The sequence below is a fragment of the Micromonospora solifontis genome (assembly GCF_003725545.1).
GTDB classification, from domain to species: domain Bacteria; phylum Actinomycetota; class Actinomycetes; order Mycobacteriales; family Micromonosporaceae; genus Micromonospora; species Micromonospora solifontis.
The window spans coordinates 56490-140134 of record NZ_RJLN01000004.1 but is presented as its reverse complement, the minus strand read 5'-3'; the positions used below and the strand labels follow the sequence as shown (position 1 = coordinate 140134).

The 83645-nt window shown below is 73.3% G+C and carries 80 protein-coding genes and 1 tRNA gene (1 of these 81 only partly in view); 29 read left to right on the top strand and 52 right to left on the bottom strand.

Going from position 1 to position 83645, the window contains the following annotated elements:
• Positions 1 to 187: 187 nt before the first annotated feature.
• Together EFE23_RS02870 and EFE23_RS02865 are read left to right on the top strand one after the other, a co-directional pair.
• Positions 188 to 1117, top strand: a complete 930-nt coding sequence (locus tag EFE23_RS02870) for a ribonuclease Z (protein ID WP_123239302.1) — start codon at positions 188 to 190, stop codon at positions 1115 to 1117.
• Positions 1114 to 1623: a GNAT family N-acetyltransferase gene (locus EFE23_RS02865; RefSeq protein ID WP_123239301.1), complete on the top strand. Its 510-nt coding sequence runs from the start codon at positions 1114 to 1116 to the stop codon at positions 1621 to 1623. Before EFE23_RS02870 ends, EFE23_RS02865 begins: the two co-directional genes overlap by 4 nt.
• A 53-nt stretch (positions 1624 to 1676) precedes the next feature.
• On the opposite strand, the gene EFE23_RS02860 is transcribed toward EFE23_RS02865, so the two are convergent.
• Entirely contained in the window at positions 1677 to 3047 is a 1371-nt protein-coding gene (locus EFE23_RS02860; protein WP_123239300.1) for a cystathionine beta-synthase, read from the bottom strand.
• A gap of 74 nt (positions 3048 to 3121) precedes the next feature.
• Positions 3122 to 3478, bottom strand: a complete 357-nt coding sequence (locus EFE23_RS02855; protein ID WP_123239299.1) for a YkvA family protein — start codon at positions 3476 to 3478, stop codon at positions 3122 to 3124.
• Positions 3479 to 3625: 147 nt separating this feature from the next.
• Here EFE23_RS02855 and EFE23_RS02850 point away from each other — a divergent pair, with 147 nt between their 5' ends.
• The 3 genes from EFE23_RS02850 (at position 3626) to EFE23_RS02840 (ending at position 6939) form a co-directional block, all read left to right on the top strand.
• Positions 3626 to 4672 (top strand): SGNH/GDSL hydrolase family protein, encoded by a 1047-nt coding sequence (locus EFE23_RS02850; protein ID WP_123239298.1) that lies wholly within the window; start codon positions 3626 to 3628, stop codon positions 4670 to 4672.
• Between the two features lie 129 nt (positions 4673 to 4801).
• Positions 4802 to 5599 carry an SGNH/GDSL hydrolase family protein gene (locus EFE23_RS02845; RefSeq protein WP_123239297.1) on the top strand — a complete coding sequence of 266 codons (798 nt, stop codon included), beginning with the start codon at positions 4802 to 4804 and terminating at the stop codon, positions 5597 to 5599.
• Positions 5600 to 5676: 77 nt separating this feature from the next.
• Entirely contained in the window at positions 5677 to 6939 is a 1263-nt protein-coding gene (locus EFE23_RS02840; protein WP_123239296.1) for an acetyl-CoA C-acetyltransferase, read from the top strand.
• Positions 6940 to 7024: 85 nt separating this feature from the next.
• On the opposite strand, the gene EFE23_RS02835 is transcribed toward EFE23_RS02840, so the two are convergent.
• The 4 genes from EFE23_RS02835 to EFE23_RS02820 all read right to left on the bottom strand — a co-directional run bounded on the left by EFE23_RS02835 (position 7025) and on the right by EFE23_RS02820 (position 9285).
• Complete coding sequence (locus EFE23_RS02835) at positions 7025 to 7345, bottom strand: hypothetical protein (RefSeq protein WP_123239295.1); 321 nt, start codon at positions 7343 to 7345, stop codon at positions 7025 to 7027.
• A 29-nt stretch (positions 7346 to 7374) separates the two neighbouring features.
• Positions 7375 to 8133 (bottom strand): Bax inhibitor-1/YccA family protein, encoded by a 759-nt coding sequence (locus EFE23_RS02830; RefSeq protein WP_123239294.1) that lies wholly within the window; start codon positions 8131 to 8133, stop codon positions 7375 to 7377.
• A 124-nt stretch (positions 8134 to 8257) separates the two neighbouring features.
• On the bottom strand, positions 8258 to 9094 hold the full coding sequence (locus EFE23_RS02825) for a Bax inhibitor-1/YccA family protein (protein ID WP_123239293.1): 837 nt from the start codon (positions 9092 to 9094) through the stop codon (positions 8258 to 8260).
• Between the two features lie 110 nt (positions 9095 to 9204).
• A tRNA-Leu gene (locus tag EFE23_RS02820) sits at positions 9205 to 9285 on the bottom strand.
• Between the two features lie 103 nt (positions 9286 to 9388).
• Here EFE23_RS02820 and EFE23_RS02815 point away from each other — a divergent pair.
• Positions 9389 to 11221 (top strand): hypothetical protein, encoded by a 1833-nt coding sequence (locus EFE23_RS02815; RefSeq protein WP_233600835.1) that lies wholly within the window; start codon positions 9389 to 9391, stop codon positions 11219 to 11221.
• A gap of 92 nt (positions 11222 to 11313) precedes the next feature.
• On the opposite strand, the gene EFE23_RS02810 is transcribed toward EFE23_RS02815, so the two are convergent.
• The 11 genes from EFE23_RS02810 to EFE23_RS02760 form a co-directional block, all read right to left on the bottom strand.
• Entirely contained in the window at positions 11314 to 12642 is a 1329-nt protein-coding gene (locus EFE23_RS02810) for an NAD(P)/FAD-dependent oxidoreductase (RefSeq protein ID WP_123239291.1), read from the bottom strand.
• A 102-nt stretch (positions 12643 to 12744) separates the two neighbouring features.
• On the bottom strand, positions 12745 to 13305 hold the full coding sequence (locus tag EFE23_RS02805) for a VIT1/CCC1 transporter family protein (protein ID WP_199736896.1): 561 nt from the start codon (positions 13303 to 13305) through the stop codon (positions 12745 to 12747).
• A 67-nt stretch (positions 13306 to 13372) separates the two neighbouring features.
• Positions 13373 to 14737: a DUF58 domain-containing protein gene (locus EFE23_RS02800; RefSeq protein WP_123239290.1), complete on the bottom strand. Its 1365-nt coding sequence runs from the start codon at positions 14735 to 14737 to the stop codon at positions 13373 to 13375.
• Positions 14737 to 15723, bottom strand: coding sequence for an AAA family ATPase (locus EFE23_RS02795; protein ID WP_123239309.1), 987 nt, complete (start codon positions 15721 to 15723; stop codon positions 14737 to 14739). Before EFE23_RS02795 ends, EFE23_RS02800 begins: the two co-directional genes overlap by 1 nt.
• A 20-nt stretch (positions 15724 to 15743) precedes the next feature.
• On the bottom strand, positions 15744 to 16325 hold the full coding sequence (locus EFE23_RS02790; RefSeq protein ID WP_123239289.1) for a hypothetical protein: 582 nt from the start codon (positions 16323 to 16325) through the stop codon (positions 15744 to 15746).
• A gap of 28 nt (positions 16326 to 16353) precedes the next feature.
• A complete protein-coding gene (locus tag EFE23_RS02785) occupies positions 16354 to 17094 on the bottom strand; it encodes a DUF4129 domain-containing protein (protein ID WP_123239288.1) in 741 nt (246 codons plus the stop codon).
• 20 nt (positions 17095 to 17114) lie between these two features.
• Positions 17115 to 17828, bottom strand: coding sequence for a uracil-DNA glycosylase (locus EFE23_RS02780; RefSeq protein ID WP_123239287.1), 714 nt, complete (start codon positions 17826 to 17828; stop codon positions 17115 to 17117).
• Between the two features lie 19 nt (positions 17829 to 17847).
• The gene (locus EFE23_RS02775) at positions 17848 to 18561 is read right to left on the bottom strand and encodes a dienelactone hydrolase family protein (RefSeq protein WP_123239286.1); all 714 of its coding nucleotides are present in this window, start codon (positions 18559 to 18561) and stop codon (positions 17848 to 17850) included.
• A 189-nt stretch (positions 18562 to 18750) separates the two neighbouring features.
• Complete coding sequence (locus EFE23_RS29675; RefSeq protein ID WP_123239285.1) at positions 18751 to 19218, bottom strand: LppU/SCO3897 family protein; 468 nt, start codon at positions 19216 to 19218, stop codon at positions 18751 to 18753.
• A gap of 131 nt (positions 19219 to 19349) precedes the next feature.
• Entirely contained in the window at positions 19350 to 20336 is a 987-nt protein-coding gene (locus tag EFE23_RS02765) for an HAAS signaling domain-containing protein (protein WP_123239284.1), read from the bottom strand.
• Positions 20333 to 20665, bottom strand: coding sequence for a PadR family transcriptional regulator (locus EFE23_RS02760; protein ID WP_123239283.1), 333 nt, complete (start codon positions 20663 to 20665; stop codon positions 20333 to 20335). Before EFE23_RS02760 ends, EFE23_RS02765 begins: the two co-directional genes overlap by 4 nt.
• An 83-nt stretch (positions 20666 to 20748) precedes the next feature.
• On the opposite strand from EFE23_RS02760, the gene EFE23_RS02755 reads away from it, so the two are divergent.
• Together EFE23_RS02755 and EFE23_RS02750 are read left to right on the top strand one after the other, a co-directional pair.
• Complete coding sequence (locus EFE23_RS02755) at positions 20749 to 21378, top strand: LysE family translocator (RefSeq protein WP_123239282.1); 630 nt, start codon at positions 20749 to 20751, stop codon at positions 21376 to 21378.
• A 75-nt stretch (positions 21379 to 21453) separates the two neighbouring features.
• Positions 21454 to 22095, top strand: a complete 642-nt coding sequence (locus tag EFE23_RS02750) for a hypothetical protein (RefSeq protein WP_123239281.1) — start codon at positions 21454 to 21456, stop codon at positions 22093 to 22095.
• A 42-nt stretch (positions 22096 to 22137) separates the two neighbouring features.
• On the opposite strand, the gene EFE23_RS02745 is transcribed toward EFE23_RS02750, so the two are convergent.
• From EFE23_RS02745 to eno, 5 genes are all read right to left on the bottom strand, one after another.
• Entirely contained in the window at positions 22138 to 23067 is a 930-nt protein-coding gene (locus EFE23_RS02745) for a Ppx/GppA phosphatase family protein (protein ID WP_123239280.1), read from the bottom strand.
• A gap of 126 nt (positions 23068 to 23193) precedes the next feature.
• Complete coding sequence (locus tag EFE23_RS02740) at positions 23194 to 23706, bottom strand: amino-acid N-acetyltransferase (protein WP_123239279.1); 513 nt, start codon at positions 23704 to 23706, stop codon at positions 23194 to 23196.
• 1 nt (position 23707) lies between these two features.
• On the bottom strand, positions 23708 to 24265 hold the full coding sequence (locus EFE23_RS02735; RefSeq protein ID WP_123239278.1) for a DUF501 domain-containing protein: 558 nt from the start codon (positions 24263 to 24265) through the stop codon (positions 23708 to 23710).
• 29 nt (positions 24266 to 24294) lie between these two features.
• Positions 24295 to 24930: an FtsB family cell division protein gene (locus EFE23_RS02730; protein ID WP_123239308.1), complete on the bottom strand. Its 636-nt coding sequence runs from the start codon at positions 24928 to 24930 to the stop codon at positions 24295 to 24297.
• A 29-nt stretch (positions 24931 to 24959) separates the two neighbouring features.
• Positions 24960 to 26243 (bottom strand): phosphopyruvate hydratase, encoded by a 1284-nt coding sequence (eno, locus tag EFE23_RS02725; RefSeq protein WP_123239277.1) that lies wholly within the window; start codon positions 26241 to 26243, stop codon positions 24960 to 24962.
• A gap of 211 nt (positions 26244 to 26454) precedes the next feature.
• Here eno and EFE23_RS02720 point away from each other — a divergent pair, with 211 nt between their 5' ends.
• The 3 genes from EFE23_RS02720 (at position 26455) to mgtA (ending at position 30812) form a co-directional block, all read left to right on the top strand.
• Entirely contained in the window at positions 26455 to 27147 is a 693-nt protein-coding gene (locus EFE23_RS02720; protein WP_123239276.1) for a hypothetical protein, read from the top strand.
• Entirely contained in the window at positions 27144 to 28037 is an 894-nt protein-coding gene (gene nudC / locus EFE23_RS02715; RefSeq protein ID WP_123239275.1) for an NAD(+) diphosphatase, read from the top strand. Before EFE23_RS02720 ends, nudC begins: the two co-directional genes overlap by 4 nt.
• A 165-nt stretch (positions 28038 to 28202) precedes the next feature.
• Positions 28203 to 30812, top strand: coding sequence for a magnesium-translocating P-type ATPase (gene mgtA / locus EFE23_RS02710; protein WP_199736895.1), 2610 nt, complete (start codon positions 28203 to 28205; stop codon positions 30810 to 30812).
• 3 nt (positions 30813 to 30815) lie between these two features.
• Here the strand turns inward: mgtA and EFE23_RS02705 are convergent, their stop codons facing one another.
• The 4 genes from EFE23_RS02705 to mfd all read right to left on the bottom strand — a co-directional run bounded on the left by EFE23_RS02705 (position 30816) and on the right by mfd (position 38019).
• Complete coding sequence (locus EFE23_RS02705; RefSeq protein ID WP_123239273.1) at positions 30816 to 32435, bottom strand: DUF885 domain-containing protein; 1620 nt, start codon at positions 32433 to 32435, stop codon at positions 30816 to 30818.
• A gap of 99 nt (positions 32436 to 32534) precedes the next feature.
• Entirely contained in the window at positions 32535 to 33527 is a 993-nt protein-coding gene (locus tag EFE23_RS02700) for a nucleoside triphosphate pyrophosphohydrolase (protein WP_123239272.1), read from the bottom strand.
• 5 nt (positions 33528 to 33532) lie between these two features.
• Positions 33533 to 34306 (bottom strand): hypothetical protein, encoded by a 774-nt coding sequence (locus EFE23_RS02695; protein WP_123239271.1) that lies wholly within the window; start codon positions 34304 to 34306, stop codon positions 33533 to 33535.
• A gap of 68 nt (positions 34307 to 34374) precedes the next feature.
• Positions 34375 to 38019: a transcription-repair coupling factor gene (gene mfd, locus EFE23_RS02690; protein WP_123239270.1), complete on the bottom strand. Its 3645-nt coding sequence runs from the start codon at positions 38017 to 38019 to the stop codon at positions 34375 to 34377.
• 136 nt (positions 38020 to 38155) lie between these two features.
• Here mfd and EFE23_RS02685 point away from each other — a divergent pair, with 136 nt between their 5' ends.
• Entirely contained in the window at positions 38156 to 39061 is a 906-nt protein-coding gene (locus EFE23_RS02685; protein WP_148058399.1) for a helix-turn-helix domain-containing protein, read from the top strand.
• Positions 39062 to 39322: 261 nt separating this feature from the next.
• On the opposite strand, the gene EFE23_RS02680 is transcribed toward EFE23_RS02685, so the two are convergent.
• Positions 39323 to 40363 (bottom strand): S66 family peptidase, encoded by a 1041-nt coding sequence (locus EFE23_RS02680; protein ID WP_123239268.1) that lies wholly within the window; start codon positions 40361 to 40363, stop codon positions 39323 to 39325.
• Positions 40364 to 40446: 83 nt separating this feature from the next.
• On the opposite strand from EFE23_RS02680, the gene EFE23_RS02675 reads away from it, so the two are divergent.
• Entirely contained in the window at positions 40447 to 41496 is a 1050-nt protein-coding gene (locus EFE23_RS02675; protein ID WP_123239267.1) for a hypothetical protein, read from the top strand.
• A gap of 124 nt (positions 41497 to 41620) precedes the next feature.
• Positions 41621 to 44407: a phosphoenolpyruvate carboxylase gene (ppc, locus tag EFE23_RS02670; protein ID WP_123239266.1), complete on the top strand. Its 2787-nt coding sequence runs from the start codon at positions 41621 to 41623 to the stop codon at positions 44405 to 44407.
• Positions 44408 to 44747: 340 nt separating this feature from the next.
• Here the strand turns inward: ppc and EFE23_RS02665 are convergent, their stop codons facing one another.
• Positions 44748 to 45587: a hypothetical protein gene (locus EFE23_RS02665; RefSeq protein ID WP_123239265.1), complete on the bottom strand. Its 840-nt coding sequence runs from the start codon at positions 45585 to 45587 to the stop codon at positions 44748 to 44750.
• A gap of 54 nt (positions 45588 to 45641) precedes the next feature.
• On the opposite strand from EFE23_RS02665, the gene EFE23_RS02660 reads away from it, so the two are divergent.
• Together EFE23_RS02660 and EFE23_RS02655 are read left to right on the top strand one after the other, a co-directional pair.
• Positions 45642 to 46886 (top strand): DNA recombination protein RmuC, encoded by a 1245-nt coding sequence (locus EFE23_RS02660; RefSeq protein WP_233600834.1) that lies wholly within the window; start codon positions 45642 to 45644, stop codon positions 46884 to 46886.
• An 83-nt stretch (positions 46887 to 46969) separates the two neighbouring features.
• The gene (locus EFE23_RS02655) at positions 46970 to 50272 is read left to right on the top strand and encodes a S8 family serine peptidase (RefSeq protein WP_123239264.1); all 3303 of its coding nucleotides are present in this window, start codon (positions 46970 to 46972) and stop codon (positions 50270 to 50272) included.
• A 63-nt stretch (positions 50273 to 50335) separates the two neighbouring features.
• Here the strand turns inward: EFE23_RS02655 and EFE23_RS02650 are convergent, their stop codons facing one another.
• Positions 50336 to 50737, bottom strand: coding sequence for a hypothetical protein (locus EFE23_RS02650; RefSeq protein WP_123239263.1), 402 nt, complete (start codon positions 50735 to 50737; stop codon positions 50336 to 50338).
• Positions 50738 to 50777: 40 nt separating this feature from the next.
• The gene (locus EFE23_RS02645) at positions 50778 to 51764 is read right to left on the bottom strand and encodes a 4-hydroxy-3-methylbut-2-enyl diphosphate reductase (RefSeq protein ID WP_123239262.1); all 987 of its coding nucleotides are present in this window, start codon (positions 51762 to 51764) and stop codon (positions 50778 to 50780) included.
• A gap of 93 nt (positions 51765 to 51857) precedes the next feature.
• Between EFE23_RS02645 and xseA the strand changes: the two genes are divergently transcribed.
• Both xseA and EFE23_RS02635 read left to right on the top strand, forming a co-directional pair.
• The gene (xseA, locus tag EFE23_RS02640; protein WP_233600833.1) at positions 51858 to 53093 is read left to right on the top strand and encodes an exodeoxyribonuclease VII large subunit; all 1236 of its coding nucleotides are present in this window, start codon (positions 51858 to 51860) and stop codon (positions 53091 to 53093) included.
• Positions 53094 to 53213: 120 nt separating this feature from the next.
• On the top strand, positions 53214 to 53423 hold the full coding sequence (locus EFE23_RS02635) for an exodeoxyribonuclease VII small subunit (RefSeq protein ID WP_123239260.1): 210 nt from the start codon (positions 53214 to 53216) through the stop codon (positions 53421 to 53423).
• 34 nt (positions 53424 to 53457) lie between these two features.
• On the opposite strand, the gene EFE23_RS02630 is transcribed toward EFE23_RS02635, so the two are convergent.
• Together EFE23_RS02630 and EFE23_RS02625 are read right to left on the bottom strand one after the other, a co-directional pair.
• Positions 53458 to 54300 carry a hypothetical protein gene (locus tag EFE23_RS02630; protein WP_123239259.1) on the bottom strand — a complete coding sequence of 281 codons (843 nt, stop codon included), beginning with the start codon at positions 54298 to 54300 and terminating at the stop codon, positions 53458 to 53460.
• A 189-nt stretch (positions 54301 to 54489) separates the two neighbouring features.
• Complete coding sequence (locus tag EFE23_RS02625; RefSeq protein ID WP_123239258.1) at positions 54490 to 55257, bottom strand: DUF4245 domain-containing protein; 768 nt, start codon at positions 55255 to 55257, stop codon at positions 54490 to 54492.
• 159 nt (positions 55258 to 55416) lie between these two features.
• Here EFE23_RS02625 and glpX point away from each other — a divergent pair, with 159 nt between their 5' ends.
• Both glpX and EFE23_RS02615 read left to right on the top strand, forming a co-directional pair.
• The gene (glpX, locus tag EFE23_RS02620) at positions 55417 to 56448 is read left to right on the top strand and encodes a class II fructose-bisphosphatase (RefSeq protein WP_123239257.1); all 1032 of its coding nucleotides are present in this window, start codon (positions 55417 to 55419) and stop codon (positions 56446 to 56448) included.
• Positions 56445 to 57437 (top strand): DMT family transporter, encoded by a 993-nt coding sequence (locus EFE23_RS02615; protein WP_123239256.1) that lies wholly within the window; start codon positions 56445 to 56447, stop codon positions 57435 to 57437. Before glpX ends, EFE23_RS02615 begins: the two co-directional genes overlap by 4 nt.
• Here the strand turns inward: EFE23_RS02615 and EFE23_RS02610 are convergent.
• Positions 57406 to 58323 carry an NAD-dependent epimerase/dehydratase family protein gene (locus tag EFE23_RS02610; RefSeq protein WP_123239255.1) on the bottom strand — a complete coding sequence of 306 codons (918 nt, stop codon included), beginning with the start codon at positions 58321 to 58323 and terminating at the stop codon, positions 57406 to 57408. The two genes, EFE23_RS02615 and EFE23_RS02610, sit on opposite strands and share 32 nt — an antisense overlap.
• A 135-nt stretch (positions 58324 to 58458) precedes the next feature.
• Here EFE23_RS02610 and EFE23_RS02605 point away from each other — a divergent pair, with 135 nt between their 5' ends.
• Positions 58459 to 59151, top strand: a complete 693-nt coding sequence (locus EFE23_RS02605; protein WP_123239254.1) for a TetR/AcrR family transcriptional regulator — start codon at positions 58459 to 58461, stop codon at positions 59149 to 59151.
• 8 nt (positions 59152 to 59159) lie between these two features.
• On the opposite strand, the gene EFE23_RS02600 is transcribed toward EFE23_RS02605, so the two are convergent.
• The 6 genes from EFE23_RS02600 to EFE23_RS02575 all read right to left on the bottom strand — a co-directional run bounded on the left by EFE23_RS02600 (position 59160) and on the right by EFE23_RS02575 (position 64535).
• Positions 59160 to 60128 carry an NAD(P)/FAD-dependent oxidoreductase gene (locus tag EFE23_RS02600; protein WP_123239253.1) on the bottom strand — a complete coding sequence of 323 codons (969 nt, stop codon included), beginning with the start codon at positions 60126 to 60128 and terminating at the stop codon, positions 59160 to 59162.
• Between the two features lie 85 nt (positions 60129 to 60213).
• Positions 60214 to 60894, bottom strand: coding sequence for a rhomboid family intramembrane serine protease (locus EFE23_RS02595; protein WP_123239252.1), 681 nt, complete (start codon positions 60892 to 60894; stop codon positions 60214 to 60216).
• Between the two features lie 117 nt (positions 60895 to 61011).
• Entirely contained in the window at positions 61012 to 61686 is a 675-nt protein-coding gene (locus EFE23_RS02590) for an aggregation-promoting factor C-terminal-like domain-containing protein (RefSeq protein WP_123239251.1), read from the bottom strand.
• A 321-nt stretch (positions 61687 to 62007) separates the two neighbouring features.
• Positions 62008 to 63420 carry an RNA 5'-3' helicase PhoH2 gene (gene phoH2, locus EFE23_RS02585; protein ID WP_123239250.1) on the bottom strand — a complete coding sequence of 471 codons (1413 nt, stop codon included), beginning with the start codon at positions 63418 to 63420 and terminating at the stop codon, positions 62008 to 62010.
• A 345-nt stretch (positions 63421 to 63765) separates the two neighbouring features.
• Complete coding sequence (locus EFE23_RS02580) at positions 63766 to 64197, bottom strand: hypothetical protein (protein WP_123239249.1); 432 nt, start codon at positions 64195 to 64197, stop codon at positions 63766 to 63768.
• The gene (locus tag EFE23_RS02575; RefSeq protein ID WP_123239248.1) at positions 64194 to 64535 is read right to left on the bottom strand and encodes a hypothetical protein; all 342 of its coding nucleotides are present in this window, start codon (positions 64533 to 64535) and stop codon (positions 64194 to 64196) included. The genes EFE23_RS02580 and EFE23_RS02575 overlap by 4 nt, the downstream gene beginning before the upstream one ends.
• A gap of 264 nt (positions 64536 to 64799) precedes the next feature.
• Here EFE23_RS02575 and EFE23_RS02570 point away from each other — a divergent pair, with 264 nt between their 5' ends.
• From EFE23_RS02570 to otsB, 3 genes are all read left to right on the top strand, one after another.
• Positions 64800 to 65240, top strand: coding sequence for a helix-turn-helix domain-containing protein (locus EFE23_RS02570; protein WP_123239247.1), 441 nt, complete (start codon positions 64800 to 64802; stop codon positions 65238 to 65240).
• 179 nt (positions 65241 to 65419) lie between these two features.
• The gene (locus EFE23_RS02565; RefSeq protein ID WP_123239246.1) at positions 65420 to 65773 is read left to right on the top strand and encodes a hypothetical protein; all 354 of its coding nucleotides are present in this window, start codon (positions 65420 to 65422) and stop codon (positions 65771 to 65773) included.
• A 70-nt stretch (positions 65774 to 65843) separates the two neighbouring features.
• Positions 65844 to 66668: a trehalose-phosphatase gene (gene otsB, locus EFE23_RS02560; RefSeq protein WP_123239245.1), complete on the top strand. Its 825-nt coding sequence runs from the start codon at positions 65844 to 65846 to the stop codon at positions 66666 to 66668.
• Positions 66669 to 66785: 117 nt separating this feature from the next.
• Here otsB and EFE23_RS02555 read toward each other — a convergent pair whose 3' ends face one another.
• From EFE23_RS02555 to EFE23_RS02540, 4 genes are all read right to left on the bottom strand, one after another.
• A complete protein-coding gene (locus tag EFE23_RS02555) occupies positions 66786 to 67556 on the bottom strand; it encodes an isoprenyl transferase (RefSeq protein ID WP_123239307.1) in 771 nt (256 codons plus the stop codon).
• 64 nt (positions 67557 to 67620) lie between these two features.
• On the bottom strand, positions 67621 to 68775 hold the full coding sequence (locus EFE23_RS02550; RefSeq protein ID WP_123239244.1) for a geranylgeranyl reductase family protein: 1155 nt from the start codon (positions 68773 to 68775) through the stop codon (positions 67621 to 67623).
• A gap of 124 nt (positions 68776 to 68899) precedes the next feature.
• Positions 68900 to 69775, bottom strand: coding sequence for a hypothetical protein (locus EFE23_RS02545; RefSeq protein ID WP_123239243.1), 876 nt, complete (start codon positions 69773 to 69775; stop codon positions 68900 to 68902).
• A 39-nt stretch (positions 69776 to 69814) separates the two neighbouring features.
• Complete coding sequence (locus EFE23_RS02540; RefSeq protein WP_123239242.1) at positions 69815 to 71656, bottom strand: phosphoenolpyruvate carboxykinase (GTP); 1842 nt, start codon at positions 71654 to 71656, stop codon at positions 69815 to 69817.
• Between the two features lie 426 nt (positions 71657 to 72082).
• On the opposite strand from EFE23_RS02540, the gene EFE23_RS02530 reads away from it, so the two are divergent.
• Both EFE23_RS02530 and EFE23_RS02525 read left to right on the top strand, forming a co-directional pair.
• A complete protein-coding gene (locus EFE23_RS02530) occupies positions 72083 to 72673 on the top strand; it encodes a GtrA family protein (protein WP_199736894.1) in 591 nt (196 codons plus the stop codon).
• 63 nt (positions 72674 to 72736) lie between these two features.
• Entirely contained in the window at positions 72737 to 73456 is a 720-nt protein-coding gene (locus tag EFE23_RS02525; protein WP_123239240.1) for a GtrA family protein, read from the top strand.
• 136 nt (positions 73457 to 73592) lie between these two features.
• Here EFE23_RS02525 and EFE23_RS02520 read toward each other — a convergent pair whose 3' ends face one another.
• Positions 73593 to 74165, bottom strand: a complete 573-nt coding sequence (locus EFE23_RS02520; protein ID WP_123239239.1) for a PH domain-containing protein — start codon at positions 74163 to 74165, stop codon at positions 73593 to 73595.
• A gap of 78 nt (positions 74166 to 74243) precedes the next feature.
• Positions 74244 to 75119: a biotin--[acetyl-CoA-carboxylase] ligase gene (locus tag EFE23_RS02515; RefSeq protein ID WP_123239238.1), complete on the bottom strand. Its 876-nt coding sequence runs from the start codon at positions 75117 to 75119 to the stop codon at positions 74244 to 74246.
• Between the two features lie 97 nt (positions 75120 to 75216).
• Between EFE23_RS02515 and EFE23_RS02510 the strand changes: the two genes are divergently transcribed.
• Positions 75217 to 76800: an acyl-CoA carboxylase subunit beta gene (locus EFE23_RS02510; RefSeq protein WP_123239237.1), complete on the top strand. Its 1584-nt coding sequence runs from the start codon at positions 75217 to 75219 to the stop codon at positions 76798 to 76800.
• Between the two features lie 48 nt (positions 76801 to 76848).
• On the opposite strand, the gene EFE23_RS02505 is transcribed toward EFE23_RS02510, so the two are convergent.
• The 5 genes from EFE23_RS02505 to EFE23_RS02485 all read right to left on the bottom strand — a co-directional run bounded on the left by EFE23_RS02505 (position 76849) and on the right by EFE23_RS02485 (position 80747).
• Positions 76849 to 77721, bottom strand: a complete 873-nt coding sequence (locus EFE23_RS02505) for a hypothetical protein (RefSeq protein WP_123239236.1) — start codon at positions 77719 to 77721, stop codon at positions 76849 to 76851.
• The gene (locus tag EFE23_RS02500; RefSeq protein WP_123239235.1) at positions 77714 to 78211 is read right to left on the bottom strand and encodes a SigE family RNA polymerase sigma factor; all 498 of its coding nucleotides are present in this window, start codon (positions 78209 to 78211) and stop codon (positions 77714 to 77716) included. The genes EFE23_RS02505 and EFE23_RS02500 overlap by 8 nt, the downstream gene beginning before the upstream one ends.
• A 63-nt stretch (positions 78212 to 78274) precedes the next feature.
• On the bottom strand, positions 78275 to 79258 hold the full coding sequence (locus tag EFE23_RS02495) for a ketopantoate reductase family protein (RefSeq protein ID WP_123239234.1): 984 nt from the start codon (positions 79256 to 79258) through the stop codon (positions 78275 to 78277).
• Positions 79259 to 79283: 25 nt separating this feature from the next.
• Positions 79284 to 79889 (bottom strand): class I SAM-dependent methyltransferase, encoded by a 606-nt coding sequence (locus tag EFE23_RS02490; protein ID WP_123239233.1) that lies wholly within the window; start codon positions 79887 to 79889, stop codon positions 79284 to 79286.
• Between the two features lie 114 nt (positions 79890 to 80003).
• Complete coding sequence (locus tag EFE23_RS02485) at positions 80004 to 80747, bottom strand: M50 family metallopeptidase (protein WP_123239232.1); 744 nt, start codon at positions 80745 to 80747, stop codon at positions 80004 to 80006.
• A 116-nt stretch (positions 80748 to 80863) separates the two neighbouring features.
• Here EFE23_RS02485 and EFE23_RS02480 point away from each other — a divergent pair, with 116 nt between their 5' ends.
• Positions 80864 to 81238 carry a Uma2 family endonuclease gene (locus EFE23_RS02480; protein ID WP_239531436.1) on the top strand — a complete coding sequence of 125 codons (375 nt, stop codon included), beginning with the start codon at positions 80864 to 80866 and terminating at the stop codon, positions 81236 to 81238.
• Between the two features lie 124 nt (positions 81239 to 81362).
• Positions 81363 to 82112 carry a GH25 family lysozyme gene (locus EFE23_RS02475; RefSeq protein ID WP_123239231.1) on the top strand — a complete coding sequence of 250 codons (750 nt, stop codon included), beginning with the start codon at positions 81363 to 81365 and terminating at the stop codon, positions 82110 to 82112.
• Between the two features lie 65 nt (positions 82113 to 82177).
• Here the strand turns inward: EFE23_RS02475 and EFE23_RS02470 are convergent, their stop codons facing one another.
• Positions 82178 to 82408, bottom strand: a complete 231-nt coding sequence (locus EFE23_RS02470; protein WP_123239230.1) for a hypothetical protein — start codon at positions 82406 to 82408, stop codon at positions 82178 to 82180.
• An 87-nt stretch (positions 82409 to 82495) separates the two neighbouring features.
• Positions 82496 to 83645, bottom strand: the 3' portion of a protein-coding gene (locus EFE23_RS02465) for a serine/threonine-protein kinase (RefSeq protein ID WP_123239229.1). 806 nt of this gene lie beyond the right edge of the window; the window shows 1150 of its 1956 coding nt (coding positions 807–1956); the start codon falls outside the window, past its right edge; the stop codon is at positions 82496 to 82498.

Genomic DNA, 83645 nt, shown 5'->3' with positions numbered 1-83645 from the left:
CGCTGTCCTCGACAGTGAAAACATCGCCCGTCGCGAGGCGGGCAGTAAGGAACCATCGTCGAGACCGTGTGGCAGCGGTGCGGCGAAACCACGACAGCCACCCGACCCCCGGGGTGCCGGCCCAGTCCAGCCGGCCCGCGCGCGAGCGCGGAAGCCCCGGGGGTCGCTTTTTGTCCGGGGAGATCACGTGTCGATGCGCGAGCTGGCGGTGCTGGGTACGGCCAGCCAGGCCCCGACCCGACAGCGCAACCACAACGGCTACCTGCTGCGCTGGGACGACGAGGTGCTGCTCTTCGACCCGGGCGAGGGCAGCCAGCGCCAGATGCTGCACACCGGGATCTCCGCCACGGACATCACCCGGATCTGCGTCACCCACTTCCACGGCGACCACTGCCTGGGCCTGCCCGGGATGATCCAGCGGCTCTCCCTGGACCGGGTGCCGCACCCGGTGTCCGTGCACTTCCCCGCCGGCGGCGCGGACTACTTCGCCCGGCTGCGCCACGCGTCGAGCTTCTACGAGACCGCCGAGCTGGCCATCGAGCCGATCGGGGCCGACGGACAGCGGATCGGAACCCGGATCGGCACCCTGGAGGCCCGGCGGCTGTGGCACCCGATCGAGACGTACGGCTACCGCCTGATCGAGCCGGATGGCTACCGGATGCTGCCGGAGCGGCTGGCCGCGTACGGGATCACCGGCCCGGCCGTCGGCCGGCTGCAGCGCGACGGCCACCTGGACCTGGACGGGCGCCGCGTCACCCGGGACGAGGTGAGCGTGACCCGACCGGGGCAGCGGTTCGCGTTCGTGATGGACACCGGGCTCTGCGACGGGGTGTGGGCCCTGGCCGAGCACGCCGATCTGCTGGTCATCGAGTCGACCTTCCTGGAGTCGGAGGCCGCGCTCGCCACCGAGGTCGGCCACCTCACCGCGGCCCAGGCCGCGCGGGTGGCGGCCGGATCCGGGGTACGCACGCTGGTGCTCACCCACTTCTCCCAGCGGTACGCCGACCCGCGCCGGTTCGCCGACGAGGCCCGCGAGCACTTCGACGGGGAGCTGGTGATCGCCGAGGACCTGATGACCGTGCCGGTGCCGCCCCGGCGGGTAGCCTCGGCCGGGTGACAGTCTCCCTACGCCCCGCCACCGAGGCCGACCTGATGGCGGTGGGTGCGCTGCACCAGCGGTCCCGGGTAGCGGCGTACTCGTCGTTCCTGCCGGCGGAGGCGCTGGCCGAGCCGACGCCGGAGGCGATGGGCCGGTACTGGGTGGAACGGCTGGCCTGGGAGGGGACCGACCACCGGATGACGGTCGCGGTACGCGACGGCCGGCTGGTCGGCTTCAGCTACCTCGGGCCGGACGACGCGGGCGACCCGGACACCGGCCTGCTCAACGCCATCCATCTCGAGGCGGACGAGCAGGGCCGGGGCACCGGCCGGGCGCTGATGACCGACGCCCTGGCGGCGATGCGGGCGCGGGGCTGGTCCCGGGCCGTGCTCTGGGTGCTCCGGGACAACGCGCACGCCCGGCGCTTCTACGAGCGCGGCGGCTGGACGGCCACCGGCGAGGAACGCGACGACCGGATCGGCGCCGCGCTGGTCCCCCAGCTCCGCTACGCCCGGAAGTTGTAAGGAAGGGCCCCTTCCTCCGCAGGAGGCGTCAAGAAGGGGCCCCTCCTTACACGTCAGCGGGCGCCGAGGTGGGCGAGCAGGTCCTGCCGGGTGAGCACGCCCTTGGGCTTGCCGTCCACCAGCACCAGGGCGGCGTCGGCCTTCTCCAGCAGCGCGACCGCCTCGCTCACCGGCTGCCCGCCACCGATCATCGGCAGCGGCTCGGCCATGTGCCGCTCGATCGTATCGTGCAGGTGCGCCTGCCCGGTGAAGAGCGCGTCGAGCAGGTCCTTCTCGGCGATCGAGCCGGCCACCTCACCGGTCACCACGGGCGGCTCGGCCTTGAGCACGGGCAGCTGGGAGACGCCGTACTCGCGCATGTAGTCGATGGCGTCGCGGACCGTCTCGGTCGGGTGCACGTGCACCAGCTCGGGCAGGCCGCCCGGCTTGCCGGCGAGCGCGTCGGCCACGGTCGCCTCGGTGCCGGACTCGTCGAGGAAGCCGTACCGGGCCATCCACTTGTCGTTGAAGATCTTGGACAGGTAGCCCTTGCCGCTGTCCGGCAGCAGCACGACGATCACGTCGTCTGGGCCGGCCTTGCGGGCCACCTCCAGGGCGGCCACCACGGCCATGCCGCAGGAGCCGCCGACCAGCAGCCCCTCCTCGCGGGCCAGCCGCCGGGTCATCTCGAAGGACTGCTTGTCCGACACCTCGACGATGTCGTCGGCGATCGTCCGGTCGTAGGTCGCCGGCCAGAAGTCCTCACCGACCCCCTCGACCAGGTACGGCCGGCCGGTGCCGCCGGAGTAGACCGAGCCCTCCGGGTCCGCGCCGACGACCTTGACCCGCCCTTCGGAGGCTTCCTTCAGGTACCGGCCGATGCCGGTGATGGTGCCGCCGGTGCCGACGCCCGCGACGAAGTGGGTGATCCGTCCCTCGGTCTGCTGCCAGATCTCCGGGCCGGTGGTCTCGTAGTGCGAGCGCGGGTTGGCCGGGTTGCTGTACTGGTCGGGCTTCCAGGCGCCGGGGATCTCCCGGGCCAGCCGGTCGGAGACGTTGTAGTAGGAGCGCGGGTCCTCCGGCGCGACGGCGGTCGGGCAGACCACCACCTCGGCGCCGTACGCGCGCAGCACGTCCTGCTTGTCCTGGCTGACCTTGTCGGGGCAGACGAAGACGCACCGGTAGCCCTTGAGCTGGGCCACCAGGGCCAGGCCGACGCCGGTGTTGCCGCTGGTCGGCTCGACGATCGTGCCGCCCGGCTTGAGGATCCCCGCCTGCTCGGCGTCCTCCACCATGCGCAGCGCGATGCGGTCCTTCACCGAACCGCCCGGGTTGACGTACTCCACCTTGGCCAGCACGGTCGCCTGGATGCCCTCGGTGACGTTGCGCAGGCGTACCAGCGGGGTGTTGCCGATCAGCTCGACGACGTTGTCGTAGTACTGCACCTCGTTGTGCCCTTCGTTGCGCCGCCGCCGACGGCGGCCGGGAAGACTCTGTCCGTCGCCCAGGGTACGGGGCGTCAGGGCACCACATGTCCAGGGATGACCGAGCTGCGACGCGCCTCCCACTCCAGGAACCGCTCGGTCTCGGCCAGCACGCTGCCGGCCAGCCAGGTCACCATCACCGCGTCGTCGGCCAGGCCGAAGATCGCCAGGGGGATCTCCGGCAGCAGATCGATCGGCGAGACGATGTACGCCGTCGCGGCGGTCATCAGGGCCAGCCGCAGGCCGCCGTCGTACTCCCCCTTGGCGGTCGCCCGGATCATCCTCGGCAGCGCCGCCAGCCGGGCGCCCACCGACGGCCCGCCGCGGGCCCCCGTCGCCAACGCCCGGGCCAGCGCGGCGAAGGCCGCGCTCCGCTTCAACGTCTTCCCCATCAGTCCGCCCCTTTCCGCTCGACCAGCGTGCGGTGCCGGCGCAAGTCCCGCCCCGCCTGCCCGAACAGGTACCCGGAACGGTCGCCGCCCAGCCTCCTGATCAAGGGGGGAGAGCGGGTGTCGTGGTGCCGCGATACTGTCGACCTCATGGGGGACGCTGGTTCCGTCGTACCGGCCGGCCGGCAGCGCGCCCGGCGGATCGCCCGCCTGGCGGCGATCGGCACGGGCGCCACCGTGGCCGCCACCGTCGCGACGGGCGGGGTGCTGCTCGGTCAGGCCCGGCAGGCCCGGCGCACCATCCCGATGGCCGAGGCGCCCCCGCCGCGCTGTGACGGCGTGTACGGCGCCAAGCTGCCGGGCGCGCCCGTCACCATGGTCATCCTCGGCGATTCCTCGGCCGCCGGATACGGCGTGCACCGCCGTCGCGAGACCCCGGGCGCACTGCTGGCCACCGGGCTGTCCCGCCGGCTGCACCGGCCGGTCCGGCTGCACCGGTTCGCCGTGGTCGGCGCCCTGTCGGCCGGGCTCAGACCGCAGGTCGAGGCGGCCCTGGAGGTCGCGCCGGACATCGCGGTCGTCCTGGTCGGCGGCAACGACGTCACCAACCGCATCCCGCCGTCGGTGGCCGTGCGTTACCTGGTCGACGCGGTCCGTACGCTGCGCGCGGCGGGTTGCGAGGTGATCGTCGGCACCTGCCCCGACCTGGGCGCGATCCAGCCGATCCAGCCGCCGCTGCGCTGGCTGGCCCGCCGCTGGAGCCGGCAGCTCGCCGCCGCCCAGACGGTGGCCGTGGTCGAGGCGGGCGGCTGGACGGTCTCCCTCGGCGACCTGCTCGGTCCCCGGTTCGCCGCCGAGCCGTCCCGGATGTTCGCCTGGGACCGGTTCCACCCGTCGGCCGAGGGGTACGCGGTCGCCGCGGCGGCGCTGCTGCCCACCGTGCTCTCCGCGCTGGGCGCCGGTCCGGACCGCAGGGTGCCGCTCGGCGCCGGGGACGGCGTCCGGTCGCTCCCGGAGGCGGCCCAGGAGGCGGCCCGGCACGCCGGCACCGAGGTCAGCGGCGCCGAGGTCCGCGGCCGCGACCGGGGGCCCGCGGGCCGGTGGGCGCAGCTTCGGCGGCGGGCCTTCTTCGGGGTCGGCGCGGTGCCCCAGGCCGGGTCCTCGACCGAGTCAGCGACCCTGGAGGGACTGGCATGAGCGGCCTCGGCGGGGCATCATCAGCAGGCACAACGCGGGCCACGCTCATGTTCGGGGTCGTTCGGGGAAAGGCAACCGCCGGCGCCCGAGCGGGCCGGTCCGCACCGTCGGAGCCGGGGAGGTGTCGTCATGACGCAGCGTAACGAGCTTGTCACCCGACTGGGTCGGGCCGCGGCCCTTTCCCTGGTCGCCGGCACGGTGGGCGGGGCAGCGGTCCTCGCCGGTCAGGCCATCGCCGCCCGCAGCCGCCAGTACGCCCAGCCCGAGCTGGGCCTCGCGCTGCGGGCCACGATCGGCCGCACGGGCGCCCCTCCGCTGCGCCTGGTGCTGCTCGGCGACTCCTCGGCCCTCGGCGTCGGGGTGGCCCGCTTCGAGGACACGATCGGCGGCCAGCTGGCCCACCTGCTCGCCGAGGGACCGCCCGGCCGTCGGGTGCAGCTGTCCAGCGTGGGGGTCTCCGGTTCCCGCTCCACCGACCTGGCCACCCAGGTGGCCCGGGCGCTGCTCGGCGAGCGGCCCGACGTGGCGGTGGTCCTGATCGGGGCGAACGACGCCACCGCGCTGGCCCGACCGGCCGATGCGGCGGCGTACCTCGGCTCGGCGGTGCGCCGGCTGCGCGAGGCGCACGTCGAGGTGGTCGTGGCGACCTGCCCGGATCTCGGCGCGGTCCGCGCCGTCGCCGCCCCGCTGCGGCAGGTGCTCGCCTGGTCCGGCCGCCGGATCGCCCGCGCCCAGACCGCGGCGGTGCTGGACGCCGGCGGCACCGTGGTGGACCTGGGCACCGAGACCGGCCCGGTGTTCCGGGCCGACGCGGGCACCCTCTGCCACGACGGCTACCACCCCTCCGCCGACGGCTACCGGGTCTGGGCGCACGCGCTGCTGCCGGCGGTCGAGGCGGCGGCCACGGTCGCCTCCCGGCACCACTGAGCCGGCTCGGGCGGGGTGACATTTCCCGCCCACCGGCGCGCTTCCGCACCAAGTTACCCGCGGGTTAACGTTGGTTCATGCCGATTGAGTCGCCCCGCGACGCCGTCATCGTCGCCACCGCCCGATCCCCCATCGGCCGCGCGGTCAAGGGATCCCTGCGGGACGTCCGCCCGGACGACCTCGCCGCCACCATCGTCCAGGCCGCCCTCGACAAGGTCCCCGCGCTGGACCCCACCACGATCGACGACCTCTATCTGGGCTGCGGCCTGCCCGGCGGCGAGCAGGGCTTCAACATGGCCCGGGTGGTCGCCACCCTGCTGGGCCTGGACGGCCTGCCCGGCGCCACGCTGACCCGATACTGCGCCTCGTCGCTGCAGACCACCCGGATGGCGATGCACGCCATCCGGGCCGGCGAGGGCGACGTCTTCATCTCCGCCGGCGTCGAGACCGTCTCCCGGTACGCCCGGGGCAACTCGGACGCCCTGCCCCCGGAGGCGCAGGCGCTGGTCGGCGGCGGCTGGGAGAACCCGCGCTTCGCCGAGGCGCGCGAGCGCTCCGCGGCCCGCGCCCGGGGCGGCGCCGAGGTGTGGACCGACCCGCGCGAGGCCGGCGAACTCCCCGACATCTACCTGACCATGGGGCAGACCGCGGAGAACCTCGCCCAGGTCTACGACATCACCCGCGAGGACATGGACGCCTTCGGCGTGCGTAGCCAGAACCTGGCCGAGAAGGCGATCGCGGACGGCTTCTGGGCCCGCGAGATCACCCCGGTCACCACCCCGGACGGCACCGTGGTCAGCACCGACGACGGCCCGCGCCCGGGGGTGACCCTGGAGGGGGTCGCCGGCCTGAAGCCGGTGTTCCGCCCGGACGGCCGGATCACCGCCGGCAACTGCTGCCCGCTCAACGACGGCGCGGCCGCCGTGGTGATCATGAGCGCTCAGCGGGCCCAGGAACTCGGCCTCACCCCGCTGGCCCGGATCGTCTCCACCGGCGTCACCGCCCTGTCGCCGGAGATCATGGGCCTGGGCCCGGTCGAGGCGTCCCGGCAGGCGCTGAAGCGGGCCGGCATGACCATCGACGACGTCGACCTGGTGGAGATCAATGAGGCGTTCGCCGCTCAGGTGATCCCCTCGTACCGGCAGCTGGGCATCCCGGAGGAGAAGCTGAACGTGATGGGCGGCGCGATCGCCGTCGGCCACCCGTTCGGCATGACCGGCGCCCGGATCACCGGCACCCTGCTCAACGCCCTGGAGTGGCACGACAAGACCATCGGTCTGGAGACCATGTGCGTCGGCGGCGGCCAGGGCATGGCCATGGTGCTGGAGCGGCTGAGCTGAGGCGACCGGTTCAAACATCGGCGATGTGGCGGTGTCCGGGCTCATCGGACACCGCCACATCGCCGATCCGGCTGGGGCGACAGGCTCAGAGCGTGGCGCGGGTCGCCGCGACCTGGGCAGCGGCCTCGGCCAGCACCGTTTCGGGCGCGCCGGCCGCCACCAGGTCCCCGGCGACCACCCGGAGCTGGTCGGGCAGGACCAGGTCGCTGCCCAGCCGGGGGACGTCCCGGCGCGGCTCGCCCGCCGCGTCGGCGGCCAGGTTGGCGATCTCCTGCACCAGCTTGTGCACCAGATCGGCCCGGGACACGTTGCCGCCCTCGGCCTGCGCCGACCAGCGCGGCTGCGTCCAGTGCCCGACCTGACGGACCAGCAGTTCCACCGCCCGGTCCAGTTCCGCTGCGCTCATCGCGGCCGAGTCTACGGCGGCTCCCACGGTCAGCGGCGGACGTAGCTGAGCAGACGCAGGATCTGCCAGTACAGGAAGATCAACCCGACCAGCAGCCCGAACGCGCAGTACCAGGCGTAGCGGCGGGGCAGGCCGGCGCGGGCCGAGCGCTCGACCAGGTCGAAATCGAGGATGAAGCTGAGCGCCCCGGCGATGATCGCCACCACCGAGAAGACGTACGGCAGCCAGCCGACCTGGGCGGTCAGGCTGTAGACCTCCAGCCCCTGCCGCCCGGTGAGCAGGTAGGTGACCAGGTTGACCAGGCCGATCGCCACGATCCCGATCAGCATGCCGAGCACGAGCCGGGCCAGCCGTGGCGTGGCCCGGACGATCCGGGCCCGGTAGAGCACGGCCATGCCGAAGAAGACGCCGAAGGTGCCGATCACGGCCTGCGCCACGATCCCCGGGTAGACCAGCTCGAAGGCCCGGCTCGCCACGCCGAGCAGGAGCCCCTGGAGCACCGCGTACCCGGCGATCACCGCCGGGTTGGTGACCTGCTTCAGCGAGATGAACAGCACCAGCGCCAGGGTGGCCAGGGCGCTGCCGGCCAGCGCCGCCGAGATCCACCAGGCCTGCGGGACGACCACCCAGGCGATCGCGGCCGTGACGCCGGTGAGCAGCAGCAACCCGACCGTCCGGCTGACCACGTCGGCCACGGTCATGGACTCGACGGCGCCGACCCCCAGCACCTGGCGTTCGGTCCGGCCGACGTCCTCCAGCCGGTCCAGCACCGGATTGGCACTCCGCACCGCGACCTCCTCGGCGACGTACCCCGGTCTTCACTCTGCCCCGGGCGGCCGGGCGGCGGCGGGAAAACGACGACGCCCGCCGCCGCGGTCGCGGCAGGCGGGCGTCGCCTTCGGGTACGGGCGGTCAGTCGTCGCCCTGGAGGTAGCTGAGCAGGCGCAGCACCTCCAGGTAGAGCCAGACCAGGCCGACCACGATGCCGAACGCGGCGGTCCAGGAGTAGCGCTGCGGGAGCCCCATCCGGACGCCGTTCTCGATGTTGGCGAAGTCGAGCACGAAGCTCAACGAGGCGACCACGATGCAGACCAGGCTGAAGCCGATCGCCAGCGGGCTGCCGTCGCGCAGGTGGGTGTTGACGCCGAAGAGCGCGAGCACCAGGTTGATCAGCATGACCGCGAAGAGGCCACCCATGATGGCGATCATGATCCGGGCGAACTTCGGGGTGGCCCGGATGACGCGCGACTTGTAGAGCATCGCCATCAGGAAGAAGACGCCGAAGGTCGCCACCACGGCCTGGAGCACGATGCCGTCGTAGAGGGTGTTGAAGGTCTTGCTCACCGCGCCGAGGAAGACGCCCTCGACGATCGAGTACGCGATCACCAGCGCCGGGTTGGCCATCCGGGAGAACGAGATGATCAGGCCGAGCACCAGGCCGACGACCGCGCCCCCGATCCAGGCCAGGCCGAGCAGCTCGTCGGGCAGGACGGCCCAGGTGGCAGCGGCCGTGGCGCCGAGGACGCCCAGCAGGGTGACCGTCTTGACGACCACGTCGTCCAGGGTCATCGGGGTGACGGTCGGCGGGGCCGCCGGGTAGCCGGGGCCGGCCGGGTACTGCTGCGGGTACGGCTGGTACTGCTGGGGATATCCGGGCTGACCGTACGGCCCGGGCTGGGCGTACCCGGCCGCCCGCTCGCGGTCGGCCGCCTGGCCGAGCCGGGCGAGCACCGGGTTCGAGGTCTTCACTTCTCAGGCCTCCCTCAGGGGGTCGATGCACGTGAACGTGCGACCTCCAGGGTAAACGGGACCCGCACCCCCGCGCCGGGCGCCAAGCTGTGGGAAAGCTGAGAGTCTCGTGCCCGGGGCGGGGGTCGAACCCGCACGCCTTGCGGCAGCCGCTTTTAAGGCGGCCGTGTCTGCCGTTCCACCACCCGGGCGGGTGACACCGGCGCGTCGACACGCGGCGGTGCAGGTCTCACCGTAACCGTTGCGCCGCGACCCGGCGTACCCCGTGGCGGCCGCGCCGATATGGTCGAGGCCGTGACCAGCGCCGCCCCCACGGCCCCCGGGCCGGAGTCCGAAGAGGCCGTCCGCCTCGCCCCGGCGGCGACCCGCCCGACCGGGGCGGCCCGGCTGCTGGCCACCGTCGTAAGGCACCGCGCCGACCTGCTCGTCGTGCTGCTCTTCGCGCTGCTGGCCGGGTGGCTCACCCACGGGCTCTGGCCGGCCCCGGGGCAGCGGGTGCTCGCGCTGAACCCGGCGGACCAGACCCTCTACGAGTGGTTCCTGGCCGTCGACTCGCGGGCCCTGCTGGGCGACTTCAGCCTGCTCACCGACCGGCTGAACGCGCCGGACGGGGTCAACCTGATGGCCAACACCACGGTGATCGCGCTCGGCGTGCTGTTCGCCCCGATCACGTGGGCGTTCGGGGCGCCGGTCAGCTTCGCGCTGCTCGTCGCGGGAAACCTGGCCGGCACGGCGGTCGCCTGGTACCTGCTGTTCACCCGGACGATGCGCGCCCGCCGGGTCGCCGCCGCGCTGGGTGCCGCGCTCTGCGGTTTCGGCCCCGGCATGGTCTCGCAGAGCAACGCCCACCTGCACATGACGGCCCAGTGGCTGGTGCCGGTGATCGTCTGGTTGGTGGTCCGACTGCTCCGGGCCGCCGATCCGGCCGGCCGACCGGACGGGCCGGACCGGCCGCGGATGGTCAGCTCGGCCGCCGGCCTGGCGGCCGTGGTCACCGTCCAGGTCTTCATCGGCGAGGAGGTGCTCTTCCTCGCCGCGCTCACCCTCCTGGTGATGGCGGTCGCGTACGGGCTGGCGGACCGGGAACTGCTGCGCCGGGCGCTGCCGGGCTTCGCCGGTGGCCTGCTGGTGGCCGCCGGCCTGGCGGTGCTCGTGCTGGGGTACCCGCTGTGGCACCAGTTCGCCGGGCCGCAGGGCATCGCCGACGGGATGTTCAGCCCGTACTACTTCTCCGCCGACCTGACCAGCTGGTCCACCCTCTCCCCGCTCTCCGTGCTGGGCAGCGACGCCTCGGCCCGGCTGACCACCGGGCCGGCCGAGTACAACACCTTCTTCGGCTGGCCGCTGCTGCTGGTCACCGTCGGCTGCGCGGTCTGGCTGGGCCGCCGCCCGCTGGTGGCCGCCTGCCTCGCCGGCGGGCTGGTGGCGGCCGTCCTGTCGCTCGGCCCCGAGGTGGTGGTCGGCGGTGAGCGGACCGGCCTGCCCGCCCCGTACGCGCTGCTGGCCGGGCTGCCGGTGGTGGACGGCGCGCTGCCGATGCGGTTCGCCCTGGCGGTGCTGCCGCTGGCCGGCACGGTGCTGACCCTGGCCCTGGACCGGGCCCGCACCGGACGCGGCCGGGCCCGGCGGCTGGTGCCCCTGGCCGTCGGCGCGGCCCTGCTCAGCGTCCTCCCGGCGCCACTGCCCACGGCCGACCGGCCGGCGCTGCCCGAGTTCATCTCCGCCGGTCACTGGCGGCAGTGCGTACGCCCCGGCGGGGTGCTGGTCCCGGTGCCTCCGGCCACCCCGCAGGACCCGTGGCCGATGCGCTGGGGCACCGCCGCCGACGCGGCCTTCGGCATGCCCGAGGGGTTCTTCATCGGCCCGTACGGCAAGGACGGCTCGGCGGTGATGGGCACCTACAAGCGCCCCACCTCGGCCCTGCTGGCCGACGTCGCGAAGCGCGGGGTGCCGGCGGCGATCGGGGACGAGCAGCGGCGGCAGGCCGCGCGGGACATCGAGTTCTGGGGTGCCTCCTGCGTGGCCCTCACCGACGACGCCCCGCACGCGGAGACCCTGCGGCGGACCCTGGAGCAGCTCTTCGGCCCCGGCACCCGCGTCGCCGACGCCTGGACCTGGCGGTTCTGACCCCAGAGTGGGTTGATCCGCGCGGTGCGACGGCGTGTCGATCAAGAGAAAAGGTCCCCTCCCGGCACGGGAGGGGACCTTTCCGGACGGGCTCAGCGGGGCGCGCCCACCGGGGCCGACGCCTCGACGAACTCCTCGCGCGGGTCGTGCAGCTGGCCCAGCGCGACCACCTCCCGCTTGAGGAAGAACGCCAGCGTCCAGTCGACCACGACCCGGACCTTGCGGTTGAAGGACGGGATCCGCGACATGTGGTACGTGCGGTGCATGAACCAGGCCGGCCAGCCGGTCATCTTGACGCCGTAGACCTGCGCCACGCCCTTGTACAGGCCGAGGCTGGCCACGCTGCCCGCGTGCTTGTGCTTGTAGTTGACCGGCTCGCGTCCGCGGATCACGTTCGCGATGTTGTCGGCCATCCGGGCGGCCTGCCGGACCGCGTGCTGCGCGCTCGGCGAGCAGAAGTTGCCCGGCTCCTTGGTCAGGTCCGGCACGGCGGCGCAGTCCCCGGCGCTCCAGGCACCCTCGACCACCCGGTCGCCGTCCACGACCTGGAGGGTGGGCAGGCAGGTGACCCGGCGCCGCTCGTCGCGCGGGAAGTCGGTCGCGTCGAGCATCGGCGACGGCTTCACACCGGCCGTCCAGACGATGGTGTCGGTCGGGAAGCTGTCCCCGTCGGAGAGCTTCACCACGCCGTCGACGCAGGACTCCAGCCGGGTGTCCAGGCGGATGTCCATGTTCCGCTTGAGCAGCTGCTGCACCGTGTAGGCGCCCATGTCCCGGTCGACCTCGGGCAGCACCCGCTGGGTGGCCTCGACCAGCACCCAGCGCATCTCCTCCGGCTTCAGCTCCGGGTAGTAGCGCAGGGCGTCGCGGGCCATGTCCTCCATCTCGGCGAGCGCCTCGATGCCGGCGTAGCCGCCGCCGACGAAGACGAAGGTCAGCGCGCGCCGGCGGACCTCCGGGTCGGTCGTGGCGGCCGCCACGTCGAGCCGGTCCAGCACGTGGTTGCGCAGGAAGATGGCCTCGCCGATGGTCTTGAACCCGATGCCGTGCTCGTGCAGGCCGGGGATCGGCAGGGTGCGGGAGACCGAGCCGGGGGCGACCACCACGTGGTCGTACCGGATCTCCCGGGTCGGGCCGCTGATCGGCTGCACGACCGCGGTCCGGCGATCGTGGTCGATCCGGGTGACCGTGCCTGCCACCACCGTGCACTTCCGCAACTCCCGCCGCAGCGGCACCACCGCGTGCCGGGGCGAGATGTTGCCCGCCGAGGCCTCGGGGAGGAACGGCTGGTAGGTCATGTGCGGCTGCGGGTCGACGACGATGACCTCGGCCTCACGGGAGCTCAGCTTCTTGGACAGGCGCAGAGCGGCGTACAGGCCCACGTGCCCGGCACCCACGACAAGGATCCGCTTCGGATTCACGTCATCTATCTTTCCCCGGGCGGCTCCGGTAATCCCGTGCGAGACCCCCTTCTGTGACGGAGCACAACCCTTGTGACCTGCGCAACGTCCCGGGTCATCCCGCTATCTGCGACGCAGGAGCCAGCCGAGAAGGGCGCTCAGCCCCACCGCGACCAGCAGCCCGGCGACGGTCGCCGCCTGCGACCCCCGGTCCCCGCCGGCCCCGCCGAGCCAGCCCAGCACGATGCCGAGCACGGCGCTCGCCAGCACCACCCCGCCGGCCCGGCTCAGCCATCGGACCGCCAGGTCCGGATCGACCACCGCGTCGTAGGGCAGCAGCGCGGCGAGCGCGCAGAGGGTGTGCGCCAGGTAGAGCAGCGAAGCCACCGCGACCAGCCGCCACAGCGCCGGCGGGCGGTCGAAACCCACCGTGGCGAGCAGCCAGCCCCCCACCGTGACCAGCGCCGCGAAGGTGGGCCAGACCCGGCGCGGCCCGACCGCCGGCAGCACCGCCACCACCGTCAGCGCGAGCAGCGACCGCGGGACGAACGCCTCCACCGGGTACGCGACCAGGAAGCCGACCAGCACGGTGACGAAGATCCCGACGCGGACCAGCAGCGGCACCGGGCTGATCCGGTTCACCAGGAACCGCGCCGCCCGCAGCCGCTCGTTCAGCCCTTCCATCAGCTCGTTCACCGGAGCCAACCCTCGTTCGCGACCGCCGGACCCCGTTCCGCTGCGCTCCGCCCGCTCACCGGCCACCCACCCGGGGGGCGGTGGCCAGGCGGGCCACGTCCCGCAGCACCTGGTCGAGGCTGCCGGCGCCGGCCCAGCGCACCACCGGCACCCCGTGCTCCCGGAGCTGGCCGATCATCGTGTCCCGGTCCAGCCGCCACAGCCGGTACGCCACCTCGGCCCAACCCCGGTCCCGGGGCGGGGGCAGGTCGGCCGGCAGGGTGTCCACCGCGACCACGAACCGCCCGCCCCGGGCCATCCGGGCGAGCATCTGGGCCGAGCGCTCGTCGAGCAGCGGGGTGAGCACCACCACCAGCGCGTCCGAGGAGAGCAGTTGCGGCCCGAAGACCTGGTCGTACGGCTCGTGCGGGGAGGACTCGGCCTTGACGTCGAGCAGCCACTCCAGCACGGTCAGGTACTGCCGGCGTCCGGTGGCGGGCCGGAGCCGGCGGGCGCCCGGACCGTACTCCAGCAGCGCCACCCGGTCGCCCCGGTGCAGGTAGTGCTCGGCGATGGCGGCGGCCGCCCGGACCGTGGTGTCCAGCACCGACGCCGGGCCGGCTACGCCGCCGGAGCGGCCCGCCTCGGCCAGCACGTCGAGCAGGACCACCACCTCGGCGTCCCGGTCGGAGAGGGTGGCCGCCACGTGCAACTGCCGGGCCCGCAGCGAGACCCGCCAGTCGATCCGGCGCAGCCGGTCCCCCGGGGCGAAGACGCGTACCCCGGCCAGCTCGCCGCCCTCCCCCGGCCGCCGGGACCGGTGCGCCCCGACCAGGCCGGCCGCCCGTGGCATCGCCTCGACCGCCTCGAACGGCTCGGTCATCGGATAGACCCGCATCCGGACCGGCTCGGTGATCACCGACCGGGAGACCAGCAGCCCGTCGGCGGCGGCGACCCGGGTGCCGGCCGGGCCGATCGGGTGCCGGCCCCAGCGCAGGGCCGTCCCGGTCAGCGCCAGGTCCACGGCGGTGCCCTGCGGCACCGAGGTGACGAACGGGCGGTCCGCGCCGCCGGAGCGGCTCACGTCCACCCCGGTGCCGCCGAAGCCCACCTGCTCCACCCGCAACCAGCGCGACATCCGGGTCCGCACCACCGCCACGTCGTACGACACCGTGTCCGGGTTGGCGACCGTGACCGTGGCGGCCATCGGCGTCCCCTCGACCAGGTGCGCGTCCCCCGTGCCGATCTCCAGTCCGGGCAGCGCGGTGGGCCGCCGGCGCAGCCCGTACGCGGTGCCGAGCGCGAACGGCGTGGCCAGCACCACCAGGTCGATCCGGCCGAGCAGCACGGCCGCGACCAGCAGCAGCCCGGTGAGCAGCACGGCCCGGCCGAGCGCCCAGGTGGGCGCCCAGCCGCCGGCCGGCTCGTGACGGTCGGCCATCAGCGTCCGACGGGCCCGGCCGCGTAGCTGGGCAGGGCGCCGCTGGCCGGGGCGGGCGTCGACTCCAGCACCTCGCCGACGACGAACGACGGGTCGACCCGGCGCAACCACATCTCCGGGCGCAACGTGATCCGGTGGGCCAGCGCGGGCACCGCCACGGCCTTGACGTCCTCGGGCACCACGTAGTCCCGGTTGGCGAGCACCGCGCGTACCCGGGAGAGCAGCAGCAGCGCCAGCGAGCCGCGCGGGGAGGCGCCGACCAGCGCGGACGGGTGCTCCCGGGTGGCCGCGGTCAGCGCCACGATGTACCGGCCGATGGAGTCCTCGACCACGACGTCCTCCAGCGCGGCCTGCATGGCGCGCAGCGTGCCGGCGTCCACCACCGGCTTGATCTCGGCCTCCTCGCGGCGGCGGGCGATCCGCCGTTGCAGCACCTCCCACTCCTCGTCGTGGTCCGGGTAGCCGAACGAGACCCGGAGCAGGAACCGGTCGAGCTGCGCCTCCGGCAGCGGGTACGTCCCCTCGTACTCGATCGGGTTGGCGGTGGCGAGCACGTGGAACGGCTCGTCCAACCGGTAGGTGACGCCCTCGACCGAGACCTGCTTCTCCTGCATCGCCTCCAGCAGCGCCGACTGGGTCTTCGGCGGAGTGCGGTTGATCTCGTCGGCGAGCAGCAGGTTGGTGAAGACCGGGCCGGCGCGGAACGAGAAGTCGCCGCTGCGCTGGTCGTAGAGGAAGGAGCCGGTGACGTCGGCCGGGAGCAGGTCCGGGGTGAACTGGAGGCGGCGGAAGTCCAGCCCGAGGGCCTGCGCGAACGACCGGGCGGTCAACGTCTTGCCCAGGCCGGGCAGGTCCTCCAGCAGCACGTGGCCGCCGGCCAGGATGCCGGCGAGGACCAGCTCCAGCGACTCCCGCTTGCCGACCACGACCGTGCCGACCGCGTCCAGCACCGCCCGGGCCAGCCGGCCGACCTCGGCGGGGGGCATGCTCGGGACCACGTCGTTCTTCACAGCTTCTCCAGTTCGGCGACGATCGCCGCGAGGTCGCGCGGCGACGGGGGGCGGCGGGAGGGGGTGCCGAGGAAGGTCCACAGCGGCTCTCCCAGCAGGGTACGGGCCCGGGCCGGGTCGGACTCGCGGGTGATGCCGTGCTTCTGGCGCAGCCGCTCGTCGGCCAGCTCGCCGAGGCGCGGCAGGACCCGCTCGGTGAACCGCTCCCGGTTGCCGGCGCACCAGTCCAGCGGGCGTTCCCAGCCGTTGATCGCGGCACGCAGCGCGTCCCGGGTGGCCCAGTTCCAGGTGCCGGGCTCCTCCCCCGCGGGAGCGCGGGCGCCGGTCCGCGGCGGCGGCGGGGGCGAGAGGGCGCCGGTGACCCGGCGGACGGCGAGCACGGCGAGCACGGCCGCCACGATGATCCAGAGCGAGAGCTGAAGGCCGACCGCGCGGAGCACGACGACCACCACCACCACGATCGCGGCGGTGACGGCGAGCAGGCGCAGCACCGGCCGCAGCCGTGCGGGCCGCGCCTCGCCGGGCTCCTCGGCCGGTTCCTCGGCGAACGACAGCAGGTCGTCGATGCTGGTGCTCACGCCGGTACCACCGCGCCGGGTCGCCCGCTCATGCCGTCGCCTCCGCGCCGGCGGCCAGGCTGGTCAGCTCGCCGCGCAGCCGGCGCAGCGCGGCCCGGGCCTGGTCGCGCATCCGCTCGTCGACCGTGTGGGTGGCGTACCGGGCCTCGCGGTAGACGTGCGCGAAGCCGTCCAGCACGTCGGCGCTGGCGATCGCCGGCACGCCGGCCGCCGGGTCACCGCGCAGCAGCCGGCTGACCAGGTCGGTGGGGGTGTCCCCGGCGAGCCGGGGCACCCCGGCCTCCTCGGCGGCCTCCTCCAGCCGGACCCAGCAGGCGATCACCGCGGTCCGCGGGTCGGTGGCCCGGTCGTCCAGCTCCACCAGGCCGGCGTCCAGCGCGGCCACCACCTCACGGGCGGTGCCCTCGGCGCTGCGCCGGGTCCGCTGCGCCGGCACCGCCCGGGTGGTCCGCCGCAGCGCCCCGCCGAGCAGCGTCCACACCACGTACCCGACGGCGGCCAGCACGGCCAGGGTGAGCACGGCGAGGGCGGTCCAGAGGATCCACCGGGGAATCTCGGCGGAGGTGGGCGGGCCGGCGTCCCGCGGTTCGACCGGGATCGACGGCACCGGTTCGGCGGTGGGGTACTCCGGCACGTACGGGATGGTGTCCACAGCGGGCGGGATGCGACTGGCGCCGATCGACGAGTGCCCGGCGGCGATCGCCGCGACGGCGAGCAGCAGGGTCACCGCCGCGACCGGCCACCACCTGCGCAGCACGCCGAGGTCCATCCCACCGCCCCACGCATTCGTCAGTCCACCCCGGCCAACCGCTTCGCCCGGGTGAACACCTCGTCCAACATCGCCGGGGTCAACCGCCCGGTGAAGGTGTTCTGCTGGCTGACGTGGTAGCAGCCGAGCACCTCCGGTGCGGACCCGCCGGACCAGTGTGCCCCATGGCCGAACACCGGACGCGGCGTGGGCGGGGGCTGCCCGTACACGGCGCGCAGGATCGGCCACCAGGCGGACCAGGCGAACGCGCCCAACGCGACCACCACCCGCAGGGTGGGCCGGATCAGCGCGACCTCGCGGTGCACCCAGGGCGCGCAGGTGTCCCGCTCCGCCGGGGTGGGCTTGTTGTCCGGCGGCGCGCAGCGTACGGCGGCGAATATCCGGGTGTCCCGCAGCGCGAGGCCGTCGTCGGCGGCCACACTGGTCGGCTGGTTGGCCAGGCCGGCGCGGTGCAGCGCGGCGAAGAGCACGTCGCCGGAGCGGTCGCCGGTGAAGATCCGGCCGGTCCGGTTGCCACCGTGCGCGGCCGGCGCCAGGCCGAGGATGCCGATCCGGGCGTCGGGCGGGCCGAAGCCGGGCACCGGCCGGCCCCAGTACTCCTGGTCGCGGAAGGCGGCCCGCCTGGTCCGGGCCACCTCCTCCCGCCAGGCGACCAGGCGCGGGCAGGCGAAGCAGTTGCTCACCGCGCCGTCGAGGTCGGCCAGGTCGGTCGCCCGCGCGGCGCGGGCGACCACCTCGGCGGGGGTACGCGGCTCAGCCAAGCCTGGCCCGGAAGAGTTCCAGCGTGCGGGCCCAGGCGGTGGCGGCGGCCCGCTGGTCGAAGTGCTCCGGCCGGTCCTCGTTGAAGAACGCGTGCGCGGTGCCCGGGTAGTCGTAGGTCTGGCAACTGCCGCCGGCGGCCTCGATGGCCCGGCGGACGCTCTGCACCCCGTCGGCGGCGGAGAGTCCGTCCGCTTCGGAGCAGTGGATGAGGGCGGCCTTGCCGGCGTAGCCGGCCCAGCCGGCGCCGCCCGCGTTGTCTGCCGCGCCAGCGGCCATGCCCTCCCAGGGCAGCCGCGGGTAGAAGCCGGCGGTGGCGACGATCCGGTCGGAGAACGTGCCCGACCACAGGGCCAGGCTCGCGCCGGCGCAGAACCCCGCGCAGCCGACCTTGCCGGCGACCTCGGGGCGGCCGGCCAGGTATTCGGCGGCGGCGGCGATGTCGGTCGCGGCCTCGTCCATCTGGGTGCTGTTCAGTATCTGCCGGGGCTCATCCGGCTTGCTGGCCGGGCCGCCGTGCCGGAAGTCCGGCGCGAGGGCGACGAAGCCGGCCTCGGCGAACCGGTCCACGACCGCCCGTACGTGGGGCACCAGACCCCACCAGTCCTGGATGACGATGGCCGCCGGGCTGGCCGCACCGCCGGAGGGTATCGCGAGATACCCCTCGCTCGTCCCCCCGTTGCCGGTGAAGCTCACCATCTCGCCCATTGACCCGTCCTCCTAGCGGTCAGTCATCGTTGGCTGGTCGCCCAGTTGGGTGTTACGTGCGGGTAGCCTGCCACGCCGGTCACGGCCCGGGGAAGACGCGCGACGAGTGGCGTTCACCTCCCGTTCGCCGCGTCGGGCACGGCGACGGCGCGGACCGGAGGCCCGCGCCGTCGCCGTCCGTCGGGAAGGTCAGCTCTTCTTGGTCAGGCAGAGCAGGTAGAACTTGCCTCCGCTCCGCTCGCCGCCGGAGAAGACGTAGCCGTCCTCCCCCTCCTTGAAGTACTGCTCGCAGGCGTCGCCGGACCGTGCCTGCGCCTCGGTCTGGTGGTCGACCCGACCGACCACCGTGTACGCCGCCTCGGTCGAGGTGCACTCGACGACCTTGGCGCTGTCGACGTCCTTCTCCTGCCCCTCGGCCACCTCGGGCAGCTGGGCGATGCACTCGCCGACCTTGGCCTGGACGGCGTCGTCACGCTGCTCCCAGAGGTGCAGCGCGCCCTTCGCCGCGCCGACGGCCACGACGGCGAGGAGGAGACCGACGACGCCGAGCACCTTCCGCCCCTTGGACTTGCCGGGCTGCGCCGGCGGCTGCTCGACCACGGCCGGGTCGGTCTGGCCGGGCTGCGCGGCGGGGGACGGTGCTACCTGCTCTGACACGGGTGTTCCTTCCGAGGGGGAATGAGGCAGACGACACCGTAACGATCTCGTCCGCGCCACTCCCTCCTCCGTTCAGCCAGTTCCCAGCTTCCACCGCCAGCAGCGGCTTTCCGGATCGCCCGGCGGCCGGATCAGCGGGTCGGCGCCGGGGTCGGCGTGGTGGTCCCGGCGCTGTCCGTCGGGCCCGGAACGGCTGTCGCGCTGCCGGTCGGTGCCGGCGTGGTGGGCGACGTGCTCCCGGTCGGCGCGGGCGGTGGCGTGGACGGCGACGGCGGCGCGAACGGCGCCTGCTCGGGGCAGTACGGGTAGACGTTGCGCGGCGGCGGCACGACCCCGCTCCCGTCGACGCAGGTGGGCCAGCCGAGCCGGATCGGTACGCCGTTCTGGTCGAAGAGCCGGGCGTTGCGGACCAGCCGACCCTGCTCGTCGTAGACGAAGACGTCCTGGATCGAGTCGTACCGGTTGCCAACCGGAACGCCCTCGTAGCCGCGGAAGTAGTCGGAGCTGGCGTGCTGGTCCACGTTGACCAGTGCCGCGAAGGCGAAGAGCAGCAGGGCTCCCGTGCCGAGGCGGAGCAGCCGGCGCGGCCAGCCCCGGAAACCGGCGGACCGCCGGCCCAGCCAGAGCGAGGCGAGGACCGCGCCGGCGAGCAGAAACAGGCCGGCCAGCACGCTGCCGTCGAGCCGGGGCAGCAGCCCCGACGGCTCACCGAACAGGGCGGACAGCAGCAGGGCGGCCAGCCAGCCGCGCAGCAGCCACCAGGCCGGACGCAGCGGGCGCAGGAACACGCTCACCGAGGGTTGTCCGAGGAGGGGCCCCAACTGGACGTCGAGGCGTTCCAGCTGGACGGCGGCGCGCGCCCGTCCGGCGGTCAGCCGTCGGTTGAGCGAGGTTCGGCCCGGGTTGCCCTCCGCGCCGGCCGCGGCCCGCAGCTCGGCCGCGTACGCCTCGGGCTCGCCGAGCCGGTCGACCAGCGTGCCGTCGGTCTCGGCGGCCACCTCGGCGAGGTGCTCCGGCAGGTCCTCGGTCAACTCGTCGCGGACGGCGGGTGGCAGGTCGGCCAGGGCCGCCCGCACCCGGTCGACGTAGTCCACGATCTCCTGCCCAGTGACGGTCATGCCGCCATCCCCCGATCGTCGAGCAGTGTGTCCATGGTGGTGGCGAAGGAGCGCCAGGTCTTGCCGGAGCGGGCGAGCTGGTCCCGGCCGGCCGCGTTGAGCGCGTAGTACTTGCGGTGCGGGCCGGATTCGCTCGGCACCACGTACGTCGTCAGCAGGCCGGCGGCGAAGAGCCGGCGCAGGGTGCCGTAGACCGAGGCGTCGCCGACCTCCTCCATGCCGGCCTCGCGCAGCCGGCGGAGGATGTCGTAGCCGTAGCCGTCCTCCTCGCGGAGCACGGCCAGCACGGCCAGATCGAGCACGCCCTTGAGGAGCTGTGTCGTATCCACGCTCCGCACAGTAGTCTGTATTGCAGAGTACCGTCAACGAAATGGTAGCTGTCCCCGCTCCGGCGGGTCGTAGGGTCGGAGGCATGACGTGGAGCAGCTACGCCTCGTTCCTGGTCTTCGCCATGGTGCTGATCCTGATCCCGGGGGCCGACTTCGCCGTGGTCACCCGCAACACCCTCGCCAGCGGCCGACGCCGCGGTCGGTGGAGCGCGATCGGCGTGACCGCGTCCAACGCGGTGCAGGGTGTCGCCGCCGCGGCCGGCCTCGGCGCGCTGATCGTCCGCTCACAGCCGCTGTTCGAGACGATCCGCTGGGCCGGCGTCGCGTACCTGGCGTACCTCGGGGTGCAGGCCTGGCGGTCCGCCTGGCGCGGGGACTACCCACCCCTGGCCGGCGACGCCACCGCCGCCCCGGGCCAGGCGCTGACCGGCTTCCGGCAGGGCTTCCTGTCCAACATCACCAACCCCAAGGTGCTGGCCTTCTACCTGGCGGTACTGCCACAGTTCGTCGGCGACCGGGCGCCGCTCGGGGTGCTCCTGGCGTACGCGCTCAGCCACGCGGTGCTCGGGCTGGCGTACCTGCTGGTGCTGGTCGGGGCGCTGAACCGGGCCCGCGAACTGCTCTCCCGGCGGCGGGTACGGCGCTGGCTGGACGGGCTGACCGGCGTGGCCCTGCTCGGCTTCGGCGCCCGGCTCGCCGCCGAACGCGCCTGAGTCGCGGCCCGCCCGCTACTTAAGTTTCGCTTATGGCCCCTGCTGGTCGAGGCCGAAGATCGGTACCTTGCCCGAATGCGACACATCGGAACGGTGATCGCCGCGGCGGTGGTGGGCCCGCTGGCCTGGCTTCTCTTCGCCCTTGGTCAGGACCGGTCGGCGCAGGCGTTCACGCACGCACAACAAGGCACGGCGGACGGCGGTGACTTCGTCCGGCCCGCGCTGGTGCTGGCGGCCGCCGGGCTCCTGTTGGGGCTCATCGCCACGCTGCGGCTCTCCCCGCTGGGCGCGGCACTGACCGGCCTCGTCTACTCGGTCAGCTACCTGGGCATGCTGATCAGTCCGTCCGCCACGATGGGACTGTTCGACCGCAAACTGGCCCTGGACGGCCACCAGGTCGACCTGGCCGCCCCGCTGCGGACCGGGACGGCCCTGCTGGTCGGCTCGCTGCTGCTCGTCGGGGTGGTCAGCGTCCGCCGCTGGCAGCGGTGGCCGCAGCCCGCGAACGACGACCCCACGGCGCTGCCGCCGGACGAGATCATCCCGCCCCCAACGCGACGGGACGACCGCCCGCTGGGCGCGCACGGTCTCGGCCTGGGCACGCCCGAGCCGGAACTGGTCACGACCGGTGGTTCGGACTGGGCCGGCACGCAGCCGGACAGCGCCGCCGACCGGTTCGCGCGGTTGTCGGAGTGGCCACGCCGGCAGTCCAGATGAGCCCGCGCCTCGCGGTGTCACGGCGAAGCGGAGGATCCGGCCTCAGGCCAGGGACCAGGCGATGCCGTCGAGGATGTCGTGCTCGGAGGCGACCACCGAGGACATCCCGGCGCGCTCCATGATCACCCGGAGCACCAGCGCGCCCGCGCCGATCACGTCGGCCCGGCCGGGGTGCATCACCGGGATGGCCAGCCGCTGCTCCCGGGTCTTCGCCAGCAGGTCGGCGGTGACCTCGGCGACCTGCTCGTACGACACCCGGGCGTGGTGGATGCGCGCCGGGTCGTACTCCCGCAGGCCCCGGGCGATGGCGACCACGGTGGTGACCGACCCGGCGAGCCCGACCAGGGTGGCGGCCGCCCGGCCCGGCACCGCCTCCAGCGCGCGGTCCACCGCGACGGCGATGTCGGCCTGCCCAGCGGCGATCTCGTCGAGGCTCGGCGGGTCGCCGTGCAGGTGGCGCTCGGTCATCCGGACACAGCCGATATCCATCGAGATGGCCGCCTGGACGCCGGCCTCGCGGGTGCCGACCACGAACTCGGTCGAGCCGCCGCCGATGTCGACCACCAGGTAGGGCGGGTCGGCGTCGGCGGGCAGCCCGCGGACCGCGCCGGTGAAGGAGAGCCGGGCCTCCTCGTCGCCGGTCACCACCTCCGGTGCCACGCCGAGGGTCTGCTCGACCATCGCCCGGAAGTCCGCGGCGTTCGACGCGTCACGGGAGGCCGAGGTGGCGCACATCCGTACCCGCTCGGCGCCCAGCTTCTCGATCTCCGCCGCGTACCCGGCGAGCGCGACCCGGGTGCGCTCGATCGCCTCGGGCGCGAGCCGGCCGGTCCGGTCGACGCCCTGGCCGAGCCGGACGATCTCCATCCGGCGGCTCAGGTCCGCCAGCGGCGCCTGCGGCCCGGTGGACGGATCGGGCAGGTCGGCGACCAGCAGTCGGATCGAGTTGGTGCCGCAGTCGATGGCGGCCACGCGCGTCGTCACGGCTGCCACCCTACGACAGCCGGCTGCGGCAGACCGCAGTCACCGCGCGGCGGGCCGGCGGTCCGACGAGGAGCGACAGGCCGACGCCGGCGCGGGACCCCAGGTGACGGTGGGTCAGAGCCGCAGCAGCATCCGGGTGTTGCCGAGCGTGTTCGGCTTGACCCGTTCCAGGTCGAGGAACTCGGCCACGCCCTCGTCGTACGAGCGCAGCAGCTGCTCGTAGACCGGCTGCGGCACCGGCGCGCCGTCGATCTCCCGGAAGCCGAACGACGCGAAGAAGCGGGTCTCGAAGGTCAGCACGAAGATCCGGGCCACGCCCAGCTCGCGGGCCACGTCGATCAGCTCCCCGACGATCCGGTGCCCGAGCTTGCGGCCCCGGCACGCGGGGTCCACCGCGACCGTGCGGATCTCGGCCAGGTCCTCCCACATCACGTGCAGCGCGCCGCAACCGACCACCGTGTCGTCCGGGGTGACCGCCACCCGGAACTCCTGCACGTCCTCGTAGAGGGTGACGGTGGCCTTGCTGAGCAGCCGCCGGTCGTCGGTGTAGGTGTCGACCAGCCGCCGGATGCCCCGGACGTCCGAGGTGCGGGCCCGGCGGACGGTGATCTCGTCGGCGGCGGTCATCTCACTCCGCCGCCGGGACGTCCACGCATGGGCCGGCGGCCCACCACTTCTCCACCAACGCGAGGGTCTCGTCGCCGAACGGGTTGACCCCGGGCCCGGCGGCGAGCGCGTGCCCGAGGTGGACGTGCAGGCACTTGACCCGCCCGGGCATACCCCCGGCCGAGATGCCGGCGATCTCCGGCACCTCGCCGATCGCCTCGCGACGGGCCAGGTAGTCCTCGTGCGCGGCGCGGTAGCGGGCGGCCAGCTCCGGGTCCTCGGCGAGCCGCTCGGCCATCTCCTTCATCAGGCCGGCCGACTCCAGCCGGCTGCACGCGGCCGTGGCCCGGGGGCAGGTCAGGTAGAACAGCGTCGGGAAGGGCGTGCCGTCGGCCAGCCGGGGCGTCGTCTCCACCACGTCGGGCAGGCCGCACGGGCAGCGGTGGGCCACCGCCCGGGTGCCGCGCGGCGGGCGGCCGAGCTGCGCGGCCACCGCGGCCAGGTCGGCCTCCGTGGCCGGTTGCCGTTCCGGCGGGGGTACGGAATCCGCCGCCGGGTCCTGCGGTGGTGCGACGCTCACGGTGTCGGTGCCTGTCTCTCGTCCGGTGCTCACTTGTCGGGGCGCTCGGCGTTGGCCGCCTGCACGCTCGACCACAGGGTGTCGTACCAGGGGTCGGGCGGCTTCGGCGGCCCCGCCTTCGCGCCCTTGCCGGCGTCCTTCGCGGCCCCGTCCGGGTCGGAGAGCACCACCAGCGGGGTCTCTCCCCTCCGCACCATGAAGAACCGCTCGCGAGCCTGCGTCTCGATGTACGCCGGGTCCTGCCACTTGGCCGCCTCGGCCGAGAGGTCCTCGATCCGCTGGCGCTGGTCGGCCTGGGAGGCCTCCATCCGCGCGATGTCCGCCTGCTGGTCGAGATAGACCCGGACCGGATAGGTGTACGCCAGGGCGAGCGCGATCAGCACCGCGAAGAGCACGGTGGCGCGCCCGGTGAAGCGCCGGGGTTGGGGTGCGGTGAGCCGCTTGACCATGCCACCGGCGGCGGTACGCCGGGCCGCCGCCGGGCGGCTCCCGGAGCGTACGCCGTCGGTGGTGCGGGCCGTGCCCGGTGACCGCCCGGCGGCCCGCGGCTCGGCGCGGACCCCGCCCTCCCGGGCTGACGGCCGGGCCCGCGTCCCCGCCGGCCGGCCGGCCTGACCCGGCCGTCGGGCGGGACGCTGACCACCCGGTGTGCGGCGCTGCTGCATCGTCACACCCCTCCCCCGGAGCTCGTGGCTCAGGCCGAACGGTAGCGCGGGAACGCGCCGGCACCGGCGTACCGCGCCGCGTCGGCCAGCTCCTCCTCGATGCGCAGGAGCTGGTTGTACTTGGCGACCCGGTCGGAGCGGGCCGGCGCGCCGGTCTTGATCTGGCCGCAGCCGGTGGCGACCGCCAGGTCGGCGATGGTGGTGTCCTCGGTCTCGCCGGAACGGTGGCTCATCATGCACCTGAAGCCCGCCCGGTGGGCCAGGTCCACCGCGTCCAGGGTCTCGGTGAGCGAGCCGATCTGGTTGACCTTCACCAGCACCGCGTTGGCGGCCTTCTCGGTGATGCCCCGGGCGATGCGCTGCGGGTTGGTGACGAAGAGGTCGTCGCCGACGATCTGGATCCGGTCGCCGAGCGCGGCGGTGAGGGTGGCCCAGCCGCTCCAGTCGTCCTCGGAGAGCGGGTCCTCGATGGAGACGATCGGGTAGTCGCCGACGAGCTTGGTGTAGTAGTTGCTCATCTCCTCGGCGGTCTTCGCGCTGCCCTCGAAGGTGTAGCTGCCGTTGTCGAAGAACTCGGTGGCGGCGACGTCGAGGGCGAAGACGATGTCGGTGCCGAGCCGGTAGCCGGCCTTCTCCACCGCCTCGGCGATCAGGTCCAGCGCGGCGGCGTTGGTGGGCAGGTTCGGCGCGAAGCCGCCCTCGTCACCGAGACCGGTCGACAGGTCCTTCTTCTTCAGCACCGACTTCAGCGCGTGGTAGACCTCGGCGCCGGAGCGGAGCGCGTCCCGGAAGGTGGGCGCGCCGATCGGCGCGATCATGAACTCCTGGATGTCGACGTTCGAGTCGGCGTGCGCGCCACCGTTGAGGATGTTCATCATCGGGACCGGCAGCAGGTGCGCGTTCGGGCCGCCCAGGTAACGGAAGAGGCTCAGCTCGGCGCTGCCCGCGGCGGCCTTCGCCACGGCCAGCGAGACGCCCAGGATGGCGTTGGCGCCCAGCTCGCCCTTGTTGTCCGAGCCGTCGATGTCGATCATCTTCTGGTCGATCAGCCGCTGCTCGCTGGCCTCGTAGCCGATGAGCTGGTCGACGATCTTGTCCTCGATGTTGGCGACGGCCTTCTCGACACCCTTGCCCAGGTAGCGGTCCTTGTCACCGTCGCGCAGCTCGACCGCCTCGAAGGCGCCGGTGGAGGCGCCGGACGGCACCGCGGCGCGGGCGATCGTGCCGTCGTCGAGCCCGACCTCGACCTCGACCGTCGGGTTGCCCCGCGAGTCCAGGATCTCCCGGGCGACGATTCCCTCGATGGTTGCCACTGAGTCGCTCCTCGTTTGTGTGTTCCGGTCCGGTATGGGCCGCGACGGTGCGGCTGAGGCAGGTGTTGAACGCAGCGTATCGGTCGGCGCTTGAGCGCACGTCGCTCGGGGCGCACCGGGCCCGCCCGGAGACACGGACATTCCCGGATTCTCGGGCCTCAACCGGCAACGGGTTTGCGAGAGGTTGCCCGGATCGACAAGGCTGGGCTCCATGCCCGCCGCCTCGACGACTCTCCGCGTGCTCGCCGCCTCGGTCATCACGTCGCTCTCGGTCACCGGCTGTCAGGCCATGGACGACGCCGGGGTGGCGCTGGGGCGGGCCGATCTGGTCAACGACCTGGCCTCCCGGATGGACCGGTCGCTGGAGCAGACCTGGGCCGCTGACTACCAGCTCGCCGGCGGGCGGAGCGCCTCGATCGCGCAGACCACGGAGCCGCTGCAGTCGTCGTACACCTGGCCGGACGGCAAGATCACGGTGACCCAGCAGGCGGTGACCCGGTGCGGGACGACCAGCGGGCGCACCTCCTGCACGGTGTCGCCGCCGGTGCTGACCGCCGGCAAGCCCTCCGTGATCGTCTACACCGAGGCCCGCAAGCACGGACTGGTCACCCCGCCCGCGGTGATCCGGCTGCTCACCGACGCCGCGTTCGACCCCGAGGCGGAGATCGAGCAGAGCGACACCACCCTGGCCGGGCACCACGCCACCTGCGTCGACGTCACCCGGGCGGGGGGACGCTTCACCGCCTGCGTCACGAACGAGGGGGTGCTGGGCAGCTTCACCGGCACCCTCGACGGCAAGCCCGCCGAGCTCACCCTGACCGGCTACACCGACACGGTCCAGGCGACCGCGTTCGACGTGCCGCCCGGGGCCGGCGTGGTCGACCGCCGCACGGCCACCTCGTGACGACCGGCCTCACCGGCGACACATCCGGCGGTACCGGGCCGGGGCGGGGCGCCGCCGACGGCCGGAGCGGCTTCGTGCCGGGCGCCGACCGGAGCCGACCGCCCGCGCCGGGCGACCTGGCCCTGCCGGTGGCCGGCCGCAAGCTGCTGACCGGCCCGGAGGGCGGCCTGCCACGGATCGCGGACCTGCCGGCCGACCTCGACTGGGTGCCGGTCGGCACGCTGGACGGGACCCCCGCCTGGGCCGCCGAGGTGGCCGACCCCGGGACGCTGGCCGGTCACTGGCGCGGCTGGCGGAGCCTCGCCACCGAACTACCGGCGCCGCAGGCCGACCTGGCCGGACGGGCGCTCGCCGTGCTCACCTGGCGGCGTACGCACCGATGGTGCGGGGCGTGCCGGACGGAACTCGCCGACGTGCCGGGCGAGACCGCCCGGCGCTGTCCCGACTGCGGGCTCACCGTTTTCGTGCCGCTCTCCGTCGCGGTGCTGGTGGCGATCACCCGCCCCGGCCGGGCGGGCCGCCCCGACGAGCTGCTGCTGGTCCGGCACGCGTACGGGCCGACCGGGCTGTGGGCGCTCGTCGCCGGGTTCGTCGAGGCCGGCGAGTCGCTGGAGGCGGCTGCCCACCGGGAGGTGGGCGAGGAGGTCGGGCTCACCATCGGGCGACCCCGCTACGTGGACAGCCAGCCGTGGGCGATGTCCGGTCCGGGGACCCTGCTGGCCGGCTTCACCGCCACCGTCACCGAGCCCGACGCCGAGCCGGTGGTCGACCCGAGGGAGCTGACGGAGGCGCGCTGGTTCCCGGTGGACGCGCTGCCGGCGGAGCTGCCGCCGGCGTACTCCATCTCGCGCTGGCTGATCGACCTGGTCGCCGCCGGCACGCCCCGCTGAACCCGCGCGGACCTGCCGCGCCCGAGCCGGCACCCTCCTGCCTTCGACGACGGGCCGGACGGCCCTGACCCCGACCCGCCCGTGCGGCGGATGCTGGCCCGGGCGGTCGAGCCCGGGTGTGCAATGGGTGAGGGGGCCCGTGCGGTGGGTCGGACGACGGGAACGGTGGCGGTGGGTACGGCCGAGGCGCGGCGGGACGAGGGCTGGCTGCCGGTGACCGAGGCGGCGACCCTTCCGGTCGACCGGGTGCACGCGGCCCTCAGGACCGGCCCGGCCGGGCTGGCCCCGGAGGAGGTGCTGCGGCGCCGGTCGAGGCTGGGCGCGAACGCGGTCCGCACCCACCGGGTCTCCGCCGTCGCGGTGCTGGTCCGGCAGTTCCGCTCGGCCCTGCTGGGGCTGCTGCTGGTCGCCGCCACCGTCTCCTACTTCGTCGGGGAACGCACCGACGCGCTGGTCATCGCCGTGATCCTGACGATCAGCGTGGGGTTCGGCTTCGTCAACGAGTACCGGGCGGAACGGGCCGGGGCGGCGCTGCACGAGCGGATCCGGCACACCGTGCCGGTGACCCGGGCCGGCCGCATTGAGGTGGTCGACGTGGTCGACCTGGTCCCCGGCGACGTCGTGCGGATCGAGCTGGGCACGGTGGTCCCGGCGGACCTGCGGATCACCGAGACGCACCGGCTGGAGTGCGACGAGTCGGTGCTCACCGGCGAGTCGGTGGCGGTGGCCAAGGATCCGGCCCCGGTGCCGGCCGGCACCGCCCTGGACGACCTGGCCTCCTGCGCGCTGATGGGCACCGTGGTCCGGGCCGGCTCCGGGCTGGGCGTGGTGGTCGCGACGGCCGGGCACACCGCGTTCGGCCGGATCGCGGCCGGCCTCGGCGGCCGGCAGGGCGAGACGGAGTTCCAGCGCGGGCTGCGCCGGTTCTCGCTGATGCTGGCCCGGGTGGCGGGCGTGCTGACCGCCGTGATTTTCGTGATCAACCTGGTGCTGCACCGGCCGGTGATCGACGCCGTGCTGTTCAGCCTGGCCATCGCCGTGGGTATCACCCCGCAACTGCTCCCCGCGATCGTCACCGCCAGCCTGGCGGCGGGCACCCGTACCCTTGCCCGGCGCCGGGTGCTGGTGAAGCGGCTGGTCTGCGTGGAGGACCTGGGCAACGTCGAGGTGCTCTTCACCGACAAGACCGGCACCCTCACCGACGGGCGGCTCAGCCTCACCGAGACCCTCGGCCCGGACGGGCGGCCCGACGCGCACGTGCTGCTGGCCGGGCTGCTCGCCAACGAGGCCACCACCGGCGGCGACGGCAACCCGATGGACCAGGCGCTCTGGGCGGCGTCGGGCGCGGCGGCCCAGCCGGTGGCCGCGTACCGGCGGGTGGGGCTGCTCCCCTTCGACCACCAGCGCCGCCGGGTGAGCGTGCTGGTTGACGGGCCGGACGGGCGGATGCTGGTGACCAAGGGCGCCGCCGAGGAGGTGATGGCGCTGTGCCGGGACGTACCGGAGGCGGCGCGGCGTGCCCTCGACGAGCGGCTGGCCGGCGGTGGCCGGGTGGTCGCGGTGGCCGCCCGGCCCGCACCCGGACTGACCGGCATCGGCCCGGACGACGAGCGGGACCTCACCTTCGGCGGCCTGCTGGTCTTCCTGGACCCGCCGAAGCCGGACGCCCGGGCGGCGCTGGACCGGCTGGCCACGCTGGGGATCAGCGTCAAGGTGATCACCGGTGACCACCCGGCCGTCGCGGTCCGGGTCTGCGCGCAGCTCGGCCTGCCGGTGGCCGGGGTGCTGACCGGCGCCGAGCTGGCCGGGATCGACGACGCGGCGCTGCCGGCGGCGATCGAGTCCACCACCGTCTTCGCGCGGGTCTCCCCGGAGGACAAGGCCCGGCTCGTCCACGCCCAGCGGGCCGCCGGCCGGGACGTGGCGTTCCTCGGCGACGGGGTGAACGACGCGCTGGCCCTGCACGCCGCCGACATCGGCATCTCGGTGGCCGGCGGCACCGACGTGGCCAAGGACGCGGCCGACGTGCTGCTGCTGGAGAAGGACCTCGACGTGCTCGCCGACGGGGTCACCGAGGGCCGGCGGATCTTCGCCAACACCATCAAGTACGTGCTGATGGGCACGTCCAGCAACTTCGGCAACATGTTCAGCGCCGCCGGGGCGTCGGCGTTCCTGTCGTTCCTGCCGATGTTGCCGTCACAGATCCTGCTGAACAACCTGATCTACGACCTGAGCCAGGTCGCCATCCCCACCGACCGGGTGGACGCCGATCAGCTCGCCCGGCCGGCGCACTGGGACCTGCGGGAGATCCGCCGGTTCATGCTGACCTTCGGGCCGCTCTCCTCGCTCTTCGACTTCCTCACCTTCGCGCTGCTGCTCAGCGTGCTGCACGCCGGGCCGGTCGAGTTCCGCAGCGGCTGGTTCGTGGAGTCGCTGGCGACCCAGACGCTCGTGGTGTTCGCCATCCGTACGCACACCAGCCCGTTCTGGCGCAGCCGACCCAGCCGGGCCCTGCTGCTCGCCGCGCTGGGCGCGGTCGCGGTGGCCTGGCTGATCCCGTACCTGCCGGTGGCCGGGCCGCTCGGCTTCCGCCCACTGCCGGCCGTCTTCCTGCCGGTGCTGGTGGGGCTCGTCGCGGCGTACCTGGCGTTGGTGGAGGTGACGAAGCGGACCCTGTTCGCCTCCTCCGACCTGCTGCGCCCCCGGCGCCGCGAACCGGCGGCGGTGCACCGTCGGCGCACCCACCGCCGGGCCGCGCGATTCAGCAGCCGCTAGCCGTCAGAGCCCCAGCAGCGTCCGCAGGTGGCGGGGCGGCGGGCAGTCGTGCGCCAGCATCGCGTCGTGCCAGTCGCGTACCGACACCCCGTCGGGGCGGGCGCGGGCGATGTCGGCCACCTCGCTGTAGCCGACGAAGTAGGTGGAGAGCTGGGTGGAGGTGAGCAGCGCCCGCCGCCACTTGCCGGCCGCCTCGCCCTCCTCCTGGAAGCCCCGCCCGGTCATCAGCGCCATCGCCTCGGCCTCGGGCAGGTCGTCGCAGTGCACGAGCTGGTCGAGCAGGGCGTTGATGGTCATCCGGAGCTGCATCTTGAGCTGCTGGAGCCGGACCGGCAGCCCGCCGAAGCCGTGCCGGACCATCAGCTCCTCGGTGTAGACGGCCCAGCCCTCGATGAACACGCCCGACTCGGTGAGCGGCCGGACCCGGGTCGGGCCGGCGTACCGGCGGGCGTGGGCGAGCTGGAGGAAGTGCCCGGGCATCGCCTCGTGCACGGTCAGGTTCCGGATCATGTGGTCGTTGTACTCGCGGTAGAACGACTCGACCCGGTGCGCCGGCCAGTCCGCCGGGGTGGGCGCGATGCAGTAGAAGGTCGGTACGGCGGCGGTCTCCAGCGGGCCCGGCGAGTCGCAGTACGCCACCGCCACGCCCCGGGCGAACTCCGGCATCTCCTGAATCACGCACGGGTCGTCGACCAGGCTGACCAGGTCGTGCAGCCGGACGAAGTCGCTCGCCTCGTCGAGCGTGACCGAGGCGAGGTCCACGATGGTGGCGTCGTCCGGGTGCTCGGCGGCGAGCAGGTCCAGCGCCCGGCGTACCGTCTCGTCGTCGGCCGGGCCGCCGACCAGCTCGACGGCCGCCTCGCGGATCTCGGCGGTGACCCGGTCCAGGTTGTCCCAGGCCCGGCGCTGGACCTCGGCGGCGCTCAGCTCGGTGTCGAGGGTGTGCCAGAGCCGCGCCTCCCAGCGCCGCCGGCCCAGTCGGGGGTCGCGCCCGGGGCCGGCGTCGGCGGCGAGCCCCATCCGCAGCCACGCCACGAACTCCTCCAGCGCCGCGATCGCCGCGGTGGCCGCCGGCTCCACCCGGTCGTGCATCGCCGGCGCTTCGGCGAGCAGCCCCGGCACCTCGTCCCGGATCAGCGCGGCGGTGCCGGTGAACTGCCCGACCGCCGTCTCGGCGTGGATCCGGGGCATGTCCCGCAGGGTGGCGCGGGCGGTGGCCAGGGCGTCCGGTACGGCGGCGAGCCGGCCGGCCAGGCTCTCGAGGCGCACCTCGGCGGGGGCGAACGGGCGGGCCAGCAGGGCGTGCAGCAGCGGGCCGGGGTTGTGCCGCAGCGGGTCCCACTCGTGCGTGCGGATCTCGGTGGCCTCGAACAGCCCTCGGTCGACCAGGCTGGTCAACAGCGCGTGGTCGACCCGTTCGTCGAGGTCGAGCGAGTCCGGGTCGATCTCGGCGAGCGCGTCGGCCGCGTCCTTCAGCATCGACTGGTCGGCGGCGAGGCCGTCGGCGGAGAGGTCGGGCAGCCGGTCGTCGTACCGGTGGTCCCCGGCGGACGTGGCCAGCCCCGGCCGGCTCTCCAGCAACGCCTCCACAATCCGCTCCGCGAGCGGCCCAAACGCTTCCATGCGCAAGACCCTACCGATCACCACCCCCGCCGGCCGCCCGATTATTGATCATGAAGTTAGCCGCGGCGAAACGGGCGTTTCACGCCGCTAACCTCATGATCAACGCGGGGCGTCCGGGGGTGTGGCGCGTTCGGCGGTGCGGACCGCTTCGGCGTAGGCGAGGGTGGCGCGGCGGAGGGCAGCCTCGGGGTCGAGTCCCGCCTGCCTCGCGGCGGCGACCGTTGACAGGAGGGCGGCGCCGAGCCTCGCCTCGGGGTCCACCTGGGAATCGGCCAGCGGGGGTGGCACGGCGAGGCCGATCCGGCCGGCCCGGTCCAGGATCTTCGCGGCCAGGGACAGGGCCGGCTGGCTCAGCGCGATGCCGTCGAGCACCGACTCCCGGGTCTTCTCGGCCCGCTTGATCCGCTCCCAGTTCGCCTCGATCTCCTCCAGCGAACCGGCCTGCTCCCCCGAGAAGACGTGCGGGTTCCGGCGGACCATCTTGTCGACCAGGCCGCCCGCCACGTCGTCGACCGTCCAGCGCTTCCCCTCCGGCAGCTCCTCGGCGAGCCGGGCATGCAGCAGCACCTGGAGCAGTACGTCGCCCAACTCCTCGCGGAGCGCGTCGGTGTCGTCGGCGCTGATCGCGTCGTACGCCTCGTAGCACTCCTCCAGCAGGAAGCCGGCGAGGCTGCGGTGGGTCTGCGCCCGCTTCCACGGGTCGCCACCCGGGGAGGCGAGCCGGTCCATCACCTCGACCGCGTCGAGCAGCCGCGCGCCCGGCGGGTCCCAGGAGCCGTACATCAACTCCAGCTCGGCCAGGCCCGGCTCGCGGGCCAGCCGCAGCCCCAGCTCCCGGGCGAGGGCCTCGTCCCCGGTCGGGCCGGCCAGCCACACCGCCGTGCCGTGCGCCGCCGCGGCGTCGAGCAACGCCTGCGTCGCACCCTCCGCGACCACGCCGACCTCGGCGCCCGCCGTGCGGACCACCCGGGTCAGCTCGCTCTCCGCGCCGGCCAGCACCGGCCCGCCGCGTACGACGTCCCAGGCGGCCGCGGTCAGCAGGCCGGCGGGCAGCCGGGGCGAGGTGACCAGCAGGACGATCCGCGCCGTCATGCCGCTCAGGGGTTGACCGGGGCGCTGGTCTCCGGTGCCTCGGGGGTCGAGATGTCGGTGACCGGACCGTCGTGGTTGATGTACGGCAGCGCGTAGAAGACCAGCGACTGGCCGGTGCTGACCACCGACGGCACGCCGATCGGGCCGTACTTCGGGTTGACCGTGGTGTCGACCTTGTCGGCCTCCTCGCGCAGCGCCGCGCTCAGCGCGGTGGCGCTACGCACGAACCCACCCTCGCCGAACGCCTGCTTGACCTGGTCGACCGACAGCCCGGCCCGGATCGCGCCGGTCTTGGCGATGGCCTGGTAGACGGCCATGATCGCGTCGTCGCTCAGGTCGGCCGGCGGCAGCTCCTGCTGGAGCGCGCCAGAGATGTCCACCCACTCACCCCAGAGCTTCGCGTACTCGGCGGCGGCCGGCATCTGCAGCTGGGCCTGGAGCTGCTCCGGGGAGACCTCGTCCTTGACCTCGATCTTCTTCTCGGCCACCACCCGCTTGCCCAGGTCGACGGCGATCAGCAGGTTCAGCACGTCCTGCCGGGTCACCGAGGAGCGCAGCTCCTCCGGCGCCGGCGAGGCGCCCGTCGCCGCCCGCTGGCCGCGGACCGCGTCGGCGTACTGCGCCTGAGCGTCGGCGTAGATCTCGTCCACCCGGTCGACGGAGTAGCGGGTGTCCCCGACGTAGGCGGCGACGTCCGGCGCGGACCGGCCGCAGGCGGTGAGGGAGAGGGCAGCGAGGGCCGCGACGCTGGCGGCGGCGAAGAGACGGCGAGCACGCATGCGGGTCACTCTCTCACGGCCGGTACGCGGCTGTGACGCCGCCCACCCGGGCACCCACCTGGCCGGCCTCACCGGGCACCCGCCCCGGCCGGCTCGACCGCCGCGGGCTCGCCCAGCACATCCTTGAGGAGTTGGGCGCACCACTCCAGCAGCGCCTGGTCGCGCAGCGGCTCGCCACCGATCCGGCGGGTGCTCGGCCGGGGCACGCTGACCTGGTCGAGCGCCTGCTTGTAGACCGAGTCCGGGTGGTAGCGCTTGAGCCGGAGCTGCTTCGAGTCGGGCAGCGGCAGCGGGCTGAACCGGATGTGCTTGCCCTGCATCGACACGTCGGCGAGGCCGTACCGGCGGGCGAGCAGCCGGAACCGGGCCACCGCGACCAGGTTCTGCACCGGTGCGGGCGGCTCGCCGTACCGGTCGGTCATCTCGGCGACCACCTCGCGCAGCCGCTCCTCGTCCCGGGCCTCGGCCAGCTTGCGGTACATCTCCAGGCGCAGCCGCTCCACGCCGACGTAGTCGTGCGGCAGGTGCGCGTCGATCGGCAGGTCGACCTTGACCTCGGTCTCCTCCGCCTGGTGCTCACCCTTGAACGCGGAGACCGCCTCGCCGACCATCCGCACGTACAGGTCGAAACCGACGCCCTCGATGTGCCCGGACTGCTCGCCGCCGAGCAGGTTGCCGGCGCCCCGGATCTCCAGGTCCTTCATCGCCACGTACATTCCGGCGCCCAGCTCGGTGTGCTGGGCGATGGTGGCCAGCCGCTCGTGCGCGTTCTCCGTGAGCGGCTTGTCCGCCGGATAGAGGAAGTACGCGTACGCCCGCTCCCGGCCCCGGCCGACCCGGCCCCGGATCTGGTGCAACTGGGCCAGGCCGAGCAGGTCGGCCCGCTCCACGATGAGGGTGTTGGCGTTCGGGATGTCGATGCCCGACTCCACGATCGTGGTGCAGACCAGGACGTCGAACTCCTTCTCCCAGAAGCCGACCATCACCTTCTCGAGCGCTTCCTCGCCCATCTGGCCGTGCGCCACCGCGACCCGGGCCTCGGGCACCAGCTCGCGGATCCGGCGGGCCGCCTTGTCGATCGACTCGACCCGGTTGTGCAGGTAGAACACCTGGCCGTCGCGGAGCAGCTCGCGGTGGATCGAGGCGGCCACCTGCCGGTCGTCGTACGCCCCGACGAAGGTGAGCACCGGGTGCCGCTCCTCCGGCGGGGTGGCGATGGTGGACATCTCCCGGATGCCGGTGATCGCCATCTCCAGCGTGCGCGGGATCGGGGTGGCCGACATGGCCAGCACGTCGACCGAGGCGCGCAGGGTCTTCAGGTGCTCCTTGTGCTCGACGCCGAAGCGCTGCTCCTCGTCGATGATGACCAGGCCGAGCTGTTTGAACCGGGTGGCCGCCTGGAGCAGCCGGTGGGTGCCGATCACGATGTCGACGGTGCCGTCGGCGACCATCTCCAGCGTCCGCTCGGACTCCTTCGGGGTCTGGAACCGGGACAGCTGCCGGATGGTCACCGGGAACTGGCTCATCCGCTCGGCGAACGTGTTGTAGTGCTGCTGCACCAGCAGCGTGGTGGGCACCAGCACGGCCACCTGCTTGCCGTCCTGCACCGCCTTGAACGCCGCCCGGACCGCGATCTCGGTCTTGCCGTACCCGACGTCGCCGCAGATCAGCCGGTCCATCGGGACGGTCTGCTCCATGTCCCGCTTGACCTCCTCGATGGCGGCCAGCTGGTCGGGCGTCTCCTGCCAGGGGAAGGCGTCCTCCAGCTCCCGCTGCCACGGGGTGTCCGGGCCGAAGTTGTGCCCCTTGGACGCCTTGCGGGCGGCGTAGAGCTGGATGAGCTGCGCGGCGATCTCCCGGACCGCCTTGCGGGCCCGGGCCTTGGACTTCTGCCAGTCCGAGCCGCCCATCTTGTGCAGGGTGGGCTGCTCGCCGCCGACGTACCGGGAGAGCTGGTCGAGCTGGTCGGTGGGGACGAAGAGCCGGTCACCGGGCTGGCCGCGCTTGCTCGGCGCGTACTCGATGACCAGGTATTCCCGGCTGGCGCCGTTGACGGTGCGCTGCACCAGCTCGACGTACCGGCCGATGCCGTGCTGCTCGTGCACCACGTGGTCGCCGGCCTTGAGCTCCAGCGGGTCGATGGTGTTGCGCCGCCGGCTGGGCAGCTTGCGCATGTCGCGGGTGGAGGTGCCCCGGCCGCCGGTGACGTCGTTGCCGGTGAGCAGCACGAACCGGGACGCCTCGTCGACGAAGCCGGCGGTCAGGCAGCCGCAGGAGACCAGCAGCTCGCCGGGGGTGGGCGCGGCCGGCACCTCCTCGGTGAGCCGGGCGCCGAGGCCGGCGTCGCGGAGCACCTCGACGGCCCGCTGGGCGGGGCCGTGCCCCTCGAAGACCAGCGCGATCGACCAGCCCTCGCCGGCCCAGCGCTTGAGGTCGTCGACCACCCGGGCGGTCTCGCCGTGGTAGAGCGGGGCGGGCTGGGCGGCCAGGGTCACCGCGATCGCGTCGTCCGGGGTGACGTCGACCTCGGTGGGCTCGTCCTCCCAGGGCTGCCGGGCGGGCGCGGCGTCGGCCTCGACCAGGCCGAACGGGGCGAGCGTCCACCAGGGCTGGCGCAGGGCGCGGGCCGTGGTGCGTACCTCGGCCAGGGTCTTGAAGGCGGCGGCGCCGAGGTCGACCGGGGCCTGGCCACCGACGGCGGCCGCGGCCCAGCTGGCCTGGAGGAACTCCTCGGAGGTACGCACCAGGTCGTGCGCCCGGGTGCGGATCCGCTCCGGGTCGCAGAGCAGCACGTGGGTGCCGGCCGGCATGCAGTCCACCAGCAGCTCCAGCGAGTCCGCGCCGATCAGCGCCGGGGCGAGCGACTCCATCCCCTCGACCGGGATGCCCTCGGCCAGCTTGTCGAGGATCTCGGCCAGCTCGGGGTGCTCCTGGGCGAGCGCCGCGGCCCGCTTCCGCACCGCGGGGGTGAGCAGCAGTTCCCGGCAGGGCGGTGCCCAGAGCTGCGCCACGCCCTCGATGGTGCGCTGGTCGGCGACGGCGAAGGTGCGGATCTCCTCCACCTCGTCGCCCCAGAACTCGACCCGGGACGGATGCTCGTCGGTGGGCGGGAAGACGTCGAGGATGCCGCCGCGCACGGCGAACTCGCCCCGCTTGGTGACCAGGTCCACCCGGGCGTACGCCATGTCGATCAGCCGCCGCGCGACCTCCTCCAGGTCCGCCTCGTCGCCGGCGGCGAGCTGCACCGGCTCCAGGTCGCCGAGCCCCTTGAGCTGCGGCTGGAGCAGCGACCGGACCGGGGCGACGACCACCCGCAGCGGGCCGGTGCGCCCGTGCGCGTCGGCCGCCTCCGGGTGGGCCAGCCGGCGCAGCACGGCGAGCCGCCGCCCGACCGTGTCGGAGCGGGGCGAGAGCCGCTCGTGCGGCAGCGTCTCCCAGGACGGGAAGACTGCCACCTGCTCCGGCGGCAGCAGGCTGCCCAGCGCGGCGGCGAGGTCGTCGGCCTCGCGGGTGGTGGCGGTCACGGCCAGCACGGGCCGGCCGGCGCCGCCGGCCGGCTCGTCGGCCGCGACCGCCGCTACGGCGAACGGGCGCAGCGCGGCGGGCGCGGTGATGTCCAGGCCGTCGACCTGCGCGGCACCGGAGCGCGCCAGGTCACGCGCCCGGGCCAGCCCGGGATCGGCCAGGGCGGCGGAGAAGAGTCCGGTGAGCATCAGTGATCACTTCCAGGAAGATCGACGCACGGCGACGACCCCGCGTCCGGTTGGACGGGGGGTTGCACCTTCCGAGACTATCCCGCGCCGAGGACAATCCGGGTGGCGCCGCGTACGCCGCACAAGGGGAGGAACGATGCCGGAACAGGTCGGCAGTGATCCCAGGAGACCGACCAGCACCGCCCGCTGGCGGGTGCTGGGAGCACCTCCCGGGATGCTGTTCTACCAGGTCAAATGCATCGTCGAGGATCCTGGCTGGCACGGGCCGTCGCTGGAGACCGGGCACCGGGTGTTCCTGGGCCGGGCCGGCACCGCGCAGTTGCGGCTCAACGGCCGGCTCTCCCTGGTCGACGCCACCGCGATGTGGCTCACCCGCCCCGGCGACGAGATGGCCACCAGCCACCCGCACGGTGACGGGGACGTCTACAGCTGCCTGGAGCTCGACCCGGAGGTGCTGGCCGCCCGCCCGGACACCGAGCAGTGGCTGCACCGGCGCGGCTGGTGGGGCAGCGCCGACGGGCGACTGGACCTCGAGCACCGGATGCTGGCCGCGCACTGCCGGCGCGGCATCGACCAGTTCGAGATGACCGAACGGCTGCACCGCTTCCTGGACCGGCTGCTGAGCCGGACGCCGCTCGGCGCCGGCGAGCCGGGCGCGGAGCTCGAACGGGCCGTCGGCCGGCGGCCGGCCACCCTGGTCGCCCACCGGCGGTTGGCCCACCGGGCCCGGGAGGTGCTGGTCGGCTCCGACTTCCGGCTGGGGCTGACCGAGGTGGCCGAGCAGGTCGGCTGCTCCCCGCACCACCTGAGCCGGGTGTTCCAGCGGGTGACCGGGGAGAGCCTGACCGCGTACCGGAACCGGCTGCGGGTGCGCTCGGTGCTGGACGTGCTGGCCGGCGGGGACGGGCCCCCGCTCGGCGAGGTCGCCGCGGCGCACGGCTTCGCCGACCAGGCGCACCTCACCCGCGTGGTCCGGCAGCAGGTCGGGCACCCGCCGGCCCGGCTGCGCCGGCTGTTCGGCGACCGGACCGGCGTCGCCTGAGCGCGATCTGGGGAGGTGCCGCACTGGGGGGAGTGCGGCACCTCGGCTGGCGGTCCGTGACACCCGGCCGCCGGCAGACCCGGCGACGGGGTGTCGGGCCTCCCCGAACAGGTCCGCGTACCCCGTTTCCGGTCGCCACCCTCCCCGGCGGCCGACCCGATCTGACGGGACCCATCCTCGCCGGGCCGGGCCGGGCCGTTCTTGAAGAATCTTGCCCGGTTCGGGTGACCCGGGTCGCAACGTCGGGCACCTGGGGGTGGATCAGTAGCGCACCGAGATCCGGTGTTCGACCGCGTCGACCCGGATCTCCCCGCCGTACGGGATGATCAGCTGCGGGTCGGTGTGCCCCAGATCGACGTCGAAGACCACGACCGGGTCGTCGGCGTAGTCGGCCAGAGCCCGGGTGATCGCCTCCCGCTGGGCCTCGCCCCAGGCCACCCGCTCGGCGAGCGAGTGCGGCTTGTCGAAGTCCCACGCCTTGGGCCGGCCGACCACGATCGCCGGGAAGGCGGCGAGCAGCCCGCGCTCGCCCATGTTGCGCACGATCCGGAAGACCTCCTGGGCGGTGGGCAGCTCGTTCGAGGTTTCGAAGACCAGCACCGACCCGGCCAGGTCGTCGGCCGACGGGACCCGGTCGGTCGCCATCAACCAGTGGATGATCTCCAGACAGCCGCCCCAGGTCCGGCCCTGGACCACCCGCGCCGGCCCCTGCCAGCGCCAACCGTCGCCGGGGAACATCACCGGCTCCTCGGCCAGGGTCGCCGGGTCCCGCCAGTCGCGTGGTTCGTCGCCCCACTCGGTCGCCGGGGTCAGCTCGTACCAGCCGGAGGTGAAGAGGGCGGCGCGCAGCGAGTCGAAGGTGACCAGGTTCGGCTTGCCGGACCGGCCGAGGTGCACCAGCACCGAGCCGCCGTGGTAGGCCACCATCCCCAGCCGGTAGAGGTGGTTGAGGACGTTGGTGTTGTCCGAGTACCCGTAGTAGGGCTTCGGGTTGGCCCGCAGCACCGCGTCGTCGAGGTGGGGGGTGACCGTGAGCAGGTCGTCCCCGCCGACGGTGGCGAGCACCGCGGTGATCGCCGGGTCGGCGAAGGCGGCGGTCAGGTCCCGGGCCCGGTCCCGCGGGTCGGCCCCCATCCGCCGGGTGGTCGGATATTCCACCGGCTCCAGCCCGAACTCCTCGCGCAGCCGGCGCAGGCCCAGCTCGTGCACGTGCGGGAAGAGCCCCGACAGCCCGGCGGAGGGCGAGACGATGGCGACCCGGTCGCCCGGCTTCGGCTTGGCGGGATAGCTCGGCGGCGTCATGACCCGACGCTATCGGGCCCGACCAGCGATTTCCGCCCCGGAAACCGACCGAGCCGGGCATATGCGGGCAATAGGCTGGCACCGTGGACGACGAGCCGGAGCCTCGGACGCGGGACTGGCTACCCCGTACGGCGGCGCTGGTCATCGGCACCCTGGCCCTGGCCGCCGCCTTCATCGCCGCCTACGTCGGCGCCCTGCACAAGCCGAACCCGCGCGACGTGCCGGTCGCGGTGGTCCTGGGCGACCAGCCCGCCCAGGCCGTCATGGCCGCCGTCCGGGCGCGGACCGACACGATCAAACCCGTCGAGTACGACAGCCAGGGCGCCGCCGTCACCGGGCTGAACCGCCGCGAGGTGTACGCGGTGCTGCGCTCCGCGCCGGGCGGCGGGCTGACCCTGGCCACGGCCAGCGCCGGCGCGCCCGCCGCGGCGGAGCTGGTCACCCAGGTGTTCACCGGGGCGACCCAGCAGGCCGGCGTGCCGCTCCAGGTCACCGACGAGGTGCCGGTGTCGGCCGGCGACCCACGTGGGCTCGTGCCGTTCTACCTGGCGGTCGGCCTGGTGCTCGGCGGTTACCTGGCCTCCACCGCGCTGGGCGTCTCGCTCGGCACCAGCCCCCGTGACCTGCGCGGAGCCGGCCTGCGGATCGCCACCCTCGCCGTGCACGCCGTCCTGCTCGGCATCATCGGGGCGGTGCTGGTCGGGCCGGTGCTGGACGTCTTCGAGCACAACGTGCCGGCCGTCGCGGTGATCGGGGCGCTGGCCGCGTTCGCCGCCGGGATGGTGGCCGCGGCCGTGCAGGGCTGGCTGGGGCTGCTCGGCACCGGCCTGGTGATCCTGCTGCTGGTGGTCCTCGGCAACCCCGGCTCGGGCGGGATCTACGCCCCGGAGTTCCTCCCCGCCTTCCTGCGCGGAATGCACCGCTGGAACGTGCCGGGACTCGCCACCGACCTGATCAAGTCCGTCGTCTACTTCGACTGGCGCGGCGGCCCCTGGCCACTGGTCGGGCTGCTGCTGTGGGCGCTGGCCGGCCTGGTCGGGCTGCTCACCGCGACGGCCTTCCGCGCCCACCGCCGGGCCGTCCGCGGCCGGGCCCGCCCCGCCCCGGCCGGCGCGCCGCGCACCGATGGCTGAGCCGGCCCGCCCGTCCCAGAGTGCAGATCATCACGCGGTCCCCCTCCTGCCGGTGGCCCCGGCGCGGATACCATCCAGGGAGTCGGACAGCGCTGTCCTTCGTACTCGCGTAAGGAGCGCACCCGTGACCGACCAGCACGACCACGACGGCCCGGACGCCGCGCTGCGGGCCGACATCCGCCGCCTCGGCACCCTGCTCGGGCAGACGCTCGCCCGCCAGGAGGGCCGACCCCTGCTCGACCTGGTCGAGGAGATCCGCGCCCAGGTCCGCTCCGACGCCCCGGCCGCCGCCCAGCGCCTCGCCGGCCTCGACGTCACCACCGGGACCAAGCTGGCCCGGGCCTTCTCCACCTACTTCCACCTGGCCAACATCACCGAGCAGGTGCACCGGGCCCGCGACCTGCGCCGCCGTCGGGCCACGCACGGCGGCTGGCTGGACCAGGCGGCCAAGATGATCGCCGAGCGCGGCGTGCCGGCCGAGGAGATCGCCGCCGCGGCCCGCCGGCTCGCGGTACGCCCGGTCTTCACCGCCCACCCCACCGAGGCGGCCCGCCGCTCGATCCTGTCCAAGCTGCGCGCGGTCGCCGACGAGCTGGACACCGAGACCGCCAACGCCATCCTGTACGGCGCCAGCGACGAGGGCCCGGCCAACCGGCGGCTCGCCGAACTGCTGGATCTGATGTGGCAGACCGACGAGCTGCGGCTGGACCGGCCGGACCCGACCGACGAGGCCCGCAACGCCATCTACTACCTGCGCGACCTGCACGCCGAGGCCGCCCCGCAGGTCCTCGACGACCTCGCCGACACGCTGCGGACCCTGGGCGTGGAGACCTCGCCCACCTCCCGACCGCTGAGCTTCGGCACCTGGATCGGCGGCGACCGGGACGGCAACCCGTTCGTCACGCCGGCGGTCACCAGCGAGGTGCTGCGGATCCAGCACGAGCACGGCATCGCCGCCACCGAGAAGGCGATGGACGCCCTGATCAACGAGGTCTCCGTCTCCCGGCGGCTGCGCGCGGTGTCGCTGGACCTCTCCGCCAGCCTCGCCGCCGACCTGGACGCGCTGCCCGAGGTGGCGCCCCGGTTCCGCCGGGTCAACGCCGAGGAGCCGTACCGGCTCAAGGCGCGCTGCGTGAAGGCGAAGCTGGCCAACACCCGGGAGCGGCTGCGCAACGGCACCGCGCACGTGCCGGGGCGGGACTACCGGGGCTCGGCCGAGCTGATCGCCGACCTGGAGCTGCTGCGCGCCTCGCTGGCCCGCAACTCCGGCCAGCTCACCGCCGTGGGCCGGCTCGCCTCGACCATCCGTACGGTGTCCGCGTTCGGGCTGCACCTGGCCACCATGGACGTCCGCGAGCACGCCGAGAAGCATCACGAGGTGCTCGCCCAGCTCTACGCGGCGGTCGGCGAGGTGTCCGACTACCCGGCGCTGACCCGGCTGGAGCGCACCAAGCTGCTCGCCGACGAGCTGACCGGCCGCCGGCCGCTCTCCACCCAGGACACCCCGCTCACCGAGTCGGCGCGGAAGACCTTCGACGTGTTCGCCGCGGTCCGCGAGGCGCAGGACCGGTTCGGCACCGAGGTGATCGAGTCGTACATCATCTCGATGACCCTCGGCGTCGACGACGTGCTCGCCGCGGTGGTGCTGGCCCGGGAGGCCGGCCTGATCGACGTGCACAGCGGCCGGGCCCGGATCGGCATCGTGCCGCTGCTGGAGACCCCGGCCGAACTGAACGCCGGCGGCGAGCTGCTGGACGAACTGCTGTCGCTGCCCGCGTACCGGGCGCTGGTCGCGGCTCGGGGCGACGTGCAGGAGGTGATGCTGGGCTACTCCGACTCCAACAAGGAGGCCGGCATCACCACCAGCCAGTGGTCCATCCACCGGGCCCAACGCGCGCTGCGCGACGTGGCCGCCCGGCACGGCGTGCACCTGCGGCTCTTCCACGGCCGGGGCGGCACGGTCGGCCGGGGCGGCGGCCCCACCCACGACGCCATCCTGGCCCAGCCGTACGGCACGCTGGACGGCGCGATCAAGGTGACCGAGCAGGGTGAGGTCATCTCCGACAAGTACACCCTGCCCGCGCTGGCCCGGGAGAACCTGGAGCTGACCGTCGCCGCGGTGCTCCAGGCGACGCTGCTGCACACCGCGCCCCGGCAGCCGGCCGAGATGCTGGAACGCTGGGACGCCACCATGGACGTGGTCTCCGAGTCGGCGTTCCGGTCGTACCGGTCGCTGGTGGAGGACCCGGACCTGCCGGCGTACTTCTGGGCCTCGACCCCGACCGAGCTGCTCGGCGCGCTGAACATCGGCTCCCGGCCGGCGAAGCGGCCGAACACCGGCGCCGGGCTGGCCGGCCTGCGGGCCATTCCGTGGGTGTTCGGCTGGACCCAGACCCGGCAGATCGTGCCCGGCTGGTTCGGCGTCGGGTCCGGGCTGGCCGCGGCGCGGGCGGCCGGGCTGGAGGACGTGCTGGCCGAGATGCACCGGAACTGGCACTTCTTCCGCACGTTCCTGTCGAACGTCGAGATGATGCTGACCAAGACCGACCTCTCGATCGCCCGCCGGTACGTGGAGACGCTCGTCCCGAGGAAGCTCCACCCGATCTTCGAGAAGATCGAGCAGGAGTACGAGCTGACCAAGCAGGAGGTGCTGGCGGTCACCAACTCGCCGGCCCTGCTGGAGAACTCGCCGGTGCTCCAGCGCACCCTGGCGGTGCGCGACACCTACCTGGAGCCGCTGCACCACCTCCAGGTGGCGCTGCTGCGCCAGTACCGGGACTCCGGCGCCGCCGGCCGGGCGGTGGCGACCGCGCCGGGCGGCCGGCGCGCCCCCAACGACAGCACGGCGCTGGAGCGGGCGCTGCTCACCACCGTGAACGGCATCGCCGCCGGCATGCGCAACACCGGCTGAGCCGCACCCGGTCCGCCTGGCCCGGTCCGCCTGGCCCGGTCCGCCCGCCTGCCGGGCGGACCGGCCGGTTCGCCCGGCAGCGCCCGGACGCCATGGCCCTCGGTGTCAGGCGCGTCGCCTGAGGGCCTCGACCGAGGCGCCGCCCCGGACGGCACACCGCTCACGACCAACATGTCCCAGCGACATAGCTATGTCTCTGAGACATGTCGCTTCCACATCATGTGCCCGCCGGGCCGCGACGGGCGCGACGTCGCAGCCGCGGCCAGGGCGCGCGGGCGGCGGCGCCGAGGGGCGGGACGGCCGTTCGCCGGTCAACCGACCCGGCGACCGCCGCCGGGCATCACCAGTCGCCGCCGCCGAAGTCCCCACCACCGAAGTCGCCGCCGAAGTCCCCGCCGCCGAAGTCGCCGCCGGCATAGTCGGCGGTGCCGTAGTCGGCGCCGGACCAGTCGCCCTGGTCGCCGGCGAACTGGTCGCCGCCGTAGTCGTTGCCGCCCTGGTCGCCGTAGTCCTGGCCGTCGCCGAACCCGTCCTGGAACCCCTCCTGGTAGCCGGCCTCGTAGCCGTACCCGGGGTCGGCGAAGGCGGGCGAGAAGAGCGCGTCGGCGATCAGCATGCCGCCGAGCACCCCGGCGCCGGCGCCCAGCGCGGTCTTCCACCAGGGCGTGGAATACCAGCCGGCCGGCACCGGCCGGCCCTGATAGTGCCCGCCGGGGTAGTAGTAGGGGGTGGCCGCCCCCGGCTGCGGACCGGCCCGGAACGTCTGCCCCTGCACGTTGACCTCGCGCTCCTTGGTGAGCTGGCCCACGCCCCGGGCCGAGGCGAGCGGGGGCAGTTCGGGGCCGGGGTCGATGCCCATGGCGGTGCGCGCCGCCCGGATGTACGTCAGCCCCTCCAGTGCGGTCTCCCGCGCCAGCGCGAACTGCCGCACCGTACCGGCCTGCTCCAGCTGGCTGCCGGCCGCGTTGTAGCGCTCGCCGGCGTCGACCAGCGCCTGCCGGACGGCCGGCTGATCGCCGTGCAGGTTCATCAGCTGGCCGCCGAGCCGCTCGTACCAGCGCTGCGCCTCGGCGCGGGCGTCGGCCAGCTCGGTGGCCCGCCGGGACCTGCTCCCCCACCGCCAGAACACGAGCGCACCTCCGAGCATCAGGATCAGGACCAGCCACAGGGCAAGTTCCATGACTCGAACGTACCCAGCGGGCGCACGTCGTACCCGTTTGGCAAGCTCTCTGCCATGACCTTCTCCACGCTGGCCGTGGTGGTGCTCTGCCTCGCCGCGGGCGGCGCGGTCGGCTGGCTGGCCGCCCGCTCCCGGGCGGCCGCCGAGATCGCCCGGCTGGAGGCCACGCTGGCCGCCACCCGGGAGGGCGAGGGGCGGCTGGAGCAGTCCATGCGGGCGCTCAACTACGAGGCGACCGCCCAGTCCCAGGAGGCCGTCGCCCGGGCGGTGGCGCCGCTGCACGACACCCTCCGCCGCTACGAGCAGCGGGTGGCCGAGCTGGAGCGGGACCGGGTCGACGCGTACGCGGAGCTGCGCGAGCAGGTCCGCGCGATGAGCACCGTCTCCGGGGAGCTGCGCACCGAGACCAAGCAGCTGGTCGCCGCGCTGCGCGCCCCGCAGGTGCGCGGCCGGTGGGGCGAGCACCAGCTCCGCCGGATCGTCGAGGCCGCCGGGCTGCTGGAGCACTGCGACTTCAACGAGCAGGTCACCGCCGCCACCGACCACCAGGGGGTACGCCCCGACCTGGTGGTCCGGCTGCACGGCGGCCGGACGGTGGTGGTCGACGCCAAGGCGCCCTTCGACGCGTACCTCACCGCGATGGAGGCGCGCGACGAGCGGGGGCGGGACACCCAGCTCGACGCGCACGCACGGCACCTGCGGGCACACGTGGACTCGCTCGCCGCCAAATCCTACTGGGCGGCGTTCGACCAGACCCCGGAGTTCGTGGTGCTGTTCGTGCCGGCCGACCCGTTCCTCGACGTGGCGTTGCAGCGCGACCCGACGCTGCTGGAGCACGCCTTCGCCCGCAACGTGGTGCTGGCGACGCCGGCCACCCTGGTGGCGCTGCTGCGCACGGTGGCCTACTCCTGGCGGCAGGAGGCGCTGGCCCGCAACGCCGCCACCGTGCACTCCCTGGCCCGCGAGCTGTACGGCCGGCTGTCCACCCTCGGCGACCACGTCGGCAAGCTCGGCGCGTCGCTGGGCGGCGCGGTGACGGCGTACAACCGGGCGGTCGGGTCGCTGGAGGCACGGGTGCTGGTGAGCGCCCGCAAGCTGGCCGAGCTGGGCGTCTCCGACCAGGAGCTGGCCGCCCCGGCCCAGGTCGAGGTCACGCCCCGCCAACCGCAGGCGCCGGAGCTGCTGGACAGCCCGTCCACATCGGCCGAACGGCCGGCCGGCCTCGACGTTCACCATGCCCTGCGTGACGATGACGGTCGATCCCCGTCACGGACCGGTCACAAATCCACTCCGGAGTAGTGACACCGATCCGGACAACCCAGAGGATCACGGGCACACGTGCCCTGTTCCCTGAAGGGCCCTGTTCTCTGGAGGAAGAGAACGTGAGTCAACCCCGCAACCGGAGCCGGCGTACCGCCGCCGGGCTCTTCGCCTCGGTCCTGGCCGCCGGCGCCATGACCGCCGGGGGAGGCGCCGCGACCGCGAGCGCCGCCCCCGCCGCCGCTCCCGAAGCCTCGCAGCCGACCGCCGTCGAGGCCCTGGGCGCACACGACGCCAAGCTGCTAAACGAGGCGAAGGCGAAAAAGGCGCCAACCGTCACCATGATCATCGCTGCGAGCAAGGGCTCGACCAAGAAGGTCGCCGATGGCCTGAAGAGCCTCGGCGCGGCCGTCAGCGAGCGCTACGACGAGGTCGGGTACGTGCTGGCCAAGGTGCCGACGGCAAAGGCCGTAAAGGCGGCGACCCTGCCGGGCGTCTCCGCGGTCGACCTCGACGAGACCATCCCCCTCCCCGACCCGACCCCCGAAGCCGCCCCCGACGGCAAAAAGGCCGCCCGACAGGGCGAGACCCTGGCCGGGCCGGGCGCGGACACCGGTGCCGTCAACCCGTACATGCCGACCAACGAGACCGGCGCGGAGGCCTTCAAGGCCGCGCACCCGACGTGGGACGGTCGCGGCGTGACCATCGGCATCATGGACTCCGGGGTCGACCTGGATCAGCCGGCGCTGCAGCAGACCACCACCGGCGAGCGCAAGATCGTCGACTGGATCACCGCCACCGACCCGCTCGAGGACCCCTCCTGGCGGCGGATGAACAACCAGGTCGCCGGCCCGACCTTCACCATCGCCGGGGCCACCTGGACGGCTCCCGCGGGGACCTACCGGTTCAACCTGTTCAGCGAGAGCATCACCCGGGACAGCGACGCGCGCGGCGACGTCAACCGCGACGGCGACACCACCGACACCTGGGGCATCCTCTACAACCCCACCAACGGGGACATCCGGGTGGACGCCAACCAGAACAATGACTTCACCGACGATGAGGTGATGCGGCCGTACAAGGAGCGGTTCCAGGTCGGCCACTTCGGCACGGACAACCCCGCCACCCCAGTCCGCGAACAGATCCCGTTCGTGGTGGAGTACCGCCGCAACGTCGACACCTCCCCAATCGGCGTCCCAGGCACCTCCGACTACGTCAACATCGGCATCATCGAGAGCACCCACGGCACGCACGTCGCCGGCATCACCGCCGCCAACGGCATGCTGGGCAACAGTGCGTTCAACGGTGCGGCACCCGGCGCCAAGCTGGTGTCCGCCCGGGCCTGCTCGTGGGGCGGCGGCTGCACCTACGCGGCGCTCACCACCGGCATGGTCGACCTGGTCGTGAACCGCAAGGTCGACGTGATCAACATGTCGATCGGCGGCCTGCCGGCGCTGAACGACGGTGCCAACGCCCGTACCGAACTCTACAACAACCTGATCACCACGTACGGCGTGCAGATGTTCATCTCGGCCGGCAACTCGGGCCCGGGTGTGAACACCGTCGGTGACCCGTCGGTGGCCGGCAACGTGGTCAGCGTCGCGGCCAGCATCAGCAAGGACACCTGGCTGGCCAACTATGGCTCGGTGGTCCGCAAGAAGAACGCGCTGTTCAACTTCTCCTCCCGCGGCCCGCGTGAGGACGGCGGCTTCAAGCCGAACATCGCCGCCCCCGGGTCGGCCATCTCCACCGCACCGACCTGGCAGCCGGGCAACCCGGTGCCCGAGGCAGGCTACCCGCTGCCCCCCGGCTACCAGATGCTCAACGGCACCTCGATGGCCTCCCCGCAGGCCACCGGCGCTGCCGCGCTGCTGCTTTCCGCCGCCCGCGCGACCGACAAGGCGGTCACCCCGGCCGCGCTGCGCCGCGCCATCTACACCTCCGCCAAGCCGATCGCGGACGTCCCGACGTACGCGCAGGGCTACGGCATGTTCAACGTGCCCGGTGCGTGGAGCCTGCTGAGCGGCGGTGTGGAGACCCGTTCGTACACCTCCGAGGCCCCGGTCTGCACCGAACTGTCGGCAAACCTGACGAAGTACAACCGCGACCTGGGCATCTTCGAGCCGAGCCCGAACGTTGGCACCGGCATTCACAACCGCTGCGCCGCCGACCGGGGTGGGCAAAAGGTCAACGAGAGCCGGCAGTACGAGGTCAAGCTGACCCGGACGAGCGGCCCGAACAAGAACATCAAGCACGACATCGCGTTCCGGGGTAACGACGGCACCTTCTCGGCGCCGAAGACTGTCGCACTGCCGCTGAACCAGCCGGTCACGGTCAAGGTGACGGCGAAGCCGAAGGCCGCTGGCGTGCACGGCGCCATCATGACGGTCGACGACCCGGCCACCTCGGTGGTCGACTTCGAGGTGGCCACCGTGGTGGTCGCCTCGAACGACGTGACCGCGCCGAAGTACTCCTTCTCCGCGGAGGGTTCGGTCGAACGGAACAGCTTCACCTCGTACTTCGTCACGGTGCCGCCGGGCACCGGTGCGCTGCAGGTGAACCTCTCCGGCATCGCCACCGGTTCGCAGTCCCGGTTTATCGCCTTCAACCCGTACGGCGTGCCGGTGGAAACCACCGCCAGCACCGCCTGCTACACCAACTTCTCCGACCCGGCGGTCTGCAGGCCGCAGTCGCGGAGCTACCAGAACCCGATCCCGGGCGTTTGGGAGATCGAGGTGGAGGCGCGGCGCACTTCGCCGAGCCTGGACAACCCGTTCCAGCTTCAGGCGCAGGTGCAGGGGGTCAAGGTCGATCCGGCCGTGCTCCATCTGCCGTCGGTCACCGCCGGTGAGCCGAGCAGCGTGAGCTGGAGCCTGACCAACACCTTCGGCCCGGTCTCGGTAACCGGCGTCGGCGGACCGCTCTCCAGCGTGCACGCCGAGCGGCCGACCATCGCCGAGGGTGCCACGCAGGAGTTCACGGTCGACATCCCGGCCGGTGTCCCCAGCTTCACCGTCCGGATCGGCAATCCGGCCAACCCCGCCGCCGACCTGGACCTGTATGTCTTCCGCGGCAATACCCAGGTCGGCCGTTCGGCCGGCGGCAGTTCCGAGGAGGTCGTCACCATCACGAACCCGGAGCCGGCCACCTACCGGGTGGTCGTGGACGGGTACGCGGTGGACGGCACGGGTGGCAGCACCGCGTATGACTACCGGGACTCGTTTGCGTCCCCGGCGCTGGGCTCGGTGTCGGCCCCGGCCACGTCGCTGGCCCTGGCCAATGGTGCCACCGCCGCCCTGACCGGTACGGTGACCGCCCTGGCCGCCCCAGCCGCCGGCCGGGAGCTCTACGGTGACCTGGCCGTCACCACCACCGCGGGCGCGGTCGTCGGCCGTGGCGCGGTGTCCATCGGCGCGGTCAACTGACCCGTACGCCGAACTTCTGTAGCCCCGCCCCCCAGCTCGGGGGGCGGGGCTACGCGGGACGGATCAGGCAGGGCGGACGGACTCCACGACGAACGGGGTGCCCTGCTGACAGGTGGTCATCAGGCCCGGCTGCGAATGGCCGGTGACGGTCACCCGGGCACCGGCCTTCAGCGCGCCGCGCGGCGCGCCCACCAGCAGGTTGCCGTCGAGCAGGAAGCAGTTCGGCTCCACCCCGGCCTGCACGGTGCCGGTCAGGGTGGTGCTGGGGCCGGCCGGCTTCGACGGGCCGCCCTTCGGGGGCGTCGGGTCGAGCGGCGCACTGGGCGAGGCGCTGGGTTCGGGGGCGCTGGTCATCGGGGTGGCTCCCGTCGTCGCGGGGCTGGCGGGGTCTGCGCCCGGGGCGGCGCAGGCGGTCAACGCCGCTGCGGCGACCAGGGCGACGAGCACCGTCCGAGGAGTCTTCATGGTCGGTTGGACGCGCTCGACGAGTGATCCGTTCCGCCCGTCAGCCGCGACCGGCCGCCGCCTTCATGTCCCGCTTGAGCTCCTGCGGCAGCGAGAAGGTGAGCCGCTCGTTGGCGGTGAGGACCTCCTCGACATCGGTGAAGCCCCGCTCGGCGAGGTGCGCGAGCACCTGCTGGACCAGTTCGTCCGGCACGCTGGCGCCGGAGGTGACCCCGACCGTGCGGGCGTCGGCCAGCCAGGCGTCGTCGATCTCGTGGGCGAAGTCGACCAGGTGTCCGGCGCGGGCGCCGGCGTCCAGGGCGACCTCGACCAGGCGGACCGAGTTGGAGGAGTTGCGGGAGCCGACGACGATCACCACGTCGCAGTCCGGCGCGATCTCCTTGACCACGTGCTGCCGGTTGGAGGTGGCGTAGCAGATGTCGTCGCTGGGCGGCGACTGGAGCAGCGGCAGCCGCTGCTTGAGCCGGGCGACGGTCTCCAGCGTCTCGTCGACCGAGAGGGTGGTCTGGGAGAGCCAGACGACCTTGTTCGGGTCCCGCACGGTGATCTTGTCGACGCCGTCGGGGCCGTCCACCAGCTGGATGTGGGCCGGGGCCTCACCGGCGGTGCCGATGACCTCCTCGTGCCCCTCGTGGCCGATCAGCAGGATGTCGTAGTCCTCGGCGGCGAACCGGCGGGCCTCCTGGTGCACCTTGGTGACCAGCGGGCAGGTCGCGTCGATGGCCTTGAGCGAGCGCGCCTTCGCCTGCTCGTAGACCTCGGGGGCGACGCCGTGGGCGGAGAAGATGACGGTGGCCCCCTCCGGCACCTCCTCGTTCTCCTCCACGAAGATCGCGCCCTTGGCCTCCAGGGTCTGCACCACGTGCTTGTTGTGCACGATCTGCTTGCGGACGTAGATCGGGGCGCCGTAGAGCTTCAACGCCTCCTCGACGGTCTGCACCGCCCGGTCCACGCCCGCGCAGTAGCCGCGGGGCTTGGCCAGGAGCACGCGCTTGCCGGTCCGGGGAGTGGTCTCGGGCTCAGTCACCCGACCATCGTACGTGCCCGGTTTCTCCCCGGCACCGAGCGCGGCGCACCACGACCGGGGCACGCCGTCGGGGGTGGGCCGTAGGGTGGGCGGGTGAGTGAGGTGGGGCAGGGCGGCAGCGAAGCGGGGCGGAGCACGTCCGAGGAGCCGTGGCCGGTCCGGGTGGTCAGCCAGAAGATCGGCGCCTGGATCGCCCGGCTGGGCTGGGTCTGGGTGGACGGGCAGGTCGCCCAGATCAGCCGTCGCCCGGGGGCCACGACGGTCTTCCTCACCCTGCGGGACCCCTCGGCCGACCTCAGCCTCACCGTCACCACCAACCGGGACGTGCTCGACACTGGCGCGCCCGAGCTGCGCGAGGGCGCCCGGGTGGTGCTGCACGCCAAGCCCGAGTTCTACGCCGCCCGCGGCACCCTCAGCCTCCGCGCCGACGAGATCCGCCAGGTCGGGCTCGGCGAGCTGCTGGCCCGGCTGGAGAAGCTCAAGAAGCTGCTCGCCGCCGAGGGCCTCTTCGACCGGTCCCGCAAGCGTCGGCCGCCGTTCCTGCCCGGCCGGATCGGGCTGATCACCGGCCGCGCCTCGGCCGCCGAGCGGGACGTGCTCACGAACGCCCGCCGGCGCTGGCCGGCGGTGGAGTTCCGGACCGTGAACGTCGCGGTGCAGGGGGCGGTCGCCGTGCCGCAGATCGTCGACGCGCTCAAGGTGCTCGACGCCGACCCGGCCATCGACGTGATCGTCATCGCCCGGGGCGGCGGCAGCATCGAGGACCTGCTCCCCTTCTCCGACGAGGCGCTCTGCCGGGCGGTCTTCGCCTGCCGCACGCCGGTGGTCAGCGCGATCGGCCACGAGACGGACGCGCCGCTGCTCGACTACGTCGCCGACGTCCGCGCGTCCACCCCCACCGACGCGGCGAAGCGGATCGTCCCCGACCTCACCGAGGAGGTCCGGCTGATCGGCCAGGCCCGGTCCCGGCTGGAGCGGGCGGTCCGCAACCTGGTCGACCGGGAGTCGCACCGCCTCGACCTGCTCCGCTCCCGCCCGGTGCTGGCCCGGCCTCAGGTGATGGTCGACCAGCGGGCCACCGAGGTCACCGCGTTGCGCGACCGGGCGGGCCGCTGCCTGGACCACCGGCTCGGGGCGGCCGACGACGACCTGCGGCACACCCTGGCCCGGCTGCGCGCCCTCTCGCCCGCGGCGACCCTCGACCGGGGGTATGCGATCGTGCAGCGCGCCGACGGCCACGTGGTCCGCGCGGCGTCGGAGGTGGCCAAGGGCGACCCGCTGCGGGTACGCCTCGCCGAGGGGGAACTCGCCGCGACCGTGGACGGCTGACCCTCCGCCGCGCGCAGGTGAGTCGTCTGCGTCATCAGGTTTGCAGCGGGAGCAAGACCGCCCGGCGCGGACGCCGGGCGGACGACCGGACCGGCCGCTGGATGTGGTGGGATGGGAGCGATGACGGAGAAGAAGGACGAGCAGCTCAGCTACGAGCAGGCCCGCGCCGAGCTGGCCCAGGTGGTCGAGCGGCTGGAGGCGGGCGGCACCTCGCTGGAGGAGTCGCTGGCGCTCTGGGAGCGTGGCGAGCAGCTCGCGGGCATCTGCCAGCGCTGGCTGGACGGGGCCCGGGCCCGGATCGACGCGGCCCGGCAGCGCGCCGAGCAGTAGGGCGGGACGGCCGGCGCCGCCCCGCCCCGGACGCTCAGTTGAACAGGTTGTAGAACTCCGGCGGCGCCTCGACGACCTGGTCGGCCGGGGGCTTCTGCGCGGCGGTGGCGTTGCCGTAGTCCGAGTACGTGATCTTGATCTCCTGGGCGGCGGTCTGCCCGGCGGCCGGCACCTGGAGCACCAGCTCGCTGAGCCGGCCCTGCGGGTCGACCTTGGCGGTGAACGGCACGGTCTTCGCCTGCGCGCCGAGCGCGGTGATCACGGCCGGGTCGAGCGAGCCGGCCTGGGCCGCCTTCGAGATGTCGACGGTGCCCGCGTAGCTGCCGTCGCCGCTCTGCCGGACCTCGGTGATGCCCTGGGTCAGCACGGCGCTGCCCGCCGGGTCGAGCTGGTCGAAGTCGAAGCCGAGCGCCCGGTTGCCCTTGATCCGGGTCTGGTCGAGGTGCTGGTACTTGCCGAGGTTGAGCTTCTGCACCCCGGGGATGCTGCTCGCCGCCTTGCCGCCGAGTTCCAGCTTCACCCAGCTGTCCGGCTTGAAGTGGATCAGGTCCAGCTTCATCATCAGGTCCGACGACGGGTCGCCGATCGTCATCCGCATCTCCGCGCTCTGGCTCGGCTCGTGCACCTGCCCCTCGGCGGTGGAGCCGGCCCCGGCCATGGTGAACCGGAAGTTCCCCTCGCGGATCGCGTTGGTGGAGTCGAGCAGCGCCTGCTTGGCGTCGCCGGTGGTCGGCGTACCGCTCGGCGCGATGCTGCCGGAGACCGTGGGGGACGCGGAGGCCCCCGCCTCGCCGGTCCCGGTGCCGTCGCAGGCCGTCAGGCCGGGGATGAGCAGCGCCGCGGCGAAGGCCGCCGCGCTGAAGCGTCGAATCTTCACGAGAACTCTCCAGGTGGGTCGTCCGGCCCACGAGGTGCCGGAGGCTGGCGCCGCGGCCCGACACCGGCTGCGGCGCACGAGCGCGTCCGGCCGCGATGCCGGCCCGGTCGGCTCGTGCCCTTTTCTGTTCCCTGAAGCGACGTTCCGCAATCCCTGTCCGGTCCGACCGGTCGGACCGGCCCGCCCCGGTCAGCGCAGCGCGGTCGCGAGCTGGCGCAACTCGTTCTCGCCGGCGTCGCCGACCACGATCACCGTCCGGTTCGGTTCGAGCAGGACGAGGGCCTGTTCGTTGTTGCGCGCGGTGTAGCGCTGCCAGTTCCCGCCCCGCAGGTCGACCTGCCCCTGCGGCTGGCCGCCCTTCAGCTCCGCCGGCAGCAGCTTGTCGGCGGGCACGCTGCTCTCCACCAGCTGCGCGCCCCGGCCCTCCGGGGTCAGGTAGCCGATCCGCAGCGTCCCGCCGTCGGCCTCGGTCTGGTAGCGGGCGCTGACCGTCCGCCAGTCCTTGGCGAGTCCCTCGGGCCGGCTGACCGGGAAGGCGCCGGCCGCCCGGGCCTGCTCGACGGCGGGGTTCGGGTCGACGGTGGCCGGCTGGTCCCCACCGAGGAAGCCCCGGTAGAAGGCGAGCAGCAGCACGATCGGCACCAGCAGCACCAGCAGCGAGAGGGCCATGTCCCGGGGCGACCGCTCGGAGCGCTTCTTCTCCCTGCGGGCGGGCGGGGCGGGCTGGTCGCCGGCGACGGCCGGGTGGCTGCTCGCGCCGCCCCGGGCCGCACCCTCGACCGGCTCGACCAGGGCCGGCTCGCCCGCGTCGGCCAGTGGCGCCGGCCCGGGCGCCGACTCGACCAGCGCCGGCTCGGCGGCTTCCGGGGCCGGGCCGGCGGTCGACCCGACCGGTGGCTGGCCGTCCGGCGGGGTGGCGTCGGTCGGTACGCGGTCGGCAGGCTGTGCGGGTTCCACCCGACCATTCTCGCAGCCGTCCCGCGCACGTGATCCTGGCCTCCTCCGCCCCGCTCCGACACGGAACCTGGGATCGTGTGAGGATCAGCGACAAAACCGGCGGCGGCGACGGCCGCATCCCGCCGGTCCACCCCGCAACGTCGCGAGGAGGAAGCCGTCATGACAACCACCAGGACGCGCACGCCGCAGAATCTCGACCGTAACCTCGCCCTCGACCTGGTCCGGGTCACCGAGGCCGCGGCGATGGCCGCCGGCCGCTGGGTCGGCCGGGGCGACAAGGAGGGCGGCGACGGCGCGGCCGTCGACGCCATGCGCAAGCTGATCAACTCGATCCCGATGCGGGGTGTCGTGGTGATCGGCGAGGGCGAGAAGGACAACGCCCCGATGCTCTTCAACGGCGAGGAGGTCGGCGACGGCACCGGTCCCGAGGTGGACGTGGCGGTCGACCCGATCGACGGCACCACCCTGATGAGCAAGGGCATGCCGAACGCCCTCGCGGTGCTCGCGGTGGCCGAGCGTGGCGCGATGTTCGACCCGAGCGCCGTCTTCTACATGGAGAAGCTGGCCGTCGGCCCGATGTACGCCGACGTGGTCGACATCAACGCCGGGGTGGCCGAGAACATCCGGCGGATCGCCAAGGTCAAGGGCACCGACACCGCCGAGGTGACGGTCTGCGTGCTGGACCGGTCGCGCCACGACGACCTGGTCAAGCAGATCCGGCGTACGGGAGCGGGCATCCGGTTCATCTCCGACGGCGACATCGCGGGGGCCATCGCGGCCGCCCGGGGCGAGTCCGACGTCGACGTGCTGATGGGCATCGGGGGCACCCCGGAGGGCATCACCGCGGCCTGCGCGCTCAAGTGCATGGGCGGGATGATGCAGGCCAAGCTCTGGCCCAAGGACGCCGAGGAGCGGGAGAAGGCGCTCGCCGCCGGGCACGACCTGGACCGGGTGCTGCTCACCGACGACCTGGTCACCGGCGACAACTGCTTCTTCGTGGCCACCGGCGTCACCTCCGGTGACCTGCTGCGCGGCGTGCGCTACCGGGCCGGCGGGGCGTACACCCAGTCGATCGTGATGCGGTCCAAGAGCGGCACGATCCGAGTGATCGACTCGTACCACCGGCTGGAGAAGCTGGCGCTCTACTCGGCGGTCGACTTCGACGGCCGCCCCCTGGCCGAACAGGAGTGAGCGCGACCGGGACGGCAGCCCCGCCCGCGCCGCCGGCCACGCGGCGGATCGCCGGCGTCGGGCTGGCCACCGCCTCGGGGGTCGCGGTGGCCGTGCAGTCCCGGATCAACGGCGAACTCGGCGTACGCCTGGCCGACGGGATCGCCGCCGCGGTCGTCTCGTTCGGCCTGGGCCTGCTGATCCTGCTGGTGCTGGTCCCCGCCACCCCCGGTGGCCGGCGGGGACTGGCCGCCCTCCGGTCGACGCTGCGGGACGGCTCGCTCCGGCCGTGGCAGTGTCTCGGCGGGGTGTGCGGGGCCTTCCTGGTCGCCACTCAGGGGCTGACCATCGGCACCCTGGGCGTGGCGGTGTTCACCGTGGCGGTGGTGGCCGGGCAGTCCGGCAGCAGTCTGCTGGTGGACCGGGCCGGCGTCGGCCCGGCCGGCCCCCAGCCGGTCACCCCGAACCGGCTGGTCGGTGCGGTGCTCACCGTGCTCGCGGTGGTGCTGGCGGTCGGCGACCGGCTCGGCGACCCGGCCGCCCTGGCGCTGGCCCTGCTGCCGCTGGCGGCCGGGGTGGGCATCGCCTGGCAGCAGGCGGTGAACGGGCGGGTCCGGGCGGCCGCCACCAGCGCCATGACGGCCACGCTGATCAACTTCACCGTCGGCACGGCGGCGCTGCTCCTCACGCTCGCCGTGGAGGTGGCGGTGCGGGGCCGCCCGGCCGGCCGTTTCCCCAGCGAGTTCTGGCTCTATCTCGGCGGCCCGATCGGCATCGTGTTCATCGCGCTCGCCGCCGCCATCGTCCGCTTCACCGGGGTGCTCCTGCTCGGCCTGGCGACCATCGCGGGGCAGATCGTCGGGGCGGTCCTGCTGGACGTGGCGCTGCCCACCCGGGCCTCCCATCCCGGACCCGCCACCCTGCTGGGCGCGGCCCTGACCCTGGTCGCGGTCCTCGTCGCCGCGCTGCGCCCCCCGCTCAGCCGCGCAGGCCGGTCACCGTCTCCTTGACCACCCGGTCGAGCGGGGTCGGCTCGACGCCGAGGGTGGCGGTGGCGGCGGCGGAGTCCATCACGAACGGCCCGGCGAACTGGTGAGCCGTCTCCCGCAGCTCGCGGGCCATCGGATTGGCCAGCCCGGCCAGCCAGAGCAGCGGGTACGGCATCCGGGTCAGCTTCGGCGCCGGCGCCCCGACGAGGGCCGCCGCACGGACGGCCAGCTCCCGCATCGGCACGGCGGGCGCGCTGGGCACGTGCCAGGGCCGCCCCCAGGCCCGTTCGTCGGTGGCGGCCGCGACCAGGGTACGGGCGACGTCGGGGAGGTACGTCCAGGTGTGCGGGGCGTCCCAGTCGACCGGCAGGAACACCCGCTGCCCGGCGAGCACCCGGGGCAGCACCATCATGGCCAGCGAGGTCCCGCCGACACCGATGTAGTCGGAGCCGCGTACCTCGGTGACCCGGGCCCGGCCGGCCCGGTGCGCGGCGAGCGCGTCGGCCCACATCCGGTTGCGTACCCGCCCCTTGGTGCCGGTGGCAGCGAGCGGGGTCTGCTCGGTCATCGGGCTGTCGACCGGCCCGTACCCGTAGAGGTTGCCGACGGTGGCGAGCACCGCGCCGGTGCGCTCGGCGGCGGTGAGCAGCGCGGCGGCCAGCGGCGGCCAGTCCACCGGCCACCGGTGGTACGCCGGGTTGGCGCAGTTGTGGAGGGCGACGGCGCCCTCGGTCAGCGCGGTGAGCCGCGCGGCGTCGGCGGCGTCGGCGGCGATCCGCTCGACCGCGGGGTGCGCCGGACCGGTGCCGCGGCGGGTCACCATCCGCACCCGGTCGCCGCGCTCGGCGAGGAGACGGGCGGTGGCGGTGCCGACCGGGCCGGCGCCGACGATCACGTGCAGGGCCATGGGGCCATCCTCCGAAGCAGAGATCTGATATGAGAGCACCGCTCTCGCAAGAGAGCATGAAGCATCATCTGCCGCTTCGTCAAGAGCGGTGCTCTCTGTTTTGATTGGCGCTCTCAGGCGTGGCAGAGTGGAGTCATGGTCGCTCCCTCGCTCCGTGCCCGGGTCCGCGCCGGCATGATCGACGAGATCAAGGCGGTGGCCCGCCGACACCTGGCCACCGACGGCGCCAACCTCTCCCTGCGCGCCGTCGCCCGGGACATGGGCATGGTCTCCTCGGCGATCTACCGCTACTTTCCCAGCCGTGACGACCTGCTCACCGCACTGATCCTCGAGGCGTACGACGCGCTCGGCGACGCGGTGGAGGCGGCGGACGCCGGGGTCGACCGGGCCGACCTGCGGGGGCGCTGGCACGCCACCTGCCGCGCCGCCCGGACCTGGGCGCTCGCCCACCCCGCCGAGTACGCCCTGCTCTACGGCAGCCCGGTGCCCGGCTACGCGGCCCCGGAGGACACCGTCGCGCCGGCCTCGCGGCCTCCGCTGACCCTGGTCGGCATCATCCGCGACGGCTTCGCCGGCGGCCGGCTCGACCCGCCCGGCGCGGAACCGCCCGAGCCCGTGCGGTCCGACGTGGCCGAACTCAGCGCCCTGCTCGCCGTCGACCTGCCGCCGTCGTTGCTGGCCCGGGGCATGGCCGGCTGGACCCAGTTGTTCGGGCTGATCAGTTTCGAGCTCTTCGGCCGGACCAACGGGATGCTGCCGCACCGCGACGAGTACTTCGACCACCAGACCGGGCTGATGGCCGACCTGATCGGCCTGCCCGCCGCCTGATCCGGCGGTCAACTCCCGTCGGAGGAGTGCCCGGGGAACAGGTGCGCGGTCGGGTCGATGGCGACCGCGGCGTTGTTCACCGCCGTCGCCGCCTCGCCGAACCCGGTGGCGATCAGCCGGACCTTGCCCGGATATTCGGTGATGTCGCCGGCCGCGAAGATCCGGGGCAGGTTGGTGGCCATCGCGCTGTCCACCACGATGTGCCGGCGGTCCAGCTTCAATCCCCACTCGGCGAGCGGACCCAGGTCGGCGGTGAAGCCGAGGGCGGCGACCACGGTGTCCACCGGCAGCGTCTCCACGGCGCCGCCGCGTACGGCGATCTCGGCGCCGGTCACCCGGTCGTCGCCGTGCAGCCGGGTCACCTCGGCGTTGACCACCACCCGGACCGGCAGCGCCTGCACCCGCGTCACGGTCGACGCGTGCGCCCGGAACTTCTCCCGCCGATGCACCAGCGTCACCGAGCGGGCGATCGGGGCCAGCGTGACCGCCCAGTCGAACGCCGAGTCGCCCCCGCCCACGATCAGCACGTCCCGGCCGGCCAGCTCGTCGGGCTGCGGTACGAAATAGACGATCCCGGTGCCCAGGAAGCTGTCGGCCACCGGCAGCGGCCGGGGCGTGAAGCTGCCCAGCCCGCCGGTGATCACCACCGCTCCGCAGCCGAGCTGCTCGCCCCCGGCCAGGCCCAGCACGGGCCGCCCGTCGAGATGGGAGAGCTTCTCCGCCCGGGTGCCGAGCAGGTACTCGGGGTGGAAGGGCGCGGCCTGGGCGACCAGGTTCGCGACCAGGTCCCGCCCCTTGATCGCCGGGAACCCGGCGACGTCGAGGATGAGCTTCTCCGGGTACATCGCGGTCACCTGCCCACCCGGCTCGGGCAACGCGTCGACCACGGCCACGGAGAGCCCGCGGAACCCGGCGTAGTACGCGGCGAAGAGACCGCTCGGGCCGGCCCCGATCACGGCGATGTCGACCTCGCGCATGGCCTACCGTCACTTTCGCGAATGGATCAACGCATGTTGATCCCGACGGTAGGCCCCGGGTCGCCCCCGGGCAAGCACATCCCGCCTATGCGTCGACGCCCGGTCTGGGCATGGTGACGGTGGGCGACTCCGGATGCTCCGGGGGAAGCAGCTCGGCCCGGCGGCGCCGGAACAGGATCGCCGCGACGATCCCGCCCAGCAGCCCGAACAGGTGCCCCTGCCAGGAGATGCGTTCGTCGGTGGGGAGGATGCCGAGCAGCTGCCAGCCGTAGAGCAGGCCGACCAGCAGCACCACCGCGAAATTCCACCAGCTCCGCTCCACCACGCCCCGGGTGAGCAGGATGCCGAGGTAGCCGAAGATGACCCCGCTGGCGCCGACCACCACCGAGTTCGGCGAGCCGGTGAACCAGACGCCCAGCCCGCTGACCAGGATGATCACCAGGGTCGACCAGAGGAACCGGCGGGTGCCGGCGGCCAGCACGAAGGTGCCGAGCAGGATCAACGGGATGCTGTTGCTGTAGAGGTGGTTCCAGCCGGCGTGCAGGAACGGCGAGAAGATGACCCCGTCGAGGCCCTGGATCCGGCGCGGGATGATCCCGGCGGCGACGTCCAGGTTGGCGTGCAGACCGACGTCGAGCGCCTCGATGACGAACAGCACCGGCACGACCGCGCACATGGCCACGAAGGCCCGGCCGAGCGACGCGTAGAACGCCTCGGTGCCGAACCGTTGGGGATCGCTGCCCGAAGGGCCGCCGCGCCAGGTCACGTACCAACAGCTATCAGCAATCCGGGCCTGCCGCCACCCGAGCGGGCGCGGCGCGCCCGAAGACGATGATGGCGGGAGGTGCGGATCCCCACACCTCCCGCCGTCGTCAGCGGTCGATCAGTACCAGCCGGAGCTCTGCGAGTGCTGCCAGGCGCCGCACGGGTCGTCGTACCGGCCCTCGATGTAACCGAGGCCCCACTTGATCTGGGTGGCCGGGTTGGTCTTCCAGTCGTCGGCGACCGAGCCCATCTTGCTGCCCGGGAGCGCCTGCGGGATCCCGTACGCCCCGGACGACTCGTTGTAGGCCTTGTGGTTCCAGCCGCTCTCCTTGGTCCAGAGCTTGTCCAGACACGGGAACTGGTCGATGCCGAAACCCTCGTCCAGCATGATGGCGCAACCGATCTTCCGGTTGCCGCTGTACTCCTCGCAGGAGCTCGGGATCGGCCCGTCGTACGGCTTGGTCGCGGCGGCCGCCTCACGCGCCTTCTTCCGGGACGCCGCGGCGGCCTCGGCCTCCTTGGCCCGCTGGGCGGCCTCCTTGGCCGCCTCGGCGGCCCGCAGCTTCGCCTGGTACTCGGCGGCCCGCTGCTTGGCGGAGTCCAACCGGTGGTCGGCCTGCCGGTCGCGCTGGTACGCGTACTCCGCCCGGTCGACCTGAAGGCCGACCTGCGCGGTCAGGCCCTGCTGCTGGGTCTGTCGGTCTTCGCCCAGGTAGAAGCCACCGGCAACGCCCACGGAGAGCAGCGCGACAGCGGCCGTACGGGCGCCGAACCGGCTCCACAGCCGACTCACGAAGTGGTCCCTTCGTCGGGGGCAAGGACACGACGCGACGCGTGGCCGTCGATCGCCACGTCGGCGTCGTGAGCGCCCCGACCCCGCGGTCGCAGCCGACGCACCGGGTCAGTGGATCTCCGCTCTGGCGCGGCGGATGACGCCTGACGATCGTTCCGGTACGGCCTCCGGGCCCCGCGCGGCGTCCGCCGTGCGGGACTGGAGTTGTCGGAGTCGCTCGATGGACACCATTGCGCACAGTGAGGCTGATGGGAAACCAAGGAGGCGTTTTGTGATCTGGGCCACACTCAGAAGACCCTCAAATGCGGTCAAACAGGCCACTCAGAGCGGGATGTCCTCCAACAGATCCGTGACCATTGCGGCGATCGGAGAACGCTCCGAACGGCTGAGGGTGACGTGCGCGAAGAGCGGATGACCCTTCAGCGCCTCGATCACCGCGGTCACCCCGTCGTGCCGCCCGACCCGGAGGTTGTCCCGCTGCGCCACGTCGTGGGTGAGCACCACCCGCGACCCCTGCCCGATCCGGGACAGCACGGTGAGCAGCACCCCGCGCTCCAGCGACTGCGCCTCGTCCACGATCACGAACGCGTCGTGCAGGCTCCGCCCCCGGATGTGGGTCAGTGGCAGCACCTCCAGCAGGCCGCGCGCGGTGACCTCCTCCAGCACGTTCTCGTGCACCACCGAACCGAGGGTGTCGAAGACCGCCTGGGCCCAGGGCGACATCTTCTCCGACTCCGACCCCGGCAGGTAGCCCAGCTCCTGGCCGCCGACCGCGTAGAGCGGGCGGAAAACGATCACCTTCTTGTGCCGGCGCCGCTCCATCACCGCCTCCAGCCCGGCGCAGAGCGCCAGGGCGGACTTGCCGGTGCCGGCCCGGCCACCCAGCGAGACGATCCCGATCGACTCGTCCAGCAGCAGGTCGAGCGCCACCCGCTGCTCGGCGGAGCGCCCGTGCACGCCGAACGCCTCCCGGTCACCCCGGACCAGCCGTACGGTCTTGTCGGGCAGCACCCGCCCGAGCGCCGAGCCGCGGCCCGAGTGCAGCACCAGACCGGTGTGGCAGGGCAGGCCGGCTGCGCCGCCCAGGTCCAGCGTCTCGCCCGCGTACAGCCGCGACATCTCGTCCTCGCCCAGCTCCAGCTCCGCCATCCCGGTCCAGGTCGGGTCGCTGGCCTGGTCGTGCCGGTACTCGTCGGCCCGCAGGCCGACCGAGGCGGCCTTCACCCGCAGCGGCATGTCCTTGCTGACCAGGGTGACCTCCCGCCCCTCGGCGGCGAGGTTGAGCGCCACCGAGAGGATCCGGGCGTCGTTCGAGTCGGTCCGGAAGCCGGCCGGCAGCACGCCGTCGTCGCTGTGGTTCAGCTCCACCCGCAGGGTGCCGCCCTGCTCGTTGGCGGGCACCGGCCGGTCCAGCCGGCCGTGCCTGACGCGCAGCTCGTCCAGCATGCGCAGCGACTGGCGGGCGAACCAGCCGAGTTCGGGATGGTGCCGCTTCCCCTCCAGCTCGGAGATGACCACCAGCGGCAGCACCACCTCGTGCTCGGCGAAGCGGTGGAACGCCGCGGGGTCGGAGAGGAGGACCGAGGTGTCCAGGACGAAGGCCAGGCCGGCTGGTCGGGGCTCCTCGGCGCCGGCCGGCGCGGCAGCCGCACGGCGGCTCCGGGTGGTCCGGCGGGTCGTGGCAGTCGCGGCCGGCGTCTGGTCGGCACCGGCGGGGGTACGGCGAGTGGTCACAGGCCTGCTCCGCGGATGGGCACCCGGCCACCCGAGTTCCGCCACTTCCGGTGCCCGGTCGGACACGGGGTCGGATGCGGGCCCCGTGCGCGAGGTCGCAGGTCCGGGCTGTCCGGCTGGCCCGGGAAAACCCCGTGCCATGGCTAGACGCTAGCCGCAGTTCAGGCCGTCGGCTAGTGGTCGATTTGGATCTCTGTGGACCGGGAGGTGAACGCCGGGCGCGGCGGAGCCGGCCGGGATGCATGCCCCCTGCGCGCATCCCGGCCGGCGGGAGCCACCGTCACCGGTTTGACGTGACTCCGACGGCGCGGGTCCGCCGCGGACGCCGCACCGTGCTCTGGGGTGTCAGCCCTGTCGCCGGACCAGCATCCCGGTCTGCCGCCCGCCGGCCGACGCCGCCGAGGCGCCGGTGTACGTCGTGCCGGTCCGGCCGACCAGCCCGCCGAGCTGCGCGGTCGCGGTGGCCCGCGGGGAGCCGCCGCCGGAGACCGGCCGGGCGGCGACCGCGGCCGGGACGGCGGTGCCGGCGAAGGGCGTCGTGGCGCGGGTCGCCGGTGCGGTCACCGGCGCCGCGGCGGGACGGGACAGCGCCGAGGCGATCGCGGCCTGCGCGTCCCGGCGCCGCCGGTTCCAGGCGCCCCGGTCGCCGTCGAAGTACCCCTGGCGGTAGCCGAACCGGTAGCCGATCCGGTAGCTGAGCTGGCCGTGCAGCCGGCCCGCGGCGTAGCAGGTCGAACTGAGCACGAGCACGAGGACGACGGCGAGGAACGGGCTCATCGCTCCTCCGGCTCGGTCAGGGGGTCGACCACCAGCAGCCGCTCCAGGTCGGCGGTGCTGACCTCCTCGACCAGTTCGACGCTGATCCGGCAGCCGTCCAGCAGCACCTCGGCGACCGAGGCCCGCCGGATCTCGCCGCCGGCGTCGTAGACCCGGACGCTGATCTCGGGGCAGCCGAGGTGGGTACGCCAGGCGTTCCACTCGATCCGGTCGCCGACGCTCAGGGACAGGTACCGGCAGCCTCGGGCGAGGTAGAGACGCCACGGGGCGCTGAGGCCGGCGGCCACCCCGTCCGCGATCAGGCCGAAGGCCTGGGCCCGGGTCGCGAGCTCGGTCACCGGTCCCCCTCGGCACCCGCGGAGTGACGCATGTGAGCACTAATCGTCTCATGCACGTGACACACCGTAAGTTGTCTCATGAGCGTGACAGTATCAGCTTTTCGTCTGTTTACCGCCGTACTGGCGTCCATCTATTCTGCCCGGGTGGCACCCCTCAGAAGCAGCGCTGATTCGTTTACCGGAAACGCGAGGCTGCCGTCACGTCAGCGTGACAGCAGCGTGCCGGGCCACCCGGAAAGCGGACCCGGGTCGTACCGTCACGGGGTGACCGAGACGGCCAACGCACGGAAGATCGCCTTCGCCACCTTCGTCCGCCGCGCCCTGGACGACGCCCGGGCCATGCGGGCCTGGAGCGGCACCGAGGTCTCCCGACGCACCGGAGTCTCCCGGCAGACCATCAACCGGTGGGTACGCGGCGACTGGGCCAGCGACCCCGAGGTGGAACGGGTGGTCGCCTTCTGTGAAGGGCTGGGCGTCAACCCGGCCGCGGCGTTCGCCGCGCTCGGCTGGGACCGGGCCACCGCGCCGCGCAGCGCCCCGCCCCCACCGCCCATGGACCCGGACGTCGAGGCGCTGCTGCGCCGGCTGGTGGATCCGAACGTGTCCGACGCGGAGAAGTTCCACATCCGGGAGACCATTCGCTACCTCGCCTACCGCCCGACTATGCCGACCGATGTGGGAAAACGAGGCAGACAGGCCGGATAGCCGACCCGTCGGCGAGTTCCGCAAATGGCGAAAGAACGGCAGGACAGATCCGATCGATCCCCTCCGGGGCCGCACCGGACACGCTAGCGTCCCTGTTTGTACTGCTCGGGGCTCGTCGTCGGCGGGGGGACGGGACACGGCCGAACTCAGCCCTGCGGGACAGAAGGAGGGGTCTGTCCATGACCCTGAAATGGTTGGCAGTCGTGGTCGCGGTGGTGTCGGTGACATCGTGCGTGACCGGCAACGTGGTGGTCGGCGTACTGGACGGCGGGCAGCTTCCCCTGGTCGTCAATCTCTTCGCCCTCACCACGGCCGGTACCGCGGTGGTTCTCGCCGTGGTCGCCGAGCTGCACGACCGGCTCAACGACCGGGTCAGCGCGCTCACCGAGTTCCTGGTGGCGCGGCTCAACGAGATCGAGGCGCACACCGGCGACCGGAACACCGGATTCGTGGAGGGCTACCTGCTCAGCCACGGTCAGGACGCGGCCGTGGTGCCGTTCGGGCGCCGGGGGCGGGGAGCCGCCGAACGCTGAACCCGAGCCCCCGCAGGACGTCACATCTCGGCCACGAATACGCCGCCGTGCCCGGGGTACGCTGTCGCGCGTGCCGCCGTTGAATCTGGGCAACCAGCCGCCGAAGACCCCGTTGGACGCCGAGCACGCGTGGCGCGCCACCGCCGCCCGCGCCGCCGACGTGGTGTTCTTCTTCGACTTCGACGGCACACTGGCGCCGGTCGACGACGATCCCACCGCGGTCCAGCCCGCGCCGAAGGTGCTCGCCGCGCTGGAGGCGCTCGCCCCCCGCGTACGCCGGATCGCCATCGTCTCCGCCCGCCCGGTGGAATTCCTCCGCGACCATCTCGGCGGCCTCGCCGGCATCGACCTGTACGGGCTCTACGGCCTGGAGCACAGCCATTCCGGCGGCGAGACCGTCACCGAGCCGGCGGCCCTGCCCTGGGTGCCCACGATGGCCGAGCTGGCCGAGCAGGCGCGGGCCGAGCTGCCGCCCGGAGCCCTGGTCGAGTTCAAGCGGCTCTCCGTCGCGCTGCACTGGCGCACCGCCCCGCAGCTCGGTGAGCTGGTGCAGGAGTGGGGCCGGCAGCGGGCCGAGCGGCTCGGGCTGCGCTGCCAGGCCGGGCGGATGGTGCTGGAGCTGAAGCCGCCGGTCGACCGGGACAAGGGCATGGTCATCGGCGAGGCGGTCCGGGACGCCTGCGGCGCCTGGTACTTCGGTGACGACGTCTCCGACATCAAGGCCTTCGCGGCGCTGCGCGCCCGGGCCGCCGCCGACCCGGACTTCGTCGGCGTCTGCGTGGCCGTCGCCAACCCGGAGACCGGTCACGAGGTGGCCGACGCCGCCGACCTCACCCTCGACTCCCCCGCCGCCCTCGCCGACTTCCTCACCCAAGCCCTCCCCCACCTCCCCTGACCCCCCTCCGCCAGCGATCTGGCAGTTGCTGTGGGGGGCAAAAGCGGACAAGCATGGGCGAAAGGCCAGCCGGAAGTGCAAGATCGTCGGCCGGGGCGGCGGGCGAGGGCGCGGGGGTTAGACGCCGTAGCGGCGCTGGCGGGTGGCGTACGAGCGGAGGGCGCGGAGGAAGTCGACCCGGCGGAAGTCGGGCCAGTTGAGTTCGCAGAAGTAGAACTCGGAGTGGGCGCTCTGCCAGAGCATGAAGCCGGAGAGGCGCTGCTCACCGCTGGTCCGGATGATCAGATCCGGGTCCGGCAGGCCCTTGGTGTAGAGGTGCTCCGAGATGTGGTCGACGTCGATCGAGTTGGCCAGCTCCTCGATGGTGCCGCCACTCGCCGCGTGCTCCAGCAGGAGCGAGCGGACCGCGTCGGCGATCTCGCGCCGACCGCCGTACCCGACCGCGATGTTGACCTGGGCCCCGCCGCTGCGGTCCCGGGTGCGCTCCTCGGCGGCCTTGAGGGCGGCGGCATGGGGCGCGGGCAGCACGTCGAGCGCGCCGACCATCCGCAGCCGCCAGGGGTTGCCCTCCTCGGCCAGCTCGGTGGTGAGGTCCTCGATGATCTGGAGCAGCGGGTCCAGCTCGGCGGCCGGCCGGGAGAGGTTGTCGGTGGAGAGCAGCCAGAGCGTGACGTGGCCGACGCCCGCCGCGTCGCACCAGCGCAGCAGCTCCTTGATCCGCTCGGCGCCCATCCGGTGGCCGTCGTTGGGATCGACGAAGCCCATCTCCCGGGCCCATCTGCGGTTGCCGTCACACATCACGCCGACGTGTCCGGGCACCGGCTTGCCCGCGAGCTTCGCCGTGAGCCGGCGCTCGTACACGGAGTAGAGGAGTTTCCGCAGAGTCATCACCTTGCAGGGTAGCGACCCGCGCGAGAGATCAGTGCCGCGGTGGTGCATCCCGGTGACGGCGTCAGGTCGCGGCGCGGCGTGCGACGCCCCGAGCCGCGGCCGGGACACCGATTCCGATCATGGCCAGCGTGCGCGCGTCCAGCCGCCCGTCACCCAGTCCCAGCTCCACCACGGACCGGTAGACCCGGTCGTCCCGGCGGGCCGCCCGGACCGCCCCGTCCACCACCCACCGCCGCCGGGCCAGCCAGGCCGCGGCCGAGCTGTGCCGCAGGTGCGTGCCGAGCCGGCCGCGCAGGCTGTCCGCGTACCGGCGGGCGGCCCGCGCCGGGTCGGCGGCGGCCGCCGCGCCGGCCAGCGCCCCGGAGCGCAGCGCGTAGAAGATGCCCTCCCCGGTGAACGGGTTGATCAACGAGAGCGCGTCGCCGGCCAGCACCACCCGGCCCCGGCCGGGCGGCGGCCGGTGGGTGGAGAGCGGCAGGTGGTGGGCGCGCAGGTCGGTCACCGTGGCCGGGTCGGTGCCGGGGAGCAGGGCGGCCAGCCGGTCCAGCAGGTGGGCGCGGGTCAGCGGCTCGCCGCGCAGCACCTCCCCGTACCCGACGTTCGCCCGCCCGTCGCCGATCGGGAAGGACCAGGCGTACGCGGGCCAGCGCGCCGACGAGGTGACGATGAGCTGCTCGGGTGGGCCGGGGAGGGCCGGAGCGTAGCCCCGGATGGCGAGCGCGAGGTGCCGGTCCGGGTTGGCCGGGTGGCCGAGCGCCCGGCGCAGCACCGAGCCCGCGCCGTCCGCCCCGACCACCGCCTTCGCGGCCAGTTCCCCGTCGAGCACGACCCGGTCGGCGCGCACCTCCACCCGGCGTACGGTGTGCCGGCGCAACTCCGCGCCGGCGGCGACCGCCGCCGCGACGAGGCGGGCGTCGAACACCTGCCGGGGCACCGTGTACGCGGGCCGCGGCAGCGCCCGGGCCACGGTGCCTCCGCCCGGGCCGACCAGGCGCAACGCGGGCAGCGGCGGGTACCCGTCGACCGCTCCGGTCACCCCCAGCTCGGCCAGGACGTCCAGCGCGTGGGCCGCGATCCCGTCCCCGCAGGCCTTGTCCCGGGGAAAGTCGTACCGGTCGAGCAGCAGCACCCGCGCCCCGCCGCGCCGCGCCGCCAGCGCGGCGGCCGCCCCCGCCGGCCCCGCCCCCACCACCACCACGTCATACCGCTCGCCCACCCTCCCACCCTCCCACCCTCCCACCCTCCCGCCCCACCCCCTCCTCCCCACCCCGCCGCGCCCCACCCGCACCGGTCGATCATGAAGTTAGCGGCGAAGTGGATCTCCCTCACTGCCGCTAACTTCATGATCGACGCGCACGGGTGGGGGTGGGGGTGGGGGTGGGGGTGGCGCGGTGGAGGGAGTAGAGGGTTAGGAGGGCGGCGGTTAGGAGGGGGGCGCCGTCGCGGATGAGGCCGTCGAGGCCGAGCAGCCACCAGCAGAGGGGGAGGTCGACGGCGAGGGTGCCCAGGGTGATGAGGACCAGCAGCTTCCGGGCCCAGGCGCGGTTGCGCACCACGAACTCGGTGCAGAACAGGACCAACCAGCTGACCGCGACGCCGGCGGCGGACCAGAACAGCACCGCCGGCACCGCGCTGAGCCGGCCGTCGAGGATGGACCCGCCGGCGACCAGCGCCGGGACCAGCATCAGCGGGCTGTAGGTGAACGCGGCGACCCGGGCGGTGAGCAGCCAACCGGTGACCGGTGCCCGTTTCGGCGTCACCTCCCGCCAGGAGAGCACGCCGTTCTCGACGACCAGGCCCTTGCGGTGCCGGACCAGGTGGCCGCCGACCGCGTCCGACCGGTACAGCAGCACCACCACGGCCAGGCAGAGCGCGGTGAGCACGCCGAACCCGAGCAGGCCGGGCAGCGGCGGCACCCCCGCCCGGGGTACGACCAGCCGGCCCACCGCGAAGACCGTGGTGATCGCGAGGATCAGCCCGAACGGCTTCGCCGCCACCCGGCTCCGGTTGACGTGCCCGATCAGCACCAGGAAACCGAGCGAGCGGAGCATCGCCCAACCGGTGCGGACCGCCAGGCCGAACTCCTGCTCCGGGGCGTACCAGTAGTTGAGCAGCTCGGCCACGACGGTGGCCGCCGCGGTGACGGCGAGCAGGGTGGTCAGCACCCGGACGGCGGACGGCCGCCGGACCTCGACAGGTTCGGCGGCCGTCCTCATGGGATCAGCTGTTGCCCGGTGCGGGCAACCGTCACACCTCTACTTCTGCGGCTCCGCGTCGAGCCGGGCGCGCAGCGCGTCCAGCTCGGCCCAGAGGACGCCGGGGAGCTTGTCCCCGAACTTCTCGAACCACTCGGTGACCAGCGGCAGCTCCTTGCGCCACTCCTCCGGGTCGACCTTCAGGGCGATCCGCACGTCCTCCGGGGTCATGTCCAGGCCCTCGACGTCGAGCGCGTCCTGGGCGGGGACCATGCCGATCGGGGTCTCGACGGCCTCGGCGCGGCCCTCGAGCCGCTCGATGATCCACTTGAGCACCCGGGAGTTCTCCCCGTACCCGGGCCAGAGGAAGTTGCCCTCGGGGTCCTTGCGGAACCAGTTGACGTAGTAGATCCGGGGCAGCTTGGACTCGTCGCCGTCGGCGCCCTTGCCCATCTCGATCCAGTGCCGGAAGTAGTCACCGGCGTTGTAGCCGATGAACGGCAGCATGGCCATCGGGTCGCGGCGCACCACGCCGACCGCGCCGGACGCGGCGGCGGTGGTCTCCGAGGAGAGCGTGGCACCCATGTAGACGCCGTGCACCCAGTCGCGGGCCTCGGTGACCAGCGGGATGGTGTCCCGCCGCCGGCCGCCGAACAGGATCGCGTCGATCGGCACCCCGTTCGGGTCGTAGTAGTCGTCGGCCAGGATCGGGCACTGGGTGATCGGGGTGCAGAACCGGCTGTTCGCGTGGGAGGAGAGGTTCTCGCTCTCCGGCGTCCAGTCGTTGCCCTTCCAGTCGATCAGGTGGGACGGCGGCTCACCCATGCCCTCCCACCAGATGTCACCGTCGTCGGTGAGGGCCACGTTGGTGAAGATGGAGTTGCCCCGGTCCAGGGTCCGCATCGCGTTGGCGTTGGTCTTCCAGTCGGTGCCCGGCGCGACGCCGAAGAGGCCGTACTCGGGGTTGACCGCGTAGAGCCGGCCGTCCGGGCCGAACCGCATCCAGGCGATGTCGTCACCGATGGTCTCGACCTTCCAGCCCGGGATGGTCGGCTCCAGCATGGCGAGGTTGGTCTTGCCGCACGCCGACGGGAAGGCGCCGGCGACGTGGTAGACCTTGCCCTCCGGCGAGGTGATCTTGAGGATCAGCATGTGCTCGGCGAGCCAGCCCTCGTCGCGGCCCATCACGCTGGCGATCCGCAGCGAGTAGCACTTCTTACCCAGCAGCGAGTTGCCGCCGTAGCCGGAGCCGTACGACCAGATCTCCCGGGTCTCCGGGAAGTGCGAGATGTACTTCGTCTCGTTGCACGGCCAGGCCACGTCCTGCTGGCCGGGCGCGAGCGGGGCGCCGATCGAGTGCAGCGCGTGCACGAAGTCGGCGTCGTCGCCCATCGCCTCCAGGACCTTCGAGCCCATCCGGGTCATGATCCGCATCGAGGCGACCACGTACGGGCTGTCGGTGATCTCGACGCCGAACATCGGGCTCTCGGCCTCGACGGGGCCCATGCAGAAGGGGATGACGTACATGGTGCGCCCGCGCATGGAGCCGCGGTACAAGTCCGTCATCGTCCGCTTCATCTCGGCCGGCGCCATCCAGTTGTTGGTGGGGCCGGCGTCCGCCTCGTCCACCGAGCAGATGAAGGTGCGCTCCTCGACCCGGGCGACATCCGTCGGATCGGTCCGCGCGTAGAACGAGTTGGGCTTCTTCTCGGGGTTCAGCCGGATCAGGGTGCCGCTCTCGACGAGCTCGTCGGTGAGGCGGCGCCACTCGTCATCGGACCCGTCCACCCAGACCACCCGGTCGGGGGTGGTCAGTTCCGCGACCTCACGTACCCAGGCGAGCAGTTTGGGGTGGGACGTCGGGGCCTGATCGATACCCCGAACAGTAGCCGGAGCAACCATGTCACATCTCCTTGTGGTCGACGCTGACCGATGTATGGGATGCACGAGTTCTGGCGAGCGAGTGCGTCGCCTTCGTGGAAACCTGGGATTGGGCTCAGCGTAAACCGGGCTGCCTCGCCAGTCAGTGGGACTGGTTGTGAAGAACTGCACAAGGTACGGCCACGCTGCGGCATCGCGATCTGATACCCGCTTTCGCGCGCAGTTTCACGCAAATCTTGCGGAGAACCTTCGACGAGTCCCGACAGCGCCGACCGTCCGCGGGTGCACCATGAGCGGAAGCGCACGCCGGTGTCACGAACGACGATTCCGTGATGCGCTCCACAAATCCGCGACAGCGGGTTACGCTCCGCTCACGGAGATCGGAAACCGCGGTCGACCGGCGAAGGGCGCCGGCGGCCGCCGGACGGGCGCGGTCCCACTCCTTGCTTGTTACCGCTCCCAGGTGTCCGGAACCGGTACTCTCGGCGAGTGGCCGCGACGATGACCCGGGACCAGACGGAGTCTCCGCACACCCGCCGGGGCCCGCTCGGCGCGCTCGTCGACCGCTTCGGGCACCTGGTCCACGAACTGAGCAAGTTCGCCACGGTGGGCGGTTTCGCGTTCCTCGTCGACCTGGCGCTCTTCAACTATTTGGCCAGCGTCCGGCACCTGCCCCCGGTGTTGGCCAAGACCATCTCCACGGTCATCGCGGCGACCGTGGCCTTCCTCGGCAACCGGTTCTGGACCTGGCGGCACCGCCAGCGCTCCCACCCGGCCCGGGAGTACGCGCTCTTCTTCTTCTTCAACGGAGTGGGCCTGGGCATCGCGATCGCCTGCCTCGCGATCAGCCGGTACGGGCTGGGCGCCGTGTGGCCCGCGGTGTTCCAGACCCCGCTGGCCGACAACATCGCCAGCTTCATCGTCGGCACCGGCCTCGGGACGCTGTTCCGATTCTGGTCGTACCGGCGGTTCGTTTTCGTTGAGGCGGGAACTCCGCCCGTTCCGGGAACGAGCCACGACCGAGAGTCCGGGGCGTGACCTACCGCCCACCCCGTCCCGCCGGGCCGAGTCGGCCCTGCCCGCTGACCTAAGGTGTTCCGCATGCCTCTTGTCCGTCTACTGCCCGAGCGCTGGCAGAAGTTCGTCCACGAGGCGCTCAAATTCGGCATCGTCGGCGGCATCAACACCGTCATCAATTACGCGGTGTTCAATGCGCTGGCACTCACGGTTTTCCGCGACGGCCAGCTCAAGGCGACGGTGATCGCGACCATCGTGGCGACGATCACGTCGTATCTGATGAATCGTCACTGGACGTACCGAGATCGGCCGAGTGCGGCACTTAAGCGCGAATACACCCTGTTTTTCCTGTTCAACGCCACGGGCCTGCTCATCGAACTCGGCGTCCTGGCGGCGGCCAAGTACGGGATGGGCATACACAGCCTGCTGATGCTGAACATCGCCAAGACCGGGGGCGTCCTGCTGGCCACCCTGTTCCGGTTCTGGTCGTACCGGACCTTCGTCTTCCAGCCGGTCCCGCAGCACGCCGATGAGACCTGGCACGCCATCCCCAGGGACGAGTGGGACAACGTGGCGGAGATGGACCCGGTGGCGGAGCTGGCCGAGTCGGTCAGCGAGCTGGAGGAGACCGAGCCCCGGCCCGGCGAGCGGACGGCACCGGCGGTCCGGAAGTCCGACCGGCGACCCGACTACACCCCGCCCCAGGGCCGCCCCGCCGCCGCCGACGCCGGCCTGGGCAGCACCCTGGACGCCGAGCTGGCCGCCGAACTCCAACCCACCCCCCGCCGCTTCCCCCGCCGCTGACCCCTCCCCACCCGCACCCTCCCCACCCCGCGCCGCCTCGGCCGGTTGATCAAGGGGTTTGCGTCTGATTTCCGGGCTGTCCCGACGCAAACCCCTTGATCAACACGGGCGGGGGCGGGGGCAGGGGGCAGGGGGGTTAGGCGGAGGGGTCGCGGAGGGATTTGCCCTCGGCCATGTCGGCCAGGATGTCGCGCATCTCGCCGTCGCCCAGGCTGTGCTTGTCGTGGTGGGCCTCGACCAGCTCGTAGAGCTTCGTCTGCACCCGGTCCACGTGCGGCACATCGGTGAGCACCGACTGGCCCCGCTCACCCGCCGACTCGATGGTCAGGGTGCCGCAGCCGAGCAGCCGCTCGACGAACTTCTGGTGCATGGAGTGGTCGTTGATCCGGGTCAGCGGCAGATCCCGCCGATTCCGGGAGAAGACGCCCTCCTGGAGCAGCACCCGCTCATTGGTGAAGAGGTAGTGGGTGGTGCGCCAGATCAGGAACGGCCACAGACCGAGCCAGAGCACCAGCGCCAGGCCGAGCGCGGCGATCACGTACAGGGCGATGGTGCCGCCGTCGCCCTCGGGCAGCAGGACCCAGCCCGCGACCACCGCCGCGACGGCGAGCACCAGCACCAGGATGGGCCGGATCAGGGCCTTCCAGTGCGGATGCAGATGCAGCACGACGTGCTCGTCCTCGGTGAGCACGTCTTCGGGGAACGCCACGGGAACCTCCTCGCAGAACAGGACGCGCTGACCGTAACCGGTCGGCGCACGCTGCGGGATCGGCCGCGCGGAGGGTGCTCACCGCAGGTGCAGCACGTCGCCGGCGGCGAGGCGCAGCTCCCCCTCCGCCCCGTCGACCAGGAGCTGGCCGTCCGCGTCCACCCCGGTGGCGGTGCCGCGCACCTCCCGGCCGTCGGGTAGCAGCACCCGGACCTGCCGGCCCACCGTCGCGCAGGCCGCCACGTACGCGTCCCGCAGCCCGCTGGCCACCGCGTCGCCGCCGGCCGAGCGCCAGCGGTCGTACCAGTCGGCGAGGGCGCGCAGCAGGGCGCGCAGCAGCGGGTCGCGGTCGGTGGCGGCGGCCCCGGCGAGCTGGAGCGAGGTGGCCGGCAGCCCGGTCGGGTTCGCCGGCAGCTCGTCGGCGCGGAGGGTGACGTTGAGGCCGATCCCGACCACGATCGCGGGCGGCTGGGCCGGGCCGTCGCCGGGCACCGCCTCGGCGAGGATGCCGGCGCACTTGGCGCCGTCGATCAGCAGGTCGTTGGGCCACTTGAGGCGGGCGTCCAGCTCGGCCAGCCGGGTCACCGCCTCGACCAGGGCCACCCCGGCGAGCAGCGGCAGCCAGCCGTACCCCTGGGGTGGCACGGGCGGCCAGCCGCGCTCCGCGACGGCCTCGCCCGGCCGGAGCAGGACGCTGGTCGCGATGCCGGCCCGCGGCGGCGACTGCCAGACCCGGCCGCGCCGGCCCCGCCCGGCGGTCTGCCGCTCGGCGACCACCACCAGGCCCTCCGGCTCGCCGGCCCGCGTCGCCTCGACCACGTCCGCGTTGGTCGAGGCGGTCTCCGCGCGCAACTCCAGCCGGCGCCACGGCCCGTGCGGGGCGACCAGCGCGCGCCGCAGCCGGGCCGCCGACAGCGGCGGTCGGTCGAGATCGGTGTACGGCGAGCCGGGCATCCCGTCAGCCTACGGCGCGGCGCCGGGCCGGTCGCCGGGAAGCCGGTGAGGCGCACTGCACAGCGGCGCCGGCCTGAACCATCGTTATATTCCGTGGGTGACTACCGAGACCGGGATCAACATCCACACGACCGCCGGCAGGCTGGCGGACCTGGAGCGACGGCTCGACGAGGCGGTGCACGCCGGGTCGGCGCGGGCGGTCGAGAAGCAGCACGCGCGGGGCAAGAAGACCGCCCGGGAGCGGATCGAGATGCTCCTCGACGAGGGTTCCTTCGTCGAGATGGACGAGTTCGCCCGGCACCGCTCCACCAACTTCGGGCTGGAGAAGACCCGCCCGTACGGCGACGGCGTGGTGACCGGCTACGGCACGGTGGACGGCCGGCAGGTCTGCGTCTTCGCGCAGGACTTCACCGTCTTCGGCGGCTCCCTCGGCGAGGTCTTCGGCGAGAAGATCGTCAAGGTGATGGACCTGGCCATGAAGATCGGCTGCCCGGTCATCGGGATCAACGACTCCGGCGGCGCGCGGATCCAGGAGGGTGTCGCCTCGCTCGGCCTCTACGGCGAGATCTTCTTCCGCAACGTGCGGGCCAGCGGCGTCATCCCGCAGATCTCCCTGATCATGGGACCGTGCGCGGGCGGCGCGGTCTACTCGCCGGCCGTCACCGACTTCACCGTGATGGTCGACCAGACCTCGCACATGTTCATCACCGGTCCCGACGTGATCAAGACGGTCACCGGCGAGGACGTGGGCATGGAGGAGCTGGGCGGTGCCCGCACCCACAACGCCCGCAGCGGCAACGCGCACTACCTCGGCACGGACGAGGAGGACGCGATCGAGTATGTGAAGGCGCTGCTGTCGTACCTGCCGTCGAACAACCTGGACGAGCCGGTCGTCTACGACGCCCCGGCCGACCTCTCCGTGACGGACGAGGACCGGGAGCTGGACACGCTGATCCCCGACTCGGCCAACCAGCCGTACGACATGCACCGGGTGATCGAGCACGTCCTCGACGACGGCGAGTTCCTCGAGGTGCAGCCGCTCTACGCGCAGAACATGGTGGTCGGCTTCGGCCGGGTCGAGGGGCGCCCGGTGGGCGTGGTCGCCAACCAGCCGATGCAGTTCGCCGGCACCCTGGACATCGCCGCCTCGGAGAAGGCCGCCCGGTTCGTGCGGACCTGCGACGCGTTCAACGTCCCGGTGCTGACCTTCGTGGACGTGCCCGGCTTCCTTCCCGGCACCGGGCAGGAGTGGGACGGCATCATCCGCCGGGGCGCCAAGCTCATCTACGCGTACGCCGAGGCCACCGTCCCGAAGGTCACCGTGATCACCCGCAAGGCCTACGGCGGCGCGTACGACGTGATGGGCTCCAAGCACCTCGGCGCCGACCTGAACTTCGCCTGGCCGACCGCGCAGATCGCGGTGATGGGCGCGCAGGGTGCGGTGAACATCCTCTACCGTTCCGAGCTGGCCAGCGCCGAGGACCCGGCGGCCGTCCGGGCCGAGAAGATCGCCGAGTACGAGGACACGCTGGCCAACCCGTACATCGCCGCCGAGCGCGGGTACGTCGACGGGGTGATCCCGCCGCACGAGACGCGTACCCAGATCGTCCGGGCGCTGCGGGTGCTGCGCACCAAGCGCGAGACGCTGCCGCCGAAGAAGCACGGCAACATCCCGCTCTGACGCCGCTGTCCTGCGGCGGGCCCACCCGGGTCCGTCGCAGGACCCGGGTCAGCAGGGCGGATTGGCGGCGACGCACATCCGCCGGGCGGCCACCGTCGCCAGCCGACGGAAATCGGGCTCGCTCGCCCAGTCGCCCAGCTCGAAGACGGTGACCAGATCCCCGACCCGCACCACCGCGACGGTCTGCGGTTCGGGCGCCCCGGCGAGCACCTCCCCGGCGGCGTCTTCGCGCCGGGTTTCACCCGTGGTATGCCGGATCAGCATCGCCTCGTCGCCGGCGAACCCCCGGGCCACCACCTCCCAGCGATGGCGCGTGAACCTCGTGACCAGCTCCCCGGGGGTCGAACCGTACCCGAGCGGACCCGTCTGGGCGTCCTCCCAGTCCAGGCAGGAACGGACCCGACGGTCGATGCCGGCGGAGAGCGTCGCCACCAGCTCCGGACCGATGCGGTAGACGTCCTGGCTGAGCTGCATGTCCCGGTTCTCCCGCGGCCCCCGCCAGAACGACTCGGACCGGGAGTAGCGGGACATCTCCCAGGTGGGCGACACCTTCCGCTCCTTGAGGCACCGCGTCCACTCCGGATCGATGACGATCGGCTCGCCCAGACCGGTCTCGGTGAACGGGGTAGCCACCTGTTCCGGCAGGTCCTCGGGTTGCAGCAGCGCGTCGCGCGGAATCTCCGCCCGGCTCGTCGGGGACGCGGCCGGCCCGGCCACGGTGGGCCGGCCCGGCCACCCGGGCAGCCCGGCGGCGGCCGCCGCGGAGGCGGACAGCAGCACGAGTACGACGACCGCGGCTCCCACCGCCTGGTGCCGGCCGCGACGCCGCGCGCGGGCGCGCAGCTCGGCGGCGTCGAGCCAACGGACGGTTTGCAGGTCCCGCTGCACCAGTTCGACGAACGTCAGGTCCTCGTCACGCATCGGCAGCCTCCTCCAGATCCACCGCGAGCAGCCCGGCGAGCGCCGCCCGCCCCCGGGAGAGCCGTGCCTTGACCGTGCCGACCGGTGCCGCCGTCTGCCGGGCGACCTCCGCGACCGGCATGCCGAGCAGGTAGTAGAGGGCGATCGCGGTGCGCTGCTCCTCGGGCAGCCGGCGCAGCGCGGCCACCACCTCCACCGTGTCGATGCCCGGCCCCGGCACGCTCTCCTGTGCCCCGTGCCGCAGGTACGCCCGGGCCCGGCTGCGCAGGCTGCGCCAGCGGCTCACCGCGATCCGGCTCGCCACCACCCGGACCCAGGCCTCCGGGTCGTCGTACCCGGACACCGTCGACCAGCGCTGCCAGGCCCGGATGTACGCCTCCTGCACGGCGTCCTGGGCCTCGGCCAGATTGCCGGTGAGCACGTACACGAAGCCGAGCAGCCGTTGCCGGCTGCCCCGGTAGAACTCGTCGAACCCGTCGACGTCCGACACGCTCCTACCTCCCCCGTGACGGTCGCAGGGGACACGCCTGGCGCGTGGGGCGCGGTTGCCGGGTCAGCCGACCATTTTCTCCAGTTCGCCGACGGGGAAGCCGCCGGCCGGGATCCGTTCCCGGACCGCCCGCCGGACGGCGGCCTGGACGGCGGCGTTCACCGGCGTGGGTACGCCGTGCAGCCGGCCGAGCAGCACGATCTCGCCGTTGAGGTGGTCGGCCTCGGCGGACCCGGTGCCCCGGGCCAGGCTCTGCCAGGTGGAGCCGCCGGCCCGCTCCTCGCCGTCGACCGGCCGGTGCCGCACCCGGTCGCCCCGCTCGGCGGCCTCCTCCTCCGGCGTCGTGTGCGCGATGCCGGCGGCGGCGAGGGCCGCCTCCCCCTCGGCGCGCACCCGGGCGGCCAGCGGCTCGGGGATGTCCCGGCCGAGCAGCGCCTGGAGGCCGTTGCCGAGGTTGCCGAGCAGCTTGCCGTACTTCCAGCGCATCACGTCCTCGCGGACCGGCACGACGAACCCGGCGGCGGTCAGGTCGGCGGCGACCGCCCGGCTGGTGTCGTCCGATCCGGACGGGTAGCGGCCGAGGTGGAGCATCCCCGGGTGGGGGTGCCCGTTGGCGACGACCACGCCCGGTTCCAGGTGGGTGGCCGGCAGCCAGACGCAGACCGGGTGCACCCGGGCGAAGAGTCGCAGCGCGGCGCGCTCGTTGGCGACGCCGTTCTGGGCGAGCACGATCGGCAACCGCTCACCCGCCGTGCCGCCGCCCTCGACCGGGGCGTCCACCCAGGTGCCCAGCGCCGCCCCGGTGTCCTGCGACTTCACTGTCAGCACCAGCACCGTGTCGGCGGGCAGGGGCTGCTCGCCGGGCCCGGCCACCGCAGGCAGCCGGGTGGTCACCGTGCCGTCCGGCGTCCGCAGGGTCAGGCTCCGCTCCTGGAGCGCGGCCAGCTGCGCGCCGCGGGCCACCAGCGTCACGTCCCGGCCGGCCTCCCCCATCCGTACGCCGATGGTGCCGCCGACCGCGCCCGCTCCGATGATCAGGTACCGCATCCGTCCGATTCTGCCGCGCCCCAGGTCAGGCCACCTCGGCGAGGTGGCAGAGCCATTCCTTGCCCGTCGGGGTGGCGTCCCGTTCCCGGCGGAGCACGCGGAAGCCCGCCGCGATCAGCAACGCCTCCGCCTCCGCCGGCCGGTACCGGGCGAAGAACCGGGCCGCCTCCTCACCGGGCCATTGCTCCCAGCCCTCGCGATCGCCCGCTTGCAGGCTGAGCAGCAACGGACCGCCCGGGCGCAGCACCCGGCGAACCTCCGCCAGCGCCACCGGAGCGGCTGCCTTCGGCAGGTGCAGCAGCGATGCCGAACACCACACCCCGCCGAAGACGCCGGCCCGGAACGGCAGCCGCAGCAGGTCGCCCTGCACCAGCGGCACCGCGACCCGGACGCGGGCGGCCCGCAGCATGGCCGCCGACAGATCCAGTCCGACACCCGCCGCCCCGCGGGCGGCCCAGTAGGCGAGGTCGCGCCCCGGACCGCAGCCAAGGTCGAGCAGCGGTCCGTCCGCGCGGCGCTGGAACTCGTCGGCCATCGCCAGGTAGGGCGCGGGCACCTCGGGGTTACGCGCGGCGAACTCCTCCGCGATCCGGTCGTACGCGGCCCGGTTCCGGGCGATCACCTCGTCCATGCCGGCGCAGCCTAGCCGGGCCGCGTCTCCCCGGCGGCCCGCAACCCGTCCGACGGCGCGCTGCCCTGCCCGAACGGCGCGGAGCGCGCCCGGCCGCAGCCTGTCCGGCGGCCCTCAGCCGGTGAGGCCCCAGTCGGTGAGGATCGGGCCGGCGAGCAGCAGCGCGCCGGCCGCGAGCGCGGCCAGGCTGACCAGCAGGAAGACGCCCACCCAGAACAGCGGCGGGAAGGGGGTGAGCCGGGCGAGCTGGTCGGCGTCGGACTCGGGCATCCGACCCCGGCTGCGCAGCTGCTGCAACTCCCACACCGGCCGTACGCCGCCGAACAGCAGGAACCACACCGAGGTCCAGGCGAAGGCGGCCTGCACCTGCGGTGACGCGTACCAGGAGACGGCGAGCACCACGCCGCCGGTGACCAGCAGCGACAGCACGCCGAAGACGTTGCGGATCCGCACCAGCATGGCCAGCAGGAGCGCCACGGCGAGCCAGAGCAGCAGGGTGATCCGGTTGCCGGTGAGCAGCCACGCCCCGGCGAGGCCGATCAGCGACGGAGCGACGTACCCGGCGAGCAGGGTGAGAATCATGCCCGGGCCGGTGGGCCGCCCGACCGACAGGGTGAGTCCCGAGGTGTCCGAGTGCAGCCGGATGCCGCGCAGCTTGCGGCCGGTGAGCAGCGCCGCCAGCGCGTGGCCGCCCTCGTGGGCGATGGTCACCGCGTTGCGGGAGATCCGCCAGGGCAGCCGGGTGGCGACCACCGCGACCGCGACGACGGCGGTGAGCAGGACCAGCAGGGGCGGCGGGTCCGGCTGCGCGCTCATCAGCTTGTCCCAGATGGTCGTCAGGCCGTCGATCAGGGGCATGGGCGGGGAGCCTACCGCGCCGAACTGTGTCGCCCGTAGGGCGCGGCCTCGTATCGTGTGAGACCGATCGGGCGGCGGACGTTGCGGGAGGTGGACGCCGGTGAGCGCGGCCCCCCTTGAGCCCTTCGAGCCCACAGGCCAGCACGTCGGTCCGTGGACCGAGGCCGACTACTTCGATCGTGATTCCGGACCTCGTGGTGGCGGAGACCGACGACGACGGGACCGTCATCGAGGCGGGCGAGGTGCGCCTGGTCGGCGAGATTGTGTCGCCCGGCAACGCCGCTGCCGGCCGCCTGGTCAAGATGCAGCTCTACGCGATCGCCCGGATCCCCTGGTGCCTGCTCGTGGAGCAGGACGGGGACAGCCGCTCGCTCCGGCTGCACCGGCTGGACGGCGGGCACTACGTCGAGGACCGGGTCGCGAAGGCCGGGGAGACGCTGAGCCTCACGGAGCCGTTCCGCTGGGCTCTGGACCCGGCCACGCCTCGCTGAACGGCCATCGCGCCCCGCGGAGATGACGACGATCGTCGATGAAAATTTCTTTAACCCCTCTTGTGATCTTGGGCAGTTAACTCCAAGGATAGTCGTCAATCAATTGACGTCCATGGAGGCATCAATGGTCCGCAGACTGTCCGTACGCCGGCTGTTCGCCACCGGTCTCACCGTCGTCGCCACCGCGGCGGCCGCCCTCGTCGCCACCGCCGGCCCCGCGGCGGCCGCCACCACCCCCGGCATCGACGTGTCCCGCTACCAGGGGACCATCAACTGGACCAGCGTGCGCAACGCCGGCATCCAGTTCGCCTTCATCAAGGCCACCGAGGGCACCAGCTACAAGGACGCGAACTTCAACAGCAACTACACCAACGCGTACTACGCCGGTGTCATCCGAGGGGCGTACCACTTCGCCCGGCCCAACATCTCCGGCGGCGCGGCCCAGGCCGACTACCTCGCCAGCAACGGGGGCGCCTGGTCCGCCGACAGCCGTACCCTGCCCGCCGCCCTGGACATCGAGGCGAACCCGTACAGCGGCGGCTACTGCTACGGCCTGAGCACCTCCGGCATGCGGACCTGGATCCAGGACTTCCTCAACCGCTACAAGTCCCGCACCGGGCGGTACGCGGTCATCTACACCACCACCAGCTGGTGGAACCAGTGCACCGGCAGCTGGACCGGCCCGTGGGCCAACCACCCGCTGTGGCTCGCCCGCTGGTCGAGCACGCCGGGCGCGCTGCCGGCCGGCGCCTCGGTCTGGAGCTTCTGGCAGTACACCAGCAGCGGCAGCGTCTCCGGGATCAGCGGCAACGTGGACCGCAACTACTGGAACGGGGACCGCACCCGGCTGATCGCCCTGGCCAACAACACCTGACCGCGTCGCGTCGGCGGCAGCGGGACCTCGGTCCGGCTGCCGCCGTCGTCGTCTGTGCCGCCCGTTCAGGCCCTGCGTCGCGTGGCGACCGGTACGGGGACGGCACCCCGACCGGCCAGGGTGGTCCGCCGGGCCAGCCGCCACGTCGCCACCCCCGCGACGACGAGGGCCACGACACCGAGCACCGCGACCGGCGCGGAGAGGCCGGCGCTCACCAGCAGCAGGACGACATCGCCGAGCGCGACCAGCATCCACAGTGCCAGCCGGGGCCCGGTGTCCTTGTGTCGGTGACTCATGTCGTACCTCCTTCCGTCGTCGCGGGTTCAGTACCCCCGACGACGGAAGGCCATGCGAATCAGTTTCGAGAGGGTGGAATTCCCGCCTCAGTTCGCCCGGTCGGGCTTGAAGCCCTTGGTGATGATCTCCCAGTTGGTCAGGTTGGCGTCCCAGTCGCTCACCGGAACCTCCCAGCGCAGCGCGAAGCCCCGGTTGCTGGCGGTGGCCACACCCCGGTTTCGGACGTGGATCCGGGCGCCGTCCCGGCTCTCCAGCCAGTCCCAGTCCGCGCAGGTGCGGTACCAGTCGCACGCCTTGATGCCGATGTACTGGTACTGGTGGACGATGTTCTTGCGGTAGGGCTCCTGCCGGTGCCAGTCCGCGACCGCGTCCTTCTCCGGCCTGTTGGTCCACTGGATGAACAGCTCGCGCTTGCCGCCCGTCGTGTCGTAGACCACGACCGAAGTGCTGGAGCTGACCTTGGCCTTCATGCCGGGCGGCACGGGCACCTTGAAGCCGTTCGACCCGGTGTACATGGTCCAGCCCGCCGGCAGCACGAACCCGGTCGGCGAGGGCGTCGCCGACGGCGTCGGGCTGGGCGCGGCGCTGCTCGGCGCGGCCGTGCTGGGCGCGGCGCTGGTCGGGGCCGGGGCGGCCGAGGTCGCCGCCGTCGGCTGCCCCTCGTCACCGCCCCCGTCGTCGCCGCTGTTCAGCAGCCACACCGCCACCACCAGGGCGATCAGCAGCAGCGCAGCCACCGCGCCGATCAGCAGGTTGCGGCGGTTGCGCTCCGGCTTCGTACCCGGAATCACCGCGGCCCGGCCGGCCGACGGGGCCGGACTCACCGGCGCGGCCGGGACCGACGTCGGGCGCGGTGGTTCCACCGGCGGCTCCTGGACGGCCGGCGGGCCGTCCACCCGCGTCTCGTCGAGCGCGGCGGCGTCGTCCACCCGGGTCTCGTCGGCGACCGGCGGCGACGCGTCGAGCTTGGTGGTCGGATCGGCCGGCGGCGCGCCGACCTTGGCGGTCGGCGCGGTGTCGGCGGGAACCGTGGCGGTGGCGTCCGCGGCAGCCGCGGCGCCGGCGGCAGCCGCCGTGCCCGGGGCGAACGCGCGCGGACCGGACGACCGACCGGCGCGGCCGTCGGCCGGGCGGGGCGCCGGCACCAGCGGTGGGCGCGGCTCGCGCGGACCGTTCGGCCCCGGCCGGCGTACGCCGTCCAGCAGCGAGATCGACTTGGCCCGCCGGCCGGCGGCC

Bases quoted from the DNA above. Each gene is read 5' to 3' on its own strand.
- EFE23_RS02855 (WP_123239299.1), bottom strand. From the start codon at position 3,478: ATGGGGAAGACGTTGAAGCGGAGCGCGGCCTTCGCCGCGCTGGCCCGG.
- EFE23_RS02850 (WP_123239298.1), top strand. From the start codon at position 3,626: ATGGGGGACGCTGGTTCCGTCGTACCGGCCGGCCGGCAGCGCGCCCGG.
- EFE23_RS02845 (WP_123239297.1), top strand. From the start codon at position 4,802: ATGACGCAGCGTAACGAGCTTGTCACCCGACTGGGTCGGGCCGCGGCC.
- EFE23_RS02840 (WP_123239296.1), top strand. From the start codon at position 5,677: ATGCCGATTGAGTCGCCCCGCGACGCCGTCATCGTCGCCACCGCCCGA.
- EFE23_RS02835 (WP_123239295.1), bottom strand. From the start codon at position 7,345: ATGAGCGCAGCGGAACTGGACCGGGCGGTGGAACTGCTGGTCCGTCAG.
- EFE23_RS02805 (WP_199736896.1), bottom strand. From the start codon at position 13,305: ATGGAAGGGCTGAACGAGCGGCTGCGGGCGGCGCGGTTCCTGGTGAAC.
- EFE23_RS02800 (WP_123239290.1), bottom strand. From the start codon at position 14,737: ATGGCCGACCGTCACGAGCCGGCCGGCGGCTGGGCGCCCACCTGGGCG.
- EFE23_RS02795 (WP_123239309.1), bottom strand. From the start codon at position 15,723: ATGCCCCCCGCCGAGGTCGGCCGGCTGGCCCGGGCGGTGCTGGACGCG.
- EFE23_RS02785 (WP_123239288.1), bottom strand. From the start codon at position 17,094: ATGGACCTCGGCGTGCTGCGCAGGTGGTGGCCGGTCGCGGCGGTGACC.
- EFE23_RS02775 (WP_123239286.1), bottom strand. From the start codon at position 18,561: ATGGGCGAGATGGTGAGCTTCACCGGCAACGGGGGGACGAGCGAGGGG.
- EFE23_RS02765 (WP_123239284.1), bottom strand. From the start codon at position 20,336: ATGACCGTCACTGGGCAGGAGATCGTGGACTACGTCGACCGGGTGCGG.
- EFE23_RS02755 (WP_123239282.1), top strand. From the start codon at position 20,749: ATGACGTGGAGCAGCTACGCCTCGTTCCTGGTCTTCGCCATGGTGCTG.
- EFE23_RS02750 (WP_123239281.1), top strand. From the start codon at position 21,454: ATGCGACACATCGGAACGGTGATCGCCGCGGCGGTGGTGGGCCCGCTG.
- EFE23_RS02740 (WP_123239279.1), bottom strand. From the start codon at position 23,706: ATGACCGCCGCCGACGAGATCACCGTCCGCCGGGCCCGCACCTCGGAC.
- EFE23_RS02730 (WP_123239308.1), bottom strand. From the start codon at position 24,930: ATGCAGCAGCGCCGCACACCGGGTGGTCAGCGTCCCGCCCGACGGCCG.
- EFE23_RS02720 (WP_123239276.1), top strand. From the start codon at position 26,455: ATGCCCGCCGCCTCGACGACTCTCCGCGTGCTCGCCGCCTCGGTCATC.
- EFE23_RS02705 (WP_123239273.1), bottom strand. From the start codon at position 32,435: ATGGAAGCGTTTGGGCCGCTCGCGGAGCGGATTGTGGAGGCGTTGCTG.
- EFE23_RS02700 (WP_123239272.1), bottom strand. From the start codon at position 33,527: ATGACGGCGCGGATCGTCCTGCTGGTCACCTCGCCCCGGCTGCCCGCC.
- EFE23_RS02695 (WP_123239271.1), bottom strand. From the start codon at position 34,306: ATGCGTGCTCGCCGTCTCTTCGCCGCCGCCAGCGTCGCGGCCCTCGCT.
- mfd (WP_123239270.1), bottom strand. From the start codon at position 38,019: ATGCTCACCGGACTCTTCTCCGCCGCCCTGGCCGATCCCGGGCTGGCC.
- EFE23_RS02685 (WP_148058399.1), top strand. From the start codon at position 38,156: ATGCCGGAACAGGTCGGCAGTGATCCCAGGAGACCGACCAGCACCGCC.
- EFE23_RS02680 (WP_123239268.1), bottom strand. From the start codon at position 40,363: ATGACGCCGCCGAGCTATCCCGCCAAGCCGAAGCCGGGCGACCGGGTC.
- EFE23_RS02665 (WP_123239265.1), bottom strand. From the start codon at position 45,587: ATGGAACTTGCCCTGTGGCTGGTCCTGATCCTGATGCTCGGAGGTGCG.
- EFE23_RS02660 (WP_233600834.1), top strand. From the start codon at position 45,642: ATGACCTTCTCCACGCTGGCCGTGGTGGTGCTCTGCCTCGCCGCGGGC.
- EFE23_RS02650 (WP_123239263.1), bottom strand. From the start codon at position 50,737: ATGAAGACTCCTCGGACGGTGCTCGTCGCCCTGGTCGCCGCAGCGGCG.
- EFE23_RS02635 (WP_123239260.1), top strand. From the start codon at position 53,214: ATGACGGAGAAGAAGGACGAGCAGCTCAGCTACGAGCAGGCCCGCGCC.
- glpX (WP_123239257.1), top strand. From the start codon at position 55,417: ATGACAACCACCAGGACGCGCACGCCGCAGAATCTCGACCGTAACCTC.
- EFE23_RS02610 (WP_123239255.1), bottom strand. From the start codon at position 58,323: ATGGCCCTGCACGTGATCGTCGGCGCCGGCCCGGTCGGCACCGCCACC.
- EFE23_RS02605 (WP_123239254.1), top strand. From the start codon at position 58,459: ATGGTCGCTCCCTCGCTCCGTGCCCGGGTCCGCGCCGGCATGATCGAC.
- EFE23_RS02600 (WP_123239253.1), bottom strand. From the start codon at position 60,128: ATGCGCGAGGTCGACATCGCCGTGATCGGGGCCGGCCCGAGCGGTCTC.
- EFE23_RS02580 (WP_123239249.1), bottom strand. From the start codon at position 64,197: ATGAGCCCGTTCCTCGCCGTCGTCCTCGTGCTCGTGCTCAGTTCGACC.
- EFE23_RS02565 (WP_123239246.1), top strand. From the start codon at position 65,420: ATGACCCTGAAATGGTTGGCAGTCGTGGTCGCGGTGGTGTCGGTGACA.
- EFE23_RS02555 (WP_123239307.1), bottom strand. From the start codon at position 67,556: ATGACTCTGCGGAAACTCCTCTACTCCGTGTACGAGCGCCGGCTCACG.
- EFE23_RS02545 (WP_123239243.1), bottom strand. From the start codon at position 69,775: ATGAGGACGGCCGCCGAACCTGTCGAGGTCCGGCGGCCGTCCGCCGTC.
- EFE23_RS02540 (WP_123239242.1), bottom strand. From the start codon at position 71,656: ATGGTTGCTCCGGCTACTGTTCGGGGTATCGATCAGGCCCCGACGTCC.
- EFE23_RS02525 (WP_123239240.1), top strand. From the start codon at position 72,737: ATGCCTCTTGTCCGTCTACTGCCCGAGCGCTGGCAGAAGTTCGTCCAC.
- EFE23_RS02515 (WP_123239238.1), bottom strand. From the start codon at position 75,119: ATGCCCGGCTCGCCGTACACCGATCTCGACCGACCGCCGCTGTCGGCG.
- EFE23_RS02505 (WP_123239236.1), bottom strand. From the start codon at position 77,721: ATGCGTGACGAGGACCTGACGTTCGTCGAACTGGTGCAGCGGGACCTG.
- EFE23_RS02495 (WP_123239234.1), bottom strand. From the start codon at position 79,258: ATGCGGTACCTGATCATCGGAGCGGGCGCGGTCGGCGGCACCATCGGC.
- EFE23_RS02490 (WP_123239233.1), bottom strand. From the start codon at position 79,889: ATGGACGAGGTGATCGCCCGGAACCGGGCCGCGTACGACCGGATCGCG.
- EFE23_RS02485 (WP_123239232.1), bottom strand. From the start codon at position 80,747: ATGCCCCTGATCGACGGCCTGACGACCATCTGGGACAAGCTGATGAGC.
- EFE23_RS02475 (WP_123239231.1), top strand. From the start codon at position 81,363: ATGGTCCGCAGACTGTCCGTACGCCGGCTGTTCGCCACCGGTCTCACC.
- EFE23_RS02470 (WP_123239230.1), bottom strand. From the start codon at position 82,408: ATGAGTCACCGACACAAGGACACCGGGCCCCGGCTGGCACTGTGGATG.